Genomic DNA, 83,181 nt, shown 5'->3' on the forward strand with positions numbered 1-83,181 from the left:
CCGGCGCCGAGCCGTCGTTGCGGTAGGTGATCGTCTTCGTGAACGTCTTGGTGTGCGGCCATTCCAGCAGGCCGAACGACAGGCTGCCGGCGTCCGCGCGCACCTGCTGCGTCACCGCGCGACCGACGTCGAGCAATCCGGTGCCGACGTTCGCGGACGTGTCGGCGACCGGCTTGGCCGTCGCCATCAGGTGCGCCTTCAGCTCGGCCGAGGTCCAGGAGGGGTTGCGCTGCGCCAGGATCGCCGCGGCACCGGCGACGTGCGGTGCCGCCATCGACGTGCCGGTCAGCCGCGCGTGCAGGTCGTCCACCGCCGACTCGGCCAGCGTGCCCGCGGCACGTGCGGCCACGATGTCCGTGCCCGGTGCGGCGATGTCCGGCTTGACCGCGTAGTCGCCCAGCCGCGGGCCGCGTGACGACCACTCCTCCAGCGTGCCGGACTTGCGCAGGTTCGCCACCGCGAGCGCCGAGTCGGCGGACGCCGGAGCCGAGACCTTGCGGCGCTCGCCGGAGTTGCCCGCCGCCACCACGAACAACGCGCCGGTCTCGGCGGTGAGCTCGTTCACCTTGCGCGACAACGGGTCCGTGCCGTCGGACTGGTCACCGCCCAGGGACAGGTTGATCACCTTGGCCTTGACCTCGCGGGCGGCCCACTCCATGCCGGCCAGGATCGCGCTGTCCAGGCACCACTCCGCCTCGCACACCCGGCCGACCGCGAGCTTCGCCCCCTTGGCGACACCGGTGTACTTCCCGCCGCGGCCCGCGATCGTCGACGCGACGTGCGTGCCGTGGCCGATGTTGTCCTGGATGCCGGCCGGGGTGAAGTCCTTCGCCACCGACACGACCCCGGCGAGCTCGGGGTGGTTCTGGTCGTAGCCGGTGTCGAGCACGGCGACCGTGACGCCGGTGCCGTCGAACCCGGCCTGCCAGGCCTGCGGCGCGCCCACCATCGGCACGCTCTGGTCCAGCGTGATCTTCGACTTGCCGTCGAGCCACAGCTTTCCGGCGCCGCGGGCGTTCGCACGCCCCTTCCAGCGCTGCGCGGCCTCCTTCTTCGGCACCGCGGCTGCCGCGTGGAACCCGTTGTCCAGCACCGGAATCCGGTCGATCTTCTCGTCGGTGTAGCCGAACGAGTGCAGTGCCGTGACGTCGAAGAAGCGCTGGTCGACGCGATCCTGCCCCACCGCGTCGACCGCGTCCGCCGGCACCACGTACTGGTGGTCGTTCTTGACGTACTGGGCGAACTGCATGCCTGGCCGGCCCTCGATCCGGACGAGCTCGCCTCGCTCGTCGACGACGACCTTGTCGCCGCTGATCAGCGTGATGGTCGACGCCGGCTGAGGGCCTGCCGGTTGTGCCTGAGCCTGTGTCGCCGGGCTGACCAGCCCGGCGACGAGCGCGGTGGCCACAAAACAGCGCGCTATGCGCACCTGTCCTCCCCTAGGTGTGAACCTCTCCACCCGAGGAGACTCCATCTGTTGCGGGAAGGTTGCTTCACGCTCCGCGGTAGGTGCCGAAGCTCCAGCGGTTGCCCTCGGGATCGGCGACGGTGAAGCCGCGCGACCCGTAGTCCTCGTCCTTGAGCCCGCGGATCTCAACCGCCCCATGGCCCAGGCATCGCGCGTGAAGCTCGTCCGGCCGGTCGGTCACCACGTACACGGAGGCGGCGCCGACGTGCGTCGCCATGACCTCGCCGACCGAGCGCCGCGCGGACCCCAGCATCACGCCGCCGCCCTCCGGCCAGACCAGTTCGCAGTGCACGACTTCGCCGTCAGCCTCGCCGGGCACCACGAGATGCTCCTTGAAGCCGAACCCTTCCACGAGAAACCTGATCGCGGCCGGGGCGTCCTCATAGGTCAACGTCGGCCAGCAGGTGGGTGCAGGTGTGTTCATGGCAGCTACTGTGCGGCCGGCACGTCCTCGCCGCCTTGTACGAATGGAAGCTCCGCCGCGATCCACTCGGTCGGCGTGGCCCCGCACAGCGCCCGCCAGTCCCGGTTGAAGTGCGCCTGGTCGGTGTACCCGCAGGCGGCGGCCACCTCGGTCAGCGTCGGCCGGCGTTGCCCCCGCAACATCCGGTTCGCCCGCTCGAACCGCATCACGCGGGCCATGACCTTGGGCGTCAGCCCGTACTCCGCCGCGAACCGCGCGCTCAGGTGCTGACGGCTCCACCCGACCTCGGCGGCGATCTCCCCCACCGCCACCCCGTCCGCGAGCCGCTGCCACGCCCACGCCACCTCGACCCGCTGCCGCACCGGCCGCACCAACCGGCCCAGCACGAGATCCAGCTCCGCGAACCGGTCCGCCCACGTCGCCGCCGTCTGCAGCCGTTCCCGCAGCTCGCCGGCGGGTGCGTCGAGCGCGTCCAGCCCCACCGTGAGGCCGGAGAGCTCACCGGCGGGCAGGCCGAAGAACGCCCGCATGCCCAACGGGGTGAGGTCGCACTGGACGCCGTGCTGGAACCCGTCGTGGGTGATGATCACGGCCTCGTCGTGCAGGCCGCCGCACAGCGCGGCGAACCGGCCCTGGTCCAGGTCGACCGTGCCGTCCATGGTCACGACGAGCGTCAACGACCGCGACGGCAGGCCGCGGTGGATGCCGGGCTCGGTGCGCATCCGATACCCGGAGTACCGCGTGACGAACGGCCGCAGCCTCGGGTGCGGCAGTCCGACGACGTGCTCGACGTCCACCCGGCCGATGCTAGAACAGCTCGCCCAGAACCAGCAGTCCGGCGCCGACCGGAACCAGGTCCGCGCCGAACGAGGTCACGCTCACGTCCACCTCGGGCATCGCGCGCAGGTACAACTCCGGCGACTGCAGCACCTTCCGTCCACTCAGGACGATCTGGTCGAGGTCCAGCAGCTGCACCAGGTTCGTCACCGCGGCGGCGAGCACCCGTGCCGCCTCGACCCCGGTGGCGGCGGCGTGCACCACCTCGACGCACCCACGCCGTCCGCAGACGCACAACGGCCCGTCCAGCTGGATCGTCGTGTGCCCGAACTCGCCCGCACCGGACCGTGCGCCGCGGTGCACCTCGCCGTCGAGCAGCAACCCCACGCCCAGACCGGTGCCGACGAACACCAGGGCGGCGTCGCGCAGAGGTCGTCGCCAAGCCTCGGCCAGCACCGCCGCGTTGGTGTCCTTGTCCACCACCACCGGCAGCCCGAGCCGTTCCTCCGCCAACGCCCGCAACGGCACGGAAGACCACCCCGGCAGACCGTTCGGCGACACCACGCCGTCGCGGAAGTCGAGCGGGCCGGCGATCCCGATGCCGAGCCCGAGCACCTTCTCCTCCGGTCGCACCAACGACTCCAGCGCGTCCAGGACGTCGGCCGGCGTGAACATCGGTGCCAGCGGCCGCACGGACGCCGACACCACCTCACCGGTCAGGCCGAGCCGCACCACGCGCAGCTCGTCGCGGTCGACGTAGGCCCCGTAGGCGTGCGCCCCGTCCGCGGCGAGCTGGAGCGCGGTCCTGGGCTTGCCCCGGCCACCGTCGCGCATCGTGCCGGTCTCCTCCAGCAGTCCGGCGTCGATGAGCCGCGCCACGATCTTCGACACGGCCTGCGGGGTCAGTCCGGCCTGTTCGGCGATGGAAGCCCTGCTCAGAGCACCGGACCGGACCAGCCGCAACACGGTCCGGTCGTTGTGCGAACGCAGCGAGGTGAGGTCCACCTAGCCATTATGCAACAGCGTTGCTTTAATCGGGGCATGACACGAGTCGGACTGCTGGGCTACGGCATCGCGGGACGCGTCTTCCACGCGCCGCTCATCTCGGCCACGGAGGGCATGGACCTCGTCGCCATCGTCACGGCGAACCCGGAGCGGCAGGCGCAGGCCCGTGCCGCCCACCCGGACGCGAAGATCGTCACCGCCGACGAGCTGTTCGCGATGGACCTCGACCTGATCGTCGTCGGCACCCCGAACCGCACGCACGTCGAGTACGCGCGGAAGGCGATCGACAAGGGCGTCGCGGTGGTCGTGGACAAGCCGTTCGCGCCGACCTCAGCGGACGCGAAGGAGCTCGTGGCGGCCGCGCAGGCGAAGGGCGTGCCGCTGACGGTCTTCCAGAACCGCCGCTGGGACAGCGACTTCCGCACCGTCCGCAAGATCATCGGCCGGCTGGGCGACATCCGGCGGTTCGAGTCGCGTTACGAGCGCTGGGTGCCGGAGATCTGGGACAACTGGCGCGAGTTCGGTGCTCCCGAGGAGGCCGGGGGCCTGCTCTACGACCTCGGCGCGCACCTCGTCGACCAGGCACTGCAGCTGTTCGGGCCGGTCAGCAGCGTCTACGCGGAACTGGACCTGCGCCGGCCGGGCGTGCAGGTCGACGACGACGTGTTCGTGGCACTGACGCACCGCAACGGCGTCCGCTCGCACCTGTGGGCCAGCGCCCACGCCGCCCACCACGGCCCGCGGTTCCGCGTGCTCGGCAGCGAGGGCGCGTTCGTGATCGACGGCATGGACGAGCAGGAGGACGCCCTCGACGCCGGCCGCCGCCCGACCGACCCGGACTGGGGTTACGAGACCCGCAGCGGCCAGCTCGGCGTCCTCGGCGAGACGGTCGAGGTGCCCGTCGAGCTGGGCGCCTACGAGACGTTCTACGCGCAGCTGCAGGCCGGGCAGATCCCCGTCGACCCCGCGGACAGCGTGTACGCGCTCGAAGTCATCGAGGCCGCCTTCACGTCCGCGCGCGAGAACCGGGTGGTGCAGCTGTGAGCCTCACCAGCGAAGAGCTGCTCGCCCAGGAGCGGCGCCTGCAGTTCGCCCGCTTCGGCAACGACGTCGCGATCGAGCTCGGCCTGCACCTGCTCGACGCGGCCCGCGAGCAGGGTCTGCCGGTCGCGATCTCGGTGCAGCGCAACGGACATCGGCTCTTCCACGCCGCACTGCCCGGCACCGCGCCGAACAACGACAGGTGGCTGGAGCGCAAGGCCCGCGTGGTCGACCTGTTCGGGCACAGCTCGTTCTACGTCGGCACGCAGTTCCGCGAGAAGGGCACGACGTTCGAGGCGGAGTCCCGGCTGGACCCGGACCTCTACGCGGCGCACGGCGGCGTCTTCCCGATCATCGTCCGCGGCACCGGCCCGGTCGGCACGGTCGGCGTGTCCGGGCTGCCCCAGGCCGAGGACCACGAGTTCGTCGTCACTCACCTGGAATCTTTCCTGAACTCGCGTGACGCGTAATAGCCACGAATAGCCGTTGGTACAAAATGCGGACACACCACTTCGAGTGGGTTGAGTTCCACTCGGAGTGGTGTTGTATAGCAGCCCGGCATGGTTCACCAATGCGCACAAAAGGGTGACCTTACTGGGCCAAACGAGTGCCGCATTCCACGTTGACAGGACTACCGGGAGTTGTACTCTCCGTAGCATCGACAGGCCTAAGGCACCCACCCGAATGTCGCCTTTTTGGCCCCTTCACAGCGCTCAATTACGAGAACTAACGTCCTTTCCGGCTTATCGGATTGGTCCATTAGCGCAGTGCGACAGATGGGGTGTGGGTTGTGACTGTGACGGATTCTGACCTCAATGAGGGCCGTCAGCAGCTGAGTTTGGGTACGGCCGCCGCGCGAAATCTGGCCACGACCACCAAGTCCGTCCCGCAGATGCAGGGAATCACTTCCCGCTGGCTGCTCAAGGTGCTTCCCTGGGTCCAGGCCGCGGGCGGTGCGTACCGGGTGAACCGCCGGCTCAGCTACACGCTGGGCGACGGCCGGCTCTCGTTCACCAACATCGGCGCGGAGATCCGCGTCGTGCCCCAGGAGCTGACCGAGCTGCCGCTGCTCAAGGGCTTCGACGACGACGCCGTGCTCACCGCGCTGGCCGGGCGCTTCCAGCAGCGGGAGTTCGGCATCGGCGACGTGATCGTCGAGAAGGGCCGTCCGCAGGACACCGTCGTGCTGATCGCCCACGGCAAGGTCGACAAGATCGGCACCGGCGAGTACGGCGGCGAGACCGTCCTGGGCAACCTGGCCGACGGCGAGTACCTCGGCGAGACCGTGCTGGCCGGGCCGCAGGGCGAGTGGGAGTACACCGCCAAGGCCGTCACCCCGGTCACCGTCCTCACGCTGTCCTGGGAGGACTTCCAGGCCCTCAACGGCGAGGCCGGCGGACTGCGCGCGCACATCCAGCAGACCTACAACAGCCGCAACAAGCCGCAGAACGACTTCGGCGAGGCCGAGATCGGCATGGCGGCGGGTCACGAGGGCGAGCCGGTGCTGCCCGGCACGTTCGTCGACTACGAGCTCTCACCGCGCGAGTACGAGCTGAGCGTCGCGCAGACCGTGCTGCAGGTCCACACCCGCGTCGCGGACCTCTACAACCACCCGATGGACCAGGTCGAGCAGCAGTTGCGGCTCACGATCGAAGCCCTGCGCGAGCGCCAGGAGCACGAGATCGTCAACAACCGGTCGTTCGGCCTGCTGCACAACGCCGACCTCAAGCAGCGCATCCACACCCGGTCCGGCCCGCCCACCCCGGACGACTTCGACGAGCTGCTCTCGGTGGTGTGGAAGGACCCCGGCTACTTCCTCGCCCACCCGCGCACGATCGCGGCGTTCGGCCGCGAGTGCAACAAGCGCGGCATCTACCCGCAGCACATCGACTTCAACGGCCAGTCCGTGCCGGCGTGGCGCGGCGTGCCGGTGCTGCCGTGCAACAAGATCCCGGTCTCGGACACCCGCACGTCGTCGGTGATGCTGATCCGCGTCGGCGAGCAGAACCAGGGCGTCATCGGCCTGCACCAGACCGGCATCCCGGACGAGTACCAGCCGGGCCTGTCCGTGCGGTTCATGGGCATCAACGACCAGGCGATCATCAACTACCTGGTCAGCGCGTACTACTCGGCCGCGATCATGGTGCCGGACGCGATCGGCATTCTCGAGCACGTCGAGCTGGGCCGCGAAGGCTGATGGCCTCGTTCACCATGCCGGAGTTCTACGTGCCCCACCCGGCGCGGATGAACCCGCACCTCGAACGCGCCCGCGCCCATTCGACGCAGTGGGCGCGGGACATGGGGATGCTCGGCACCGGCGTGTGGACGCCGGAGATCCTCGCGGGCGACGACTACGGGTTCATGTGCGCGTGGACCCACCCGGACGCGCCCGCGGAGATCCTCGACCTCATCACGGACTGGTACGTCTGGGTCTTCTACTTCGACGACGAGTTCTTCGCGGAGTTCAAGAAGTCCGCGGACGTGGCGGGGGCGAAGGCGTACCTGGACCGGCTGCCGGCGTTCATGCCGATCAACGGCACCGACACGACGCCGGAACCCCGCAACCCCACCGAACGCGGCCTCGTCGACCTGTGGCAGCGGACCATCCCGCTGATGTCGCCCGACTGGCGGCGCCGGTTCACCACGAGCACCCACAACCTGCTGCTCGAATGCATGTGGGAGATCAAGAACATGGCGTCCGGCACCGTCGCCAACCCCATCGAGTACATCGAGATGCGCCGCAAGGTCGGTGGCGCGCCGTGGTCCGCGAACCTGGTGGAGGTCTCCGAGGCGGCCGAGGTGCCCGCGTCCCTCGCGGGCACCCGGCCGCTGCGGGTCCTCTCCGACACGTTCTCCGACGCGATCCACCTGCGCAACGACATCTTCTCGTACGAGCGGGAAGTGCAGCGCGAGGGCGAGAACTCCAACGGGGTGCTCGTGTTCGAGAAGTTCTTCGGCCACGACACGCAGACCGCGGTCGAGGCGGTGAACAACCTGCTGACCTCGCGGCTGCACCAGTTCGAGAACACCGTGTTCACCGAACTGCCGCAGCTGTTCGCCGAGCACGGGGCCGGCCCGCTGGAACAGGCGCGCGTGCTCAAGTACGTGAAGGGGCTGCAGGACTGGCAGTCCGGCGGGCACGAGTGGCACCTGCACGCCGGCCGTTACACCAAGGTGGAGGGTGGCGGCGCGGGCAACAGCGCGTTCTTCCGCACGATCCTGCGCGGACCGACCGGTCTGGGCACGTCCGGCGCGTGGCTGGGGGTGAGTCGTGGCTGAGTTCGGCATGCCTTTCGCGGCAAGGCTGTCACCGTACGCGGACCGCGTACGCCAGCACACGAAGACGTGGGTGCGGGACACGGGCATGCTGAACGGCGCGCCGTGGACCGAGGCGTTCTACGACGCCGCCGACTACGGCGGTTTCGGCCCGCTGACCCACCCCACGGCCTCGCTGGAGGACCTGAAGCACATCAACGACTGGCACACGTGGGGCTTCTACGTCAGCGACGCGTTCCTGGAGGGCTTCCTCCGCCCGCGCAACGTCGTCGGTGGCAAGGCCTTCGTCGCCCGGCTCAAGTCCGTCCTGACCGGCTCGGTCACCCCGATGAGCCCGGCGGAGAAGGGCTTGGCGGATCTGGTTTCCCGGTCCACGTTGGACGATTTCGACCAGGAGCACCTCGGCGAGTACCTGGACGCGTTGCTGTGGGAGCTGCACAACACCGCTCAGGGCCGGGTGCCCGACCCGATCGACCTCGTGGAGATGCGCCGGCGTTCGATCGCCACCCAGCTGTCCGCGAAGCTCGCGCGCAAGTCCGTCAACGCCGAGCTGCCCGCGGAGTTGTTGCGCAACAGCACAATGCGCGCGCTCGTGGACTCGTTCGGCGACGTTCCCGCGCTGCGCCAGGAGATCGTCGGGTTCGACCGCCTCTACGGCACCGGTGGGAGCACCACCAGCGCGGTGCTCGCCGTGCGGCAGTTCTTCGACTGCGAGCAGCAGCAGGCGGTCTCGATCGTGGCCGACCTGATCGCGGCTCGGTTGCGGCAGATCGTCGCGATCATCGGCGAGCTGCCGTCGATCGCGGCCGAGTACGACCTCGACGCCCAGGCGAAGGCCGGGCTGCACCGGTACGTCGAAGCCCTGAAGTCGTGGCTGGCCGGTGAGCTGCTCTGGACCCAGCGCTCCGGTCGTTTCACCTTCTCCCCCACCCGGAAGTCGTTCCACGCACCGTCAGGACTCGGCACCGCCGCGATCCTGGTTCGCTCATAGATTGGACTCGCAGTGACTGTTACCGATCCGGGCCCCGGGATCGACGAGAAGCAGCTGAGCCTTTCCACGGCCGCGGCCCGCAACCTCGCGACGACCACCAAGTCCGCACCGCAGATGCAGGGCATCTCACCGCGCTGGCTGCTGCGCATGCTGCCGTGGGTCGAGGCCAAGGGCGGCGCGTTCCGGGTCAACCGGCGCCTCACGTACGCCATCGGTGACGGCCGGATCACGTTCACCAGCGTCGGTTCCGAGGTGCGGGTCATCCCGCAGGAGCTGGCGGAGTTCGTGCTGCTGCGCGGGTTCGAGGACGAGGCGGCGCTGACCGCCGTGGCGAACCGGTTCCAGCAGCGCGAGTACGAGCCGGGTGAGGTGATCGCGCAGCGCGGCGAGCCCGTCGACGAGATCGTCGTCATCGCGCACGGCAAGGTCGCCAAGACCGGCGTCGGCGAGTACGGCGACGACGTGGCGTTGGGCACCATGGCGGACGGCGAGTACATCGGTGACGAGCCGGTCCTGGGCGGGGTCGAGAAGAACTGGAGCTTCACCGCGCGCGCGTTGACGCCGACGACCGCCGTCGTGCTGTCGCGGGCGACGTTCAACCAGCTCAACGGGCAGATCCAGCCGTTGCGCGACCACATCGCGCAGCAGCTGGCGAGCCCGTCGAGCGCGTCGAACAAGCACGGCGAGGCCGAGATCGACATCGCGTCGGGCCACGACGGCGAACCGACGCTGCCCGGCACGTTCGTGGACTACGAGCTGCGGCCGCGTGAGTACGAGCTGTCGGTGGCGCAGACGATCCTGCGCGTCCACACGCGCGTGGCGGACCTCTACAGCCAGCCGATGGACCAGGTCGAGCACCAGTTGCGGCTGACGATCGAGGCGCTGCGCGAGCGGCAGGAGTTCGAGCTCGTCAACAACAAGGAGTTCGGCCTGATCGCGAACGCCGACCTCAAGCAGCGGATCAGCACCCAGACCGGTCCGGTGACGCCGGACGACATGGACGAGCTGATCTCCCGGCGCCGCAACACCAAGCTGATCCTCGCCCACCCCAAGGCGATCGCCGCGTTCGGCCGGCAGCTGTCCGCACGCGGCCTGTACACGCCGACGGTCGAGGTCGAGGGCAAGCCGCTGCAGTCGTGGCGGGGCATCCCGATCGCGCCGTGCGACAAGATCCCGGTCAGCAAGAACGGCACCACGTCGATCCTCGCGATGCGCCTGGGCGAGGAGAAGCAGGGTGTCGTCGGCCTGCGCCAGACCGGCATCCCCGACGAGTACGAGCCCGGCCTGAACGTGCGGTTCATGGGCATCGACGAGCACGCGATGCTCAAGTACCTGGTGTCGACGTACTACTCGGCCGCGGTGCTGGTGCCGGACGCGCTGGGCGTGCTGGAGAACGTGGAGATCGGTCTCTAGCCATGACCGCCGAACTGACCGAACCTCTCGCGGCGGGCAGACCCGCCGGCGAGGTGCTCGCGTGGAGCCGGGGCCTCGTGCTCCCGGCTCTGCGCAAGGCCGTCGAACAGCTGCCGCCGTCGCTGCGCACCGTCGCGGAGTACCACCACGGGTGGCGCGACGAGTACGGCAACCCGGTGCTGGAGAACGGCGGCAAGGCCATCCGGCCGGCACTGGTGCTGCTGGCGGCGGAGGCCGTCGGCGGCAGTGCCTCGTCCGCCGTGCCCGCGGCGGTCGCCGTGGAGCTGATCCACAACTTCTCGTTGCTGCACGACGACGTGATGGACCGCGACACGACCCGCCGGCACCGGGCCACGGCCTGGACGGTGTTCGGGGTCAGCGCGGCGATCCTGGCCGGTGACGCGTTGCAGGCGCTGGCGGTGGACGTGCTGGCGGCGTCCGGGCATCCGCGCGCGCTGGAGGCGATCCGGACGCTGGGCGACGCCGTGGTGGCGTTGCTCGACGGGCAGGCGTTCGATCTCGACTTCGAGACGCGTTCGGACGTGCGAGTGTCCGAAGTGGAGCGGATGGCACGGGGCAAGACCGGCGCTCTGCTCGGCGCCTCAACGGCTTTGGGCGCGCTGTTCGGCGGAGGCACCGACGAGCAGATCGAGGCCATGCGCGGTTACGGCGCCGAGCTGGGCCTCGCGTTCCAGCACGTGGACGACCTGCTCGGCATCTGGGGCGACCCGGCGGTGACCGGCAAGGCCGCGCACTCCGACCTCATGAGCCGCAAGAAGTCCCTGCCGATCGTGTACGCGCTGAACTCCGGCGCCGTCTACGCGGCCGAGCTCGCGTCGGTGTACTTCGGCTCGCAGGAGATGAACGCGGAAACGCTTGCGCGGGCGGCTTCTCTCGTCGACCTGGCCGGTGGCCGTGCCTGGAGCCGGACGCAGGCCGACGAGCTGCACACGCAGGCCCTGGTCCACCTCGGCGAGGCCTCGCCGACCGCCCGCGCGGCGGTCGAGCTGGGCACGCTCGCGCAGCTGGTCACCGATCGAGACCACTGAAAGGCCTCAGATGACGGAAAATCCGCCGCGTTCGGTGCTGCTCGCCTCACCCCGGTCGTTCTGCGCCGGGGTGGAGCGCGCCGTCGAGATCGTGGAACGGCTGCTCGACCAGCGCGGCGGCCCCATCTACGTGCGCAAGCAGATCGTGCACAACATCCACGTCGTGCGTGCTCTGGAAGCCCGTGGCGCGGTGTTCGTGGAGGAGCTCTCCGAAGTGCCTTTCGGTGCCACGGCGGTCTTCTCCGCGCACGGCGTCTCCCCCGCCGTGCGCGCCGAGGCCGTCGAACGGTCGTTGGACGTGCTCGACGCGACCTGTCCGCTCGTGGCGAAGGTGCACTCCGAGGCGCGGCGGTTCGCCGAACGCGGCGACACGATCGTCCTCATCGGACACGCCGGGCACGAGGAGGTCGAGGGCACGCTGGGCGAGGCTCCCGACCGGATCGTGCTGGTGGAGACCGTCGCGGACGTCGAGGCGCTGGACATCGCCGGACCGGTGTCGTACCTGACGCAGACGACGCTGGCCGTGGACGAGACGGCAGAGGTGATCGAGGCGCTGCGCCGGAAGTTCCCCGAGCTGCGCGGACCGGGTTCGGACGACATCTGCTACGCCACGACGAACCGGCAGGTGGCGATCAGGGAGGTCGCGGCGCGGTCGGACCTCGTGCTGGTGGTGGGCTCGAAGAACTCCTCCAACTCGGTGCGGATGGTCGAGCTGGCGGCCCGCGGCGGCACGCCCGCCCACCTGGTCGACGACGCCTCGGAGATCGATCCGGCGTGGTTGACCGGGGTGTCGACGGTCGGGGTGTCCGCCGGTGCCTCGGCACCGCCCGGACTGGTGGACGAGGTGGTGTCGGCGTTGCGGGCCATGGGTCCGATCTCCGTGTCCACGCACACGACCGCCACCGAGACGATCTCCTTCACGGTGCCGCCGGCGGTGCGCCGTGCTGGCTGACATCACCTCGCCCGCGGACGTCCGCGCGCTTCCGTCCGTCTCGCTGCGGCCGTTGGCCGAGGAGATCCGGTCGTTCCTGATCTCGAAGGTGCACCGGACCGGCGGGCATCTCGGCCCGAACCTCGGCGCCGTCGAACTGACGATCGCGGTGCACCGGGTGTTCGCGTCGCCGGTCGACGTCGTGCTGTTCGACACCGGGCACCAGTCGTACGTGCACAAGATGCTGACCGGGCGTTGCCCCGACTTCGACTCCCTGCGCCAGGCCGGTGGCATGTCCGGCTACCCGTCCGCCGCCGAGTCCGCGCACGACGTGATCGAGAACTCGCACGCCTCCACCGCACTGTCCTATGCGGACGGTCTGGCCAAGGCGTTCGAGCTCGCCGGCGTGGACCGGCGGGTCGTGGCGATCGTCGGCGACGGCGCGCTGACCGGCGGGATGTGCTGGGAGGCGCTCAACAACATCGGCGGGTCGTCGCGGCCGGTCGTGGTGCTGCTGAACGACAACGGCCGTTCGTACGACCCGACGGCGGGCGGCTTCGCGGCGTCGTTGCTGGCCGGGACGGCCCGCGGTCTGTTCGAGGCGCTGGGACTGGCCTACATCGGTGAGGTCGACGGCCACGACGTGCACGCCGTCGAGAACGCCCTGTGGGAGGCCAAGGCGCTGGGCCGGCCGGTGGTCGTGCACTGCAAGACCGTGAAGGGCAAGGGTTACCAGGCCGCCGAGACCGACGAGGCCGACCGCATGCACGCGGTCGGCGCCTCCGGTTCGTCCGGCGGCCGCACCTGGACCGACGTGTTCTCCGACGAGATCGTCGCGATCGGGGCGGACCGCCCGGACGTCGTCTGCCTGACCGCCGCGATGCTCGAACCCGTGGGCCTGCGCCCGTTCGCCGAACGCTTTCCCACTCGTGTCTTCGACGTGGGCATCGCCGAGCAGCACGCCGTGACATCGGCCGCCGGCATGGCGATGGGCGGCTTGCACCCGGTGGTCGCCATCTACGCGACCTTCCTGTCGCGTGCCTTCGACCAGCTGCTGATGGACGTGGCGCTGCACCGGCTGCCGGTGACGTTCGTGCTGGACCGAGCCGGCGTGACCGGCCAGGACGGCGCGTCGCACCACGGCATGTGGGACGCCTCCGTGCTGCCCGTCGTACCCGGCCTGCGCCTGGCCGCCCCGCGCGACCCGTCGTCGCTGGCGTCGCTGCTGCGCGAAGCCGTCGGGGTGTCCGACGGTCCGACCGTCGTGCGCTACCCGAAGGCCGCGGCCGGCCCGGACGTGCCGGCGTTGCGCCGGGTGAGCCACTTCGACGTGCTGCGCGAGGTCCCCGGCGCCGAGGTGCTGCTGGTCGCGGTGGGCCCGCTGGCCGGCCCGTGCCTGGCCGCGGCCGAAGAACTGGCCGCACACGCCGTGCGCGTCAACGTGGTCGACCCGAGGTGGACCGCACCCCTGGACCCGCACCTCGTGAAGTACAGCGGTCAACACCGCCTGGTGCTCGCCGTGGAGGACACGACGTCGACAGGCGCCCTGGGCGCGCGGCTCGGCCAGGCCCTGCCCGGCCACCGCGTGGCCACGTTCGCCCTGCCGCCGCGCTTCCTGCCGCACGACTCACGCGCCCGCATCCTGCGCGCACACGGCCTGGACGCGGCCGGCATCACGACGAGCGTGCTGAAGCGCCTCGGCGTGAAGTGACCACCCACCCGACCGCGAACGACACCGCGATCGCCCCGGCCCCCACCACCGGCGCCTTCACCTCGGCAGGCAGGTCGAGCGGCCGCATCGCGGTCGCCAGACCGAGCAGGATCGGCCCCTGCACGACGAACGCGACGTAGGCGGACCGCGCCAGCCCTTCCGCGAAGGGCCCCTGCCCGGTCAGCCGCCGTTGCGCCAGCCCGACGAGCCACAAACTGCCCGCGACCACCAGCACCCCCTCGACCAGCGCCAGCGCCGCCGCCTGCCACCTCCAGCCACCGAGGAACGGCTCCGCGTTGTGGGCGAGATCCAGCACACCCAACAGGGCCGCCGCGACGGGCAACGCCGCGATCGTGGCGATGACGACGTTGCGACTGGTCCGGTAGAGCTCGTCCGGCACCCGCTCCGCGAGCGTCAGACCACCGACCGCGCCGAGCAGGAACATGCCGAGACACTGCGGCCACCACCACAGGTGCAGGTCGCCGATCTGCCCGCTGCGCGCCGGAAACACCAGCCGCGTCAGGAAAGTCGTGCAGGCCACCACCATCGTCGTGCCGAAGACGGTCCTACCGGTGATGGCGCGTTCTCTCACCGGCGGCGCGAACGCCAGCGCGACGCTGAAGACCAGCAGCACCCCCACGAACCACAGCGATCCGCTGTCCAGCAACGGCTCCCGCCGCGTGAACGCCTGCCACCAGCTCACGTCCCGCCCCGCGCCGTTGTACGCGATCCACACGGACGTCGGCCACACGAGGACCGCACTGACCACCCACGGGGTCCCGAGCCTCACGAGCCGCTCGACGACGAACCGCTGCCTGCCTTTGCGCTCGACCGAGCCGGGCGTGAAGATCCCGGCCATGAAGTAGAAGGTGCCCATGAAGAACAACCCGGACGGCCCGATCAGCGCCGCCAGCACCGTCTCGACGCCGGGGTGGAACGTGACCTCGTTGACCTCGTCGTACGGCCAGCCCCCGATCGCGGCGTAACCGAGCAGCGCGTGGCCGCCGATGACCCACGCCACGAGGATCACCTTCAGGTTGTCCACAGCGGACAATCTCATGCCTTCGATGGTCCGCTTCCGGGTGTGCGAACACCAGGGTCGTCGGCGGACGGGCGGAAGGGCGGACGACTCCTCGTTCTCGAAGGTGCCGCCCGCCTCCTGCTCAGTGCCTGGTGATCTCCAGCGGACCGAGCGTCAGGTCCACCGGCAACAGCCACAACCCGAGAATCAGCAGCGCGAGCAGCGCCGCGACCCGCAGTGTCGTCGACCAGTTGCCGATGACCTGGCCCATCAGCCCGACCAAACTTTCTGGCCGCTCGCCGAGCAGATGAGCGTCCTGTCCGTCCGGGTCTGGCGCGTCCTCTTCGACGCGTCTTACGGTCACTGTGTCGAGTCCTCCTTCGCTGGTGAGGAGGTGCGGCGCGGCTCCTCGTGGACGGGCAGCCACGCCACACCCGTGAAGCAGTCCCGGCGAAGGTTCGCGAACGGCTCCCTTTTGCTCAAGGGGGCCGTTCGTGCTGTTCAGACTGATTTGCGCAGAACCGCTACCGGGACCTGATCGCAACCTAACCAGGGGCGTGCGTTCGTGCGTAGCGACCAGGCGCTGACCGGTTTGCAAGCGACGGAGAGCGGCAAACGCGGTTCGGTACCACTGATCAGCCGTACCGAACAAAAACGGGCGTTTCCGCAGGTCAGAGGCCCTACAATATTCTGCGTTCCATTGGAATTCCACATTCCGGCGATACCGGAATTTCCCACAACAGCCTGCTCAGGGGCCCGGTTCGAAACCAGTTTCGGCCAGGACGGACACTTCACCGGCTTCGTATTGCGCAAATAATCGTTGACGCACCGAGATGGCGGTTCAGTACCGCTCACCGTCAACGAGCGACCGCTCACCGCTTGGAGGCGTTCCAAGCCGTTCTGATTACGGGCGGTCGCCCGTGTACACGCCGAGCGTCCGGAACCGCAGACCCGGCTCCTGGTACTCCTCCATCGCGTGCGCGATCCACCCCACGATCCGCGCGATCGCGAAGATGGCCTCCCCCGCGTCCGCCGGCATCTTGAACATCAGGCCGAGCTGGGCCAGTGCCAGGTCGATGTTCGGGAACGTCTGCAGCTGGGTGCCGATCACCTTGTCCGCCACCAGGTCGCCGTGGTTGCGCAGCAACGCGAGCAGGTGGTCGGCGCGCGGGTCGCGGTTGGCGTAGACGCGGTGGCCGAAGCCCGGGATGGGCTGGCCCGAGCGCAGGTGCTCGGCCACGGCGCCCATCGGGTCGGACTCGGCCTGGGCCAGGAAGCGGTGGGCGATGGTGGTGGCGGTGCCGTGTTTCTGGCCCTCCATCGCGCCCAGGCCGGCTGACACCACGGCGTACGGGTGAGCGTGGGCGGAGGCGGCGACGCGGGCGGCCATGGTCGAGATGGCCAGGTCGTGGTCGGCGAGCAGGATCAGGGCGGCGTTGAGCAGGCCGGGCTGCGGGGGTTCCGGTGACAGGCGGGCCCACAGGCGGTCGGCGATGTCGGTGCCCTGTGGTTTGCTGACCAGGGGGAGGGACTCGACCACGTCGGCGATCAGGGCCTTGGCGGTGGAGACCGCGCGGTCGAGGTCGAAGCGCAGCGGGTCGCCGGCGCCGGCGAGGGCCACGGCCACGCGGATGCGGTCGGTCAGCGTGGCGCTGTCCGGGAGGGCCATCCAGATCTCCTGGCCCTCCGGGAACTGCAGGCCGACGGTGTCGGCGCCGGTCCACAGCCAGTGGGCCACGTCCTCGAAGCGCTTGGTGCTGGACAGCTCCGGGACGGAGCGGCCGCGGTAGTGGAGGCGGTCGTTCTCCAGCAGGGAGATGCGGGTGCGGATGCGATCGGTCACAGCCGCCACTGCTCCGCGCGCACCAGTGCGTTGCGCCAGAGCTTCGACCTCGCCGACGTCGAACATGCTGTGCCGGTTCAGCTTCTTGCTGGTCAGCAGGCCGCGGCTGACATAGGCGTACACCGTCGCCGGTTTCACGCCCAGGCGACGGGCAGCTTGATTCGTCGTCAACATTGATTCCATCAACGTTGACTGTACATGACATGTTGACGGAACCTCTTGTACATGTTGATTGATGCACCCAAAGGGCTTAAAGACGTCGTCGTCACCACAACCCTGATCGGGGACGTGAACGGGGCCGCGGGCTACTACCACTACCGCGAGCACGACGCGATCGAACTGGCCAGGACGCGGTCCTTCGAGGACGTGTGGTTCCTCTTCGTCGAGGGGCGCCTGCCGGACGCCGAGGAGTCCGCGCCGTTCGCCGCGCAGACCGCGCAACTCCGCTCGCTACCAGCGACGATCAGCGAGGTGCTGCCCGCGATCGCGCGGTCCGGGTGCACGGCGCTCGCCGGGTTGCGGACCGCGTTGTCGATGCTGCCGAGCCAGCCGATGTGGGACGCGCCGATGAGCACCAGGAAGGCGGACGCGCTCAGGGTCAGCGCGATGACGCCGACGATCCTCGCGGCACTGCACAGGCTGAAGCTCGGACTTGATCCGATCAACCCCAGGGTTGATTTGTCAACGTCGGCGAACTGGTTGTACATGTTGACTGGACGGGAGCCGTCAACGTGGACGAGTCGTGCAGTCGAGCAGTACTTGATCGCCACGATCGACCACGGGTTCAACGCGTCGACGTTCACCGCGCGCGTGGTCGCCAGCGCGGGCGCGGACGTGGTGTCGGCGGTGACGGCGGCGATCGGGACGTTCTCCGGGCCGCTGCACGGTGGCGCGCCGGATCGGGCGTTGGAAGCGCTGGACCTCATCGGGACGCCGGACAACATCGACGCGTGGGTGCGCGAACGGATCGAGCAGGGCGACCGGATCATGGGGTTCGGGCACGCCGTCTACAAGACCGAGGACCCGCGAGCGCGCCTGCTCAAGGAGATCGCGCTGGAGCAGCCCACGCCGCTGACCGAGTTCGCGGTCACGGTCGAGCAGCGCGTCACCGAGCTGCTGGAGGAGCTCAAGCCGGGACGGCAGCTGTACGCGAACGTGGAGTTCTACGCCGGCGTGGTGATGGAGCAGTGCGGGATCCCGCGCGAGATGTTCACGCCGACGTTCGCGTGCAGCCGGGTGATCGGGTGGTGTGCCAACGCGCTCGAACAGTCCGAGGACACGAAGATCATCCGCCCGGTCGCCCGGTACACGGGACCCCAGCCGAGGATCAGCCAGCAGATCAAGTGAGGTACCGCAGGTCGTTGCGCACGCGGATGCGGTCGCGGTCTGCGACGTCGGACGAGCCCGCCAGACCGGCGTTGCGGTCGCGGTGCCGGTCGAGCCAGACGGAGATACCTGCGAGGACGAGGACGATCGCTGCAAGAGTCATGCGTAAAGTTTGCGGCCATCGATATCCCGCCAACAGTGGCAGATCTGACGTAGCGCGCTAAAATCCTGCCATGCTGCGATCGGTGGCGGTTCCGCTCATCGACGGCGTCGCGCCGTTCGAGTTCGGCCTGCTCTGCGAGGTGTTCGGCATCGACCGGACCGAGGAGGGCGTGCCTCTGATCGACTTCCGCGTGTGCGGCGAGCTCCCGAACCGGCCGGTGCCGACGAGCATCCGAGGCGTCAGCATCACGCCGGAGCACGGGTTCGACGCACTGCTGGACGCCGACCTGGTCGCCCTCCCGGCGGCGCGGATCCGGGACGTCTACCCGGAGAAGCTGCTCAAGACCGTGCAGGAGACCGAGGCGACGCTGCTCAGCGTCTGCAACGGGGCGTTCATCCTCGGCGAGGCCGGCCTGCTCGACGACCGCCGCTGCACCACGCACTGGCGCGAGACGAGGGAGTTCACCACCCGGTTCCCGAAGGCCCACCTGGACCCGGACGTGCTGTTCGTGGACGACGGCAACATCATCACCAGCGCGGGCACGGCCGCGGGCATCGACGCCTGCCTGCACCTCGTCCGGCGGGAGCTGGGCACCAAGATCGCCAACATCATCGCGCGCCGGATGGTCGTGGCGCCGCAGCGCGACGGCGGTCAGCGGCAGTTCGTGGAGCTCCCGATCCCCGAGTGCAGCTCGGACAGCCTGGAACCGGTGCTGGAGAAGGTGCTGGAGACGATCGAGGACAACCACACGGTGGCGTCCATGGCGAAGCTCGCCGTCATGTCCGAGCGCACCTTCGCGCGGAAGTTCGTCGCGGAGACCGGCACCACCCCGAACAAGTGGCTGTCACTGCAAAGAGTGCTGCACGCGCGCAGGCTGCTCGAAGAGACCGACCTGGACGTCGACGCGGTCGCCGCCAGGTCAGGCTTCGGAACAGCCGCCCTGCTCCGGCACCACTTCCATCGGGTCGTCGGCGTCGCACCGAGCGATTACCGCCGCACATTCTCCTGTCGTTAGGCGCGCGAAGACCTTCTCCGAGATCTCCCGCAGCGCCTCCACCTCGGCGTCCGAGAGCAGGTCGAACACCAGCGAACGCACGGTCTCGGCGTGCGCGGGCGCGGCGGCCTCGATCGCGGACCGGCCCAGGTCGGTCAGCACGACGAACGACCCGCGCCCGTCGCTGCGGCAGTTCTCGCGGCGCACCAGCCCGCGCTTCTCCATCCGGGCCACGTGGTGTGAGATACGACTCTTCTCCCAGTGCAACGACCGCGCGAGCTCCAGCACGCGCACGCGTTCCTCAGGCGTGTCGGTGAGCTGCACCAGCACGGCAAAGTCGGCCATCGAGATGTCCGAGTCGACCGACATCTGCCTGCTCAGGTGCGCGTTCAGTTCCCCCTGCATGCGGACGTAGGCACGCCACGCCCGCTGCTGCTCCGGTTCCAGCCATCTCGTCACGTGCTCAGCATACGGGAATAGTTGACACATCATCCACGTTCGGGCAGGGTGGATGACACTTCAACCAAATCGACCAACCGAAGGACTGGCCACCATGACCACCGCCACCAACCTCTCCGAACTGACCGGCGCCTACGTCATCGACGCCTCGCACTCCCGCATCGGCTTCGTCGCACGTCACGCGATGGTCACCAAGGTCCGCGGTGCGTTCAACGAGTTCGACGGCAAGATCGACATCGACGGTGACAAGCCGGAGAACACCACCGCCGAGGTGACCCTGAAGGTCGCCAGCATCGACACCCGCAACGCGCAGCGCGACGGTCACCTGACCACCAACGACTTCCTGGACGTCGAGAACTTCCCGGAGATCACGTTCGTCTCCACCGCCGCGAAGCAGCTCGACGACGACAACTTCGAGATCACCGGTGACCTGACCATCAAGGGCGTCACCAAGAGCGTCTCCATCCCGTTCGCCTTCGAGGGCGTGGCCGTCGACCCGTTCGGCAACACCCGCGTGGGCTTCGAGGGCTCGCACACCATCAACCGCAAGGACTACGGCGTGACCTGGAACGCCGCGCTGGAGACCGGCGGCGTCCTGGTGAGCGAGAAGGTCGTCCTCGAGTTCGAGATCTCGGCGATCAAGCAGGCCTGACCACGGCCACGGGGCACGGGGCGTGGTGGATCAGGGCCTGCGAGGTAGACCCGAGCAGCATCCCGGCGAATCCGCCACGTCCCCGCGAGCCCACCACGAGCAGCCCCGCCCGTTGCCCCAGCTCCAGCAGCAACGGGATCGGCCGCTCCCCCACCACGAGTTGTTCCACCGCGACGTCCGGGTACTTCTCCAGCCACCCGGACATTCGCGTGTTCAGCAGCGACGACCGCTCGTCGAGGTGCGCCATCGCCGCCACCAGCCGCACCCCGGACGCCGCCGCCTCGTCGAACGCGAAGCCGACGGCCGGGTCCGACTCCGGCGAGAGATCGACACCCACCACTACGGGCCCGTCGTGGTTGCCCCGCACCACCACCACGGGACTCTCACCGTGCATCGACAGGGCGACCGCCGTTGAGCCGACCAACGCTCCGGTGAACCCGCCCAGGCCGTGCGATCCCACCACGACTTCCCGCGCGCGTGCGGACTCCGCGAGCAACACGGGCGTGGGGTGTTCCATGCGCAGGTCGTGCTCCACGGGCACATCAGGTGCTTCGGACCGTGCGACGGCAACGGCCTGAGACAGCCACATCCGCCCTTGGTCGTACATCGCCGACCGCAGCTCACGTGCCGATGAGATGACTTCGGGATACCCCCGCGTGGGCAGCGTGTACGCGTGCACCAGCCGCAACGGCGCGTCGTGCAATTTGCACGTTCGCGCGGCCCACGCCACCGCTGCGAGCGCGGACGAGGACCCGTCGACACCGACCACCACAGGCAGTGCGCTCATGATCCCAAACTAGGCCCGATCGTCGTAGTGAGCCGCGTGCCGATGGTCCCCTTCTCGCAGGGTCTTTGGGCTACCGTGTCACAAATGGCGACGCGTGTTTTCCTCGTCGACGATCACGAAATCGTCCGCCGCGGCATCGCGGACCTGCTCGGCGAGGAGTCCGACCTCGAAGTGGTGGGCGACGCCGCGTCGGTCGCGGAGGCCCTGGCGAAGGTGCCGGGAGCCCAGGCCGACGTGGCGGTGCTCGACATCAGGCTCCCCGACGGCAACGGCATCGAGCTGTGCCGCGAACTGCGCAGCCGCATCCCGGGCCTGCAGTGCCTGATGCTGACGAGCTTCGCCGACGACGAGGCGCTGTTCGACGCGATCATGGCCGGCGCGTCCGGATTCGTGCTCAAGCAGATCCTGGGCGCCGACCTGGTGAACGCGGTCCGCACCGTCGCGGCGGGACAGTCGCTGCTCGACGCCCGCACGACTTCGGCTCTGCTGAACCGGATCCGGCGCGAACGCGAGGAGGGCGACCCGCTGCGCATGCTCAGCGAGCAGGAGCGCACGGTGCTCGACCTGATCGGCGAGGGCCTGACGAACCGGCAGATCGCCGAGCGGATGTTCCTCGCGGAGAAGACGGTCAAGAACTACGTCTCGCACCTGCTGGCGAAGCTCGGCATGCAGCGCCGCACGCAGGCCGCCGTGTTCGCCTCGCAGTTCCGCAAGGACGGCGAGAAGCCCCGCCAGGCCTGACAGGTCTACGTGACCGGGAGCGGCACGCGCCACACCACGCAGGCGCCGCCGCCCTCGGTCGCTCGCACCGCGAACGTGCCGCCGAACTGCTCGGCACGGCGGGCGAGGTTGCGCAGGCCGCTGCGCGAGGCTTCGGGCGGGATGCCGACTCCGTTGTCCTGCACCGTGATCACGACGTCCTCGCCGGCGTCGATCAGCACGGTGAGCTCGGTCGCCTCGGCGTGCCGCACGGTGTTGGTGACGGCCTCGCGCACCACCGCCTCGACGTGTTCGGCGAGTTCGGGTGGCACGGAGTTGTCGACGGTGCCGGACATCCGGACCGCGGGTGACAGGTGGGTCGCCTCGGTCAGGCCGGCCACGAGGTCCAGGAGCCTGCGGCGCAGTGAGGTGTTGTCCGTGGAGTGCAGGTCGAAGATGGACGTGCGGATCTCGCGGACGGTCTCGTCGAGCTGTTCCACGGCGGTCTGCAGGCGGGCGGCGATCTCCGGTTCGGTGATGCGCCGCATGGTCGCCTGCAGGGTCAGGCCCGTCACGAACAGCCGCTGGATGACGTGGTCGTGCAGGTCGCGGGCGATCCGGTCGCGGTCTTCCAGCACGTCCAGCAGGCGCTGGGAGCGTTGCTGCTCGGCGAACTCCAGTGCGACGGCCGCCTGGTCCGCGAAGGACGCGAGCACCGGCACCTGGTCGGGCAGGAAGCGGGTCTCGCCGCCCTTGCGCAGCACCACGAGCGCGCCGGTGACCGCCGGGCCCGACCTCAGCGGCACCGCCAGCGCGGACCCGAACGCCGTGCCGAGGTCGTCCACGAGCAGCGGCACGCCGGAGCGGATCACCTCGTCGACCGCGTAGTCGGCGGAGTCGAAGTCGTCGATGCGCATGCCCGCGCTCGCGGCCACGGACAGCGGTGTGTCCTCGCCGTCGCCGAGCACGACCAGGGCCGCGTCGGCGGACGCCAGCTCGACGGTGCGCTGGGTGATGAGGCGCAGGGCGTACTCGCCGGACGCGCCGCCGAGCAGTTCTGAGTTGACCTCGCCGATCGCCTCCAGCCACCGCTCGCGCATCCGGGACCGTTCGAACAGCCTGGCGTTCTCGATCGCGATGCCGGCGGCCGCGGCCAGTGCCTGCAGCACGGCCTCGTCGTCGGCGGTGAACTCGGCGGCGTCGATCTTCTCGGTCATGTAGAGGTTGCCGAACACCTCGTCGCGCACGCGCACGGGCACGCCCAGGAAGCTGTGCATCGGCGGGTGGTTGGGCGGGAAGCCGACCGACATGTCGTGCTGGGCCAGGTCGCGCAGCCGCAGCGGCGTCGGGTCCTTGATCAGCAACCCCAGCAGGCCCTTGCCCTCGGGCAGGTGGCCCATCGTGGCGCGCGTTTCCTCGTCCACGCCCACGTAGACGAACTCGGACAAATCGTCCCGCGTGCCGAGGACGCCGAGGGCTCCGTAACGGGCACCGACGAGGTCGACCGCCGCCTGGACGATGCGCTGCAGCGTCGAATCGAGCTCCAGCCCGGACGCGACGGCGAGAACGGCGCCGAGCAGCTCCTGCATGTGGTCACGCGTGGTCACGATCTCATCCATGCGGTCTCGGACCTCGTCGAGCAGCTCGTCGAGGCCTCGGCGACCGGGCACGTCAGACACGCCGACTAGATTCGCACACTTTCGCCCATCGCACGGCCCTGTCCGCCCATCGCACGGCCCTATCAAGAGAGGACCTTCGACCGTGGCCGAGCCGACGCCCCTGACCTGACAGTGTGAGCATGACGATCGCCGTGCCCGACTCACTCGGACTCGCGGGTGAGGACGTGCGCGGCGTCCTCGCGCTCGCGAGAGCCGCCGCGCCCGGCGTGCGGTTCGAGGTGCGTCCCGAGCAGATCGAGCTGCACACCACCACGCCGCACAGCAGGGAAACGCGGGTCGCGTGCGGGGTCGCGCTGCTCAACGTCCGGCTGGCGCTGCAGGGCCACGGCATCCGTCCACTGGTGACGCTGCTGCCCGGTCCGAGCGCCAACGACGCCGCCGCGGCCGTGCGGCTCGGCGGCTATCAGGAGCCCAGCCCGGACGTGCTGGCGTTGCTCCACGCGCTGCGCACGAACCGTCGCACGTGGACGACGTTCCCCGAGCTCGCCTCCTGGCGCGGCCTGTTGTCCCGCGCGGCCGAGGTGGAACGCGCGTGGCTGCACCTGGCCGGCGGGACCGAGCTGGTGCTGTGCACGTTCAACCAGGGTGCCGCGGCGGAAATCCGTGCGGGACAGGCGATGCAGCGCGTCGTGCTGACCGCCGGGACGGTGGGGATCGCCGTCTCCCCCGCACTGGACCCGATCAGCCTGTCCGCGTTGCGCGCGGATCTGCGCCCGTGCCTGGGCAACACGCTGGTGCCGCAGATGGTCCTGCGGCTGGGCGCGGGATAGGCCGTGCCCGTCCCACGGCGCGCGGGGGTCATGTGACTCGCGGCGCGGGACGGGCCGGCATCCCTCTACCCGGGGGCTCTACGTGGTGATGAACTTCGTCGGGTCGGCGACCGGGGACTCGACGACCAGGTCCTTGTACTCGTCCTCGATGCCCTTGTTGTGGATCTGGATCGCCAGCGGTGCCTCGCGGCCGGCCGGTTCCTTCTTGTCCTCGAACTTCAGGACTTCCGTCGCCTTGCACTTGGTCGCGCCGTCGGGCAACGGGCAGCACGCCATGCGCGCGACCCCGGTGTCACCGTTGGCGAGGATCTCGCACTGCGCCCACTTCTTCACGTCGATGTTCGGGTGCGGGTACTTCGTGAAGAGCTTGCCGCCACCGTTGTTGTGGCCCACCCGGTAGTCCCACGCGCCACCGTTCGGCGGCTGGAACTGGATGGCGCCGAGGCCGTTGAGCGGAGGCGTGGCGATCTTGCCCCAGATCAGCACGGTCGGCTTGTGGTTGCCGGAGATCTGGCGCACCTTGAAGATCCAGCGGAAGCTCTTGTACTGCTGCTTGTTGTAGTAGATCCAGCCGCGCGTGGTGTCCTTCTTGCTGGCGATCGCGCCGTCCTTCACGACGAACGCGTCCTTGGCGTGCATGGTCCAGCCGTCGAGCGTCTTGCCGTCGAAGATGGGCACCAGCACGGGATCCGCGGCCTGCGCCGGGGTCGTTCCCGCGACGAGCGCCAGCACGAAGGCAGCGACTATCCACAATGGACGACGAAACATCTTTTACCGTCCTCGGCTCCGAGGTGTTCGGCAGCGACGGTGCAACCCACGTTAGAACCGAGACATCGGAGCAGTCAACGGAAACCGGTGTTTCTGAAAACGGACAAACCCTACCGGGCCATCACCGCCCTCCACAGCAACCTGGCCAGCTCGGGGTGGCAGATGTCGTTGTGCGCACCGGCGATCCCGTCGATGCGGCGGATCACCGACGAGCAGTCGACGTTGTGCACCTGCCCCCTGGTGAGTTCGCCAGGAGACCCGATGTTGTGCCCGTGGGCGTAGGTGCCCTGCACGCCGTGCGCCCCGATGGCGCCGTACTTCGGGTACTCGTCGAGGTCGACCTGGCGGCCCGACCGCGCGGCCAGCGGGTAGAACCGGCCGATCGCGTAGTCGTGCGCGGAGGTCGTGACGATGATCGGGCCCGGCACGCGGGCGAGCACGCCGCGGAAGTAGCCGGAGCCGGGTTCGCCGGGCAGCCGTTCCGCGAACGACCACAGCGACATCGCGCCCTGCACCAGGGTCAGCGTCGCGGCCGGCACCACGTTCGCCATCGCGGTGGCGGTGATGCAGCCGAAGCTGTGACCCATCAGGTGGATGCGCGCGTTCGGGGCGGCCTGCGCGACCTCGCGGGCGATGCGGGCCGCGCCGCTCTCACCGAACACCTTGGCGCGCCGCTTCATCTTCCAGAACGTCAGGATCCGCAACGGCGACAGGATCCCGCCCAGCGCCGGGTCCTCCAGGCACGCGCGGTAGAGCTGCTCGGCGTCGAACGGCATCCCGTCCTCGCCGGGCAGGTCCGGGACCGAGCTCTCCAGGTAGTCGTAGGCCTGCTTGACGGCGGCCGACATCCGGCACGGGTGCTGCCGCGCGGCTTCGACGATCGTGCGCACCGCGGCGGTGCGCCCCGCTCCACCGCCGAGGCGTTGCGCGGAGGCCTTGATGAACTCGTCGGACCGCACGTCCTCGTCGCCCCACGCCTTCGAGGGCCAGTGCAGGCCCACGAGCAACGACTTGAAGCCGCCCGGAAGCCCGTGCGCCGCTTCACGTTCCGCACGGCAGTCGGCCATCGTCCTGATCCACTGCCCGTACTGCTCACGGGCGGCGGGGACGTCGCCGTTCCACCCGTGGATGAAGAAGAACACGTCGGTGACACCGCGCCGGGCGTCCCACAGGACGTCCGCGCTCTGGCGCCCCCGCTCGTTGCCGGTCTCGTCGAAGCAGACGAGGTGATAGCTGATGTCGTGACCTGGCACGGATTCTCGGGACATCGCGGATCACCACCACACACAATGCGCGCCCTACTGTTCTCCGGTTATCGGAACTCCAGCGGCTCATGTGTAGCTTCGGCGATCAGGAAAACCCGTTCGGACCAGGGGATTCACCCCGATTGCGCCGGTAGTGGCGTGCCGCGCGGACCCTGTTGCCACATGCCGGCGAACACCACTCGCGGCGCGGGTGGTCCTTCACGAAGTACAGCACGCAGCCCGGCGCATGACAGGCGCGCAACGACGACCGGCCCGCCCCGGTGAACAGGTCCACCGCCTCCGCGGCGATCGAGGCGAGCGCCTGGCGGGCGGGCGAACCCTCGCTCTCGTTGTCCCGCAACAGTTCCCCGTCCCGCACGGTCAGCTGCGGCCACTGCGGCGCGCTCCTCGCCGCGCGGTTCACCTCGGCCACCGCGCGCCCCAGGTCACGATCCCGCGCGATCGCACGCGTGTCCTCGGTGAGCACGCCGGCGAGGTCCCGCAGTGCCTGCCGCAGCGCGCGAAAGGCCTCCAGGTCGTCCTGACCGACCGGCACGCCCAGGAAGTCGCGGAGTCCACCGACCGTGATCAGGTCGTCGTTCACCCGCGACCGATTGGCCCAGATGGTGTTCATCAGCAGGACCGGACGGGGTTCGTCGGGCGTCAGCACGTCTAACGGTAACACAGGCTTGCATTCGTTAGACAATCGTTCTAACGTTTGCAGCGTCGCCCAACCGTTGGAAGGACCTCCCGTGACCCTCGTGCCCCCGTTCGACGCCGACACGGCCCGGGAGAAGGTGCGGGCCGCCCAGGACGCCTGGAACACCCGCGACCCGCACCGCGTGGCCGCCGCCTACACGCCGGACTCGGTGTGGCGCAACAGGTCCGAGTTCGTCCGGGGCACCGATGAGATCGTCGCGTTCCTGACGCGGAAGTGGCAGCGCGAGCACGAGTACGTGCTGCGGAAGTCGCTCTGGGCCTTCGGGGACGACCGCATCGCCGTGCGCTTCCAGTACGAGTGGCACGACGACGAGGGCCAGTGGTGGCGCAGCTACGGCAACGAGAACTGGGAGTTCGCACCGTCCGGCCTGATGAGCCGGCGCGAGGCGAGCATCAACGACATCAGGATCGCGGCAGCGGACCGCCGCGTCGACCCGGACTCGACCTACGAGATCCCGACGGAGTAGCGAGATGCACGTCGAAGCGTTGTGGCGCTACCCGGTGAAGTCGCTCGGCGGCGAACCGCTCCAGGAAGCCGACTTCACGAGCGACGGCGTGGCGGGCGACCGGCTCGTCCACGTCCAGGGGCCGCGCGGGGTGCTGACCGGGCGCACGCGGTACGGCCTGCTCACCATCCCCGCCTCCACCGGCCCGGACGGCCCGCTGGTGGACGGGCATCCGTGGGACAGCTGGGAGGCCCACACGCGCGTGCTCCCGTTCGGCGGCCGGCTCACCCGCTACACCGGACCGGAACGCTTCGACGTGCTCAACGTCCTGGTGGCCACCGACGGTCAGGTGGAGGCGGCCGGGATCGACGTGCGGCGGCTGCGGCCCAACATCCTCATCGGCGGTGTCGAGCCCGGCGAGGAGGAGGGCTGGCCCGGCCACGCGCTGGTGGCCGGCGACGTCGTGATCGGCATGTTCAAGCAGCGCGCCCGGTGCGTCGTCACGACGATCGATCCCGACACCGGGGCGCAGGACCTCGACGTGCACCGGCGGATCCGGCACGAGTTCGGCGGCGTGCTGTGCCTGGACAGCTGGGTGATCCGGCCGGGCACGATCGAGGTCGGCGATCCCGTCGAGGTGGTGCCGACCGACGAACTGCCCGGCCACATCGGCGGGTGGATCGTCGGCCGGCCGTATGCCGTCTAGATGTTGCGGCGGTACTGGCCGCCCACCTCGAAGAAGGCCTCGGTGATCTGGCCGAGCGTGCACACGCGTGCGGCGTCCATCAGCACGGCGAACACGTTCTCGTTCGTCTGCGCCACCTCACGCAGCCGCGCGAGCGCCTTCTGCGCCTCGTCGCGGTGCGCCGCCTGGAACGCACGCGTGCGCTCGACCTGGGACTGCTTCTCCTCTTCCGTGGCGCGGGCGAGCTCGATCTTCACGTGCTCCCGCTCCCCGCCCTCGGGCAGGAAGGTGTTGACGCCGACCAACGGCAGCGAGCCGTCGTGCTTGCGCTGCTCGTAGAGCATCGACTCGTCCTGGATGCGGCCGCGCTGGTAGCCGGTCTCCATCGCGCCGAGCACGCCGCCGCGTTCGGAGAGGCGGTCGAACTCCATCAGCACGGCCTCTTCGACCAGGTCGGTCAGCTCGTCGATGACGAACGAGCCCTGCAACGGGTTCTCGTTCGCGGACAGGCCCCACTCCTTGTTGATGATCATCTGGATGGCCATCGCGCGGCGGACGGACGACTCCGTGGGAGTGGTGATCGCCTCGTCGTAAGCGTTGGTGTGCAAGGAGTTGCAGTTGTCGTACAGGGCGCACAACGCCTGCAGTGTCGTGCGGATGTCGTTGAAGTCCATCTCCTGCGCGTGCAGCGAACGACCCGAGGTCTGCACGTGGTACTTGAACTTCTGCGAACGCTCCGCGGCGCCGTAGCGGTCGCGCATGGCCACGGCCCAGATCCGGCGCGCCACACGGCCGATGACGCTGTACTCGGCGTCCATGCCGTTGGAGAAGAAGAACGACAGGTTCGGCGCGAAGTCGTCGATGTGCATGCCGCGCGCCAGGTACGACTCGACGTAGGTGAACCCGTTGGCCAAGGTGAAGGCCAGCTGCGAGATGGGGTTCGCCCCGGCCTCGGCGATGTGGTAGCCGGAGATCGACACCGAGTAGAAGTTGCGCACCTGCTGCTGGATGAACCACTCCTGGATGTCCGCCATCATGCGCAGCGAGAACTCCGTGGAGAAGATGCAGGTGTTCTGGCCCTGGTCCTCCTTGAGGATGTCGGCCTGGACCGTGCCGCGGACGTTCGAGAGCGCGTACGCCCGCAGCCGCTCGTACTCGGAGGCGTCCGGCTCGCGGCCGTGCTCCGCGCGGAACCCGTCGACCTGCTGGTCGATCACCGTGTTGAGGAAGTACGCGAGGATCGTCGGCGCCGGGCCGTTGATCGTCATCGACACGGACGTGGTCGGCGCGACCAGGTCGAAGCCGTCGTACAGGGCCTTCATGTCGTCCAGCGACGCGATCGAGACACCGGACGTGCCGATCTTGCCGTAGACGTCCGGCGGGGTGTCGGGGTCGCGGCCGTAGAGCGTCACCGAGTCGAACGCGGTCGACAGGCGGGTGGCCGGACTGCCCTTCGACAGGTACTTGAAGCGGCGGTTGGTGCGGAACGCGTCACCCTCGCCCGCGAACATGCGCGCCGGGTCCTCGCCCTCGCGCTTGAACGGGAAGACGCCTGCGGTGTACGGGAAGAAGCCCGGCAGGTTCTCCTTGCGCAGGAACCGCAGCAGCGAGCCCTCGTCGTCGTAGCGCGGCAGGCTGACCCGGCGGACCTGGTTGCCGGACAACGTCTCCCGCGTGAGCCTGGTGTGGATCTCCTTGTCCCGCACCTTGAACACGAGCTCGTCGCCGGAGTACTGCTCGCGGGTCCTCGGCCACTCGGCGAGCAGCTCCTGCGTCTCGCGGTCGACCTTGCGCTCGGCGTCGGCGGCCAGTTCCGCGATGTCCGCGACGCCCTTGCCCGCCGCTTCCAACGCCTTCTGCGCGCCGGTCAGCTGGGTGTGCGCGCGGACCGCCTCGACCTGCTCGTCGGTCTTGCGGTGGTAGCCGCGCACGGTGTCGGCGATGTCGCTGAGGTAGCGGGCGCGAGACGCCGGCACGATCGTGGACGCCGACGTGGACGTCTTGCCGTTGACGGGCGCGAGAGAGCCTTCCTCAACGGCCAGCCCGTGCTCCACGAGCCCATCGCGCAGGAACTGGTAGAGCGCGGTCACGCCGTCGTCGTTGAACGTCGCGGCGGACGTGCCGAACACCGGCATGTCCTCCCACTTGGCGCCGAACGCCTCGCGGTTGCGCACCATCTGCCGTGCCACGTCACGACGCGCGTCCTCGGCACCGCGCCGCTCGAACTTGTTGATCGCCACGGCGTCGGCGTAGTCGAGCATGTCGATCTTCTCCAGCTGCGACGCGGCACCGAACTCCGGCGTCATCACGTACAGCGAGAAGTCCACGAACGGCACAATGGCCGCGTCACCCTGACCGATACCGGGCGTCTCGACGATGACCAGGTCCGCACCGGATGCCTTGCACGCCACGATGGCCTGCTCCAGCCCGTCCGGGATCTCGCTGCCCGCACGACGCGTGGCCAGCGAACGGAAGAACACGCGGTCGCCGTCGAGGCAGTTCATCCGGATCCGGTCGCCGAGCAGCGCGCCGCCACCGCGGCGCCGCGTCGGGTCGACGGCCAGGACCGCGATGCGCAGCTTGTCCTGCTGGTCGAGCCGGAACCGGCGCACCAGCTCGTCGGTCAGCGACGACTTGCCGGACCCACCGGTGCCCGTGATACCCAGGACCGGCACCTTGCGCGTGGTCTCCAGCGGCTCGGCGGTACCGGCCTCGATGTGCGTGATCGCCCGCGCCAGCGCCTCGTCCGCGCCGGTGAGCAACGCGTCGTGGCTGAACGGTGCGGTGAGCGCGTGGTCGCACTCCTCGATCATCAGGTTGATCATGCGGGCCAGCCCGAGCGTCTGCCCGTCCTGCGGCGAGAAGATCCGCGCGACCCCGCGGGAGTGCAGCAGCTCGATCTCCTCGGGGACGATGACGCCGCCACCGCCGCCGTAGACGCGGATGTGCCCGGCGCCGCGTTCGTTCAGCAGCTCCACGAGGTACGAGAAGTACTCGACGTGCCCACCCTGGTAGGCGCTGATGGCGACGCCCTGCACGTCCTCCTGGATCGCGGCGTCGACGACCTCAGCCACCGACCGGTTGTGGCCGAGGTGGATGACCTCCGCACCCTGCGACTGCAGGATCCGCCGCATGATGTTGATCGCCGCGTCGTGCCCGTCGAACAGGCTGGACGCCGTCACGAAGCGCACCGGGTTCACCGGCTTGTGCAAGGTGGTGGCCATGAGAATAGTCTGACTTCCTACTATTGGACGTGCAACCGAGCGTGGCCCAGGTCTCTGGATCGAACAGGAACCGCCCGCTCGGGTCTTGGGACGCAGAACCGACCGTACGGCCGAAAGCGCGGCCGAGGCACCGCGACACACCAGGCCGGCCATCGTCGAACGCGCGCGATTCGCCACCGCGCCGCACCGCCCGGACAACGGTGCCACTATTCCATTTTCCCGAGAAAACGAAACCGCGCCGATCCGGACAATGCACGCCACTAACTTTTTAGCTAAACATACCAACGGTACGAATGTTTACCCGCAGGCGCGCCTGGTGGCGACACATGTCACCTGACACAGTGCATCGAACGAACAGGGGCGAAAGTCCTGAAACGTCGACCAAAGGATCAAACCCCCACCCGTCCGAACCAGCTTCGAGGGGCATCCCACCTGCCTATACGTTACGCCGTTCGGGTCCTAACGTTGCTCCATGCCTTTGCTCGGTATCGCACGAATTGAGGTACCGGCCGCCGGGCTTCTCGGCATATCTTTTCTCTCGCGCCGACCAGGGGAGGTCAAATACGCGCACCCGTCGAACCGTCGCCCGATGACGGCACCACCGCCACGACGGGATTCACTCCGCCACGTCCAACCGAACTCTGCGCACGTCAGGTGTCCTTCTCGGCCGGTTTGCCGAGAAGGTGGTACCCACGCGTGCCCAAATGCCCGATGAATCAGCTTTCCGGGGAGGGAAGGCATCATGGCGACATCACGCAGGAAGTGGCTCGCATCCGTCCTCGCCGCGCTGGTCGCGGTGGCTCTGACCACCGTCTCAGCACCGGCGGGAGCAACCGGGCGAGGTGACCGATCCGCGTCTGGTGAGCGGCACAGACACGAGTTCATCCGCGGTGAGGTGGCCCGGCCGCAGCCGCCGGCGCCGCCGCGGCTGACGGCGGTGAACGGACCGGTCAACCCGACCGCGAGCGTGTCACCGGCGGCGGCCGCGGACCGGGTGGCGCTGCGGCCGCTCGTGATCGCCCTCGACTCGGCCGACTTCGGCCTGTCGACCTGGAAGGCCGTGCTCGACCGCATCGGCACGCCGTACGACGTGCTGACCGCGAGCACCGAGCAGCTCACCGCCGGGCGGCTGCTGCGGCCCGACGGCAGCGGCCGGTACAGCGCGGTGCTGCTCACCGACAACGCGCTGCTGCAGCCCGACGGCTCCGGCGGCTACGTCAGCGCCTTCGACGCGGCGGAGTGGCAGGCGCTCTGGGCCTACGAGCGCACCTACCGGGTGCGGCAGGTCTCGCTCTACACCTCGTGGGGCACCTTCCCCGAGGACTACTGCCTGCGGCCCGGGCTGGAGGGCAGCGTCGGCGCCACCGGGCTGGAGGCCGCGCTGACCCCCGCCGGACGGGGTTTCTTCGACCGCCTGAACCCCGCCGCGACCGTGCCCATCACCTTCTCCTACGTGTACCGGTCCACGCTCGCGCCCGGATGCGCGGCGCAGCCCGTGCTGACGGCGGACAACTACGTCCTCGGCGTGCTCAGCACCTCCGCCGACGGACGTGAGCGGGCCGCGTTGACGTTCTCCTCCAACGAGTTCCTGCCGCAGACCGACATGCTCGGCTACGGCCTCGTGCGCTGGGCGACCCGCGGCGTGTTCGCGGGCGAGCTGCGGCACTGGATCAACGCCGACGTCGACGACTGGTTCAACAGCGGCGACCACCTGTACCCGGACGGCCACCTGGAGACTGATCCCGGCTTCCGGTTGAGCGGGCCCGAGGCAGCGGCGGTCAACGCGCAGCAGAACGCGTTGCGCTCCGGCTACCCCACCGCCGCGGGCTTCACCCTGAACCTGCCCTACAACGGGGGCGACCTGACCCCGGCCGCACCGTCGCAGTGCTCGGCCACCGGCACGCCGGACGCGCTCACCAGCTATTCGAAGTGCCTCGCCGGCAGCTTCCGGTGGGTCAACCACACGCTGACGCATCCCGAGATGAACTCCACCGACTACGCCACCAACCGGCGGGAGATCCAGAACAACCTCACGATCGGCAGGCAGGCCGGGCTGACCGTGCCCACCGAGGTGCTCAAGACCCCCGCCTATTCCGGGCTGGGCGTGTACAACCCGGACCCGAACGCACCGGACACCGATCCTCCGACCGACTTCGGGCTGTCGGCGTCCAACCCCGCCCTGCTGTCCGCCGCCTGGGACTCGGGTGTCCGCTACCTGCACGGCAACATGTCCTTCGCGAGCCACCGGCCGTCGTGCTTCAACTGCGGCGTGCACCATCCGCTGCGGCCGGGGCTGCTGATCGTGCCGGACTGGCCCACCAACATCGGCTACCAGGTGACCACGCCGGCCGAGGAAACCCTGCTGTACAACAGCCTCTACGGCCCGAAGGGCCGGTTCCCCTACTACGACCACGACCTGAGCTATCCCGAGCTGCTGAGCTACGAGTCCGAGGTCGCGCTGCAGCACGTGATGAGCGGGTCGGCGTACAGCCACACGCTGCACCAGAACAACCTGCACCAGTTCTCCTCCGGCCGCAGCCTGACGTTCGACCTGCTGCGCACGGTCGTCGACCGCTACAGCGCACGGTTCGCGGTGCCGCTGCGCAACCCCGACTGGCCCGCCCTCGCACGCTACGTCGAGGCGCGCACCAGCCACTTCGCCGAGCTCCGCGCCGGTGGGGACGCGGTGTGGGACAAGAGCACCAACACCGTCAGCCGCACCAGCGCCACGACCGGTTCGCTGTTCCTCACCGGCGTGACGCACCCGGCGGGCACCGTCGACCGCTACGGCGCCGACACCATCACCCGCCTGCCGATTACCGCCGGCACCACCGTCGTCGCCACGGCGGTGCCCAGGCCATGACGGTCAAGCTGGTCGCTCCCCTGCTGGCCGCGATCGCGCTCGTCATCACCACGATCACGGTGCTCAGCCCGCCCGGCCCCGGCCCGGCGGGCGGGGCGCCCGAGCAGGAGAGCCCCGTGCCGTACCCGTTGCCCGCCAAGCGGTTCGTGCCCGTGCGCGCGGACCGGCCACCGGCGGGCGGCGGGCGGCGCGGCGACCTCGTGGCGTTGCGGCAGCTGGTGATCGCGACCGGCGAGGACGACTTCGGCCTGGCCACCTGGCGGTCGGTGCTGGACACCATCGGCACGCCCTACGACGTGCTGAAGGCCGGTGCCGAACCGCTGACGCCGGACCGGCTGGTCCGGCCGGACGGCACGGGCCGCTACAACGCGGTGCTGCTGACCAACGGCGCACTGCTGCACGCCAAGCCGGACGGGGACTACGCGAGCGCGTTCGACCAGGGACAGTGGGAGGTCCTCTGGGACTACGAACGTGCTTACGGCGTCCGGCAGGTGTCGCTGAACACCACCCCCGGCACCGAGCCGGAGGACCACTGCCTGCGGGCGGGTGGCGAGGGGGAGGTCGGCGGCACGGGGGTCGGGATGGCGCTGTCACCCGACGGCAGCGCCGTCTTCGACCACCTCAGACCGGACGCGCGCATTCCGCTCACCCGGTCGTACGTGAACTGGGCGAGGCTCGCACCCGGCTGCGCGGCGCAGCCGCTGCTGACCGCCGGTGACGCGGTGGTCGGGGTGAAGAGCAGGTCGGCGGACGGCAGGGAACGCCTCGCGCTGACGTTCTCGATCGGACCGGAGGACGTGGCCACGCTGCTGCTCGGTCCCGGGCTCGTCCGCTGGGCCACCCGCGGGGTGCTGCTCGGCGAGCAGCGGCACTGGTTCACCGTCGACGTCGACGACTGGTTCAACTCGACCGCCCGCAAACGGGTCGACGGCGTCACCGACATGTACCGGCTCAGCGGCGCCGACGCCAAGGCCACGAGTGCGCAGCAACGCGACCTCCGCACGCGATATCCGGTGGCCTCGGACTTCACGCTCACGTTGCCCTACAACGGAAGCAGGTTCAGGTCGGACGACACGCTCAGCACCACCTCCCAGGAGCTGGTGCGGGAGTTCCGCTGGGTCAACCACACCGCGACCCACCCGCAGATGAACCACACGCCCTACGACGTCAACCGCAACGAGATCGCCGAGAACCTCGCGATCGCCGCGGAGGCGGGCCTGCCCGTGCCGGCCGAGGTGCTCAAGACCCCGGAGTACTCGGGACTCGGCGTGTACACACCGGACCCGAACTCGACCGACACGCCGACCGACTTCGGGCTGAAGGGGTCGAACCAGGCGATGCTCGACGCCGCGCACGACCTCGGCGTGAAGTACGTGCAGGGCAACATGTCCTTCGCCGGTCATCGCCCGAAGTGCGTCAACTGCGGGGTGTACCACCCGTTGCGGCCCGAGGTGCTGGTCGTGCCGGACTGGCCGACCAACATCGCCTTCGAGGCCACCACACCCGAGGAGCAGACCGCGCTCTACAACGAGCAGTACGGCCGGGCCGGCAAGGCCGCCGACCACCTCGACCACGACCTGACCTACGAGCAGGCCACCGACGCCGAGGCCGAGGTCGCGGTGCGCCACCTGATGAGGGGATCGGTGTACGCGCACACGCTGCACCAGGGCAACCTGCGGGAGTACGCGCCGGGCCGGTCCCTCACGTTCGACTGGGCCACCGCCGCGGTGGCGAAGTACGCGGCGCTGTACCGGGTTCCGCTGCTCTGCCCGGACTGGCTCACGCTGGCCAGGTACGTGGAGGCCAGGACCGCCCACTTCACCGAGCTCGCGTCCGGGCAGGACGCGGTGTGGGACCGCGGCACCGGCGCGATCACCTACGTGCCGGGCACGGGCGGCACGCTGTTCCTCACCGGGGTGCAGCAACGTCCGGCGACCGAGGCCGACCGGTCGAGCGCCGACGAGAGCGACACCTACGGCGCGGACACCGTGGCACGGGTCGGCCTGACCAAGGGGCAGACCGTGGTGCTGAAGGCGAGTCCACGGCCATGACCGCACTCGACGTCGCCCTCGTCTCCGAAGGGTGTTACCCGTTCCACCCCGGCGGGGTGAGCCTGTGGTGCGACCAGCTGATCCGCGGCATGCCCGACTTCCGGTTCACCACCGTCGCGCTGACCGTGGACGGCACCGAGCGGCCGTGGTGGCCCTCCCCCGCCAACCTCGCCGAGGTGGTGACCATGCCGTTGTGGGGCAGACGGCCCCGGCGGGCGCGACGCAGGCCCGCCGGGTTCGCGCAGGCGCACGAGGACTTCCTGAGGTCGTTCCTGCCGTACACCGACAGCAGTCCCGAGGCGTTGCTGTCGGCGTTGCACCGGATCTTCGTGCTGGCCCAGACGTCGGACGTGGGCGCGGCGCTGATGTCGGACGACTCGGTGGACAGGCTGATCCGCGCGGTGGGCGACTGCGGTGAGGGGCCGATCTCGTTGCGGGACGCGGTGCTCGCGACCGAGCTGCTCGAACACTCGCTGCGGCCGTTGTCGTACCCGCCGATCAACGTCGACGTGTGCCATCTGGCGATGAACGGGCTGAGCGCGTTGGTCGGCATGGCGGGCAAGTGGGCTCACGGCACACCCATGATGATGTCCGAACACGGCGTCTACCTGCGCGAACGGTATCTCGGCGCGGTCGGCGAGTCGCTGGCACTGCCGGCCAAGGTGGTGATGCTGAGCTTCCACCGCGCACTCGCGGGTGCGGCCTACCGGGCGTGCGACATGCTCACCCCGCACTCGGACTACAACCGGCGCTGGCAGCTGCACAGCGGTGCGGACGCGAGTCGCATGTGGACGATGTACAACGGCATCGACCCGGCGAAGTTCCCGGTGGCGCAGGGAGAACCGGACGTGCCGACGATCGTGTTCGTCGGCCGGATCGACCCGCTGAAGGACCTGCACACGTTGATCAGGGCGTTCGGCGAGGTCCGCCGCGCACTGCCGCAGGCACGCCTGCGGGTGTTCGGCCCGGTCCCCGAGGCCAACAAGGGCTACCACGCGAGCTGCGTGCGGTTGATGGACCAGCTCGGGCTGACCGGCAGCGCGGCGTTCGAGGGACTGGTGCCCAGCCAGGTGGACGCCTACCACGCCGGCCACATCGTCGCGCTGACCAGTGTGTCGGAAGGGTTTCCGTTCACCGTCGTCGAGGCGATGTCGACCGGGCGGCCGCCGGTCTGCACCGACGTCGGCGGGGTCAGCGAGGCCGTCGCCGACGCGGGCCTGGTGGTGCCGCCACGAGACCACGAGGCCGTCGCGCGGGCGTGCGTCAGGTTGCTCACCGACAACGGGTTGCGGCGCCGGCTCGGTGGCCTGGCGAGGCAACGGGTGGTCGAGCGGTTCACGGTGCAGCGGTGGAACGACAGCTACCGCGAGAGATATGCGGAGCTGACCCGATGATCCTCGACGAGCTGGTGACCCGCGTCGCCGGGCAGCTGCCCGACCCGGTGGACGAGCTGCAGGTGGCAGCACTGCTGGAGAGCCAGGGCGTCACCGACCAGGTCGCGGTCGACACCTACGGGCGCGCGGACGTGTTCGCGCTCGGGCGGGAGGTGTTCGAACGGCTGCCGCGCGGCAGCGTCGAGGCCGAGCGCGAACCCCGGCGGAGCAGCTGGCCGCACGCCGTGCGCGGACCGTTGTACCTCGCGCCGACGACCGTGTTCCCGGCCGTGGCGGACGTGCTCGGCGGTCCGGAGGCCGTGCGGGCCATGGTGGTCGCCACCGCGGTGAGCTGGGTGTGGGGCTCGGGCGCGAGCGCGGTGGCCCACCAGCTGCTGGCCAGGGGTGCCGGTGCCACGGCGGCCCGGCTGGCGCGGTGGCTCGGGCTGGCCGGGGTGGTGATCGCGGTCGTCGTCACGTTGGCGTCCGGCTGGCAGTCCGCGCTGTTCGTGCTGGCGCTGGCGGGTCTGCAGTTCTCGATCGGCGTGTTGCTGTTGCACCACAAGGAGATCGTCCTCGTCACCGCAGTGTTGCCGGCGAGCGCGGGCGGGGTGATCCACCTGGTGTGGGAGGCCACCGGGATCGCACTGGCGCTCGGCGGTGCCACCGTGCTGCTCGCCGCGGCCGGTGCGTGGCGGGCCGGTCGTGACGCGCGCGATGCCGACGGCGTGCGGCTGCCCAGGGCGGGCACGCTGCTGGCCGCCGCGCTGCCCGCTGCCGTGTACGCGGCGTTGTGCGCGACTTTGTTGCTGTACACGGATTCCCGCTACGTGCTGAGTGCGCTCGACCTGGCCGTGGCCGCCGCGCCACTGGTGCTCGGCATGGGGGTGGTCGAGTGGCGCGCGCAGCGGTTCTTCGAGCAGGCGTCGGACGAGCTGCGCCGTCGCGCGGTACCGGCGGAGTTCCGGAAAGCGTTGTGGCACCTGCTGTTGCGAGAGCTCGGCGGGTGCCTGGTGGCACTCGGTTCCGCCGCCGTCGTGCTGCTCGTGGTGCTGCGGGCCGCGGACGTGCTCACCCTGCCGGGCGCGCTGCTCGTCGACGGGCACGTGCTGCTCGGCGGCGCGTTCTTCCTGGGGTTCGTGCTCGTCCGGACCGGGGGCGCGGTGACGGCACCGCTGATCCTGGCCGTGGTGCTGCTCGGCGACGTCGTGGCCGGGCTCGCCGCCGACCCGGTGCCGATCTTCCTGCTCAGCACCGCCGCGTTGTCGTTGTTTCTGCTCGTGGCGCTCCGCGGGAGCGTCGGACAGGTTCGCCACTACCGATGAGGAAGTGATCTCCACATGCATGCGGTGATACTCGCCGGCGGCAGAGGAGTGCGACTGCGGCCGTACACCACGGCGCTGCCCAAACCTCTGGTGCCCATCGGCGAGGAGTACGCGATCCTCGACATCATCCTGCAACAGCTCGGCACGCGGGGCTTCGACCGCGTGACGCTCGCGATCGGCCACCTGGGTTCGCTCATCCGGGCGTTCGTCGGCGACGGGTCCCGGTGGCGGCTCAGAGTCGACTACGCGGAGGAGAAGGCGCCGCTGTCGACCATCGGGCCGTTGCTCAACTTCGTCGACCTTCTACCGGAGCACTTCCTCGTCATGAACGGGGACGTGCTGACCGATCTCGACTACGCGGCGCTGATGGACCACCACATCGCCTGCGGCGCACCGCTGACCGTGGCGACCTACCAGCGCAAGGTGAAGATCGACTTCGGCACGCTGTCCGCCGAACAGGGCCGGATCGTGAACTTCGTGGAGAAGCCGGAGCTCTCCTACGGCGTGAGCATGGGTGTGTACGCGATGACCCGCAAGACGCTCACCCCGTACCCGCGCAACGTCCCTTTCGGACTCGACGACCTCGTGCTCGACCTGCTCGACCGCGGTGAGGAGCCGGCGGCCTTCGAGTTCGGCGGCTACTGGCTCGACATCGGCCGGCCGGACGACTACGACGAGGCCAACCGGAACTTCGAGCGGCTGCGGCCGGTGCTGCTGCCCGGTGCCGCACGGCAGGACGTGCTGTCGTGACCGTGCTGCTGTTCGGCGCGTCCGGCTACCTCGGCCGGGCGGCGGACGACGCGTTGTGCGAGCGGGGAGCTCGGGTCGTGCGGGTCGGCAGAGCCGTTCCGCCCGACGACGGATGGGTGCGGCACGACCTCGTGCGCGGCGGCACGGGCGAGCTCGTCGAGCTGCTGCGGGCGGTCGAACCCCGCGTGGTCGTCAACTGCACGGGCCTGCTCGACGGCACCACGGCCGAGCTGGTCGCCGCCAACGTGACCCCGACGGCGGCCCTCGTCGACGCGATCCCCCAGGCCGTGCCGTCGGCCCGGCTCGTCGCGCTCGGGTCCGCCGCCGAGTACGGACGCGTCCCGCACGGCCTCGCGGTCGCGGAGGACGCGGTGCCGGACCCTGTGTCCGCCTACGGGATCACCAAGCTCGCGAGCACGCTGCTGGTGCGGAACGCGGTGATCGCCGGACGGCTGGACGCGGTGGTGCTGCGGATCTTCAACCCGATCGGCGCCGACCTGCCGGCGGGGACCGTGCTGGGCCGGGCGGCGCAGGCGATGCGCGTGGCGCTGCGGCAGGGCGAGGACATCACGCTCGGCCCGCTCGGCGCGTACCGCGACTTCGTCGACGTCGCGGACGTGGCCGACGCGATCGCGGACGCGGCACTGGCACCGACCGCGGCGGAACCCGTGCTCAACGTCGGCAGCGGCCGGGCGGTGGCGGTGCGCGACGTGGTGGCGATGCTGGCGTCGGTGGCGGGCTTCCGGGGCCGGGTGATCGAGTCCGGCCCGGCGCAGCCGCGGTCGGGTGCGGTCACGTGGATCGCCGCGGACACGACCCGCGTCCAGCGTTCGCTGGGGTGGTCGCCTCACCAGGACCTGACGTCGTCGGTCCGCGCGGTGTGGGCGGGGTCGTGACCGTTCCGCTGCGCAGGGAAGAGCACGTTCGGGCTCGGCCCGAACGTGCTCTTCGCGCCGGTTCACGAACGCGTGCGGTACCAGTCGAACGTGCGCCGGACGCCCTCGTCGAGCGACACGCCCGGCGCGTAGCCGGTCAGCTCGCGCAGCAGGGTGAGGTCGGGGCAGCGGCGGGCGACCGAGCCCGGCGGGGCCGGTGCCTTCTCGACGACCGGGGCGTGGCCGGCGATCCTGAGCACCAGCTCAGCCAGCTCACCGATGTTGGTCTCGGCGGTGTCGTCTCCGATGTGGACGATCCGGCCGGTGGCCGCGTCCGTGCTCGTCAGCCGCACCACCGCCTCAACGGCGTCGTCGACGTAGCAGAACGCCCGGTGCTGGTCGATTCCGTAGACGACGAACGGGTCCTCGCGCCGCAACGCCCGCAGGGACAGCTCCGGGATGACGTGGTCCGCGCCCATCCGCGGGCCGTACACGTTGTGGAAGCGCCCGACGACGACCGGGACGCCCTTCGCGCGGCCCGCGTGCACCACCGCGGCCTCGCCGAGCATCTTGCTGACCGCGTAGGCGAACCGGGGCGCGGTGACGTCCTCGACCACCAGCGGCACGGTCTCCGGCGTGGGCACCGGCACCACTCCCATCGCGACCCCGCCCGCGTAGGTCTCGCTGGTGGAGGCGAAGAACAACCGCTGCGGCGCGGTGATCCAGTCCAGCGTGTTGAGCACGACGAGCGTGTTGATCCGCACCACCCGCGCCGGATCGCGTTCGACGTTGCGCACACCCACCACCGCGGCGAGCAGGTGGACCTGGTCGCAGTCGCGGGGCAGCGCGGCGAACGAGGCCGGGTCGGTGAGGTCCGCGGAGATCACCGGCACGTCCAGCGCGTCGAGTTCGGGATCGTGCCGGCCGCGCGAGAAGTCGTCCACGACCGTCACGTCGTGCCCGTCGGCGAGCAGCCGCCGGGCGAGGTGCAGGCCGATGAAGCCCGCGCCACCGAGGAGGAGGTGCCTCATCGTGCCACCGCCGGTTCGTAGCCGAGGCCCGCGTAACGGACTCCGTGCCCGGACACGGCTTTCTCGTCCAGGACGCGCCACGAGTCGTAGACGAGCCGCACGTTCGAACCCGGCAGCAACCCGTCCACGTCGAGAGCGCGGTACTCCGGATGATCGGTGATCACCAGCACGGCGTCCGCGGTCGCGAAACCGGTGGCGAGGTCGGCGGGTTCGCCGCCGTACTGCCTGATCACGTCGTCGCCGACGAGCGGGTCGTGGCCGAGCACCCGCACGCCCGCGCGCGTGAAGACCGGCATCATCGAGGCGATCGGCGTGCCGCGCATGTCGTCGGTGGGCGGCCAGCCCTTGTAGGCCCAGCCGAGCACGAGCAGCCGCCTGCCGGCCGGTTCTCCCATGAGGGCGAGCACGCGTTCGGCGACGTGCGCGGGCAGGTCCTCGTTGATCTCGCGGGCGGCCTCGATCAACGACGGGACGTAGCCGGCCTGACCGGCCGCGGACAGCAGCAGGTACGGGTCCTTCGACAGGCAGCCGCCGCCGACGTAGCCGGGCTTGGCGATGTCGGGACGCGGATAGTCCACATTGGTCGCTTTGATCACTTCGAGCGGGTCGAGGCCGAGCCGCTCGGTCAGCCTGGCCACCTCGTTGCCGAACGAGTAGATGACGTCGGTGTGGCAGTTGTTCACGAGCTTGACCAGCTCCGCGGTCTCCAGCCCCGACACCGGCACGAGCTGGGCCGAGAGGCCGCCGAACAACGCGAGTCCCCGCCGCAGGCTCTCGTCGTCGAGACCGCCGACCACCTGCGGCAGCTCGACGAGCTCGCGCAGTGCCTGGCCCTGGATCGTGCGTTCGGGTGCCATCACCAGCCGCGCCGATCCCCACGCGTCGATCAGCTTGGGCAGCACGACCGACCGCGTCGCGCCGACCGGAACGGTGCTGCGCACCACGACCAGCGTGTCCGGCGAGCACCTCTTCGCGATGTGCTCGGCCGCCGCGGCGAGGTTGAGCAGGTACGGGTCGTGCCCGGCCTCCGCGACCGGCGTGGAGACGCAGATGATCGCCGCGTCGACGCCGGAGTCCGGCAGGTCGTGCGAGAGGAAGATCCGCCGGCCGACCCACTCCCGGAACACGTCCTCGACGCCCGGTTCGAAGATGTGCGGACGACCCTTCGCCAGCGTGTCGAGCAGCGCGGGCTGGGTGTCCACGCCGTGCACCTCGTAGCCGCGGCGGGCCAGCGCCGCGGCGAGCGTGAGCCCGACGTACCCCATTCCGATGATGCCCACCTGACGGAATTCCGGTTCTTCGCCTGTCACGATCGACTCCTCCCTGCGATCAGTGGCACGGCGCGGCGATCGTGTCGAGCGCGCGCACCGTCACATATCCTTCGAATCCTTCTTCGCGATAACGACGGCACGCTTCGGCCACGTTCTGCGGGCGAGTCGCGTAGTCCACCGCCAAAACGGTCTTCCCGGTCTCCTTCAGCTTCCGCGCGGCCGCGAGGTTCTCGGCGCAGAAGTCCGCCGTGCACGGTTCGTCGGTCGCCCGGAAGAAGAGCTCCTCCATTCCGATTCCGTCGATCGCGTCGACGTAACCGGAATTCTCGCGCAGCTCCGGCGAATTCTGCGGAAAAACCGCGAACCGCGGGTCCGCGCGCTTGACGTGCGCGCTGATCCGCACGATCAGATCGGCCATCCGGCGCCCGAGCTCGGCGCGGTCGGCCGACGGCACGAGCGCGAGGTCGATCTCCTCGTAGGCGAGCGGCGTGTCGAGGTAGACCCCGTCGAACCCGGCCTTCAGCGCCTGGTCGAGCCGAGGTTGCACGGCCAGCTCCCACCAGCGCGGTGCCCAGTAGCGGACGAAGTGCTCACCCGGCCAGCTCGGCCACTCGTTGAGCAGCAGCCCCTCGTCGCGGACCGCCGCGAAGTCTGGCCGGAACGACTCGATCGAGCCGATCTCGAAGTACGCGAGCACCCGTTTTCCGGACGCCTTCAGCGCGCCGATCTCGTCGGGCCGGAAATAGGACGAACCGCCGTCACGAGCCAGGTCGACGACGGCGATCCGGAACGGCGAGGCGGCCAGCGCGTCGAGCCGCCCGTCCGGATAGCCCTGCAACTGGTAGACAAAACCGCCCGGCCGTCCGGAATCACCCGAACAGCCGTGGGAAACGAGTGCGCACGTCATCATCAAAAGGACGAGGAGCGCTCGGAAAAGGCGGCGCGTCACACGCCCACAGTACCGACGCATTTGACGCCATCAATGCGCCGCCCGGGCGATTTCCGCACGTGGACAACCCGAGCGGAATATTCGGCGGACTTCCATTCGCGTCCGATCAGGACGGTGTGGCAGCATTCGGCCCATGACTCAACGTGTCGCGGTGACCGGTGGCAGCGGCAAGCTCGGGCGCGCTGTCGTGGCCGACCTGCTGGAGCACGGCTGGGAGGTCCACAACCTCGACCAGGCCACTCCCCCGGCGGCTCAGGGCGGCGAGTTCACCCGCGTCGACCTGACCGACTACGGCCAGGTCGCCGAGGCGATCAGCGGGATCGACGACCGGTACGACGGGCTCGACGCGGTGGTGCACCTCGCGGCGATCCCCGGTCCGGGCGTGGCGCCCAACGCCAAAACGTTCCACAACAACGTGACCAGCACGTACAACGTGTTCGCCGCGGCACGGCTCGCCAAGGTGCGCAACGTCGTGTGGGCGTCCAGCGAGACGGTGCTCGGGCTGCCGTTCGACACTCCCCCGCCGTACATCCCGATCGACGAGGAGTACGCGGGACGGCCGGAGACGTCGTACTCGCTGGGCAAGCTGGTGGACGAGACGCTCGCCCAGCAGTTCTGCCGCTGGGAGCCGGAGATGAAGATCATCGGTTTGCGGTTCTCGAACGTGATGGAGCCGCACGACTACGAGCGCTTCCCGTTCGACGCCGACCCTCTCGCGCGCAAGTGGAACCTCTGGTCGTACATCGACGCACGGGACGGTGCTCAGGCCGTGCGCAAAGCGTTGGCACACAACGCGACGGGCTTCGACGTGTTCATCATCGCGAACGCCGACACGTGCATGACGACGCCGAACGACGAGCTGGTCGCGGAGGTCTACCCGGGCGTGCCGATCAAGAGGGAGTTCGGTCCTCACGAGACGCTGCTGTCGATTGAGAAGGCACGGCGGGTGCTGGGGTTCGAGCCGGTGCACACCTGGCGGTCGTGACCTCCCTGGCGAGCCCGAACAGCTCGTCCGCCGCCCGCGCCCTGGGCCCCGCCTGCCGCAGGTGGTGCAGGGCGCGGGCGAGCAGCAGTTCGGCCTGCTGCTCGCACCACTTCCGGCCGCCCGCCCGCTCGACCAGCACGGCCAGCTCCTGTGGTGACGCGTCGGTGGCGTAGACGTCCGTGCCCGCGTTGATCGCGGCGACCACCGGCAGCGTGCGGCGGCGGTGGGCGAGGTCGTCGTAGAGCGGTCGTCCGCTGACCTGCGCGCCACCCCAGATGGCCAGGACGTCGTCCACGTGCTTGCGCGCCAGGCCGACGTCGTCGCCGAACTCCCCGAGGTGGCCGGCCTGGCTCCGGCTCGCCCCGGCGGCCAGCGCGCCGAGCTCGCACGCGCACGCCGTCAGCGCCGAGTGCTTCGCCGCCGCCACGCCCAGGTGCTCGGCGATGTCGACGTCGTCGCGTTCGTCCATCTCGGCTTCCTGGACATAACCGTCCACAACGGACAGCAAGGCGGCGTTGAGGATCATCACCTCGGGCGTGCCGAGCTGCGCGAAGGCGAGCGTGAGCAGTGCGTCGGCGGCGGAGACCGCGCGGTCGTCACCGAACTCCACCCACGCGCTCGGCTGGTGACCGCGGCTCACCGCACGTGTCATCAGGTCGGCGTGCAGCTGTTCGTGCTGGACGGCGAGCTCAAGTGCGGTCGCGACCTGGATCGCCATGGTGGCGTCACCGATGCAGTCTGCGGCGAGCAGCGCGAACGCGGCCGTCGAGAAGTCCGACCGGTTGTACTCCACCACCTCGCGCGTTTCGTCCGGAAGCGTCGCGATCGCGGATTTCAGCGGTGCGTCGACCATGGCGCGGCTCCACGCCAGCACGTCCTGCGGCGCCGCGACCACCTCGATGCTCGTCACACGAGGACGCTAAACCCGCACGTCAGGTGTCACCGCACAGTTGCCACTGTCGTGTTGAAGACGGGCACGATCCGGCGAGCGCGACTAGGTTGATGTTGAACGGGGTGTCGTCAGCGTCACCCGACCGTGATCGTTTGCTTTCCTGAGGGGCTGACCGTGCGTTACACCAAGCTCGCCGGCATGGACGTGTCCGAGATCTGCCTCGGCATGATGAGTTACGGAGACCCGTCGCTGGGCAACCACGCGTGGTCGATGCCGGAGGAGGAGTCCCGGCCGTTCATCAAGGCCGCCGTCGAGGCCGGGATCAACTTCTTCGACACCGCGAACGTCTACTCCGCAGGTTCGTCGGAGGAGATCACCGGCCGCGCGCTGCGCGACTTCGCGCGCCGCGAGGAGATCGTGCTCGCCACGAAGGTGCACGGCCGCATGCGCGCCGGCGTGAACGGCGCCGGGCTCTCCCGCAAGGCGATCTTCGCCGAGATCGACAACTCGTTGCAGCGCCTGGGCACCGACTACGTCGACCTGTACCAGATCCACCGCTTCGACGCGTCCGTCCCGCTGGAGGAGACGCTGGAAGCGCTGCACGACGTGGTGAAGTCCGGCAAGGCCCGCTACATCGGCGCGTCGTCCATGTACGCGTGGCAGTTCGCCAAGGCGTTGTTCACGCAACGGGAGAACGGCTGGACGCGGTTCGTGTCGATGCAGAACCACTACAACCTCCTCTACCGCGAGGAGGAACGCGAGATGCTGCCGTTGTGCGCGGACCAGGGCGTCGCCGTGATCCCGTGGAGCCCGCTGGCCCGCGGCCGCCTCACCCGCGACTGGGACGCCACGACCGCCCGCACCGAGACCGACGAGTTCGGGTCCACTTTGTACGTCGACTCGGACCGCGCGATCGTCGAGCGGGTGGCCGAGGTCGCGGCCGCTCGTGGCGTGTCACGGGCCCAGGTCGCGCTGGCGTGGCTGCACCGCAACCCGGTCGTCACCGCCCCGATCGTCGGCGTGACCAAGCCCGCGCACCTCGACGACGCGGTGGCGTCGCTGGACGTGGAACTGACCGACGACGAGGTGCGGCTGCTGGAGTCCGCGTACGAACCGCACCGCATCGCCGGGCACGTCTAGCGCGTCACTTCACCCCGTGCTCTGCGGCGAGCCGGCGGAGGTTGGCGAGGTCGGCGCCGTGCGTCTCGGCGGCGTACGTGTCCCGCCGTTCGTTCGCCAGGCGCACGGCTTCCTCCGCCTGCGCGATGCGGGCGAGGAGGTTGTCCCTGAACTCGTTCACGGCACCACAACCTGTCGAATTGAAGAATTCTTCAATTCGACAGGTTACGCGTGTCTCCCGAAAGAGTTGAGAGTTCCGCAAACGCGGACATACACTCCCGTTCGTGCCGAATCTGCGGATCAGCGAAGCCGCCGCGCTGCTCGGGGTCAGTGACGACACCCTGCGCCGGTGGATCGACCAGGGACGCCTTCAGTCCGTCGTGCTGGACAACGGGCGCAAGGGCGTGAGCGGCATCGAGCTGGCCGAGTTCGCCCAGAAGATGACCGAGGTGGCCGAGCCCGGCGTCACGGTCGCGGCCTCTGCGCGCAACCGGATGAAGGGCATCGTCACGCGCGTCGTCAAGGACGGCGTCATGGCCCAGGTCGACATGCAGGCCGGGCCGTTCCGCATCACGTCGCTGATGAGCCGCGAGTCCGCGGACGAGCTCGGCCTCGAGGTCGGCAGCGTCGCGGTCGCCTCCATCAAGTCCACCCACGTCGTCGTCGAGATCCCGGAGGCTTGAGTTGCGCGTGGTCCTCGCGATGACGGCGTTGCTGCTGGCCGGCTGCGGATCCCCGGCTCCCGCGACGAACGGTTCCGGGGTCACCGGCCAGATCGCGGTGTTCGCGGCGGCGTCGCTGACCGAGTCGTTCAAGAAGCTGGGGGCGGAGTTCGAGGCCGCGCACCCCGGCGTGAAGGTCACCTTCAACTTCGCGGGCAGCTCGGCGCTGGCGCAGCAGATCAACCAGGGTGCGCCCGCCGACGTCTTCGCGTCCGCGGCGCCCGCCAACATGAAGCAGGTGACCGACACGGGTGCGGTCACGGCGATACCGACGACGTTCGTGAAGAACACGCTGCAGATCGCGGTGCCCAAGGGCAACCCCGGCAAGGTCACCGGGCTCGCCGACTTCGCCAGGGCCGACCTGAAGATCGCGTTGTGCGCGGAGCAGGTGCCGTGCGGGGCGGCGGCCGAGAAGGTGTTCGAGGCCGCGAAGATCACGCCCGCGCCGGACACGCTGGAGCAGGACGTGAAGGCCGCGCTGACCAAGGTGTCGCTGGGTGAGGTCGACGCGGCGCTCGTCTACCGCACGGACGTTCGCGCCGCCGGGGAGAAGGTCGAGGGCGAGGACTTCCCCGAGGCCGCCACCGCGGTCAACGACTACCCCATCGCACCGCTGGCGAAGGCGCCGAACCCGTTGGCCGCCAAGGCTTTCGTCGACTACGTGCTGTCGGAGAAGGGCAGGAAGGTGCTCTCCGAGGCGGGTTTCGCGGCGCCGTGAGGTCCCGGCTGCCGGTCGTCCTGGTCCTGCCCGCGGTCCTCGGGCTGGCGTTCCTGCTCGTGCCGCTGGCGGGGCTGCTCGTCAAGGCGCCGTGGGCGACCCTGCCGTCCCAGCTGTTCAGCGCGGAGGTCGGGCAGGCGCTGCGGCTCTCACTGGTCTGCGCGTCGCTCGCCACCCTCGTCTGCCTCGTCCTCGGCGTGCCGCTCGCGTGGTTGCTCGCGCGCAGCGACCTGCCGGGACGGGGGCTGCTGCGCGCTCTCGTGACCGTGCCGCTGGTCCTGCCACCCGTGGTGGGCGGGGTGGCGTTGCTGCTGGTGCTCGGGCGGCGCGGAGTGGCCGGCCAGTACCTCGACCAGTGGTTCGGGATCTCGCTCCCCTTCACCACGGCGGGAGTCGTGCTCGCGGAGGCGTTCGTGGCGATGCCGTTCCTGGTGATCTCGGTCGAGGGCGCGCTCAGGGCCGCCGACCCGCGTTACGAGGAGGCCGCCGCCACGCTGGGAGCCTCGCGGTGGCTGACGTTCCGCCGCGTGACGCTGCCGGGCGTGCTGCCGGGGGTCGTCGCCGGAACCGTGCTGTGCTGGGCGCGGGCGCTCGGCGAGTTCGGCGCCACGATCACGTTCGCCGGCAACTTCCCCGGCCGGACGACCACCATGCCGCTGGCCGTCTACCTGGCGCTGGAGAGCGACCCGGACGCCGCGATCGTGCTCAGCATCGTGCTGCTCCTGGTGTCCGTCGCGGTGCTGGCGGGGCTGCGCGACAAGTGGATCAGCGGGCCGTCATGACCCTGCACGCGCAACTCGACGTCGAGCGCGCCGGTTTCGCGCTCTCCCTCGACCTCACCGTCGAACCGGGCGAGGTCGTGGCGCTCCTGGGCCCCAACGGCGCCGGCAAGACCACCGCCCTGCGCGCTCTCGCCGGTCTGCTGCCGGGCGGCCGCGTCCGGGTCGGCGAGTCCACCTGGGACGGTCTGCCCGCCGAGAAACGCCCGATCGGCGTGGTGTTCCAGGACTACCTGCTCTTCGCGCACATGAGCGCGCTCGACAACGTCGCGTTCGGCCTGCGCGCCCGCGGCACCCGCAAGGCCGAGGCCAACGCCGCCGCACTGCGGTGGCTCGGCCAGGTCGGGCTCGCGGACTTCGCCAGGGCCAGGCCCCGCACGCTCTCCGGCGGCCAGGCGCAACGCGTCGCCCTCGCCCGCGCCCTCGCCACCTCCCCCGAACTGCTGCTCCTCGACGAACCGCTGGCCGCGTTGGACGCCGCCACCCGCCTGCGCGTGCGTTCGGACCTCGGCAGGCACCTGGCGGACTACCCCGGCCACACGTTGCTGGTCACGCACGACCCGTTGGACGCGATGGTGCTCGCCGACCGGATCGTCATCCTGGAGGACGGCCGCGTCGTGCAGCAGGGCACGCCGCGTGAGGTGGTCAAGCAGCCGCGCACCGACTACGTCGCGCAGCTCGTCGGCCTCAACTTCTACCGCGGGGTCGCCTCCGGCACCGAGGTCCGGCTCGACGAGGGCGGCACGTTGACGATCGCCGAGCCTGCTCAGGGCCCGGTGCACGTGGTGTTCCCGCCGTCCGCGGTGAGCCTGTTCCCGTCGAGGCCCGCCGGAAGTCCGAGAAACACCTGGCAGGCCGTCGTGTCCGGGGTCGAGCAGCACGCCCACACGACCCGCGTCGATCTCGGCGGCTCCCCCGCCGTGCTCGCGGACATCACCACCGCCACGATGGCCGAGCTGCGGCTTCAGCCCGGTACCACTCTGTGGGTTTCGCTGAAGGCCACCGAGATCCACACCTATCCTCGGTGACATGACTGTCGCTGACCTGCTGCGTGGCCTGCCGTCGCTCGCCGGGCCGTTGCCCGCGTTCGATCCCGCCGACGCACCCTCGGACCCGGACGAGCTGTTCGGCACGTGGCTGGCGGACGCGATCAAGGCCGGCGTGGTCGAACCGCACGCCCTGACGCTGTCCACTGTGGACCCCGTCGGCCGTCCGTCCGCGCGGGTGCTGATCCTCAAGGACCTGGCCGGCGGCGTGTGGCACTTCGCGTCGAGCGCGGTGAGCCGCAAGGGCAAGGAGCTCGCGAACACGCCCTGGGCCGCGCTCACGTTCTACTGGCCGGCGCTCGGCCGTCAGGTGCGGGTGCGGGGCGCGGTCGGCGTGGCCAACGGTGAGGACAGCGCGCGGGACTTCCTCGCCCGCTCCCCCAGCGCCCGCGCAAACGCTTTGCTGGGACGGCAGAGCGACCGGCTGACCGACCGCGCGGAGCTCGACACCGCGCTCGCCGAGTCGGTCGAGCGGGTCGAGAACGCACCGGACACCGTTGCTCCGGCGTGGACGCTGTACCACCTGGCGGCGGACGAGGTCGAGTTCTGGCAGGGCGACACGGCCCGCAAACACGTGCGCGTCCAGTACGTCCGCGAAGGCGGATCGCACTGGACGCGCGAGTTGCTCTGGCCTTAGCGGCTCACACGAAGGCGCTCTGGCCGGTGATCGCCTTGCCGACGATCAGGGTGTTCATCTCACGGGTGCCCTCGAACGAGTAGATGGCCTCCGCGTCGGCGAAGAAGCGGGCCACGTCGTAGCCGAGCACGATGCCGTTGCCGCCCAGGATCTCGCGGCTCCAGGCGACGACCTCGCGCATCCGAGAGGTGACGAACGCCTTGGCGAGCGACGAGTGCTCGTCCTGGAAGATGCCCGCGTCCTGCAGCTTCGCGAGCTGCACGAGCATGCCCCAGGAGGCGGTGATGTTGCCGAGCGACTTCACCAGCAGGTCCTGCACCATCTGGAAGCGGGCGATCGGGCGGCCGAACTGCTTGCGCTCCCCGGCGTAGGCCAGGGCCAGCTCGTAGGCGCCGATCATCACGCCGAGCGCCTGCCAGGCGACGCCGCCGCGGGTGGCGCGCAGGATCTCCGCGACGTCGCGGAACGAGTTGATGCGCTGCAACCGGTTCGCCTCGGGCACGCGGACGTCGGTCAGGGTGATCTCGGCGTTCTCCACGATCCGGAACGCGATCTTGCCCTCGATCTTCTCCGCGACGAAGCCGGGCGTGCCCTTCTCGACGACGAACCCCTTGACGTGGTCGTCCTCCTCGTCACGGGCCCACACGACGACGTAGTCGGCGAAGGTGGCGTTGCCGATCCACTTCTTGGCGCCGTTGAGGATCCACGTGTCGCCGTCGCGGCGCGCGGTGGTGCGCATGCCGCCCGCCACGTCGGAGCCGCCGAGCGGTTCGGTCATCGCGAACGCGCCGATCTTGTCCATCGCGGCCATGGCGGGCAGCCACCGGTCGCGCTGTTCCTGGTCGCCGCCCGCGTAGATCGAGTACATCGCGAGTCCGTTGTGGACGCCGAAGAACGTGGCGACCGACGCGTCGGTGCGGGTCAGCTCCATCGCGAGCATGCCGGTGAGCAGGTTGCTGACGGCGGCGGGGTGTTCGCCGTAGCCCTCGTACGACAGCGCGGTGAGGCCGGCGCCGCGGAACTTGTCGATCAGCTCGGGCGGGAACTCGCCGCGCGCCCAGTACTCGTTGACCATCGGCTTGATCTCGGTGGTCATGAACTCGCGGGCGCTCAGCAGGATCTTGCGCTCCTCGTCGCTGAGCAGGGCCTCGTAGTTGTAGAAGTCGGCGACGAGCTGGTCTTCCAGACGTTCCATGATCAGTTCTCCTCCAATGCCGTCAGGACGGCGAGCTGCTTGCGGTCGCGCGTCTCGGCCAGTGCCGAGTACGTGGAGGAGCCGTAAGCGCTTTCGACTGCTTCGATGAGCTTTTCGGGGTTGTCGGACGGGGTGCCGAGGGCCAGGCCCTGCATGGACTTGCCGATGTGCCCGGCGAGGTGCCGGTAGCCGCCGGGGCCGCCACCGAGGTGGGCGCCGAGGAACGGGCCGACCGTGGCCCAGCGGATGCCGAGCGAGTTCGTGACGACGGCGTCCAGGTCGGCGGGCGTCACCACGCCCTGTTCGACCAGGTAGGCGGCTTCGCGGGAAAGCGCGGCCTGCAGCCGGTTGCCGACGAAGCCGGGGATCTCCTTGCGTTCCACGACCGGCGTGCGGCCGAGCGAGCGGTAGAACTCCACGGCCTTGGCCACGGACTCCTCGGAAGTCTGCTCACCGGGCACGACCTCGACCAGCGGGATCACGTGCGGCGGGTTGAACGGGTGTCCGATCAGGACGCGCGAGCCGTCGATGCCCTCGGTGAACGCGGTCGACGGGATCGCCGACGACGAGCTGAGCAGCAGGGCGTGGGCCGGAGCCTCTCGGACGAGCTCGGCGAACAGGGCCTTCTTGAACTCCAGGTTCTCCGGGCCGTTCTCCTGCACGAAGTCCGCGTCCCGCACGGCTTCCGCGACGCTCGCCGCCACCCGCACACCGTCCGGGACGACGTCCGCGAGGTCCGGCCGGGGGTCGGTGACCCGCACGGTCATCCCGTGCTCGACGAACAACCTGGCCCAGGACAGGCCGATCACGCCGGCCCCGACAACTGCGACGGTGGTCATGCTTCCTCCAAGTAGTTGTGGACCGGCTTGGCGGGAGCGAGCGTCAGGTCGGTGATGATGTGGCTGGCGGACACGACCTCCAGCACCGGGAGGTCGGCGAGCGGCGCGAGGACGTGCTGGAACAGCTGCAACCGCGCCGGGCCGGTGTAGGCCTGCTTGACCACGACGTCGGTGATCTCCGTGCGCACGAGCTCCTGCACCCGCAACGAACCGTCGTAGTCCGGGATGGTCTTCAGCATGAAGGTCGGAACCGTGATCTCCGCCTCGGCGTCCCGGCGGTCCAGCTCGAAGTGCTTGTAACCCATGGTCGCCGTGGCCACCCGCAACGTGCCGTAGTCGAGCGTGCCGACCAGCGCGCCGTTGTCGGCGTAGAGCTTCGGCGAGCCCATCACCTTCGGGTAGGCGCTGACCTCGCGGCCGGACGCGGTGGCGGCGAAGCTGTCCAGGTACATCGCGTGCAGGTACTCGCCGCGTTCGCCGTCGAAGACGACCTGGATCGCCTGACCGGCCTCGGTGTAGGGGCCGTAACCGGTGACGTCGTTCATCTTCATGACCTCGAACCGGACGAGCGGCTCGTCGATCTCCAGTGGCGCCGGGACGACGGCCCGCATCGCCTCCGGATCGGTCCGGTACACGATGTTCAGGTACTCGCGGTCGTAGAACCGCGGCTGCACGGCGGGAAACGCCGGTGCGGTCAGAGGTGTGATGCCGAGTTGCATTTTGGGCATGTCAACGTCCTGTCCACTGTGGAGCGCGGCGCTCGGCGAACGCGGTCATGCCCTCGCGGACGTCGGCCGTGGTCATCAGCTTCGCGCTCTCGGTGCGTTGCGCGGCCCAGGGATCCCGCGACCGCACCACGTTCTTCACGGCGGCCAGCGCCAGCGGTGCGTTCAGGGCGATCTGCTCCGCCAGCTGCAACGCGACCGCGGCGGCCTCGCCGTTCGGCACGACCCGGTTGGCGATGCCGAGCGCGCCCGCGCGGCGGCCGTCGACCGGTTCGCCGGTCAGCAGGATCTCCATCGCGAGGTGGTAGGGGATCCGTTGCGGCAGGCGGACGACTCCCCCGCCCGCGGCGATCAGGCCGCGCTTGACCTCCGGCAGCCCGAACTTCGCGTCCTCGGCGGCGACGATCAGGTCGCAGCCCAGTGCCAGCTCGAACCCTCCGCCCAGCGCGAACCCCTCGACCGCGGCGATCACCGGCTTGGTGAGCTCGGCTTCGGTGAGCCCGCCGAGGCCGCGGCCGGGGATCTCCGGCGACTCGCCCTGCAGCGCGGCCTTGAGGTCCATGCCGGCGCTGAAGCTGCCGCCCGCCCCGGTGAGCACGCCGACGCGGAGTTCGGGGGTGGCCTCCAGCTCGTCCAGCGCGGCGGCGAGCCCCGCGGCGACCGCCGCGTTGACGGCGTTGCGCGCCTGCGGCCGGTCGATGGTGATCAGCAGAGCCGAACCGATGCGTTCGGTGCGAACCTCGTTCATGCCAACTCCTTGAGAACCTCAGCGGTGTCCTGCCCCGGCAGCGGGGCCAGGCGGCGGACGGTGGCGGGCGTGGCGGAGAACCGGACGGGGATGCCGATCGAGCGGACGGCGCCCTCGGTGGGGTGCTGCACGACGTCGAGCAGGTGGCCGTCGCGGACGTAGTCGTCCTCGTGCGCCTTGTCGAGCTCCAGCACCGGCCCGAACGGGATGCTGTGCTTCACGCACACCTCGGCCCACTCCTCGGTGGTCAACGCCGGCGCGCACTCGTCGATGAGGGCCATCAGGTCGTCGGTGTCGGCCGGGTCGAGGTGGTCACCGGCCACGCGCGGGTCCTCGACCAGGTCGGCGCGCTGCGCGGCGGCGAAGAAGTCGCGGAAGTTCTGCGGGCTGTAGGGCACGACGCAGGCGAGGCCGTCCTTGGTGTGCACGGCGTGATGCCCCTTGGCCATCGAGAGGTTGAACCCGGTCGGCCCCTCCTCCGGCACGAACGCGTGGCCCGCGAGGTGCTCGACCAGGTTGAACGCGATCATCGTGTCGGCCATCGGGATCTCGACGCGCTGGCCCTCGCCGGTGGCGTTCCGGTGCACGAGCGCGGCGAGCACGCTGTAGGCGATGGTCAGCGAGGAGACCTTGTCGCCGATGATCGTCGGCAGGTAGACGGGCCGCCCGATCGCGCGGTTCGCGAGGTCGACCAGGCCGGACGCGCCCTGGATCGTCTCGTCGTAGGCGGCGATGCCGGCGCGGTCGGAGTCGCTGCGGAACCCCTGCGCGTGGGCGTAGATCAGGCCGGGGTTGCGCTCGGCGACGTCGGCGTAGTCGAGGCCGAGCCTGCTCAGAGCGCCCGGTCGCATGTTGGTGATCAGCACGTCGGCCGTGTCGATCAGCTTGAGGGCCTTCTCGCGGTCCTCTTCGTCCTTGAGGTTCAGGGCGACGCTGCGCTTGTTCCGGTTCACGTTGAGGCTCAGCGGCGTCATGCCCGGCGTGGTGCGGTAGCGGCCGTTGCGGACGGTGTCCACAGGCGACTCGATCTTGATCACGTCGGCGCCGAGGTCTCCGAGGATCTGGGCCGCGTACGGGCCCATCACCACGGTCGAGAGGTCGATCACCCGCACGCCGTCCAGCGGACCGGCGGTGATGTCCTTCATCGTTCGTCCTTTCGCACCTTGCTTCCTGCTTGCACCACCGAAGCTAGTGGCGAATTCAGCGAAAGGGAACGATCATGTCGCGAACAATGGTATGACCACAGCGGTCATACCATTTCCTATTTCGCGATCGGTTCCGCGAAAACCTCGCGGGCGGTCTCGACGAGCTCCTTGAGATCACCCTCGGTGCCGCGGTCGCGCCGCCACAGCAACCCGGTGTCGAGCTGGGCGCGGAAGTCCTCGAACGGCAGCACCGCCATGTTCTCCAGCCGGTAGCCGCGCATCGAGCTGTCCTCGTCCAGCATCGAGACGGAGAACCCGAGCCCGCTGGACACGATCTCCGACGTGCCCTGGTAGCCGGTGTTGCTCAGCTGGATGCGCTTTTTGATGCCCAGCTCGTGCAATTGCCGGTCGAGCTGCTCGAAATACGCGGGCATGATTTCCTCGGGCGCCTTCGCGTAGGCGAGATCGGTCAGGTCGGCCAATTTGACCGAGTCACGTCCCTCGAACTGGTCCGCCGGAACCACGGCGCCGAGGCGTTCCGTCATCACGTGCAGGGTGTCGAGAGAGGCCTCCTGCACGGGCAACCGTGCCAGCGTGAGCGCGAGCTTCCCGTCCTTCACCGCCGCGACCAGGTCCGTGGTCGTACCGGGCCACCGCTTGACCTCGAACCGCTCGTGCACGCGCTCGGCCAGCAGCGTGAGCCGCTCCCGCAACGCCGGGTGGACGCCGGCTGGCATGCCGACGAACACCGTCGTCCTGGTGGGTTTCGTGGCCTCGTCGAGCCGCCACCTGATCGACCCGACCCGGTCGAGCACGTCCCGCGCGATCGGCAGCAGCGCGTTCCCGGCGGGCGTCAGCGCCACGTGATGCGTGCTGCGGTCGAACAGCTGCCGGCCCAGCTCGTGTTCGAGGTCCTTGATCCGCTGGCTCAGCGGAGAGGCGGCCATGTGCAGTTTCCGCGCCGCCGCCGAGAAGTTGAGCTCCTCCGCGACCGCGACGAAGTACCTGAGGTGCAGCAGTTCCACGTGATCCAGACTAGGGCGCCCGGTCAGCCCAGGCCGGTCAGCCGCCGTGAGGCCTCGGACTCACCCCACCGGAACCCGATGCGCCGCGACAGCTCCACGGCCTCGCGGTACGACGACTTCGCCTCGTCGGCGCGTCCCGCCAGCTCGTGCACGATGCCGCGATCGACCAGCACGCCCGCCTCGATCTGCCTGTCCCCCACCGAACGCGCCAGCTGCAGCGCTTCCTCGGCGAGTTCCAGAGCGCGGTCCAGCGAGCCCATCTGGCGGTGTGCGTCGGCCATGTTCGCCAGCGCGTGCAGTTCGCCGGACCGGTCGCCGCACGCGCGGAACGTCGTCAACGTCTCCTCGTAGCAACCCAAAGCGGCCGGGAGATCGCCGAGGGCGGCGTGGACCAGGCCGAGGTTGGTGCGCACGTAGGCCGCGCCCTGCGCGTCGGACAGCTCCTCGCGCAACGTCAGCGAGGCCTCCAGCGACGTGACCGCGGCGGGCAGCTCACGACGGCGCCAGTGCACGATGCCGAGGTTGTTGAGCGTCACGGCTTCGAGCTGCCGGTCGCCGAGTGAGCGGGCCAGGGCGAGGGCCTCGGTCCAGTGCTGCTGCGCCTCGGCGAACTTGAAGCCGCGCTCGCACGCGGCACCGAGCTCCTTCAACGCCAATGCTTCCGCGCGCACGTCGCCCAGCGTCCTCGCGGCCTCCAGGGCCAGGGTGTTGAGCGCGGCCCAGTCCGCCACCTCGGAACGGCGGCGGAAGTACCACGAGAGCCCGGCGGCGAACGCGATCGCGTCGGCCGGGGAGGCCTGGTGGGCAGCGGCGATCAGGTTGTCGCGCTCCTCGGCGAGCCAGAGATCCGCCGGGTTGTCCGCCAGTGCCTCCAGGTAGTGCTTGTGCAGCCGTTCCAGTGCCAGCGACCGCTCGGCGGACGACTCAGAGGCGCGGCACCGCTCCCGCGCGAACAACCGCAGCAGATCGTGCAGGGCGAACCGGCCGGGCACCGGTTCCTCGACCAGGTGCGCGTCGGCCAGTTCGGCGAGCAGCTCCTCGACGTCCGGCACGTCGGTCAGCGCCCGTGCCGCCGCCACCGCGAAGTCCGGGCCGTCCAGCAGGCCCAGCAGCCGGAAGACCCGTGCCACGGCAGGAGAGCCGAGCTCGGCGTAGCTGACCTCGAACGCCGACCGCACCGCGACGTCGCCGAGCCGCAGCTCGTCGAGCCTCCGCGTCTCGTCCGCCAGCCGGGCGGCGAGCAGTGCCGCGGTCCACTGTGGACGCGCGGCGAGCCGGGCGCCCGCGATGCGCAGCGCCAGCGGCAGTCCTCCGCACCAGCGCACGAGTTCCGTTGCGTCGCCGACCTTTCCGGCGACGCCGGCGAGCAGCTGAGACGCCTCTTCCAGCGGCAGGGCGCCGAGCTTCACGTACGACGCGCCGTGCAGCGAGGCGAGCGGACGGCGTGAGGTGATCAGCACGGCCGAGCCGGGGCCGGTCGGCAGCAGGCGTTTGACCTGCGCCGCGGTGGCAACGTTGTCCAGCACCACGAGCAGCCGCCGCGACGCCGTGAGCGAGCGGTAGCGCAAGGCCTCCTCGTCACCGGGACGTTCGCCGAGCGCCCGCAGGAACTGGCTCAGGATCCGGTCGGAGGCACCGTCGGACAGGTCCGCGTACAGCTGGCCGTCCGGGAACTGCGCCGCGATCTCGTGCGCCGCCCGCACGGCCAGCGCCGACTTGCCGATGCCCGCCTGCCCGGTGATCACGCACACCGCGACCCGGTCCTGGCGCGGCTGAGCCTTGATCAGGTTCAGCTCGCGCGACCGTCCCGCGAACGTGACCACGTCCGGTGGCAGCTGCCGGATCGCCGACGTGCCAACGGGTTTGGCCCGCAGGATCTCGGCCTGCAGCCGCCGCAGCGACTCGCCCGGCTCGACGCCCAGCTCGTCCTGCAGGACCCGGCGGCACTCCTGGTAGGCGGCCAGCGCCTCGGCCGGCCGTCCCGCACGGTGCAGCGCGACCATCTGCTGCTCGCGCAGGCGTTCGTGCAACGGGTGCTCACGCACCCACTCGTTGAGGTCCGCGACGATCTCCACGTGCCGCCCGAGGTCCAGCTCGGCCTCCGCGCACTCGACCCGCGCGGCCAGCCGCAGCTCCTCCAGCTGGGCGACGACCCCGCGCAAGAGCCCGGAGGCGGCGAGATCCGCCAGCGCGGGCCCGCGCCACAACGCGAGCGCCTCCCGGTAGCGCTGCGGGGTGCGTTCCCTGCGGGCGACGTCGAGCAGCTCGGTGAACCGGGTGAGGTCGAGCTCGGCCGGGTCGATCGACATCAGGTAGCCGGGCGCGCGCGACAGCAGCCGCGAGCCGACGATCTTGCGCAGCTGGTAGACGTAGACCTGCAGGTTCTTCAACGCGGTCTTGGGCGGCGCGTCGTCCCACAGCACGCTGATCAGCCGGTCGACCGACAGCACCCGCCCCGGCTGGGCGAGCAGCAGCGCGAGCACGGCCCGTTGCTTGGGCGGACCAAGACCCACGCGCACGCCGTCGTCGGCGTAACACTCCACCGGCCCAAGCACCCGGAACTCCACAACTCCCGATCGTAACTACCGGATGCATACCGGACACATGCCACGCGGCATGACGTTTGAGCCATGACGAAGACCTCACTGGCCCTGGTGGTGGCACTCGGCACCCTGGCCGCCGCCGTGTCCCCTGCTCAGGCCGTCGAGCCCTACTCCGAGAGCCCGTCCCAGTCGCGCGCCGTCCGTTCCGCCGACGGTTACGACGTGTTCGTCGGTGGCGTCAAAAGAGCCACCTTCAACGTGAGCGATCCCGCATACACGGTCCGTTCGTCGTCTTCTGCTGATGGTTCAGAATCAGCCGTCATCTCCGACTTCGACGGCACGGTCGGCAGGACCCTGCACACGGTCGACCGCTACGGCAAGACCCGTTTCGTCGCACGCGGCGCCATCACGTCAGCGGTGTTCAACGGTCCGACGCTCGCCTACGCCGACGGCGAGAACGTCGTCGTCGACGGCGTCACCGTCGGCAGGCTGAAGGGCCGCGCACCCCAGCTGCTCGGCTTCACCTCCGACGGCACCGGCCTGCTGGCCGTGCAACACCCGGACGCGGCCGACGACAGCACGTACGTCGGCTCGCTGGTCCGTTTCGACGTGAAGTCCGGTGCCGCGAAGCCGTTGCTCAGCAGCGACTCCACGTCCCTGTACCGCGATTTCAAGCTGGTCGACGTCAAGGGCCAGCGGCACGTCAGCTTCATCAAGCACAACGAGATCTACCGCTGCGGCGGCTCCGGGCCGCAGTACCTGGGCCTGGCCACCGAGAACGGCGAGATCCGCTCGTTGGTCGGCGAGACGAAGCACCACTACCGCAGCGCGGTGTGGAGCGCCGATGGCGCGCACGTCGCGTACGAGGTCATGGGCTGCGTGTCCGACAAGAAGCTCGGCCCGAACCAGTTCGACGGCTTCAACGGCGTCTACGTCCAGGACCTGGCGACGCACCAGACCTCGCGGGTCGTCGAGGGTCTGTCGTTCAACTACGCCCTGACCGGCATCAACGGCTCAGAGGCCGTCGTCGGCAGCCCGCAGAAGGGTTACCTGAAGGCGACGGGCCTCAAGGCCGCGACGCTGGACGGCCAGGTCACCACGATGGGCAGGCTGAACCGCGCGGAGTACGTCCACCAGCTGTGGGACACCCGCAACGACTTCAACGGCAACTCCTCCTGCGGCCCGACCAGCGCGGTGATCGACCTCGTCACCTACCAGCTGCCCAACGAGTTCGGCGTGCAGGTCTCGCAGCCGTTCTCGCACTGGTCGAAGTGGGGCCGCTACATCACCGACGAGTTCACCAATGCCGGCACCACCTTCAACCGCACGATGAACGACTGGTCGCGCACCGGCAGCTGGAAGGGCGCCCACGGCTGGATCACCGGCTACTACTGCGGCGGCAACCCGGCCCGACCGTGCGCCTCCTGGGAGTCCGAACGCGACTTCCTGGCCCGCAACGGCGCCGCCGTCCAGCAGGGCAACTTCACCCCGGCCCAGGTCCGCGCGTTCCTCGATCAGGGCAAGTTCGTCATCATGAGCGGTTCGTGGGGCTCGACCGCCGGCCACCTGTCCGTGGTGATCGGGTACCACGACAACGGGTCGTTCTACGTCCACGACACCTATGGCGCGGGCACGGACGGCAGCTACGACGGCGCGAACCAGCTCTACACGTGGAGCTACATCGCGCCTGTGCAGATGTGGGCGGCCTGATCCGCTGAGACCAACGACGGCCCTGCTCCTCCTGCCCGTGCACACCGCGGGTAGGAGGGTTGGGCCGTTCCAGTGACAGCTCGCTTGTGCCGAACGGGTGCACTGGACAAAAAATGGCCACAAAATCCATCGCGGCACAGATTCTAACTCAATCCTGAATGGCGAGTCAGAACATCACCGGTCCGGAGCAGACTCACCCTGCCCGTTCGCGTGAACCTGATCGTCGGCACTCGCCCCGGAAGTACCGTTACGAACCAGCAGCGGGTGCACCCGCCAAGGGGGTCACGAGGATGTAGCCAATGACGTTCGGGGCGAACATACACAGGGCAGGCCGCAAGCCGCCAAAAGCCGGATCAGTCGCGGTTCTGGACCCAGTGGTCGAGGCACTGCGGTCCTACGTGCTCCACGCCGGCGTCATCGGCATCGCGGAAGGCATGCTGGTAATTCTTGCGACAAGTGGAATACTCGGCGCGACGATGACGCAGAACGGCGTCCGCACGACCGGCGTCGCCGCCGTGACGGTGGCCGTTCTGGGCCTGTTCGTTCTTCTTGTCGCCAACAAGCTTGAGTGGCGACGCCAGACCGAACGGGATGAGCGGCTCCTGCGGCATTACTGCGACCTGCTCCACGAACGGTGCGACTACACGTGGCACATCTCGGACTGGCACCAGGTGGTCCAGATCGAGGCGAACGGCGACACCGTGGAGACGATCACGTTCACCGCCGTCTCGGACTGCGAAGCGCTGGACTTCCTCACGTTCTGGGAAGGCCCGAACTGGGAGTGGCCCGAGAAGCACCGGCGAGGAGTCGACGCCCGCGTGCGCAGCGTCGAGGACGAAGGGGAGGGCGGAAGCCGCTTCGACGTCACCACCTGCTGGCTGAGCAGAGGGCGCCTGAAGGTCATGGTGCATTTGAGCGAACCCGCGTCGAGCGGTACCGAGATCCGCCTGGAAGCCGAATTTCGATGGCCCGCGAAATGCCTGCCGTTCATCCAGGGCGCGCCCGAGCAATTCGTCAAGAAGTTCAGCCCCGGCCCGGAGCACCTCGAGTACACGGTGGTGCTGCCGCCCGGCTTCAGCAGCTTTTACGACAGCGTGGGCCTGAAGTCGGGCACCGAACGGTACTCCATTCAGCGGCACATCAACGACGGCGGACGCGAGGAGATCAGGCTCGTGGCCGATGCGATAAGCACCGGCTCACGAGTAGGCATGAAGCTGGACATCAAGTAAGACGGTGCTCACTTGTCGTCTGCTCCACCGCTGCCTCCTTCGCCACCGATTCCGAACACGTAATTCACCACCTGTTGAATTATTTGAAGCACGCTTCGTCATCTGTTTGCCCAACTGAGTCAAGCGCCTTTCGATTGGCGTCAGCCACCAACCGAAGAAAGGCGCAGCAATGAACTGAGCGCCCCAGAAGGGGCGCTCAGCGGTGCTTATCTCAAGTTTATGTCAACACTCGAACGAGTGAGTGCACCGGGGGTACTTGACGCTGGGCGTCAAGTACTTGCTATCGTCTGTCAAGTGGCGACCACCTCGGAGCACGTGGACCTGCGGGACGACCTGATCCGGCTCGTGACGAGCCGCCTGCTCGACCCGCTGGAGATCCTGCTGCCGCAGGCCGATCTCACCGGCCTGCGGCAGTCCGTCGAAGCCGACGCCGAAATGTGGGCGGCCCAGCTGCTGGGCCCCGACGACGCGCTGGCCCGGCAGACCGCCATCCGCCTGATGACCGTCCTCCACCCCGGCGACGCCCCGTTCGACCCGCCCGACGCGTGGTGGACGACGCCGCTGGGCCGCGTGACCGCCCGCCGGGCCGGTCATCCGAGCAGGGAGGGCGTGTCGTTCGGGGTGGCCGGCGCGATGCTCGGCATCACGCGTCAGGGAGTCCACGACCTGGTGAGCCGCAACAAACTCTCGCGTCACCCCGACGGCGGCGTCACCGTCGCCTCGATCCGCGCCCGCCTCGACCACCGGAGAGAATCGTGAAACTGGCTGCCCACGACCACGGTGGCGACGGCCCGCCGATCCTGTTGCTGCACGGCGCCGGAGGCGACAGGTCGGCCTGGGATGTCGTTGCGCCGCAACTGAACGGGCGATGCGTGGCGGTCGATCTGCGCGGTCACGGCCAGTCGCCGGACGGGCCGTGGGACTGGGACGCGGTGCTGGACGACATCGAGTCCACGGCGTCCGGGCTGAGCACACCGTTCGTCGTCGGGCACTCGCTCGGCGGCATCCTCGCCGGGATGTGGGCGCGCCGCCATCCCGACTGCCCCGGTGTCGTGAGCCTGGACGGGCACCGTTCCGCCGCAACGGATCCGGCCAACTACGCGGGGCTCGACGACGTCGAGGAGCCTCTCGCGAAGCTGAACGCGATCTTCACCGCGCAGGAGGAGATGATCACGCGCCCGAACCGCGAGATCACCTCGGCGCTGCGGAGATCGCCGGAGTTCGCGGACGCCCTGCCGGTGTTCGCGGGCGTGACGGTGCCGTTCCTGCTCGTGCTGGCCACGAAGAACCTGCCGGTGCCACCGGAGCTCGTGCCGTTGATGGACGCCCACCGCGCGGGCCTTCGCCGCGACCTGCCGCTGGTGTGCCCCGACGTCGAGGTGCGCGAGATCGACGCGACGCACGGCATGGTCTACGAGCGGCCCGCGGAGGTCGCCGCGATCATCAACGACTTCATCACCCGCTGAACAGCCGGCCGAGCGCCTTGCGGGCCCTGGCCGGGGCGGCGGCGTCGTGCTCCAGCTGCAGGAAGTGGTTGAGCGCCAGCATGATCCCGACGATCTCGTAGATCAGCTGGTCGACGTCGGTGTCCCGGGCCAGGTCGCCGTCGCTGATCGCGCGGCGGATGTGGATGCGCAAATCCCTGCGCCACAACGCGTTCATGCCCGCCAGCGCGTCGCGGACTCGTCCGCTGCGCCCGTCGAACTCGGTGGTCGCGGCCGTGAAGAAGCACCCGCCGGGCAGCACCTCGCGTTCGAGATAGGACACCCAGGCCTCGCAGACCGCCTTCAACCGCGGCAGTCCGGACGGCAGCTGCTTGACGCGTTGGGGCACCTCGCGCGAGAAGACCGCCGCCGCCTCGTCCACCACGGCGAGCTGAAGGCCTTCCTTCGTGCCGAAGTGGCCCAGCAGACCGGCTTTGCTCATCCCCAGCTCGTCGGCGAGCCTGCCGATCGTCAGCCCCTCCAGACCCTCCGCCGAGGCGATGGCAAGGCTCCGCTCCAGGATGCGCTGCCGCGTCTCAAGGGTGTCGGCGACGGAACGACGTGGGCTCACGCACACATCCTAGCCTCTTTAGCTACCGACCGATCGGTTGCTATATTCGCCGCGTCGTCGCCTCGCCGAAGGAGCTCACCTTGTCCGGATCCCGTGTCGTCGCGCTCGGGCACCACCAGCCGCAGCGCGTGCTGACCAACGCCGACCTGGAGAAGATGGTCGAAACCAACGACGAGTGGATCCGCCAGCGCACGGGCATCGCCACCCGCCGCCTCGCGGACGACGAGTCGGTCACGGACATGGCGGCGGGAGCGGCGTCCAAGGCGCTCGCCGCCTCCGGCCTGCAGCCGTCCGACATCGGCCAGGTCATCGTCGCGACCTGCTCCGCGATCGACCGCTGCCCGTCGATCGCCGCGCAGGTCGCCGGCCGGCTGGGCATTCCGAGCGCGGTCTGCTTCGACCTCAACAACGCCTGCGCCGGCTTCTGCACCGCCCTCGCGACCGCCGACCACACCCTGCGCGCGGGAGCCGCCCGCCACGCCCTGGTCATCGGCGCCGAGAAGATGTCCGACCTCGTCGACTGGACCGACCGCAGCAACTGCATCCTGCTCGGCGACGGCGCCGGTGCCGCCGTCCTCAGCGCCGCCGACAACGCCGAGATCGGCCCGGTCACGTGGGGCTCCGACCCGAGCCGCAACAACGCCGTCCGCCTGGTCGACGCCTGGCAGCCGCGCTTCTCCCAGGAGGGCCAGGCCGTGTTCCGCTGGGCCACCAGCGAACTCCCGGCCGTCGCCGCCCAGGCGTGCGAACGCGCCGGCATCACCACCAGGGACCTGGCCGGCATCGTGACGCACCAGGCCAACCTGCGCATCATCGAGGCCATGACCCGCCGCCTCGACCTGCGCGACGGCGTGGTGATCGCCCGCGACGTCGTGGACTCCGGCAACACGTCCGCCGCGTCCGTGCCGCTCGCACTGTCCAAAATGGCCGAACGAGGCGAGCTCCCCTCTGGCGAGCCGGTGCTGCTCTTCGCGTTCGGCGGTGGTCTGTCCTGGGCCGGCCAGGTCATCACCTGCCCGTAGGGACGTACCGGGCGGGCGAGAGGCGAACGGGAACCGCGCGGGAGGTCGCCCGGCGCGCGGTTCGGGTCCGTGCGGTCGTTGACCTTGCGCCGGATATCCGCTGACGAACTGCCCGCAAGCGGTAACGACCGCAGCCCCGCCCGCCCCACGCAACCACGCACGCAAGGCGACCACCCCGCTGGAACGCAACCACCGCAGGGCAACCACCAGCAGACCGCAACACAACAACCGTCCAAAAAGGCCGGTGTGGCGACTCGGGAGCCCGCCGAGCCGCCACACCGTTGGTGACGCACGAGAAGGAGTTCAGCCTGCCGGCGCGGGAACGAGCGCATCGCGCGCGTGGCGTCATCGGTCCGCCACCTGGCCAACGCGAGCGACGTCGGAGTTCGCCGTTCCCGCTTGCCCTGTGCCGGCGGGCTGATACCTCCTGACCGGGTTAAGGCCTCGCGCGTCCTCCGCCCACTCGCACCATCTCCGGCCTCGATCGCGAATGCCTCCGCCGCTGCAAAGGCGGGGACATCGACGACGAGACGGACGGGGGAACGGATGATGCGTGGGCGGCGACCGGTTCGGGCACCTGGATCTGAGTGGTCGGGGCGGCCGGTGGCGCGGCGGCCACCCTGGTCTCCTCCGCGGGTGCGGGCTGGGTCCACACCGAGACGTTCGTGTCCACCGTGTTCTGGCGGAAGAGCTCCGGGGTCTCGGTGATGATCCGGCCCGGCTGTTCGAGGCCGACGATGCCGACCAGCTTGCCGTTGGCGATGAAGCCGGTGAGGCCGTTGACGTCGGTGGTGTCGGTGCCCAGCACCGGCAGACCGGCGCCCTGCACGCGCATGCCGTACTGCTCGGTCCAGAACCGCGGGACCGGTGTGTAGGCCTTGGCGTGGTTGCGGCCCACCAGCAGGTTCTCGGCGGCGGCTCGGCCGCCCTCGACGGCGTTGAGCCAGTGCTCGACGCGGCGGGTGGCGCCGTTGAAGCGCATGTTCGGCCAACGGGCCACGTCACCGCACGCGACGAGGTTCTCGGCGCCGATCACGTGGTTCGTGGCGTCGCACAGCACGCCGTCGCTGATGTCCAGGCCGGAACCGCGCAGCCAGTCGACGGCCGGCGAGGCACCGACGGCGAGCACGACGCACGAGGCGAAGAAGACCTGGCCGTCGGAGAGGTGGATGCCGATGCCGCCGGGCTGGCGCACCCAGTGCTTGATGCCGACACCGGTGGCCAGCCGCACGCCGTGGTGGACGTGCGCCTCGGTGATCTTCTTGCCGATCTCGTCACCGACGATGCCGCCCAGCAGCGCCGGCGAGCGCACGATCAGGGCCACGTCGCGGCCCATGTGACGAACCGAACACGCGAGCTCGCAGCCGATGAAACCGCCGCCGATGACGGCGACGAGCCCCTGCGACTGACGGATGTTCTTGCGGATCGCGACCGCGTCGTCCAGCGTCCGCAGCACGTGCACCCGCGGGTCGTGGCGCGGTGCTCCGCCCATCGCCCTGGCGTCGACGCCGGTAGCGATGATCATGCCGTCGTACTTGATCTCCTCGCCTCCCGGCACCCAGACCGACTGCTTCTTCGGGTCCAGGTGCAACGCGGGTGAGTTCAGCCGCCACTCGGCGTCCAGGTCGCCGGAGAAGTTCAGCAGCGAGTCGTCCGGGTGCCATTCACCGGTGATGATCTGCTTCGACAGGCATGGGCGGTGGTACGGGAGGTGCCGCTCGGCGGACAGGATCGTGATCTGCCCGTCGAAACCCATCTCCCGCAGCCGTTCCGCGGAACGGACTCCTCCGAGCCCGCCGCCGACGACCACGATCCGTTCGCTCACTTCACTCGCTCCCTGATCTCGATCGCGCGCATCGGGCACGCGCGCTGTGCCGCTCGGGCCTGGGCGAAGTGCTCCTCCGGCGGGCGGCGGTTGTAGGTCAGGCGGTTGTCTTCGATCAACTGGAAAACATCCGGCGCCTCCGCCTGGCACGTGCCGTAGCGGTGGCATTTCTCGTTGTTGACGCTCACGTCCATCGCGTCGCCCTCGCCGACACCGGGTTCCTTGCCGCGCTCCGAGTCGAGCATGCCGATGCGCATCAGCACGTCGGGCGGCAGGAAGCGGGCCAGCGACACGGTCGCGGTCGGGACGAGGATGGTGAGGCCGGCGAGCCAGAGAACGGACAGGTTGCCGTTCGCGATGGCGCCGAACCAGGAGTGGACCACGGTGGCGGTCACCACGATGTACGCCGTTTGGTGGAACCTCAGCCACTTGCGGTAGAAGACCTTGTGCCGCATCGACGCCAGGATGGCGATCGCGGCCATGACCTCGAGTCCGACGATGCCGAGCGCGTGCCGGAAGAGGCCGCCGTCCACGAACGGCAGCACCAGCTTGATGAAGCTGAACGTGCCGTTCTGGATCAACGTGAAGGCGAACGCGTGGATGGAACCGAACGCGATCGTCAACGAGGCGAGCACCATGTGCCCGTTCTTCAGTCCCTCACGGCCGGTGAGCTTCTCGGCCCATCCGGTCGCGATGAGCACGCCCCAGGACAACGTGGCGCACATCATGACGTAAGCCAGCCTGGCAGACAGCTGTGCCATCTTCTTGACGCCCGAGTCGAACTCGGAAGCCTGGGCCACCAGGAGCGGAATCTGGCTGGACAACAACTCTTCCTCCGGAAAGAACTTCTCGCGGGAACCCGCCCGGTCCTGTCGTGCAGGAGTGGACACATCAGGGCCGGGCGGGTGGGAACAGGTCCGCGTTGGAGTGCCTCTGACCTTGGGACACCACCTCCGTTTCCCGTTACAGAACGGGGTCTTGCCGACTCACCGCACCGGTCGTCGCGGGCGGAGTACTCGGAGCAGGAGCACCGTGAGAACGGCTCCCGCGGCGGTGACCGAGATGATCACCCACATGTTCGGACCGTCGCCGGAGGCGAGGTTCGCCTTGATGATGCCGCCGGCGGGCTGGGGCTCTGCGAAGGCGGGATCGCCCGCGAGCCCTGTGCTCTCCAGCAACGTCATGTGCTTCATCACCACGTCGATACCGGCCTGCGCGAACCCGCGGATGGTGTCGTTGCGGGTCTGCGTGCGGACTTTCGCGATGAAGTTGAAGACCTGGCCGTGCGCGGCGCGGAGCCTCGCGACGAACGCCTGGTCGAACGCGTCTCCTTCGAGACCGTTCAGCTCGTCCATCCACGACTGCTGCGAGGGGTTCGGCACGTCGGGCGTGGTGAGGTTGAACTGGGCAGCCGTCTTCTTCGTCAGGTTGTCCAGCATCATGTGGTCGAGCATGATCATCTTGCCGATCTGCTTGACCCGCGCGTTCGAAGCCTTCGTGGCCGTGAGTTCGCCCATCGGCATCTCCCACAGGCCCGCCTGGCGCACCTTGTTCAGCAGCTCGCGGTCGTTCGCGGTCAACGGACCCGTCGGGGTGTCCTGCACTCCGCCGGTGTCCGCGGGCTGCGCCTGAGCAGCGAAAGGAGTGGCGAAGAAGAGGAACAACATCGCCAAGACGGTGGCGAGGGCTCTGGTCATCGTCTTGATGTCCTCGTTGTTCGGTGGAAGTCGGTAGGGGTTTCGTGATCGAGCAGTGGACTCAGTAGCCGGACGAACCCGAGGTCGGCGCAGGCGGCGGTGCCTGGTCACCGGTCGGGCTGGGGGACGTGCTCGGCGTGCTGCTGCTCTTGTTCTGCGTGTTGTTCTGCGTTTTGCCGCCGGTGATCTTGGCGCCGTTGGGGGCGGTGACCCACCACGTGCCGCCCTTTCCCTGGCCTTTCAGGTCGCCGGCGACCTTGTCCTCGGCGAAGGTGTACTGCGGGTAGCCCGCGATGGTGAGCTGCTTCGTGCCGTCGGGCCTGGTCAGCGTGCCCATGGAGATCGGGTCGACCCCGGTCGCCATCACCGGCTTGTCCGCGGGGACCGGCTTCCAGGTCTTCGCGCACTCGCCTTCGCAGTTGGACTTCGACGGCTTCGGGGTGTCCTTGTCGAAGCGGTAGAGCGGGAGGCCGTCGCCATCGGTGACGAACCACCCCATGTCGTCCCGGTTGGAGATGAACAACATCATCGCGGCGCTGGTGTCGGCGTTCTTCGCCGACAAACCGCCTGCTCCGGAGCCTCCAGGAGGGGTCTGGTCGCTGCCGCACGCGGTGAGGCTGACAGCCAGTGCCGCCAGGGCGGTGATGGCTTGACCACGTCGCATCGGCAGGTCCTTTCTCAGCTTGGGTACCGAGGAGTACGGACACGATCCGGCAACGGTTCACGGAGTTCGTGAGGAATATTTGCCTCTCGACTTGAGACGCATCATGGGGCAAGGATGTCCCCCGTGGCGCGGCATAGACGTCAACGCGAGTTAGACGAACAATCACCAAGACCGGGGTCTCTCGAGGAAGAGTTGATCCGCCGGCTGTACGAGGAATTCGGCAGCGCCCTGCTGGGACACTGCATGAGGTTGACGGGCCATGATCGACAATGGGCCGAGGACATCGTGCAGGAAACCCTGGTCAGGGCGTGGCGCAACGCCGAGAAACTCGAGCGTGACCCTGTGCTCTTGCGGTCGTGGTTGTTCACGGTGGCAAGGCGGTTGGTCATTGACGACAGACGGAAGAGAAGCGTCCGTCCGCAGGAGTTCGAACTGACCCCTTCGGACGAGTCGCCTTCGGGTGGCGAGGAGGATCGCACCCTCGCAGCGATCGTCGTCGCCGAGGCGATGAACGGTCTCTCAGAAGAGCATCGGGAGGCTATTCTCGAGACATACCTGCGGGATCGCACCGTCGGTGAGGCCGCGGCGGCACTGGGTGTGCCACCAGGAACGGTCAAGTCGCGGGTGTACTACGCGCTGCGAGCGTTGCGGCGTGCGTTGCACGATCGGGGAGAGACGCGGTGACAACGGCACCAGATCACCTCGACGTCGCCGCCTACGTGCTCGGCATCCTCGATGCCGATGAGGTGGAGGCGTTCGAGAACCACCTGACGGAATGTCGCAGGTGTGCCCTTGACCTGCGCGACTTCGCGGTGGTGCCGGACCTGATCGACGAGGCCGACGCGGGCGGAATGCTGCGCGGCACAGCTCCGGAACGCCCGGACGGCAAGTCGGTGCGGGTCATGCTCGACGCGGTCGCCGCACGCAGGAAGCGCAGACGGTGGTTCGTCGCCCAGGGTGTCGCGGCCGCCGCCGCCGGCATCGTGGCGGTGACGGCCGTCGTCACGTCGCTCGTCGTGCGCGGCAGCGACAACGGTTCGAACTCGGCCGCACCCCAGCACACCACGACGACGTCGCAGACGCCGGTGGCGAACAACTCCACCGACTCCTCGATGCGGGTGCAGCAGCAGGACCCGAACAGCGGGGTCTTCACGAAGATCACCGCCTCGGACGAGCCCTGGGGAACCTCGATGGACATCGAGGTCAGCGGCATGTCCGGCCCCAGCAGGGGATCACTCGTCGCCGTCGGGCGCGCGGGCCGCGTCGCCCAGGTCACGTCCTGGTACGCCCCCGAACCCGTGGCCGGGGACAAGAAGACGATCAGGCTCCAGGCGAACGTGGCCATGCGCTGGCACGAGATCGCGACGTTCCGGATCGTGGACGAGAACGGCAAGACCCTGCTCGAAGTCGTCGCTTCCTGACGCTTCCCGACACCAGACCACTGCCCCCGCTGGATCCGTGAGATCCTGTGGGGGCGGTTGTCGTTTTCGGGGAGGCTGTGCACGTGGCGATAGGCCCGTCAGCGGTCGAGCGTTGGCTCGATCTGTCCACAGAGGAGCTGCGCGCTCAGGTCAAGCAGCTCGTGTCCGCCCGGCTACCGGGTGATCACGCTGTGTGGCAGGCGATTCGGCGTCATCCAGCTCTGGTTCCGCGCATCCGCGGTGTCCTCTCCGGACTCGCCGCGACAGCGGCGGGCAGCAAGGACGAGGCCATGCAGAAGGTCTGGATCTCCAAGGCGCGTGCCGCTCTGGACCAGGCCACGCCCGCGCCCGTGAAGGCGGCGCGCAAGCGGGTGGTTGAGGAGGTTCCCGAGAGGGAACCCGAACCCGAACCCGTCCTCGAGTTCAGGCAGCCGGAACCACCCGGGAAGCAGCCGCCCAAGGCCATTCCGACGATGCTCTTCCAGGAGCCCAGCTAGGGCCGCGACCGGGCACCTCACGTCCGACCGGCGAAACACGAGGCAAAGGCTGGAGGCCGCGCCACCCATGGTCGTCTTCGGGTCGTTCATCTCCCTGTCGGGCCTCGCGATCCTGCTCTTCCGCACCGCCGGGCTGGGTGGGCTGAACCCGGCGGTCGTCGGCTGGGTGATGATCGCGCTCGGCCTGCTGTTCGTCGTCCTGGGCGTGCTGCGCAACCGCCGCAAACGCGCCCAGGGCGTCCCGGGGCCGGTCGGCAACCCGATCCAGCGGGCGAAGGCCCTGCCGCGGCTGTGGAAGGCCTGGCGCGGCGGAAAGTACCCGGAGCTGCCGCGCAGCCAGGTGGTGCTGTGGGCGGTCGCGCTCGTCTACCTGATCTCGCCGATCGACGTCCTGCCGGACTTCCTGCCGGTGATCGGCGTGACCGACGACGCGGGCGTGCTGGTGTGGCTGCTCAGCAGCCTCTCCGTCGCGTCAGGCTCGTTCCTGCGCTGGGAGAAGGACCATCGCGACCCGAGTCGCGGGATCGAGGCCCCTTGAGGCCTCCTCGCTCATGATCTCGGCGAGGCCGGGCGAAGTCACGGTGACCGGGCGGAAGCCCAGGCGCTCGTAGTACGGCGCGTTCCACGGCACGTCCCGGAACGTCGTCAGCGTCACGGCGCGGCCGGCCCGCGTCACGTGCTCGATCAAGGCCGCGCCGAGGCCCTGCCGCGCGTGCGACGGGTGCACGCTGACCTGGTGGACGTGCGTGGCACCGTCCACGTCTCCAACCGCGATGAACGCCACGGGCACGCCCTGCTCCCCCACGACGACCCAGACCTCGTGCTCTGCCAGCGCTTCCAGCGACATCGGGTCGTCGTCGGCGATCTCGGGCATGCCGATGTCGCGGAACGCCTCCCCGGACGCGTTTTCGATCTCCTGGAGGTACGGCAGTTCGGCTGGTTGGGCGAGACGGATCAACACGCCCGCAATCCTGGTAGGTCGGACGCGAGCACCGCACCTGAATAACGTTAAAGTCCGACCTGATGCGAACCAAGTCCGTGCGCGTCCTCCTGGTCGAGGACGACGATGGCGACGCCCTGCTCGTCGAGGCACTGCTCGAAGAGGCGAGGGCGCCGTTCATCCTGTCGCGCGCCTACACGCTCGCCGAGGCGGAACGCATGCTCGGCGACGCCGAGTGCGTGCTGCTCGACCTCGGTCTGCCCGACTCGCAGGGCCTGGACAGCCTCTACCGGCTGCTGCGCACGCCGGACGCGCCCGCGATCCTGGTGCTGACCGGGCTGAACGACGAACGCGAGGGCATCGACGCGGTCGCCTCCGGTGCCGAGGACTACCTCATCAAGGGCCAGGTCGACGGCGAACTGCTGCTGCGCGGCGTCCGGTACGCGGTCGAACGCCGCCGCGCCGAGGACGCCCAGCGCCAGTTGCGCGAAGCCAAGCTGATCGCCGCGGAACGGTCCCGCCTCGAACGCGGCCTGCTGCCTCCCCCGCTGCTCAAGGGGTCCGACCTCGACCTGGAGGTCCGCTACCAGCCCGGCGGCCAGCGCATGCTGCTCGGCGGCGACTTCTACGACGCGGTCGGCCTGCCCGACGGCTCGGTGCACGCGATCATCGGCGACGTCTGCGGCCACGGCCCGGACGAGGCGGCGCTCGGCGTGTGCCTGCGGATCGCCTGGCGGGCCCTGGTGCTCGCGGGTGAACCGCCGGAGAAGGTGCTGCGGACCCTGGACCAGGTGCTCGTCGCGGAACGGCACGGCGAGGGCATCTTCACCACCGCCTGCGTGGTCACCGTGGCACCGGACCGGCGTTCGGCCCGCTACTTCCTGGCCGGGCACCCCGAGCCGTTGCTCGTGGCCGGCCAGCAGATCGTCGACCTGCCGCCGTCGAAGGTGGGCGTGCCGCTGGGCGTGCTGCCCGACTACGCCTGGACCGGCGTGGACGTGCCGCTGCCGCCCGGCTGGCAGCTCGTCTGCTACACGGATGGACTGATCGAGGGCCGGGTACCCGGTGACACCGATCGGCTCGGCGTCGAGCGCCTGTGCGAGATCCTGCGCGGCCTCCTGCGGCAGGGCCCGGACTGGCTGGACCCCCTGATCGCGGAGGTGACGGAGCTCAACGGAGGGGAACTCGACGACGACATGGCCGTGCTGCTGCTGAAGGACCCCGTGTGAAGCTGACGGAACGGTTGCCGGCGAGCCGCCTGCTGATCGCCATCGTCACGATCCTGCTGGCCATGACCGCGGTGGCGATCGCGTCCACGGTCGTCGCGCTGGACTCGCTCGCCGACGCCCGCGGGCAGTCCATCGACCGGATCGCGCCCGCGGAACGCCGCGCGAAGGACCTGAGCCGTGCGCTGCTCGACCAGGAGACCGGCCTGCGCGGATACGTGCTGACCGGCGAGATGGAGTTCCTCAAGCCGTACCTGGACGGGCAGACCGAGGAGATGCGGTCCGCGAAGGACGTGCGCGACCTCGTCGGCGACGTCAACGGCCGGGTGCAGCACATCGAGGACCTCGCGCGCGAGTGGCGGACCCAGTACGCGGAACCCACGATCGCCGCGGTCCGCCAGTCCGGGCCCGTCACCACGACCTCGCAGGACAACGACCGCGGCAAGACGCTCTTCGACCAGGTCCGCACCGAGCTCGACCGGTTGCAGGCCGACATCGGCCACCTCGGTGCGGGCGCGCGCGACGACGTGAACCACGCGGCGACCGTCGTGCTGTGGCTGGTGATCGGCGTGGGCGTGCTGCTGGTCGCGGTGATCGGCGGGCTGTCGCTGCTGCTGCACCGGCTGCTGGTCACGCCGCTCTCGGAGCTGGCCGAGCAGGTCAGGCAGGTGGCGTCGGGCGACTTCGAGCACGAGATCGACGCGCACGGCCCGCGCGAGACGGTCATGCTCGGCGAGGACGTCGACGCGATGCGCCGCCGGATCGTGCACGAGCTCGCGACGCTCGACGCGGCGAAGTCCGAGCTGCAGCGGTCCAACTCCGAGCTGGAGCAGTTCGCCTACGTCGCGTCGCACGACCTCCAGGAGCCGCTGCGCAAGGTGGCGTCGTTCTGCCAGCTGCTGCAACGGCGCTACGGCGGCAAGCTCGACGAACGCGCGGACCAGTACATCGAGTTCGCGGTCGACGGCGCGAAGCGGATGCAGGGGCTCATCAACGACCTGCTGGCGTTCTCCCGCGTCGGCCGCATCACCCGCGAACGCACGATGGTCGACATCGGCGAGATCGTGCGGCACCTCGTCGACAGCTTCTCCGAACGCATCGAGGAGACCAACGCCCGGATCGTGGCGGAGAACCTGCCTTCCGTGCGGGGGGAGGCGTCCCTGCTCAGCGCGGTGTTCCAGAACCTCATCAGCAACGCGTTGAAGTTCCGGGGCTCCTCGGATCCCGTGGTCAACATCGAGGCGGAGCGCGACGGGGACATGTGGAAGTTCTCGGTGCACGACAACGGCATCGGGATCGAGCCGGAGTACGCTGACCGGATCTTCATCATCTTCCAGCGCCTGCACCCGAAGGACGCCTATCCGGGCACGGGCATCGGCCTGGCGATGTGCCGGAAGATCGTCGAGTACCACGGCGGGACCATCTGGCTGAAGACCGACGTGGACGCGGGCACGACGTTCGAGTTCACCCTGCCCGTCGCCGAGGAAGATTTGGCTGAGGTACCGCATGAATGAGACACCGCTGACCGTGATCGACGTCCTGCTCGTGGAGGACGATCCCGGTGACGCGCTGATGACGCAGGAAGCGTTCGAGCACCACAAGATCCGCAACACCCTGCACGTGGTGAAGGACGGCGTGGAAGCGCTTGCCTTCCTGCGGCGCGAGGGCGAGTTCGCCGACGCGCCGCGGCCGGGCCTGATCCTGCTGGACCTCAACCTGCCCCGCAAGGACGGGCGCGAGGTGCTGGCCGAGGTGAAGGCGGACGCCGAACTGCGGTCTATCCCGGTCGTCGTGCTGACCACTTCGGACGCCGAAGAGGACATCCTGCGCAGCTACAGCCTGCACGCCAACGCCTACGTCACGAAGCCGGTGGACTTCGAACGGTTCATCGAGGTCGTCCGCCAGATAGACGACTTCTTCGTCACCGTGGTGAAGCTGCCCCGCTGATCACGCCGGCGCTGAAGTCGAGGCAGGACTGGCAGATCTCCGCCTCCGCGCCGCGGTGGACCGGCTTGGTCTCGCTGCAGAACGAGCAGTCGCCGACCTCGGCGACCTGAGCGGCGGCGACGCAGATGTCGCAGATGAGCGCGGCCGGACCGGCCATCATCTTGCCGGCCTCATCGCCCGTCCGCCCGCAGAACCAGCACTTCTCGGTGCGCTTGGACTGCTCCACGATCTGGTGCACGCGCTGGTGGCTCATCTTCAGCGCTTCCGCGATCTCGCGCATCGAGCCGCCGGCTCGGTGCAGACGCAGCACGCTGTGGTGGTAGACGGCCTTGGCGATGTCGGCTTGGTCCTGCGCGGCGGCCGCGAGCGTGCCGGCCTTGCGCGCTGACGCGAGCAGTTCCTCATCCAGAGTCATGCCGTCTAGGGTAGCTAGACGCGTCTAGGTTGTCTAGACACTAGTCCAGGCTTCGCACGATCAACGGGTCGTCGTCGGCCTGCACGACCCACTGCTGCTCTTCACGTGGCTCTGGGATCACGGGCGCCCACAGCCCGTCCCCTCCGGGCCTGACACCTTCATTCGGGAAAGTCATGCCTTTTGGCTACCCGTTTGCCCGGAACGTATACCCGACAACATGGTCGTGATGGCTTCCATGACCCGCGTGGTGGCCTCGTCGAGCACCTCGGCGGTCAGTTCCAGGTCGTACAGGTCGGACAGGTCGACCGGTGCACCCGCGACCACCTCGACCTTCTTGCGGGGCAACAACCTCGGCAGGATCGTGCCCCTGGGCAGCAGGTCCTGCGTGCCCCACTCGGCGACCGGGACGACCGGCACGCGGCTCTCCAGCGCCATCCGCGCGACCCCCGACTTGCCCTTCATGGGCCAGTGGTCGGGGTCGGTGGTGAAGGTGCCCTCGGGGAACACCATCACGCACTCCCCCGCCCGCAACGCCTCCACCGCAGGCTTCAGGGCCTGGGCGGCCTTGACCGTGCCGCGCTCCACCGGGATGTGGCCGCCGGAGTGCATGACCCAGCCGATGACGGGCGTGCGCCACAACGACGCCTTCGCGAGCACGCGCGGCACCCGGTTCGACATCAGCGCGAACACCACTGCCGCGACGGTGTCCGCGTTGGACAGGTGGTTGAACGCGAGGATCACGCCGCCGTTGCCGGGCACGTGCTGCCTGCCGCGCACGCGCAGACGCACGAACAGCACGACGATCGGCCACAACACGTCGATCGCCAGGGAGAACCAGAAACCCCGGCCTCTGCGGGGCATCTTCCAGGTCCAGGCGGCCAGCTCAAGCGGTGTCACGCTGATATTCGAGCACGCCGGCGTTCACCGTTCTGGTCAATTCACCACGTTCGACCAGAACGTCGAGGTGTGCGGCCGTCTCGCCGACGGCCAGCACCTGGTTGAACATGTCGAGGTCGTCGAACCGGCGCTGACGACGCGTCCAGCCGATCTTGCGGGCGGTCTCGAACGCGCTGCCGCTGACCGCCTTGAGGATCTCCTCCAGCCGCTGCTCGTGGTGGTGCAGCAGCTCGTCGACGCGGGCGTGCGAGCTGTCGGTCACCGGGCCGTGCGCGGGCAGCAGCTTCAGGTCGGGCAGCTCACGGGTCAACCGGAGCGACGTCAGGTAGTCGCCGAGCGGGAGCTCGGGGCGCAACGGCTCGAAGCCGATCGACGGCGTGATGTGCGGCAGCACGTGGTCGCCGGAGAAGAGCACCTTGGCGGTGTGGTCGACGAACACGACGTGGCCGCGCGTGTGACCGGGCGTGGGGACCACTTCGAGCTTGCGGTGTTCGAGGTCCAGGGTGCTGCGGACGAGCCACTCGTCCGGCTCCTCGTAGCCACGCCGGGCGTCGTCGACGTTGACGTGGTGCATGACCCTGATCCACGTCTCCGCCAGCTCGTTCGCACCCCATTTGCGCAGGTCGTCGACTTGCTGGTCGCTCTGGCCGTGCAGGATGTGCCGCAACGACGGCTGTTCGCCGAGCCCGAGGCCGATCTTCGCGCCGAACAGGCGGCGCAACGACACCGCCATCGTGAAGTGGTCGCGGTGCACGTGCGTGACGAGGAACCGCCGGATGTCCTCGAACCCCTTGTTCAAGGTGCCGAGCGCGGCTTCCAGCTGGTCGCGGGCCTCGTCGAGCGCCCAGCCCGAGTCGACGAGCACGAGCCCGTCGCCGTCGGAGATCGCGTAGACGTTGACCGCGCGCAGGCCGTCGTTCGGCAGCGGCAGCGGGATCCGGTGCACTCCTGGTGCCACCTCGAACGCGCCCGGTTCACTCCACACGCCCGCTCACCTCATTGTCAGCGCCAACGTTGTTCGCGTACGCAACTACTACCGGACGGTAACACGGTATTCGGGGTGCTTGTCGATGTACTTCGCCACGAACGGGCAAAGTGGCGAAACCTTGATGCTACGGGCAACGGCGTCGTCGAGCGCGAACTTGGCGAGCTGCGCGCCGAGGCCCTGGCCGGCGTAGGCCTCGTCGACCTCGGTGTGCACCAGGGCGATGACGTCACCGACCATCCGGTACTCCAGGAACCCCGCGAGCGCGCCGTCGACGTGGACCTCGTACCGGTTTTCGGCGCTGTTGTCGATGACCATGCGCCCATCTTGCCCGCTCAGTGGAAAATGATCCGCATGGACGTCTACCTGCTGATCCTGGGCGACCACCTGCCCAACCCGTGCACGGGCGAGGAGGTGTCGCAGTCCGACCGGCTGCGGGCGATGGTCGAGCAGGCGGTGGTGGCGGAGGAGACCGGGTTCGCGGGCGTCGCGATCGGCGAGCACCACTTCACCCGGTACATCGTGTCCGCGCCCGAGCTGCTGCTGGCGGCCGTGGCGGCGCGAACGTCCACTCTGAAGCTCTCCACCGGCGTGACGCTGCTGGCGCACCGCGACCCGGTGCTGGTCGCCGAGGCACTGGCCACGTTGGACGTGCTGTCGAACGGCAGGGCCGAGCTGATCGTGGCGCGCGGGGTCGACCAGCAGACCGACGCGGCGTTCGGGGTGCAGCCGGGCGAACTGCGGGAGCGGTTCGAGGAGCACCTGCGGTTGCTGCTCAAGCTCCTGGAGGAACCGGGGGTGAGCTGGGACGGCCGGTTCCGCGGGCCGCTGAGCCACGTGACCACGACGCCGCGGCCGGTGCAGGCGCCGCGGCCGACGGTGTGGATCGGGTCCGGCTCGGCGGTGTCGGCGGATCTGGGCGCCGAGCTGAAGATGCCGCTGATGCTTCCGTCGACGCTGCGGGATCCCGCGATCTACGCGGACGTCGTGCGCCGGTATCGCGAACGGTTCCCCGCTGGACGTGTCGGCGTGCCGAGCCATGTGTTCGTGGCGCACGACAACGCGCGCGAACGGTGGCGGCCGCATCTGGCCGAGTACGCGCGGTTCGCGGACCCGTGGCGCGGTGACGGCGACATCGATGTGAACGCGATCATGGACGGCGCGGCGGTGTGCGGCACACCGGAGGAGGTCGCGGACCGGCTGAACGCGTTGGCGGAGTTGCTGTCCATCGACACGCACCTGGTGATGGTCGACATCGGAGGCATGCCGCACGAGTCGGTCGTCGAAACGATTCGCCTTTTCGGTGCCGAAGTGCTGCCGAAACTTGTTTAACACCAACGGTGCCAAGGGTTAACACAGATCCGCGAGGATTCCCGGTGTGGGCATCACCGTCATCGGCATCACGCATCCGGGTCAGGTCGGGGCACTCCCCGGCGGCACGAACGTGCTGGTGCTGGCCGACGACGGCACGTACGCCGACGAGTTCCTCGACACCGACTTCGGCGCGCATCAGCTGGTGGTGCGCGCACACGGGCGCGGGTCGGCGTTCTTCGGGGTGGCGGACAAAGCCCGTGAGCTGGGTGCGGACCGGGTCCTCTTCGGGGGTGTGCACGACACCGCCGCTTCGTTCGCCGTCGGAGAGGACCCCGTGCTCGTGCTCGGCGTGCGCCCGCCGGGTGGTCCGATCACGTGCAACGCGGCCTTCCTCGACTGGCTCGACCGCTGGCCGCGGCCGGCGAGCGCCTACCGCAGTGACGTGGACCACTGGCTCGCCGAGAACGCGCTGAGGGAAGGCCTCCGCGTGGAATTGGTTACCTGGCGAATGCAACCGTCCGTCCCAATGCGACGGAAGTTGACGGCCTAGTCACCCGAAGGCGGAAGACGCTTGTCCCGCCGGTGAAATATCGTTTCCCCGCAACCACGTGCAGACGCGCACGCACTGGAGCTGAGAGGTTTCTCAGCGTGTCCACTCGGGGGTAGGGGCACACTGGTTTCAGGGTTCTCTCAGGGGAGAACCTGACCCTTCGGTGCGCTCGTGTCGCCGAAGATGGTGCGCACGAAAAGCCCACAGGAGGGGACTGAAGGTGAGCGCGTCCGAAGGTGTCGCGGCCAGAGCCGTCGACGTGTGGAAGGAATACGGGTCCGGCGATGCCGCCGTGACCGCGCTCGCGGGGGTGAGCGTCGAGCTGGAGAAGTCCCGGTTCACGGCGATCATGGGGCCGTCGGGGTCGGGCAAGTCGACGTTGATGCACTGCCTCGCGGGCCTCGACGACGTGACCCGCGGCGAGGTGTGGATCGGTGACACCTTGGTGACCGGGCTGAAGGACCGCGGTCTCACCGAGCTGCGGCGGGACAAGGTCGGCTTCATCTTCCAGCAGTTCAACCTGCTGCCGACGCTGACCGCGGAGGAGAACATCACGCTGCCGCTCGCGATCGGCGGCAAGAAGGTCGACCGCGAGTGGTTCGACGTCGTGATCGACACGGTGGGTCTGAGGGACAGGCTGACCCACCGGCCGACGCAGCTGTCGGGCGGCCAGCAGCAGCGTGTCGCTTGTGCGCGTGCGCTGGTGTCGCGACCGGACGTCGTGTTCGCGGACGAGCCGACCGGCAACCTGGACTCGCAGTCCGGTGCCGAGGTGCTGGGGTTCCTGCAGCGGTCCGCCCGTGAGTTCGGGCAGACGATCGTGATGGTCACGCACGACCCGAACGCCGCTTCGTACGCGGACCGAGTCATCTTCCTCAAGGACGGCCACATCGTCCGCGAGCTGCTGTCGCCCTCTGCGGAAGAGGTGCTGGACACGATGAAGCACCTCGACTCGGTCGCGGTGCAGAATGTTTAAAGCGACGATCAAGAGCTTGCTGTCGCGCAAGCTCCGGCTGGTGCTGTCCGCGCTCGCGGTCGTGCTGGGCGTGATGTTCGTGTCCGGTTCGTTCGTGCTGACCGACACGCTGCAGCGGTCGTTCACCGACATGTTCTCCACGGTCTACGCCAAAGTGGACGTCTCGGTGGCGCCCAAGAAGGAGAAGGGCAAGCAGCCGGAACTGCTGACGCCGCAGGCCGTCGCCGAGGCGAAGACCGCTCCCGGCGTGGCGGAGGCCCACGGGCTGGTGCAGGGCTCGGCACGGCCGATCGGCAAGAACGGCAAGGTGATCACCACCTCCGGCGCGCCGCGGTTCGGCTTCGCCTGGACCGGGCTCGGGCAAGAGGAGCTCCGCGACGGCCGGGCGCCGAACGCCGACGACGAGGTGGTGCTCGGCGCGTACCTCGCCTCGACCGGTGGCTTCAAGGTGGGCGACGAGATCGGCATGCTCACGTTGCAGCCCAAGAAGACCTTCAAGGTCGTCGGCATCTACGGCTACCCCGGTGGCCGTGACTCGATGGGCGGCGAGCTGTCCACCGGGTTCACCGAACCCGTGGCGCAGCAGCTGCTGCTGGGTAAGAAGGACGTCTTCACCGAGATCCGGGTCAAGGCGGCGAACGGCACGTCCGCCGACACCCTGCGCGACGCGGTCGCGGCGAAGATGGGCTCCGGCTACGACGTGAAGACCGGTGCCACGCTGGCGAAGGAGCAGGCCGACCAGATCAACGAGGGCCTGAAGTTCTTCAACTACGTGCTGCTCGGCTTCGCCGGCATCGCGTTGTTCGTCGGCATCTTCATCATCCTCAACACGTTCTCCATCATCGTCGCGCAGCGCACGCGGGAGCTGGCGCTGCTGCGGTCGATGGGCGCCTCACGCGGCCAGGTCATCGGCTCGGTGGTGCTGGAGGCGATCGTGATCGGGCTGATCGCGTCGATCGTCGGTCTCGGCGCGGGGGTGGGCGTCGGCGCGCTGCTGGCGGGCATCTTCAGCCGGATCGGCGGCGGCAACCTGCACCTCGCGGGCCTCGGGGTGCCGATGTCGGCGGTGATCTCGTCGTTCGCGGTCGGCATCGTCGTGACCGTGGTCGCGGCGGTCATGCCGGCGCTGCGGGCGTCGCGGATCGCGCCGGTCGCGGCGATGCGGGAGGCGGCCACGCCGGACCGGCCGCTGACCAAGGTCACGATCATCGGCGCGCTGGTCGTCGCACTGGGCGGCACGGCGCTGGGCTTCGGCTTCAGCAGGGCGTCGCTGACGTTGATCTTCGGCGGCATCCTGGTCGCGTTCGTCGGCGTGGCGCTGCTGACCCCGTTGCTGTCCAAGCCGATGGTGTCGCTGATCGGCCGTCTGCTGTCGTGGTCGATGCCGGGCCTGCTGGGCCGGCGCAACTCCGCGCGCAACCCGCGCCGCACCGCCATCACCGCGGCCGCGCTGATGGTCGGCATCTCGCTGATCACCGGCGTGAGCGTGGTGCTGACGTCGGCGACCAAGTCGATCGAGAAGCTGGCCGCCGGTCAGCTGCAGACCGACCTGATCATCTCCGGCGAGGGTCAGATGGAGGGCCAGCAGGCGACGTTCGCGCGGGACGTGCTGACGAAGGTCGAGAAGACCGACGGCGTGAGCTCGGCGTTCGGCTGGTCGCAGGACGGCGTGCTGCAGGGCGACAGCCAGCTGTTCGCCGTCGCGGTCACCGACGTGCCCGCGATGAAGACCATGTTCGGGCTCAACCCGAAGTCGGGTGACATCGCGGCGCTGAAGGACGACCAGCTCGCGGCACCGGAGGACCTCGCCGCGGAGAAGGGGTGGTCGGTCGGCAGCACGGTGAAGCTGCAGCTGGCCAAGGGCGACGCCCGCACGTTCACGGTCGGGTTCGTCTGGGCCAAGTCGCAGGTGCTGCAGAACGCCGTGGTGCTGCCGGAGTCGGCGGCGCGCAGCTTCCGGTCCGACCAGATCAACCAGGCGTTCGTGCAGGTGAAGCCGGGGGCGAACGTGGCGGACGTGCAGAAGCGCGTCGAGCCGCTGTTCACCGACAACCCCGAGATCACCGTGCAGGACCGCAGCGCGTTCGTGAAGCAGACGACCTCGCAGTTCGACACGGTCCTGTTGATGATCCAGATCCTGCTGGCGCTGGCGATCCTGATCGCGGTCCTCGGCGTCATCAACACCCTGGCGCTGTCGGTGATCGAGCGGACCCGTGAGCTGGGTCTGCTGCGGGCCATCGGCATGCGGCGGTCGCAGGTGATGCGGATGATCACCGTCGAGTCGGTGGTGATCTCGGTGTTCGGCGCGGTGCTCGGCCTCGCGGTCGGCGTGGCGCTGGGCCTCGCGACCGTGCAGGCGTTGAAGGACCAGGGCATCTCGGAGATCGGGTTCCCCTGGGCCACCATGGTCCAGTACCTGGTGGTGGCCGCGTTCGTCGGCGTGATCGCGGCGATCCTGCCGGCGATCCGCGCCGCCCGGCTCAACGTGCTGGACGCGATCGCCTACGAGTGATGGGCACGCAGGGGCCGCTGACCGTCCGCCGGCGCGTTCGGCGGCCAACTCCAGCTGCAGCACCGCCGCCACGGCACGCTCCCTCCCCGAAGCAACAACTGGCTTCGGGGAGTTCACGCCCAAGTGG

At 69.4% G+C, this 83,181-nt stretch carries 82 protein-coding genes and 1 pseudogene (1 of these 83 running past the window's edge); 45 read left to right on the forward strand and 38 right to left on the reverse strand.

Annotated elements, in window-relative coordinates:
• From ACWEIJ_RS34880 to ACWEIJ_RS34895, 4 genes are all read right to left on the reverse strand, one after another.
• A protein-coding gene (locus ACWEIJ_RS34880) for a S8 family serine peptidase (protein ID WP_449841509.1) crosses the window boundary here: on the reverse strand, positions 1-1,429 show its 5' end (the start). Its footprint begins 1,970 nt before the window's first position; 1,429 of the gene's 3,399 nt are visible here — the first part of the coding sequence; the start codon lies at positions 1,427-1,429; the stop codon falls past the left edge of the window.
• Between the two features lie 64 nt (positions 1,430-1,493).
• Positions 1,494-1,892: a VOC family protein gene (locus ACWEIJ_RS34885; protein ID WP_449841510.1), complete on the reverse strand. Its 399-nt coding sequence runs from the start codon at positions 1,890-1,892 to the stop codon at positions 1,494-1,496.
• 5 nt (positions 1,893-1,897) lie between these two features.
• Positions 1,898-2,689, reverse strand: coding sequence for a helix-turn-helix domain-containing protein (locus ACWEIJ_RS34890; protein WP_449841511.1), 792 nt, complete (start codon positions 2,687-2,689; stop codon positions 1,898-1,900).
• 10 nt (positions 2,690-2,699) lie between these two features.
• Positions 2,700-3,674: an ROK family transcriptional regulator gene (locus ACWEIJ_RS34895; protein ID WP_449841512.1), complete on the reverse strand. Its 975-nt coding sequence runs from the start codon at positions 3,672-3,674 to the stop codon at positions 2,700-2,702.
• Between the two features lie 36 nt (positions 3,675-3,710).
• Between ACWEIJ_RS34895 and ACWEIJ_RS34900 the strand changes: the two genes are divergently transcribed.
• From ACWEIJ_RS34900 to ACWEIJ_RS34940, 9 genes and pseudogenes are all read left to right on the forward strand, one after another.
• Positions 3,711-4,718, forward strand: a complete 1,008-nt coding sequence (locus tag ACWEIJ_RS34900; RefSeq protein WP_449841513.1) for a Gfo/Idh/MocA family oxidoreductase — start codon at positions 3,711-3,713, stop codon at positions 4,716-4,718.
• A complete protein-coding gene (locus ACWEIJ_RS34905; RefSeq protein WP_449841514.1) occupies positions 4,715-5,185 on the forward strand; it encodes a heme-degrading domain-containing protein in 471 nt (156 codons plus the stop codon). The genes ACWEIJ_RS34900 and ACWEIJ_RS34905 overlap by 4 nt, the downstream gene beginning before the upstream one ends.
• A gap of 320 nt (positions 5,186-5,505) precedes the next feature.
• Positions 5,506-6,912 carry a family 2B encapsulin nanocompartment shell protein gene (locus ACWEIJ_RS34910; RefSeq protein WP_449841515.1) on the forward strand — a complete coding sequence of 469 codons (1,407 nt, stop codon included), beginning with the start codon at positions 5,506-5,508 and terminating at the stop codon, positions 6,910-6,912.
• A pseudogene (locus tag ACWEIJ_RS34915) lies at positions 6,912-7,964 on the forward strand (terpene synthase family protein); the annotation flags it as partial. The gene ACWEIJ_RS34910 and the pseudogene ACWEIJ_RS34915, both read left to right, overlap by 1 nt.
• Positions 7,965-7,986: 22 nt before the next feature.
• A complete protein-coding gene (locus ACWEIJ_RS34920; protein ID WP_449841516.1) occupies positions 7,987-8,982 on the forward strand; it encodes a terpene synthase family protein in 996 nt (331 codons plus the stop codon).
• A 12-nt stretch (positions 8,983-8,994) separates the two neighbouring features.
• Positions 8,995-10,395, forward strand: a complete 1,401-nt coding sequence (locus ACWEIJ_RS34925; RefSeq protein WP_449841517.1) for a family 2B encapsulin nanocompartment shell protein — start codon at positions 8,995-8,997, stop codon at positions 10,393-10,395.
• Positions 10,396-10,397: 2 nt separating this feature from the next.
• Positions 10,398-11,444, forward strand: coding sequence for a family 2 encapsulin nanocompartment cargo protein polyprenyl transferase (locus tag ACWEIJ_RS34930; RefSeq protein ID WP_449841518.1), 1,047 nt, complete (start codon positions 10,398-10,400; stop codon positions 11,442-11,444).
• A 10-nt stretch (positions 11,445-11,454) separates the two neighbouring features.
• Entirely contained in the window at positions 11,455-12,396 is a 942-nt protein-coding gene (locus ACWEIJ_RS34935; RefSeq protein WP_449841519.1) for a 4-hydroxy-3-methylbut-2-enyl diphosphate reductase, read from the forward strand.
• Positions 12,386-14,086, forward strand: a complete 1,701-nt coding sequence (locus ACWEIJ_RS34940; protein ID WP_449841520.1) for a 1-deoxy-D-xylulose-5-phosphate synthase — start codon at positions 12,386-12,388, stop codon at positions 14,084-14,086. Before ACWEIJ_RS34935 ends, ACWEIJ_RS34940 begins: the two co-directional genes overlap by 11 nt.
• Here the strand turns inward: ACWEIJ_RS34940 and ACWEIJ_RS34945 are convergent.
• The 3 genes from ACWEIJ_RS34945 to ACWEIJ_RS34955 all read right to left on the reverse strand — a co-directional run bounded on the left by ACWEIJ_RS34945 (position 14,049) and on the right by ACWEIJ_RS34955 (position 17,133).
• Positions 14,049-15,146 (reverse strand): acyltransferase family protein, encoded by a 1,098-nt coding sequence (locus ACWEIJ_RS34945; protein WP_449841521.1) that lies wholly within the window; start codon positions 15,144-15,146, stop codon positions 14,049-14,051. The genes ACWEIJ_RS34940 and ACWEIJ_RS34945 overlap by 38 nt on opposite strands.
• A 103-nt stretch (positions 15,147-15,249) precedes the next feature.
• Complete coding sequence (locus ACWEIJ_RS34950) at positions 15,250-15,471, reverse strand: hypothetical protein (RefSeq protein ID WP_449841522.1); 222 nt, start codon at positions 15,469-15,471, stop codon at positions 15,250-15,252.
• 540 nt (positions 15,472-16,011) lie between these two features.
• Complete coding sequence (locus ACWEIJ_RS34955) at positions 16,012-17,133, reverse strand: citrate synthase (RefSeq protein ID WP_449841523.1); 1,122 nt, start codon at positions 17,131-17,133, stop codon at positions 16,012-16,014.
• 42 nt (positions 17,134-17,175) lie between these two features.
• On the opposite strand from ACWEIJ_RS34955, the gene ACWEIJ_RS34960 reads away from it, so the two are divergent.
• The gene (locus ACWEIJ_RS34960) at positions 17,176-18,297 is read left to right on the forward strand and encodes a citrate/2-methylcitrate synthase (RefSeq protein ID WP_449841524.1); all 1,122 of its coding nucleotides are present in this window, start codon (positions 17,176-17,178) and stop codon (positions 18,295-18,297) included.
• Here the strand turns inward: ACWEIJ_RS34960 and ACWEIJ_RS34965 are convergent.
• Entirely contained in the window at positions 18,290-18,439 is a 150-nt protein-coding gene (locus ACWEIJ_RS34965; protein ID WP_449841525.1) for a hypothetical protein, read from the reverse strand. The two genes, ACWEIJ_RS34960 and ACWEIJ_RS34965, sit on opposite strands and share 8 nt — an antisense overlap.
• 70 nt (positions 18,440-18,509) lie before the next feature.
• Between ACWEIJ_RS34965 and ACWEIJ_RS34970 the strand changes: the two genes are divergently transcribed.
• Positions 18,510-19,454, forward strand: coding sequence for a GlxA family transcriptional regulator (locus ACWEIJ_RS34970; protein WP_449841526.1), 945 nt, complete (start codon positions 18,510-18,512; stop codon positions 19,452-19,454).
• Here ACWEIJ_RS34970 and ACWEIJ_RS34975 read toward each other — a convergent pair.
• A complete protein-coding gene (locus ACWEIJ_RS34975; protein ID WP_449841527.1) occupies positions 19,359-19,892 on the reverse strand; it encodes a MarR family winged helix-turn-helix transcriptional regulator in 534 nt (177 codons plus the stop codon). The genes ACWEIJ_RS34970 and ACWEIJ_RS34975 overlap by 96 nt on opposite strands.
• Positions 19,893-19,986: 94 nt before the next feature.
• Here ACWEIJ_RS34975 and ACWEIJ_RS34980 point away from each other — a divergent pair, with 94 nt between their 5' ends.
• Positions 19,987-20,544, forward strand: coding sequence for a YceI family protein (locus ACWEIJ_RS34980; RefSeq protein WP_449841528.1), 558 nt, complete (start codon positions 19,987-19,989; stop codon positions 20,542-20,544).
• Here the strand turns inward: ACWEIJ_RS34980 and ACWEIJ_RS34985 are convergent.
• The gene (locus ACWEIJ_RS34985) at positions 20,531-21,331 is read right to left on the reverse strand and encodes a universal stress protein (protein ID WP_449841529.1); all 801 of its coding nucleotides are present in this window, start codon (positions 21,329-21,331) and stop codon (positions 20,531-20,533) included. The two genes, ACWEIJ_RS34980 and ACWEIJ_RS34985, sit on opposite strands and share 14 nt — an antisense overlap.
• An 84-nt stretch (positions 21,332-21,415) precedes the next feature.
• Between ACWEIJ_RS34985 and ACWEIJ_RS34990 the strand changes: the two genes are divergently transcribed.
• Positions 21,416-22,072 carry a response regulator transcription factor gene (locus tag ACWEIJ_RS34990; protein ID WP_449841530.1) on the forward strand — a complete coding sequence of 219 codons (657 nt, stop codon included), beginning with the start codon at positions 21,416-21,418 and terminating at the stop codon, positions 22,070-22,072.
• Between the two features lie 5 nt (positions 22,073-22,077).
• On the opposite strand, the gene ACWEIJ_RS34995 is transcribed toward ACWEIJ_RS34990, so the two are convergent.
• Complete coding sequence (locus ACWEIJ_RS34995) at positions 22,078-23,649, reverse strand: GAF domain-containing sensor histidine kinase (RefSeq protein WP_449841587.1); 1,572 nt, start codon at positions 23,647-23,649, stop codon at positions 22,078-22,080.
• Positions 23,650-23,828: 179 nt separating this feature from the next.
• Between ACWEIJ_RS34995 and ACWEIJ_RS35000 the strand changes: the two genes are divergently transcribed.
• On the forward strand, positions 23,829-24,479 hold the full coding sequence (locus tag ACWEIJ_RS35000) for a hypothetical protein (protein ID WP_449841531.1): 651 nt from the start codon (positions 23,829-23,831) through the stop codon (positions 24,477-24,479).
• Positions 24,480-24,557: 78 nt separating this feature from the next.
• On the opposite strand, the gene ACWEIJ_RS35005 is transcribed toward ACWEIJ_RS35000, so the two are convergent.
• The 3 genes from ACWEIJ_RS35005 to ACWEIJ_RS35015 form a co-directional block, all read right to left on the reverse strand.
• Entirely contained in the window at positions 24,558-25,232 is a 675-nt protein-coding gene (locus tag ACWEIJ_RS35005) for a family 16 glycoside hydrolase (protein WP_449841532.1), read from the reverse strand.
• Between the two features lie 125 nt (positions 25,233-25,357).
• The gene (locus ACWEIJ_RS35010) at positions 25,358-26,515 is read right to left on the reverse strand and encodes a hypothetical protein (RefSeq protein ID WP_449841533.1); all 1,158 of its coding nucleotides are present in this window, start codon (positions 26,513-26,515) and stop codon (positions 25,358-25,360) included.
• An 82-nt stretch (positions 26,516-26,597) separates the two neighbouring features.
• Complete coding sequence (locus ACWEIJ_RS35015) at positions 26,598-27,161, reverse strand: CGNR zinc finger domain-containing protein (RefSeq protein ID WP_449841534.1); 564 nt, start codon at positions 27,159-27,161, stop codon at positions 26,598-26,600.
• An 82-nt stretch (positions 27,162-27,243) separates the two neighbouring features.
• Here ACWEIJ_RS35015 and ACWEIJ_RS35020 point away from each other — a divergent pair, with 82 nt between their 5' ends.
• Together ACWEIJ_RS35020 and ACWEIJ_RS35025 are read left to right on the forward strand one after the other, a co-directional pair.
• Entirely contained in the window at positions 27,244-27,678 is a 435-nt protein-coding gene (locus ACWEIJ_RS35020; protein WP_449841535.1) for a nuclear transport factor 2 family protein, read from the forward strand.
• Positions 27,679-27,682: 4 nt separating this feature from the next.
• Positions 27,683-28,363, forward strand: a complete 681-nt coding sequence (locus tag ACWEIJ_RS35025; protein WP_449841536.1) for an MOSC domain-containing protein — start codon at positions 27,683-27,685, stop codon at positions 28,361-28,363.
• On the opposite strand, the gene icmF is transcribed toward ACWEIJ_RS35025, so the two are convergent.
• A complete protein-coding gene (gene icmF / locus ACWEIJ_RS35030) occupies positions 28,360-31,566 on the reverse strand; it encodes a fused isobutyryl-CoA mutase/GTPase IcmF (RefSeq protein ID WP_449841537.1) in 3,207 nt (1,068 codons plus the stop codon). The genes ACWEIJ_RS35025 and icmF overlap by 4 nt on opposite strands.
• 742 nt (positions 31,567-32,308) lie before the next feature.
• Here icmF and ACWEIJ_RS35035 point away from each other — a divergent pair.
• From ACWEIJ_RS35035 to ACWEIJ_RS35060, 6 genes are read left to right on the forward strand one after another with little or no spacing between them, the layout of a single operon-like run.
• Entirely contained in the window at positions 32,309-34,429 is a 2,121-nt protein-coding gene (locus tag ACWEIJ_RS35035) for an Agd3-related carbohydrate-binding protein (RefSeq protein WP_449841538.1), read from the forward strand.
• On the forward strand, positions 34,426-36,480 hold the full coding sequence (locus ACWEIJ_RS35040) for an Agd3-related carbohydrate-binding protein (RefSeq protein WP_449841539.1): 2,055 nt from the start codon (positions 34,426-34,428) through the stop codon (positions 36,478-36,480). Before ACWEIJ_RS35035 ends, ACWEIJ_RS35040 begins: the two co-directional genes overlap by 4 nt.
• A complete protein-coding gene (gene pelF, locus ACWEIJ_RS35045) occupies positions 36,477-37,874 on the forward strand; it encodes a GT4 family glycosyltransferase PelF (protein ID WP_449841540.1) in 1,398 nt (465 codons plus the stop codon). Before ACWEIJ_RS35040 ends, pelF begins: the two co-directional genes overlap by 4 nt.
• Positions 37,871-39,178 carry a hypothetical protein gene (locus tag ACWEIJ_RS35050; protein ID WP_449841541.1) on the forward strand — a complete coding sequence of 436 codons (1,308 nt, stop codon included), beginning with the start codon at positions 37,871-37,873 and terminating at the stop codon, positions 39,176-39,178. Before pelF ends, ACWEIJ_RS35050 begins: the two co-directional genes overlap by 4 nt.
• Positions 39,179-39,193: 15 nt before the next feature.
• Positions 39,194-39,928, forward strand: a complete 735-nt coding sequence (locus ACWEIJ_RS35055) for a nucleotidyltransferase family protein (protein ID WP_449841542.1) — start codon at positions 39,194-39,196, stop codon at positions 39,926-39,928.
• On the forward strand, positions 39,925-40,824 hold the full coding sequence (locus ACWEIJ_RS35060; RefSeq protein ID WP_449841543.1) for an NAD-dependent epimerase/dehydratase family protein: 900 nt from the start codon (positions 39,925-39,927) through the stop codon (positions 40,822-40,824). The genes ACWEIJ_RS35055 and ACWEIJ_RS35060 overlap by 4 nt, the downstream gene beginning before the upstream one ends.
• 62 nt (positions 40,825-40,886) lie before the next feature.
• On the opposite strand, the gene ACWEIJ_RS35065 is transcribed toward ACWEIJ_RS35060, so the two are convergent.
• The 3 genes from ACWEIJ_RS35065 to ACWEIJ_RS35075 are packed head-to-tail and all read right to left on the reverse strand — an operon-like array spanning position 40,887 to position 43,943.
• Complete coding sequence (locus ACWEIJ_RS35065) at positions 40,887-41,834, reverse strand: NAD-dependent epimerase/dehydratase family protein (protein ID WP_449841544.1); 948 nt, start codon at positions 41,832-41,834, stop codon at positions 40,887-40,889.
• Positions 41,831-43,144, reverse strand: a complete 1,314-nt coding sequence (locus ACWEIJ_RS35070; RefSeq protein WP_449841545.1) for a nucleotide sugar dehydrogenase — start codon at positions 43,142-43,144, stop codon at positions 41,831-41,833. The genes ACWEIJ_RS35065 and ACWEIJ_RS35070 overlap by 4 nt, the downstream gene beginning before the upstream one ends.
• A gap of 19 nt (positions 43,145-43,163) precedes the next feature.
• Positions 43,164-43,943: an endo alpha-1,4 polygalactosaminidase gene (locus tag ACWEIJ_RS35075; RefSeq protein WP_449841546.1), complete on the reverse strand. Its 780-nt coding sequence runs from the start codon at positions 43,941-43,943 to the stop codon at positions 43,164-43,166.
• Positions 43,944-44,187: 244 nt separating this feature from the next.
• Between ACWEIJ_RS35075 and ACWEIJ_RS35080 the strand changes: the two genes are divergently transcribed.
• Entirely contained in the window at positions 44,188-45,039 is an 852-nt protein-coding gene (locus ACWEIJ_RS35080) for an NAD-dependent epimerase/dehydratase family protein (protein WP_449841547.1), read from the forward strand.
• Here ACWEIJ_RS35080 and ACWEIJ_RS35085 read toward each other — a convergent pair.
• A complete protein-coding gene (locus ACWEIJ_RS35085; protein ID WP_449841548.1) occupies positions 44,945-45,949 on the reverse strand; it encodes a polyprenyl synthetase family protein in 1,005 nt (334 codons plus the stop codon). The genes ACWEIJ_RS35080 and ACWEIJ_RS35085 overlap by 95 nt on opposite strands.
• A gap of 156 nt (positions 45,950-46,105) precedes the next feature.
• Here ACWEIJ_RS35085 and ACWEIJ_RS35090 point away from each other — a divergent pair, with 156 nt between their 5' ends.
• Positions 46,106-47,071, forward strand: coding sequence for an aldo/keto reductase (locus ACWEIJ_RS35090; protein WP_449841549.1), 966 nt, complete (start codon positions 46,106-46,108; stop codon positions 47,069-47,071).
• A gap of 4 nt (positions 47,072-47,075) precedes the next feature.
• Here the strand turns inward: ACWEIJ_RS35090 and ACWEIJ_RS35095 are convergent, their stop codons facing one another.
• Positions 47,076-47,231, reverse strand: a complete 156-nt coding sequence (locus ACWEIJ_RS35095) for a hypothetical protein (protein WP_449841550.1) — start codon at positions 47,229-47,231, stop codon at positions 47,076-47,078.
• Positions 47,232-47,334: 103 nt separating this feature from the next.
• Here ACWEIJ_RS35095 and ACWEIJ_RS35100 point away from each other — a divergent pair, with 103 nt between their 5' ends.
• Genes ACWEIJ_RS35100 through ACWEIJ_RS35120 form a run of 5 tightly spaced genes read left to right on the forward strand, consistent with a single transcriptional unit; the run spans position 47,335 to position 50,952 of the window.
• Positions 47,335-47,733 carry a TOBE domain-containing protein gene (locus ACWEIJ_RS35100; protein WP_449841551.1) on the forward strand — a complete coding sequence of 133 codons (399 nt, stop codon included), beginning with the start codon at positions 47,335-47,337 and terminating at the stop codon, positions 47,731-47,733.
• A 19-nt stretch (positions 47,734-47,752) separates the two neighbouring features.
• Complete coding sequence (gene modA, locus ACWEIJ_RS35105; RefSeq protein WP_449841588.1) at positions 47,753-48,490, forward strand: molybdate ABC transporter substrate-binding protein; 738 nt, start codon at positions 47,753-47,755, stop codon at positions 48,488-48,490.
• Entirely contained in the window at positions 48,487-49,272 is a 786-nt protein-coding gene (gene modB / locus ACWEIJ_RS35110) for a molybdate ABC transporter permease subunit (RefSeq protein WP_449841552.1), read from the forward strand. Before modA ends, modB begins: the two co-directional genes overlap by 4 nt.
• The gene (locus tag ACWEIJ_RS35115; RefSeq protein ID WP_449841553.1) at positions 49,269-50,297 is read left to right on the forward strand and encodes an ABC transporter ATP-binding protein; all 1,029 of its coding nucleotides are present in this window, start codon (positions 49,269-49,271) and stop codon (positions 50,295-50,297) included. Before modB ends, ACWEIJ_RS35115 begins: the two co-directional genes overlap by 4 nt.
• 1 nt (position 50,298) lies before the next feature.
• On the forward strand, positions 50,299-50,952 hold the full coding sequence (locus tag ACWEIJ_RS35120) for a pyridoxine/pyridoxamine 5'-phosphate oxidase (protein WP_449841554.1): 654 nt from the start codon (positions 50,299-50,301) through the stop codon (positions 50,950-50,952).
• A gap of 4 nt (positions 50,953-50,956) precedes the next feature.
• Here ACWEIJ_RS35120 and ACWEIJ_RS35125 read toward each other — a convergent pair whose 3' ends face one another.
• From ACWEIJ_RS35125 to ACWEIJ_RS35155, 7 genes are all read right to left on the reverse strand, one after another.
• On the reverse strand, positions 50,957-52,147 hold the full coding sequence (locus ACWEIJ_RS35125) for an acyl-CoA dehydrogenase family protein (protein WP_449841555.1): 1,191 nt from the start codon (positions 52,145-52,147) through the stop codon (positions 50,957-50,959).
• Between the two features lie 2 nt (positions 52,148-52,149).
• On the reverse strand, positions 52,150-52,986 hold the full coding sequence (locus ACWEIJ_RS35130; RefSeq protein WP_449841556.1) for a 3-hydroxyacyl-CoA dehydrogenase NAD-binding domain-containing protein: 837 nt from the start codon (positions 52,984-52,986) through the stop codon (positions 52,150-52,152).
• Complete coding sequence (locus ACWEIJ_RS35135; protein WP_449841557.1) at positions 52,983-53,714, reverse strand: acetoacetate decarboxylase; 732 nt, start codon at positions 53,712-53,714, stop codon at positions 52,983-52,985. Before ACWEIJ_RS35135 ends, ACWEIJ_RS35130 begins: the two co-directional genes overlap by 4 nt.
• A gap of 1 nt (position 53,715) precedes the next feature.
• Positions 53,716-54,459, reverse strand: coding sequence for a crotonase/enoyl-CoA hydratase family protein (locus tag ACWEIJ_RS35140; RefSeq protein ID WP_449841558.1), 744 nt, complete (start codon positions 54,457-54,459; stop codon positions 53,716-53,718).
• Complete coding sequence (locus ACWEIJ_RS35145; protein WP_449841559.1) at positions 54,456-55,604, reverse strand: CaiB/BaiF CoA transferase family protein; 1,149 nt, start codon at positions 55,602-55,604, stop codon at positions 54,456-54,458. Before ACWEIJ_RS35145 ends, ACWEIJ_RS35140 begins: the two co-directional genes overlap by 4 nt.
• Before the next feature lie 116 nt (positions 55,605-55,720).
• Entirely contained in the window at positions 55,721-56,629 is a 909-nt protein-coding gene (locus ACWEIJ_RS35150; RefSeq protein ID WP_449841560.1) for a LysR family transcriptional regulator, read from the reverse strand.
• 23 nt (positions 56,630-56,652) lie between these two features.
• On the reverse strand, positions 56,653-59,172 hold the full coding sequence (locus ACWEIJ_RS35155) for a BTAD domain-containing putative transcriptional regulator (protein ID WP_449841561.1): 2,520 nt from the start codon (positions 59,170-59,172) through the stop codon (positions 56,653-56,655).
• A gap of 87 nt (positions 59,173-59,259) precedes the next feature.
• On the opposite strand from ACWEIJ_RS35155, the gene ACWEIJ_RS35160 reads away from it, so the two are divergent.
• The 4 genes from ACWEIJ_RS35160 (at position 59,260) to ACWEIJ_RS35175 (ending at position 63,577) form a co-directional block, all read left to right on the forward strand.
• Positions 59,260-60,882 (forward strand): C39 family peptidase, encoded by a 1,623-nt coding sequence (locus ACWEIJ_RS35160; RefSeq protein WP_449841562.1) that lies wholly within the window; start codon positions 59,260-59,262, stop codon positions 60,880-60,882.
• A gap of 299 nt (positions 60,883-61,181) precedes the next feature.
• Positions 61,182-62,111 carry a hypothetical protein gene (locus tag ACWEIJ_RS35165; RefSeq protein WP_449841563.1) on the forward strand — a complete coding sequence of 310 codons (930 nt, stop codon included), beginning with the start codon at positions 61,182-61,184 and terminating at the stop codon, positions 62,109-62,111.
• A 294-nt stretch (positions 62,112-62,405) separates the two neighbouring features.
• Complete coding sequence (locus ACWEIJ_RS35170; protein WP_449841564.1) at positions 62,406-62,870, forward strand: hypothetical protein; 465 nt, start codon at positions 62,406-62,408, stop codon at positions 62,868-62,870.
• Positions 62,867-63,577, forward strand: a complete 711-nt coding sequence (locus tag ACWEIJ_RS35175; protein ID WP_449841565.1) for an alpha/beta fold hydrolase — start codon at positions 62,867-62,869, stop codon at positions 63,575-63,577. The genes ACWEIJ_RS35170 and ACWEIJ_RS35175 overlap by 4 nt, the downstream gene beginning before the upstream one ends.
• Here the strand turns inward: ACWEIJ_RS35175 and ACWEIJ_RS35180 are convergent.
• On the reverse strand, positions 63,567-64,166 hold the full coding sequence (locus ACWEIJ_RS35180) for a TetR/AcrR family transcriptional regulator (RefSeq protein WP_449841566.1): 600 nt from the start codon (positions 64,164-64,166) through the stop codon (positions 63,567-63,569). The genes ACWEIJ_RS35175 and ACWEIJ_RS35180 overlap by 11 nt on opposite strands.
• An 80-nt stretch (positions 64,167-64,246) precedes the next feature.
• On the opposite strand from ACWEIJ_RS35180, the gene ACWEIJ_RS35185 reads away from it, so the two are divergent.
• Positions 64,247-65,188, forward strand: a complete 942-nt coding sequence (locus tag ACWEIJ_RS35185; RefSeq protein ID WP_449841567.1) for a beta-ketoacyl-ACP synthase III — start codon at positions 64,247-64,249, stop codon at positions 65,186-65,188.
• A gap of 436 nt (positions 65,189-65,624) precedes the next feature.
• Here the strand turns inward: ACWEIJ_RS35185 and ACWEIJ_RS35190 are convergent, their stop codons facing one another.
• The 4 genes from ACWEIJ_RS35190 to ACWEIJ_RS35205 form a co-directional block, all read right to left on the reverse strand.
• Entirely contained in the window at positions 65,625-67,013 is a 1,389-nt protein-coding gene (locus ACWEIJ_RS35190; RefSeq protein WP_449841568.1) for an NAD(P)/FAD-dependent oxidoreductase, read from the reverse strand.
• A complete protein-coding gene (locus ACWEIJ_RS35195; RefSeq protein ID WP_449841569.1) occupies positions 67,010-67,837 on the reverse strand; it encodes a 4Fe-4S domain-containing protein in 828 nt (275 codons plus the stop codon). Before ACWEIJ_RS35195 ends, ACWEIJ_RS35190 begins: the two co-directional genes overlap by 4 nt.
• Positions 67,838-67,999: 162 nt before the next feature.
• Positions 68,000-68,710 (reverse strand): DUF4142 domain-containing protein, encoded by a 711-nt coding sequence (locus tag ACWEIJ_RS35200; protein WP_355451216.1) that lies wholly within the window; start codon positions 68,708-68,710, stop codon positions 68,000-68,002.
• A 61-nt stretch (positions 68,711-68,771) separates the two neighbouring features.
• A complete protein-coding gene (locus ACWEIJ_RS35205; RefSeq protein WP_449841570.1) occupies positions 68,772-69,374 on the reverse strand; it encodes a hypothetical protein in 603 nt (200 codons plus the stop codon).
• 114 nt (positions 69,375-69,488) lie between these two features.
• Here ACWEIJ_RS35205 and ACWEIJ_RS35210 point away from each other — a divergent pair, with 114 nt between their 5' ends.
• The 4 genes from ACWEIJ_RS35210 (at position 69,489) to ACWEIJ_RS35225 (ending at position 71,830) form a co-directional block, all read left to right on the forward strand.
• Positions 69,489-70,058, forward strand: coding sequence for a sigma-70 family RNA polymerase sigma factor (locus tag ACWEIJ_RS35210; RefSeq protein WP_030468711.1), 570 nt, complete (start codon positions 69,489-69,491; stop codon positions 70,056-70,058).
• A complete protein-coding gene (locus ACWEIJ_RS35215) occupies positions 70,055-70,795 on the forward strand; it encodes an anti-sigma factor family protein (RefSeq protein ID WP_449841571.1) in 741 nt (246 codons plus the stop codon). Before ACWEIJ_RS35210 ends, ACWEIJ_RS35215 begins: the two co-directional genes overlap by 4 nt.
• A gap of 83 nt (positions 70,796-70,878) precedes the next feature.
• Positions 70,879-71,292: a hypothetical protein gene (locus ACWEIJ_RS35220; RefSeq protein WP_449841572.1), complete on the forward strand. Its 414-nt coding sequence runs from the start codon at positions 70,879-70,881 to the stop codon at positions 71,290-71,292.
• Between the two features lie 67 nt (positions 71,293-71,359).
• A complete protein-coding gene (locus ACWEIJ_RS35225) occupies positions 71,360-71,830 on the forward strand; it encodes a YkvA family protein (protein WP_449841573.1) in 471 nt (156 codons plus the stop codon).
• On the opposite strand, the gene ACWEIJ_RS35230 is transcribed toward ACWEIJ_RS35225, so the two are convergent.
• Positions 71,765-72,250 (reverse strand): GNAT family N-acetyltransferase, encoded by a 486-nt coding sequence (locus ACWEIJ_RS35230; RefSeq protein WP_449841589.1) that lies wholly within the window; start codon positions 72,248-72,250, stop codon positions 71,765-71,767. The two genes, ACWEIJ_RS35225 and ACWEIJ_RS35230, sit on opposite strands and share 66 nt — an antisense overlap.
• 65 nt (positions 72,251-72,315) lie before the next feature.
• Between ACWEIJ_RS35230 and ACWEIJ_RS35235 the strand changes: the two genes are divergently transcribed.
• The 3 genes from ACWEIJ_RS35235 to ACWEIJ_RS35245 are packed head-to-tail and all read left to right on the forward strand — an operon-like array spanning position 72,316 to position 75,405.
• Positions 72,316-73,461 carry a PP2C family protein-serine/threonine phosphatase gene (locus ACWEIJ_RS35235; RefSeq protein ID WP_449841574.1) on the forward strand — a complete coding sequence of 382 codons (1,146 nt, stop codon included), beginning with the start codon at positions 72,316-72,318 and terminating at the stop codon, positions 73,459-73,461.
• Positions 73,458-74,972: a sensor histidine kinase gene (locus tag ACWEIJ_RS35240; RefSeq protein ID WP_449841575.1), complete on the forward strand. Its 1,515-nt coding sequence runs from the start codon at positions 73,458-73,460 to the stop codon at positions 74,970-74,972. Before ACWEIJ_RS35235 ends, ACWEIJ_RS35240 begins: the two co-directional genes overlap by 4 nt.
• A complete protein-coding gene (locus tag ACWEIJ_RS35245; RefSeq protein WP_449841576.1) occupies positions 74,965-75,405 on the forward strand; it encodes a response regulator in 441 nt (146 codons plus the stop codon). Before ACWEIJ_RS35240 ends, ACWEIJ_RS35245 begins: the two co-directional genes overlap by 8 nt.
• On the opposite strand, the gene ACWEIJ_RS35250 is transcribed toward ACWEIJ_RS35245, so the two are convergent.
• The 5 genes from ACWEIJ_RS35250 to ACWEIJ_RS35270 are packed head-to-tail and all read right to left on the reverse strand — an operon-like array spanning position 75,380 to position 78,020.
• A complete protein-coding gene (locus ACWEIJ_RS35250) occupies positions 75,380-75,820 on the reverse strand; it encodes a ClpX C4-type zinc finger protein (protein ID WP_449841577.1) in 441 nt (146 codons plus the stop codon). The two genes, ACWEIJ_RS35245 and ACWEIJ_RS35250, sit on opposite strands and share 26 nt — an antisense overlap.
• A gap of 40 nt (positions 75,821-75,860) precedes the next feature.
• Positions 75,861-75,995, reverse strand: a complete 135-nt coding sequence (locus ACWEIJ_RS35255; RefSeq protein WP_449841578.1) for a hypothetical protein — start codon at positions 75,993-75,995, stop codon at positions 75,861-75,863.
• Positions 75,992-76,717 (reverse strand): lysophospholipid acyltransferase family protein, encoded by a 726-nt coding sequence (locus ACWEIJ_RS35260; protein WP_449841579.1) that lies wholly within the window; start codon positions 76,715-76,717, stop codon positions 75,992-75,994. Before ACWEIJ_RS35260 ends, ACWEIJ_RS35255 begins: the two co-directional genes overlap by 4 nt.
• Entirely contained in the window at positions 76,704-77,702 is a 999-nt protein-coding gene (locus ACWEIJ_RS35265; RefSeq protein WP_449841580.1) for an MBL fold metallo-hydrolase, read from the reverse strand. Before ACWEIJ_RS35265 ends, ACWEIJ_RS35260 begins: the two co-directional genes overlap by 14 nt.
• Before the next feature lie 48 nt (positions 77,703-77,750).
• Positions 77,751-78,020 (reverse strand): GNAT family N-acetyltransferase, encoded by a 270-nt coding sequence (locus ACWEIJ_RS35270; RefSeq protein WP_449841581.1) that lies wholly within the window; start codon positions 78,018-78,020, stop codon positions 77,751-77,753.
• 36 nt (positions 78,021-78,056) lie between these two features.
• On the opposite strand from ACWEIJ_RS35270, the gene ACWEIJ_RS35275 reads away from it, so the two are divergent.
• From ACWEIJ_RS35275 to ACWEIJ_RS35290, 4 genes are all read left to right on the forward strand, one after another.
• Positions 78,057-79,034: an LLM class flavin-dependent oxidoreductase gene (locus ACWEIJ_RS35275; RefSeq protein ID WP_449841582.1), complete on the forward strand. Its 978-nt coding sequence runs from the start codon at positions 78,057-78,059 to the stop codon at positions 79,032-79,034.
• 46 nt (positions 79,035-79,080) lie between these two features.
• A complete protein-coding gene (locus tag ACWEIJ_RS35280; RefSeq protein WP_449841583.1) occupies positions 79,081-79,566 on the forward strand; it encodes a hypothetical protein in 486 nt (161 codons plus the stop codon).
• 220 nt (positions 79,567-79,786) lie between these two features.
• Complete coding sequence (locus ACWEIJ_RS35285; RefSeq protein WP_449841584.1) at positions 79,787-80,542, forward strand: ABC transporter ATP-binding protein; 756 nt, start codon at positions 79,787-79,789, stop codon at positions 80,540-80,542.
• Complete coding sequence (locus ACWEIJ_RS35290) at positions 80,535-83,054, forward strand: ABC transporter permease (protein WP_449841585.1); 2,520 nt, start codon at positions 80,535-80,537, stop codon at positions 83,052-83,054. Before ACWEIJ_RS35285 ends, ACWEIJ_RS35290 begins: the two co-directional genes overlap by 8 nt.
• The last annotated feature ends 127 nt before the right edge of the window (positions 83,055-83,181 follow it).

The organism is Lentzea sp. NPDC004789 (assembly GCF_053601075.1).

What these genes read in the sequence shown, in the direction of transcription:
- ACWEIJ_RS35080 (WP_449841547.1), top strand. Translation starts at nt 44,188, where the DNA reads ATGACTCAACGTGTCGCGGTGACCGGTGGCAGCGGCAAGCTCGGGCGC.
- modA (WP_449841588.1), top strand. Translation starts at nt 47,753, where the DNA reads ATGACGGCGTTGCTGCTGGCCGGCTGCGGATCCCCGGCTCCCGCGACG.
- ACWEIJ_RS35245 (WP_449841576.1), top strand. Translation starts at nt 74,965, where the DNA reads ATGAATGAGACACCGCTGACCGTGATCGACGTCCTGCTCGTGGAGGAC.
- ACWEIJ_RS35165 (WP_449841563.1), top strand. Translation starts at nt 61,182, where the DNA reads ATGACGTTCGGGGCGAACATACACAGGGCAGGCCGCAAGCCGCCAAAA.
- ACWEIJ_RS35125 (WP_449841555.1), bottom strand. Translation starts at nt 52,147, where the DNA reads ATGGAACGTCTGGAAGACCAGCTCGTCGCCGACTTCTACAACTACGAG.
- pelF (WP_449841540.1), top strand. Translation starts at nt 36,477, where the DNA reads ATGACCGCACTCGACGTCGCCCTCGTCTCCGAAGGGTGTTACCCGTTC.
- ACWEIJ_RS35120 (WP_449841554.1), top strand. Translation starts at nt 50,299, where the DNA reads ATGACTGTCGCTGACCTGCTGCGTGGCCTGCCGTCGCTCGCCGGGCCG.
- ACWEIJ_RS35270 (WP_449841581.1), bottom strand. Translation starts at nt 78,020, where the DNA reads ATGGTCATCGACAACAGCGCCGAAAACCGGTACGAGGTCCACGTCGAC.
- ACWEIJ_RS35160 (WP_449841562.1), top strand. Translation starts at nt 59,260, where the DNA reads ATGACGAAGACCTCACTGGCCCTGGTGGTGGCACTCGGCACCCTGGCC.
- ACWEIJ_RS35025 (WP_449841536.1), top strand. Translation starts at nt 27,683, where the DNA reads ATGCACGTCGAAGCGTTGTGGCGCTACCCGGTGAAGTCGCTCGGCGGC.
- ACWEIJ_RS35225 (WP_449841573.1), top strand. Translation starts at nt 71,360, where the DNA reads ATGGTCGTCTTCGGGTCGTTCATCTCCCTGTCGGGCCTCGCGATCCTG.
- ACWEIJ_RS34885 (WP_449841510.1), bottom strand. Translation starts at nt 1,892, where the DNA reads ATGAACACACCTGCACCCACCTGCTGGCCGACGTTGACCTATGAGGAC.
- ACWEIJ_RS34935 (WP_449841519.1), top strand. Translation starts at nt 11,455, where the DNA reads ATGACGGAAAATCCGCCGCGTTCGGTGCTGCTCGCCTCACCCCGGTCG.
- ACWEIJ_RS35050 (WP_449841541.1), top strand. Translation starts at nt 37,871, where the DNA reads ATGATCCTCGACGAGCTGGTGACCCGCGTCGCCGGGCAGCTGCCCGAC.
- ACWEIJ_RS34945 (WP_449841521.1), bottom strand. Translation starts at nt 15,146, where the DNA reads ATGAGATTGTCCGCTGTGGACAACCTGAAGGTGATCCTCGTGGCGTGG.
- ACWEIJ_RS34990 (WP_449841530.1), top strand. Translation starts at nt 21,416, where the DNA reads ATGGCGACGCGTGTTTTCCTCGTCGACGATCACGAAATCGTCCGCCGC.
- icmF (WP_449841537.1), bottom strand. Translation starts at nt 31,566, where the DNA reads ATGGCCACCACCTTGCACAAGCCGGTGAACCCGGTGCGCTTCGTGACG.
- ACWEIJ_RS34970 (WP_449841526.1), top strand. Translation starts at nt 18,510, where the DNA reads ATGCTGCGATCGGTGGCGGTTCCGCTCATCGACGGCGTCGCGCCGTTC.
- ACWEIJ_RS34960 (WP_449841524.1), top strand. Translation starts at nt 17,176, where the DNA reads ATGTTGATTGATGCACCCAAAGGGCTTAAAGACGTCGTCGTCACCACA.
- ACWEIJ_RS35135 (WP_449841557.1), bottom strand. Translation starts at nt 53,714, where the DNA reads ATGCCCAAAATGCAACTCGGCATCACACCTCTGACCGCACCGGCGTTT.
- ACWEIJ_RS35040 (WP_449841539.1), top strand. Translation starts at nt 34,426, where the DNA reads ATGACGGTCAAGCTGGTCGCTCCCCTGCTGGCCGCGATCGCGCTCGTC.
- ACWEIJ_RS35235 (WP_449841574.1), top strand. Translation starts at nt 72,316, where the DNA reads ATGCGAACCAAGTCCGTGCGCGTCCTCCTGGTCGAGGACGACGATGGC.
- ACWEIJ_RS35010 (WP_449841533.1), bottom strand. Translation starts at nt 26,515, where the DNA reads ATGTCCCGAGAATCCGTGCCAGGTCACGACATCAGCTATCACCTCGTC.
- ACWEIJ_RS34955 (WP_449841523.1), bottom strand. Translation starts at nt 17,133, where the DNA reads ATGGAATCAATGTTGACGACGAATCAAGCTGCCCGTCGCCTGGGCGTG.
- ACWEIJ_RS34985 (WP_449841529.1), bottom strand. Translation starts at nt 21,331, where the DNA reads ATGAGCGCACTGCCTGTGGTGGTCGGTGTCGACGGGTCCTCGTCCGCG.
- ACWEIJ_RS35140 (WP_449841558.1), bottom strand. Translation starts at nt 54,459, where the DNA reads ATGAACGAGGTTCGCACCGAACGCATCGGTTCGGCTCTGCTGATCACC.
- ACWEIJ_RS35210 (WP_030468711.1), top strand. Translation starts at nt 69,489, where the DNA reads ATGTCCCCCGTGGCGCGGCATAGACGTCAACGCGAGTTAGACGAACAA.
- ACWEIJ_RS35275 (WP_449841582.1), top strand. Translation starts at nt 78,057, where the DNA reads ATGGACGTCTACCTGCTGATCCTGGGCGACCACCTGCCCAACCCGTGC.
- ACWEIJ_RS35205 (WP_449841570.1), bottom strand. Translation starts at nt 69,374, where the DNA reads ATGCGACGTGGTCAAGCCATCACCGCCCTGGCGGCACTGGCTGTCAGC.
- ACWEIJ_RS35250 (WP_449841577.1), bottom strand. Translation starts at nt 75,820, where the DNA reads ATGACTCTGGATGAGGAACTGCTCGCGTCAGCGCGCAAGGCCGGCACG.
- ACWEIJ_RS35145 (WP_449841559.1), bottom strand. Translation starts at nt 55,604, where the DNA reads ATGAAGGACATCACCGCCGGTCCGCTGGACGGCGTGCGGGTGATCGAC.
- ACWEIJ_RS35115 (WP_449841553.1), top strand. Translation starts at nt 49,269, where the DNA reads ATGACCCTGCACGCGCAACTCGACGTCGAGCGCGCCGGTTTCGCGCTC.
- ACWEIJ_RS35200 (WP_355451216.1), bottom strand. Translation starts at nt 68,710, where the DNA reads ATGACCAGAGCCCTCGCCACCGTCTTGGCGATGTTGTTCCTCTTCTTC.
- ACWEIJ_RS35065 (WP_449841544.1), bottom strand. Translation starts at nt 41,834, where the DNA reads ATGAGGCACCTCCTCCTCGGTGGCGCGGGCTTCATCGGCCTGCACCTC.
- ACWEIJ_RS34930 (WP_449841518.1), top strand. Translation starts at nt 10,398, where the DNA reads ATGACCGCCGAACTGACCGAACCTCTCGCGGCGGGCAGACCCGCCGGC.
- ACWEIJ_RS35055 (WP_449841542.1), top strand. Translation starts at nt 39,194, where the DNA reads ATGCATGCGGTGATACTCGCCGGCGGCAGAGGAGTGCGACTGCGGCCG.
- ACWEIJ_RS35000 (WP_449841531.1), top strand. Translation starts at nt 23,829, where the DNA reads ATGACGATCGCCGTGCCCGACTCACTCGGACTCGCGGGTGAGGACGTG.
- ACWEIJ_RS34995 (WP_449841587.1), bottom strand. Translation starts at nt 23,649, where the DNA reads ATGGATGAGATCGTGACCACGCGTGACCACATGCAGGAGCTGCTCGGC.
- ACWEIJ_RS34965 (WP_449841525.1), bottom strand. Translation starts at nt 18,439, where the DNA reads ATGACTCTTGCAGCGATCGTCCTCGTCCTCGCAGGTATCTCCGTCTGG.
- ACWEIJ_RS35255 (WP_449841578.1), bottom strand. Translation starts at nt 75,995, where the DNA reads ATGACTTTCCCGAATGAAGGTGTCAGGCCCGGAGGGGACGGGCTGTGG.
- ACWEIJ_RS35290 (WP_449841585.1), top strand. Translation starts at nt 80,535, where the DNA reads ATGTTTAAAGCGACGATCAAGAGCTTGCTGTCGCGCAAGCTCCGGCTG.
- ACWEIJ_RS35035 (WP_449841538.1), top strand. Translation starts at nt 32,309, where the DNA reads ATGGCGACATCACGCAGGAAGTGGCTCGCATCCGTCCTCGCCGCGCTG.
- ACWEIJ_RS34980 (WP_449841528.1), top strand. Translation starts at nt 19,987, where the DNA reads ATGACCACCGCCACCAACCTCTCCGAACTGACCGGCGCCTACGTCATC.
- ACWEIJ_RS34900 (WP_449841513.1), top strand. Translation starts at nt 3,711, where the DNA reads ATGACACGAGTCGGACTGCTGGGCTACGGCATCGCGGGACGCGTCTTC.
- ACWEIJ_RS35130 (WP_449841556.1), bottom strand. Translation starts at nt 52,986, where the DNA reads ATGACCACCGTCGCAGTTGTCGGGGCCGGCGTGATCGGCCTGTCCTGG.